The organism is Flagellimonas meridianipacifica (genome assembly GCF_003001695.1).
In the GTDB taxonomy this organism is placed as follows: Bacteria; Bacteroidota; Bacteroidia; order Flavobacteriales; family Flavobacteriaceae; genus Flagellimonas; species Flagellimonas meridianipacifica.
This window is the reverse complement of record NZ_PVYX01000002.1, coordinates 1,959,956-2,041,854: the sequence shown is the minus strand read 5'-3', so window position 1 is coordinate 2,041,854 and position 81,899 is coordinate 1,959,956. Positions and strand designations below refer to the sequence as shown.

Annotated in this window: 71 protein-coding genes and 1 pseudogene (1 of these 72 cut by a window edge); 38 read left to right on the top strand and 34 right to left on the bottom strand. The window is 39.7% G+C overall.

The features are described from left to right. Window positions 1–37 precede the first annotated feature (37 nt). Window positions 38–1,375 carry an amidohydrolase family protein gene (locus tag CLV81_RS19360; protein ID WP_106147445.1) on the top strand — a complete coding sequence of 446 codons (1,338 nt, stop codon included), beginning with the start codon at window positions 38–40 and terminating at the stop codon, window positions 1,373–1,375. Between the two features lie 6 nt (window positions 1,376–1,381). Next, complete coding sequence (gene trhA / locus CLV81_RS19355; protein ID WP_106147443.1) at window positions 1,382–2,023, top strand: PAQR family membrane homeostasis protein TrhA; 642 nt, start codon at window positions 1,382–1,384, stop codon at window positions 2,021–2,023. Between the two features lie 25 nt (window positions 2,024–2,048). Here trhA and CLV81_RS19350 read toward each other — a convergent pair whose 3' ends face one another. Next, a complete protein-coding gene (locus tag CLV81_RS19350) occupies window positions 2,049–2,720 on the bottom strand; it encodes a ZIP family metal transporter (RefSeq protein ID WP_106147441.1) in 672 nt (223 codons plus the stop codon). Window positions 2,721–2,793: 73 nt separating this feature from the next. Between CLV81_RS19350 and CLV81_RS19345 the strand changes: the two genes are divergently transcribed. After that, a complete protein-coding gene (locus CLV81_RS19345) occupies window positions 2,794–3,942 on the top strand; it encodes a THUMP domain-containing class I SAM-dependent RNA methyltransferase (protein ID WP_106147439.1) in 1,149 nt (382 codons plus the stop codon). Between the two features lie 77 nt (window positions 3,943–4,019). Here the strand turns inward: CLV81_RS19345 and CLV81_RS19340 are convergent, their stop codons facing one another. The 3 genes from CLV81_RS19340 to rlmD are packed head-to-tail and all read right to left on the bottom strand — an operon-like array spanning window position 4,020 to window position 6,737. After that, on the bottom strand, window positions 4,020–4,793 hold the full coding sequence (locus CLV81_RS19340) for a DUF6048 family protein (protein ID WP_106147437.1): 774 nt from the start codon (window positions 4,791–4,793) through the stop codon (window positions 4,020–4,022). Next, complete coding sequence (locus CLV81_RS19335) at window positions 4,774–5,286, bottom strand: DUF6452 family protein (protein WP_106147435.1); 513 nt, start codon at window positions 5,284–5,286, stop codon at window positions 4,774–4,776. Before CLV81_RS19335 ends, CLV81_RS19340 begins: the two co-directional genes overlap by 20 nt. A gap of 29 nt (window positions 5,287–5,315) precedes the next feature. Next, entirely contained in the window at window positions 5,316–6,737 is a 1,422-nt protein-coding gene (rlmD, locus tag CLV81_RS19330; protein ID WP_106147434.1) for a 23S rRNA (uracil(1939)-C(5))-methyltransferase RlmD, read from the bottom strand. Window positions 6,738–6,843: 106 nt separating this feature from the next. Between rlmD and CLV81_RS19325 the strand changes: the two genes are divergently transcribed. The 3 genes from CLV81_RS19325 (at window position 6,844) to rocD (ending at window position 9,206) form a co-directional block, all read left to right on the top strand. Then, complete coding sequence (locus tag CLV81_RS19325; RefSeq protein ID WP_106147432.1) at window positions 6,844–7,407, top strand: RNA polymerase sigma factor; 564 nt, start codon at window positions 6,844–6,846, stop codon at window positions 7,405–7,407. Further along, window positions 7,391–7,789, top strand: a complete 399-nt coding sequence (locus CLV81_RS19320) for a DUF6768 family protein (protein ID WP_106147430.1) — start codon at window positions 7,391–7,393, stop codon at window positions 7,787–7,789. Before CLV81_RS19325 ends, CLV81_RS19320 begins: the two co-directional genes overlap by 17 nt. A gap of 139 nt (window positions 7,790–7,928) precedes the next feature. Then, window positions 7,929–9,206: an ornithine--oxo-acid transaminase gene (rocD, locus tag CLV81_RS19315; protein ID WP_106147428.1), complete on the top strand. Its 1,278-nt coding sequence runs from the start codon at window positions 7,929–7,931 to the stop codon at window positions 9,204–9,206. A gap of 49 nt (window positions 9,207–9,255) precedes the next feature. Here the strand turns inward: rocD and CLV81_RS19310 are convergent, their stop codons facing one another. Both CLV81_RS19310 and CLV81_RS19305 read right to left on the bottom strand, forming a co-directional pair. Further along, the gene (locus CLV81_RS19310) at window positions 9,256–10,572 is read right to left on the bottom strand and encodes a carboxypeptidase-like regulatory domain-containing protein (protein WP_106147426.1); all 1,317 of its coding nucleotides are present in this window, start codon (window positions 10,570–10,572) and stop codon (window positions 9,256–9,258) included. Window positions 10,573–10,792: 220 nt separating this feature from the next. After that, window positions 10,793–13,237, bottom strand: a complete 2,445-nt coding sequence (locus tag CLV81_RS19305; RefSeq protein ID WP_106147424.1) for a M14 family metallopeptidase — start codon at window positions 13,235–13,237, stop codon at window positions 10,793–10,795. Between the two features lie 160 nt (window positions 13,238–13,397). Here CLV81_RS19305 and bshC point away from each other — a divergent pair, with 160 nt between their 5' ends. Next, a complete protein-coding gene (gene bshC, locus CLV81_RS19300; RefSeq protein WP_106147422.1) occupies window positions 13,398–14,999 on the top strand; it encodes a bacillithiol biosynthesis cysteine-adding enzyme BshC in 1,602 nt (533 codons plus the stop codon). Here the strand turns inward: bshC and CLV81_RS19295 are convergent. From CLV81_RS19295 to pgmB, 5 genes are all read right to left on the bottom strand, one after another. Then, window positions 14,988–15,530, bottom strand: coding sequence for a pyridoxamine 5'-phosphate oxidase family protein (locus CLV81_RS19295; protein ID WP_106147420.1), 543 nt, complete (start codon window positions 15,528–15,530; stop codon window positions 14,988–14,990). The two genes, bshC and CLV81_RS19295, sit on opposite strands and share 12 nt — an antisense overlap. 210 nt (window positions 15,531–15,740) lie before the next feature. Beyond that, window positions 15,741–17,414 carry an ETX/MTX2 family pore-forming toxin gene (locus CLV81_RS19290; protein WP_106147418.1) on the bottom strand — a complete coding sequence of 558 codons (1,674 nt, stop codon included), beginning with the start codon at window positions 17,412–17,414 and terminating at the stop codon, window positions 15,741–15,743. Window positions 17,415–17,638: 224 nt separating this feature from the next. Beyond that, window positions 17,639–19,492, bottom strand: coding sequence for a tetratricopeptide repeat protein (locus CLV81_RS19285; RefSeq protein ID WP_106147416.1), 1,854 nt, complete (start codon window positions 19,490–19,492; stop codon window positions 17,639–17,641). Between the two features lie 96 nt (window positions 19,493–19,588). Further along, a complete protein-coding gene (locus tag CLV81_RS19280; RefSeq protein ID WP_106147414.1) occupies window positions 19,589–21,622 on the bottom strand; it encodes a glycoside hydrolase family 65 protein in 2,034 nt (677 codons plus the stop codon). A gap of 13 nt (window positions 21,623–21,635) precedes the next feature. After that, window positions 21,636–22,295 carry a beta-phosphoglucomutase gene (gene pgmB, locus CLV81_RS19275; RefSeq protein ID WP_106147412.1) on the bottom strand — a complete coding sequence of 220 codons (660 nt, stop codon included), beginning with the start codon at window positions 22,293–22,295 and terminating at the stop codon, window positions 21,636–21,638. 203 nt (window positions 22,296–22,498) lie between these two features. Here pgmB and guaA point away from each other — a divergent pair, with 203 nt between their 5' ends. Genes guaA through CLV81_RS19250 form a run of 5 tightly spaced genes read left to right on the top strand, consistent with a single transcriptional unit; the run spans window position 22,499 to window position 27,916 of the window. Then, window positions 22,499–24,031 (top strand): glutamine-hydrolyzing GMP synthase, encoded by a 1,533-nt coding sequence (gene guaA / locus CLV81_RS19270; protein ID WP_106147410.1) that lies wholly within the window; start codon window positions 22,499–22,501, stop codon window positions 24,029–24,031. Next, entirely contained in the window at window positions 24,028–26,169 is a 2,142-nt protein-coding gene (locus CLV81_RS19265; protein ID WP_106147741.1) for a LysM peptidoglycan-binding domain-containing protein, read from the top strand. Before guaA ends, CLV81_RS19265 begins: the two co-directional genes overlap by 4 nt. Continuing rightward, entirely contained in the window at window positions 26,147–26,551 is a 405-nt protein-coding gene (locus tag CLV81_RS19260; RefSeq protein WP_106147408.1) for an OsmC family protein, read from the top strand. The genes CLV81_RS19265 and CLV81_RS19260 overlap by 23 nt, the downstream gene beginning before the upstream one ends. Further along, window positions 26,539–27,066: a DUF922 domain-containing protein gene (locus tag CLV81_RS19255; protein ID WP_106147406.1), complete on the top strand. Its 528-nt coding sequence runs from the start codon at window positions 26,539–26,541 to the stop codon at window positions 27,064–27,066. Before CLV81_RS19260 ends, CLV81_RS19255 begins: the two co-directional genes overlap by 13 nt. Window positions 27,067–27,112: 46 nt before the next feature. Beyond that, window positions 27,113–27,916, top strand: coding sequence for a helix-turn-helix domain-containing protein (locus tag CLV81_RS19250; protein WP_106147404.1), 804 nt, complete (start codon window positions 27,113–27,115; stop codon window positions 27,914–27,916). A gap of 25 nt (window positions 27,917–27,941) precedes the next feature. Here CLV81_RS19250 and CLV81_RS19245 read toward each other — a convergent pair whose 3' ends face one another. Further along, window positions 27,942–28,805 carry a hydroxypyruvate isomerase family protein gene (locus CLV81_RS19245; protein ID WP_106147402.1) on the bottom strand — a complete coding sequence of 288 codons (864 nt, stop codon included), beginning with the start codon at window positions 28,803–28,805 and terminating at the stop codon, window positions 27,942–27,944. A 44-nt stretch (window positions 28,806–28,849) separates the two neighbouring features. Between CLV81_RS19245 and CLV81_RS19240 the strand changes: the two genes are divergently transcribed. Continuing rightward, window positions 28,850–29,086 (top strand): DUF3820 family protein, encoded by a 237-nt coding sequence (locus CLV81_RS19240; RefSeq protein WP_106147400.1) that lies wholly within the window; start codon window positions 28,850–28,852, stop codon window positions 29,084–29,086. Window positions 29,087–29,089: 3 nt separating this feature from the next. Here the strand turns inward: CLV81_RS19240 and CLV81_RS19235 are convergent, their stop codons facing one another. Beyond that, window positions 29,090–29,860 (bottom strand): lipocalin family protein, encoded by a 771-nt coding sequence (locus CLV81_RS19235; protein WP_106147398.1) that lies wholly within the window; start codon window positions 29,858–29,860, stop codon window positions 29,090–29,092. 217 nt (window positions 29,861–30,077) lie between these two features. Between CLV81_RS19235 and CLV81_RS19230 the strand changes: the two genes are divergently transcribed. The 3 genes from CLV81_RS19230 (at window position 30,078) to CLV81_RS19220 (ending at window position 34,309) form a co-directional block, all read left to right on the top strand. Further along, the gene (locus CLV81_RS19230; RefSeq protein WP_106147396.1) at window positions 30,078–31,709 is read left to right on the top strand and encodes a CTP synthase; all 1,632 of its coding nucleotides are present in this window, start codon (window positions 30,078–30,080) and stop codon (window positions 31,707–31,709) included. 66 nt (window positions 31,710–31,775) lie between these two features. Next, the gene (gene yidC, locus CLV81_RS19225; protein WP_106147394.1) at window positions 31,776–33,647 is read left to right on the top strand and encodes a membrane protein insertase YidC; all 1,872 of its coding nucleotides are present in this window, start codon (window positions 31,776–31,778) and stop codon (window positions 33,645–33,647) included. A gap of 95 nt (window positions 33,648–33,742) precedes the next feature. Beyond that, window positions 33,743–34,309: a DUF6515 family protein gene (locus CLV81_RS19220; protein WP_146129949.1), complete on the top strand. Its 567-nt coding sequence runs from the start codon at window positions 33,743–33,745 to the stop codon at window positions 34,307–34,309. Between the two features lie 275 nt (window positions 34,310–34,584). On the opposite strand, the gene CLV81_RS19215 is transcribed toward CLV81_RS19220, so the two are convergent. The 3 genes from CLV81_RS19215 to CLV81_RS19205 all read right to left on the bottom strand — a co-directional run bounded on the left by CLV81_RS19215 (window position 34,585) and on the right by CLV81_RS19205 (window position 41,290). Beyond that, the gene (locus CLV81_RS19215; RefSeq protein ID WP_158259160.1) at window positions 34,585–37,104 is read right to left on the bottom strand and encodes a fasciclin domain-containing protein; all 2,520 of its coding nucleotides are present in this window, start codon (window positions 37,102–37,104) and stop codon (window positions 34,585–34,587) included. A gap of 81 nt (window positions 37,105–37,185) precedes the next feature. Next, entirely contained in the window at window positions 37,186–39,066 is a 1,881-nt protein-coding gene (locus CLV81_RS19210) for a fasciclin domain-containing protein (protein ID WP_106147739.1), read from the bottom strand. A 181-nt stretch (window positions 39,067–39,247) separates the two neighbouring features. Continuing rightward, complete coding sequence (locus tag CLV81_RS19205) at window positions 39,248–41,290, bottom strand: fasciclin domain-containing protein (RefSeq protein ID WP_106147390.1); 2,043 nt, start codon at window positions 41,288–41,290, stop codon at window positions 39,248–39,250. Between the two features lie 275 nt (window positions 41,291–41,565). On the opposite strand from CLV81_RS19205, the gene mnmA reads away from it, so the two are divergent. The 3 genes from mnmA to CLV81_RS20735 are packed head-to-tail and all read left to right on the top strand — an operon-like array spanning window position 41,566 to window position 44,250. After that, a complete protein-coding gene (mnmA, locus tag CLV81_RS19195; RefSeq protein ID WP_281258019.1) occupies window positions 41,566–42,765 on the top strand; it encodes a tRNA 2-thiouridine(34) synthase MnmA in 1,200 nt (399 codons plus the stop codon). 5 nt (window positions 42,766–42,770) lie between these two features. Further along, window positions 42,771–43,715: an NAD(P)H-dependent flavin oxidoreductase gene (locus CLV81_RS19190; protein WP_106147386.1), complete on the top strand. Its 945-nt coding sequence runs from the start codon at window positions 42,771–42,773 to the stop codon at window positions 43,713–43,715. A gap of 34 nt (window positions 43,716–43,749) precedes the next feature. Further along, window positions 43,750–44,250: a hypothetical protein gene (locus tag CLV81_RS20735; protein ID WP_211298025.1), complete on the top strand. Its 501-nt coding sequence runs from the start codon at window positions 43,750–43,752 to the stop codon at window positions 44,248–44,250. Here the strand turns inward: CLV81_RS20735 and CLV81_RS19180 are convergent. Genes CLV81_RS19180 through CLV81_RS19155 form a run of 6 tightly spaced genes read right to left on the bottom strand, consistent with a single transcriptional unit; the run spans window position 44,234 to window position 50,398 of the window. After that, on the bottom strand, window positions 44,234–45,568 hold the full coding sequence (locus CLV81_RS19180; RefSeq protein WP_106147384.1) for a DUF58 domain-containing protein: 1,335 nt from the start codon (window positions 45,566–45,568) through the stop codon (window positions 44,234–44,236). The genes CLV81_RS20735 and CLV81_RS19180 overlap by 17 nt on opposite strands. A 9-nt stretch (window positions 45,569–45,577) precedes the next feature. Continuing rightward, on the bottom strand, window positions 45,578–46,576 hold the full coding sequence (locus CLV81_RS19175) for an AAA family ATPase (RefSeq protein WP_106147382.1): 999 nt from the start codon (window positions 46,574–46,576) through the stop codon (window positions 45,578–45,580). Window positions 46,577–46,579: 3 nt separating this feature from the next. Further along, the gene (locus tag CLV81_RS19170) at window positions 46,580–47,788 is read right to left on the bottom strand and encodes a DUF4350 domain-containing protein (protein WP_106147380.1); all 1,209 of its coding nucleotides are present in this window, start codon (window positions 47,786–47,788) and stop codon (window positions 46,580–46,582) included. A 3-nt stretch (window positions 47,789–47,791) separates the two neighbouring features. Further along, window positions 47,792–48,514 carry a DUF4129 domain-containing protein gene (locus tag CLV81_RS19165; RefSeq protein WP_146129948.1) on the bottom strand — a complete coding sequence of 241 codons (723 nt, stop codon included), beginning with the start codon at window positions 48,512–48,514 and terminating at the stop codon, window positions 47,792–47,794. Next, window positions 48,511–49,449 carry a hypothetical protein gene (locus CLV81_RS19160; RefSeq protein WP_146129947.1) on the bottom strand — a complete coding sequence of 313 codons (939 nt, stop codon included), beginning with the start codon at window positions 49,447–49,449 and terminating at the stop codon, window positions 48,511–48,513. The genes CLV81_RS19165 and CLV81_RS19160 overlap by 4 nt, the downstream gene beginning before the upstream one ends. Next, complete coding sequence (locus tag CLV81_RS19155) at window positions 49,424–50,398, bottom strand: stage II sporulation protein M (protein ID WP_106147375.1); 975 nt, start codon at window positions 50,396–50,398, stop codon at window positions 49,424–49,426. Before CLV81_RS19155 ends, CLV81_RS19160 begins: the two co-directional genes overlap by 26 nt. A 36-nt stretch (window positions 50,399–50,434) precedes the next feature. Here CLV81_RS19155 and CLV81_RS19150 point away from each other — a divergent pair, with 36 nt between their 5' ends. Continuing rightward, window positions 50,435–51,160: an RDD family protein gene (locus CLV81_RS19150; protein ID WP_106147373.1), complete on the top strand. Its 726-nt coding sequence runs from the start codon at window positions 50,435–50,437 to the stop codon at window positions 51,158–51,160. Further along, window positions 51,160–51,774, top strand: a complete 615-nt coding sequence (locus CLV81_RS19145) for a trimeric intracellular cation channel family protein (protein ID WP_106147372.1) — start codon at window positions 51,160–51,162, stop codon at window positions 51,772–51,774. Before CLV81_RS19150 ends, CLV81_RS19145 begins: the two co-directional genes overlap by 1 nt. Here CLV81_RS19145 and CLV81_RS19140 read toward each other — a convergent pair whose 3' ends face one another. Continuing rightward, complete coding sequence (locus tag CLV81_RS19140) at window positions 51,775–52,497, bottom strand: peptidylprolyl isomerase (protein ID WP_106147370.1); 723 nt, start codon at window positions 52,495–52,497, stop codon at window positions 51,775–51,777. Here CLV81_RS19140 and CLV81_RS19135 point away from each other — a divergent pair. Continuing rightward, window positions 52,496–53,137: an NUDIX hydrolase gene (locus tag CLV81_RS19135; protein WP_106147369.1), complete on the top strand. Its 642-nt coding sequence runs from the start codon at window positions 52,496–52,498 to the stop codon at window positions 53,135–53,137. The genes CLV81_RS19140 and CLV81_RS19135 overlap by 2 nt on opposite strands. Window positions 53,138–53,173: 36 nt before the next feature. Beyond that, window positions 53,174–53,986 carry a lysophospholipid acyltransferase family protein gene (locus CLV81_RS19130; RefSeq protein WP_106147367.1) on the top strand — a complete coding sequence of 271 codons (813 nt, stop codon included), beginning with the start codon at window positions 53,174–53,176 and terminating at the stop codon, window positions 53,984–53,986. Here the strand turns inward: CLV81_RS19130 and CLV81_RS19125 are convergent. The 3 genes from CLV81_RS19125 to CLV81_RS19115 form a co-directional block, all read right to left on the bottom strand. Beyond that, a complete protein-coding gene (locus CLV81_RS19125; protein ID WP_417935442.1) occupies window positions 53,983–54,624 on the bottom strand; it encodes a hypothetical protein in 642 nt (213 codons plus the stop codon). The two genes, CLV81_RS19130 and CLV81_RS19125, sit on opposite strands and share 4 nt — an antisense overlap. A 6-nt stretch (window positions 54,625–54,630) precedes the next feature. Beyond that, window positions 54,631–55,125 carry an RNA polymerase sigma factor gene (locus CLV81_RS19120; protein WP_106147364.1) on the bottom strand — a complete coding sequence of 165 codons (495 nt, stop codon included), beginning with the start codon at window positions 55,123–55,125 and terminating at the stop codon, window positions 54,631–54,633. Between the two features lie 66 nt (window positions 55,126–55,191). Next, window positions 55,192–56,604, bottom strand: a complete 1,413-nt coding sequence (locus CLV81_RS19115; protein WP_106147362.1) for an amidohydrolase — start codon at window positions 56,602–56,604, stop codon at window positions 55,192–55,194. A 99-nt stretch (window positions 56,605–56,703) separates the two neighbouring features. On the opposite strand from CLV81_RS19115, the gene CLV81_RS19110 reads away from it, so the two are divergent. Together CLV81_RS19110 and CLV81_RS19105 are read left to right on the top strand one after the other, a co-directional pair. Then, window positions 56,704–57,999, top strand: coding sequence for an NAD(P)/FAD-dependent oxidoreductase (locus tag CLV81_RS19110; RefSeq protein ID WP_106147736.1), 1,296 nt, complete (start codon window positions 56,704–56,706; stop codon window positions 57,997–57,999). Between the two features lie 215 nt (window positions 58,000–58,214). After that, window positions 58,215–59,102, top strand: a pseudogene (locus CLV81_RS19105) (nitrilase-related carbon-nitrogen hydrolase); the annotation flags it as partial. Window positions 59,103–59,198: 96 nt separating this feature from the next. Here CLV81_RS19105 and CLV81_RS19100 read toward each other — a convergent pair. Beyond that, window positions 59,199–60,887: a glycoside hydrolase family 13 protein gene (locus tag CLV81_RS19100; protein ID WP_106147361.1), complete on the bottom strand. Its 1,689-nt coding sequence runs from the start codon at window positions 60,885–60,887 to the stop codon at window positions 59,199–59,201. Between the two features lie 142 nt (window positions 60,888–61,029). Here CLV81_RS19100 and CLV81_RS19095 point away from each other — a divergent pair, with 142 nt between their 5' ends. Continuing rightward, window positions 61,030–61,548, top strand: a complete 519-nt coding sequence (locus tag CLV81_RS19095) for a hypothetical protein (protein ID WP_106147359.1) — start codon at window positions 61,030–61,032, stop codon at window positions 61,546–61,548. A 7-nt stretch (window positions 61,549–61,555) separates the two neighbouring features. Here CLV81_RS19095 and xerD read toward each other — a convergent pair whose 3' ends face one another. Beyond that, window positions 61,556–62,452, bottom strand: a complete 897-nt coding sequence (xerD, locus tag CLV81_RS19090; protein ID WP_106147358.1) for a site-specific tyrosine recombinase XerD — start codon at window positions 62,450–62,452, stop codon at window positions 61,556–61,558. A gap of 182 nt (window positions 62,453–62,634) precedes the next feature. On the opposite strand from xerD, the gene CLV81_RS19085 reads away from it, so the two are divergent. From CLV81_RS19085 to CLV81_RS19065, 5 genes are all read left to right on the top strand, one after another. Beyond that, window positions 62,635–63,156: a hypothetical protein gene (locus CLV81_RS19085; protein ID WP_106147356.1), complete on the top strand. Its 522-nt coding sequence runs from the start codon at window positions 62,635–62,637 to the stop codon at window positions 63,154–63,156. 57 nt (window positions 63,157–63,213) lie between these two features. Further along, the gene (locus tag CLV81_RS19080; RefSeq protein ID WP_106147355.1) at window positions 63,214–63,672 is read left to right on the top strand and encodes a hypothetical protein; all 459 of its coding nucleotides are present in this window, start codon (window positions 63,214–63,216) and stop codon (window positions 63,670–63,672) included. A 169-nt stretch (window positions 63,673–63,841) separates the two neighbouring features. Further along, window positions 63,842–64,303, top strand: coding sequence for a hypothetical protein (locus CLV81_RS19075; protein ID WP_106147353.1), 462 nt, complete (start codon window positions 63,842–63,844; stop codon window positions 64,301–64,303). A gap of 80 nt (window positions 64,304–64,383) precedes the next feature. Continuing rightward, complete coding sequence (gene aroQ / locus CLV81_RS19070; RefSeq protein ID WP_106147352.1) at window positions 64,384–64,803, top strand: type II 3-dehydroquinate dehydratase; 420 nt, start codon at window positions 64,384–64,386, stop codon at window positions 64,801–64,803. Window positions 64,804–64,866: 63 nt separating this feature from the next. Further along, window positions 64,867–66,039, top strand: coding sequence for a PQQ-dependent sugar dehydrogenase (locus tag CLV81_RS19065; RefSeq protein WP_106147350.1), 1,173 nt, complete (start codon window positions 64,867–64,869; stop codon window positions 66,037–66,039). Here CLV81_RS19065 and CLV81_RS19060 read toward each other — a convergent pair. From CLV81_RS19060 to CLV81_RS19035, 6 genes are all read right to left on the bottom strand, one after another. Then, the gene (locus CLV81_RS19060; RefSeq protein ID WP_106147349.1) at window positions 66,036–66,326 is read right to left on the bottom strand and encodes a DUF3817 domain-containing protein; all 291 of its coding nucleotides are present in this window, start codon (window positions 66,324–66,326) and stop codon (window positions 66,036–66,038) included. The genes CLV81_RS19065 and CLV81_RS19060 overlap by 4 nt on opposite strands. After that, window positions 66,326–66,877, bottom strand: coding sequence for a PepSY-associated TM helix domain-containing protein (locus tag CLV81_RS19055; RefSeq protein WP_106147347.1), 552 nt, complete (start codon window positions 66,875–66,877; stop codon window positions 66,326–66,328). The genes CLV81_RS19060 and CLV81_RS19055 overlap by 1 nt, the downstream gene beginning before the upstream one ends. Window positions 66,878–66,887: 10 nt before the next feature. Next, window positions 66,888–68,279 carry a dihydrolipoyl dehydrogenase gene (gene lpdA / locus CLV81_RS19050; RefSeq protein WP_106147345.1) on the bottom strand — a complete coding sequence of 464 codons (1,392 nt, stop codon included), beginning with the start codon at window positions 68,277–68,279 and terminating at the stop codon, window positions 66,888–66,890. Window positions 68,280–68,399: 120 nt separating this feature from the next. Beyond that, window positions 68,400–68,804, bottom strand: a complete 405-nt coding sequence (msrB, locus tag CLV81_RS19045; protein WP_106147344.1) for a peptide-methionine (R)-S-oxide reductase MsrB — start codon at window positions 68,802–68,804, stop codon at window positions 68,400–68,402. A 30-nt stretch (window positions 68,805–68,834) separates the two neighbouring features. Continuing rightward, window positions 68,835–69,326 carry a peptide-methionine (R)-S-oxide reductase MsrB gene (msrB, locus tag CLV81_RS19040; protein ID WP_106147342.1) on the bottom strand — a complete coding sequence of 164 codons (492 nt, stop codon included), beginning with the start codon at window positions 69,324–69,326 and terminating at the stop codon, window positions 68,835–68,837. 124 nt (window positions 69,327–69,450) lie between these two features. Beyond that, entirely contained in the window at window positions 69,451–70,029 is a 579-nt protein-coding gene (locus CLV81_RS19035; RefSeq protein ID WP_106147734.1) for a collagen-like triple helix repeat-containing protein, read from the bottom strand. Between the two features lie 167 nt (window positions 70,030–70,196). On the opposite strand from CLV81_RS19035, the gene CLV81_RS19030 reads away from it, so the two are divergent. The 7 genes from CLV81_RS19030 to CLV81_RS19000 form a co-directional block, all read left to right on the top strand. Then, window positions 70,197–72,137: an alpha-1,4-glucan--maltose-1-phosphate maltosyltransferase gene (locus CLV81_RS19030; protein ID WP_106147340.1), complete on the top strand. Its 1,941-nt coding sequence runs from the start codon at window positions 70,197–70,199 to the stop codon at window positions 72,135–72,137. A 17-nt stretch (window positions 72,138–72,154) separates the two neighbouring features. Then, window positions 72,155–73,768, top strand: coding sequence for a trehalose synthase (locus CLV81_RS19025; RefSeq protein WP_106147339.1), 1,614 nt, complete (start codon window positions 72,155–72,157; stop codon window positions 73,766–73,768). Further along, the gene (glgB, locus tag CLV81_RS19020; RefSeq protein ID WP_106147338.1) at window positions 73,761–75,656 is read left to right on the top strand and encodes a 1,4-alpha-glucan branching protein GlgB; all 1,896 of its coding nucleotides are present in this window, start codon (window positions 73,761–73,763) and stop codon (window positions 75,654–75,656) included. The genes CLV81_RS19025 and glgB overlap by 8 nt, the downstream gene beginning before the upstream one ends. A 96-nt stretch (window positions 75,657–75,752) precedes the next feature. Beyond that, window positions 75,753–78,152 (top strand): glycoside hydrolase family 31 protein, encoded by a 2,400-nt coding sequence (locus CLV81_RS19015; RefSeq protein ID WP_106147336.1) that lies wholly within the window; start codon window positions 75,753–75,755, stop codon window positions 78,150–78,152. Window positions 78,153–78,188: 36 nt separating this feature from the next. After that, the gene (locus CLV81_RS19010; protein WP_106147334.1) at window positions 78,189–78,998 is read left to right on the top strand and encodes a M48 family metallopeptidase; all 810 of its coding nucleotides are present in this window, start codon (window positions 78,189–78,191) and stop codon (window positions 78,996–78,998) included. Window positions 78,999–79,093: 95 nt separating this feature from the next. Further along, the gene (locus CLV81_RS19005) at window positions 79,094–80,422 is read left to right on the top strand and encodes an MFS transporter (RefSeq protein ID WP_106147332.1); all 1,329 of its coding nucleotides are present in this window, start codon (window positions 79,094–79,096) and stop codon (window positions 80,420–80,422) included. Window positions 80,423–80,517: 95 nt separating this feature from the next. Further along, window positions 80,518–81,899, top strand: partial view of an ATP-binding protein gene (locus tag CLV81_RS19000; RefSeq protein ID WP_106147330.1) — the 5' portion only. The gene runs 61 nt beyond the window's last position; 1,382 of the gene's 1,443 nt are visible here — the first part of the coding sequence; its start codon is at window positions 80,518–80,520; its stop codon lies beyond the right edge, outside the window.

Here is an 81,899-nt window from a genome sequence, read left to right as displayed (position 1 = left end):
GTTTTATTGCATTATCTTTAAGCAAAAGACCATCACCATGCTACAGTTGAAACCAATACTGCTTCTTTTCTTGATTTCATTCTTTTCTTTCTCTCAAGAAAACCAACTCAAAGTCTTAGTAGGGGGGACATTAATTGATGGTTTTGGTTCAGACCCTATAAAAAACAGTGTTATCATAATACAGGGGGAGAGAATTAAGGAAATAGGTACAATAGAAACACTTTCAATTCCAGAAAATGCTGAAATTATTTCAACAGAAGGAATGAGTGTTCTTCCCGGATTATGGGACATGCATGTCCACACAATGATAAATGGTCATGCAAACTATTCGTATTGGGACAAAGTTTATCCGCCCTTATTTGAAGATATAATTATGCCTTCTTCAGCACACCAATTATTGATGGCAGGTGTAACTAGTGCCAGAGATTTAGGTGCACCTTTAAAAGAAAGTATATCTGTAAGGGATAGAATCAATAATGGAGAAATTCCAGGAGCGACTTTGTATGTTTCCGGACCATTCATACAGAAAAAACCGTATCCTGGTACCGAAGCATTTAGATGGGGGGTCAATGGAGCAGAAGATGGGAAAAAGAAAATCAAAAAATTGGTTAAAGCGGGAGTTGATGTTGTTAAATTGATAGACCATGATCAAATGACCATGGAAGAATTGAGGGCAGTAGTAGATGAAGCTCATAAAAACAATCTTAAAGTAGTGGCGCATGGACATCGACCTGAAGAAATACGAAGAGGGATTGAGGTAGGAGTAGATTGCTTTGAGCACACCGGTTTGTCATCTGCTCCTAAATATCCTGATGATGTCATGGAAGCTATCAAAGAACGAACTGCTCAAATGAATAAAGGACCACTTTTTTGGTGTCCTACGGTTGAGGGTTTGTACAATTATGAATATGTTCGGGATAATCCTGAAAATCTGGACAATGATTCATGGCATTTGGGTTTACCCGATAGTGTCATAGCAGATATTAAAAGTAGTATTAAGCATCCTGATAGATTGCCTTATTTTCAACTGACACCCTCTAGAAGACCAACTCTACAAACCAAAATTCAACAACTCCTCGATGCAGGAGTGGTACTCATGATTGGTACCGATAGTGGGATACCCATGAAATTCCATAGTCAATCTACTTGGAACGAACTGGATGTTTGGGTAAACGAATTTGGAATAGACCCTATGTATGCCATAAGGGCTGCTACATATTGGCCCTCACTTTGGATGGGTGTCGTAGATGAAGTAGGAACCATTACTCCAGGGAAATATGCTGATATTATAGCTGTGGATGGAGATGTCCTGCGATACATTAGCTTATTGCAGGATGTGGATATGGTGATAAAACACGGAAAACGTTACAAATAGAATTTTTTGGCCCCAAATCCCAAATCAGTTTTAGTTGAAGAAAAGTGGAATGCCTATTCCCATGCTTTGGGGATTTTGTTGTCCATTCTTGGATTTATCGTATTCTTTGAAAAGGATTTAAATCACACCACTTTCTTATTAGAAAGTATAGTTGTCTACCATATTTCACTGATTCTTTTGTTTATAGCGTCAACGATGTATCATGCGGTTCAAAATCCAAAAGTGAAACGAAAACTTCGGATTTTGGACCATGTTAGCATTTATTATCTGATTGCAGGAACGTATACCCCGGTATGTCTTTTGCTACTTATAGACTCTAAAGGATGGTTGTTATTTTATTCAGTTTGGGGTATCGCTGCAATGGGTACAGCTATAAAATTATTCTTTACCGGAAAATTTGAGGCTTTTTCACTAATACTTTATGGCGTTATGGGCTGGCTTATTGTATTGGATTTCAATGCATTGACTGAAAATGTTTCAAATCGAAATTTGATTTGGCTTGGGTTGGGCGGTGCCTTTTATACCATTGGCATCTTATTTTATGCCATTCGTAAGATTCCGTATAATCATTTTATATGGCACCTTTTTGTATTAGGTGGTGCTATTAGTCATTGGAAGTTTTTATACAATCTTTTTGATACGTTTTGATTCGAATCTTAAGGGTAATTTTTTACTACAAGAAGTAAGCTAATACCATTCCCATAGTAATCAGAGCCAGCTTTCTAAGATTGAAAGCATGTTCTTGCGAGCTTTCAAACAAAATAATGGTTGATATATGAAAGAAAACCCCTATAGCTATACCAACTAACTGCGTGCCATAGGCGTCAATCAAATCTGTATACTGGGATATATAGCTTCCGAGAGGGGTCATCAATGAAAAAGCAGCAATGAAAAGTAGACCTGTACTTTTCTTCATTTCCGAGTTTAGGATGAAAAGACTCAACAAAATGGCAACAGGAAGCTTATGAATTATGATTGCGTAAACAACGGAGCTCCCTTCACGTATGGGGATTCCTTCGATGATGGCATGAACCGATAGGCTCAAAAACAATGCGGTTGGGAAGCTGATTTTTTGTGAGGATAAATGAATATGACCGTGTTCCGCTCCTTTGGAAAAGAATTCAAGAAATATTTGAATTAAAATTCCTAATAATATAAAAATCGCTATTCCTTTGGGACTACCTTCTTCATATACTTCGGGTAAGAGCTCAAAAAAAGTATAAGCCAATAAGAAACCCCCACTAAAAGCGAGTAGTAACTTTATTCCCCGTTCACTTTTGGGTTTTAGAAAAAGAGCAATAAAATATCCTATCCAAACGGATAGTATGGGCAGTATCAGAATCATCAAAACTGGAAATCTCAGTTGGGTTGCAAGGGGTAAAAATAACCTATTTTTACCGAACAAATAATACAGCTAAATGGCAGAAAATTTTAGAATGCTTGCCAAAACTTTCTACGGATTTGAGGAACTATTGGTGCAAGAATTGAAGGAATTGGGAGCTGGTAAAGTGGAGCAGGGTGTTCGAAGTGTTTCTTTTGAAGGGGATTTGGGCTTTCTATACAAAGCCAGTCTTTGTTTGAGGACCGCATTGAAAATCTTTAAGCCTATATCCACATTTAGGGTTTTTAATGAAAAAGACCTGTACCAACAGGTTTATGCCATCAATTGGGATAAGATTTTCTCATCGGATAAGACTTTCGCCATTGATACAACCATGAACACACGGGTTTTTACCAATTCGATGTTTGTTTCCTTGAAAGCAAAGGACGCTATAGTGGATAAGTTTCGACGAACCTTGGGAGCCCGCCCCAATGTAAACTCACAAAATCCGGATATCCGAATCAATATCCATATTTCAAAAAATAAGTGCACTGTTTCTTTGGATAGTTCCGGAGAATCGTTGCACCAACGCGGATATAGACAGCTTACCAATATTGCACCAATCAATGAGGTATTAGCGGCAGGAATGCTCAAGTTGAGTGGCTGGAAGGGGAATTCGGATTTTTTGGACCCCATGTGTGGTAGCGGTACGCTGTTGATTGAAGCCGCCATGATAGCATGTAATATTCCGGCTAATATCAATCGAGAATCTTATGCGTTTTTACATTGGAACGATTATAATAAGGACTTGTATGAAAAAATTAAAGAGGTTAGTCTCAAAAAAATACAACCTTTTGATTATCAAATCATAGGCTTTGATAAAGCTCCTTCAGCCATTAGAAAAGCTCAAGAAAATATTGATTTTGCAAATCTTACTGAGTTTATATCGCTTTCACGCAAGGATTTTTTTAGAACAGACAAGCCGGTGAATGCTAAACTGCATATGGTTTTTAATCCCCCATATGGGGAAAGACTGCCTATAGATGCAGAAGAATTTTATTCAAAAATTGGGGATACGTTGAAACAGAAATATCCAGGCACGGATGTATGGTTTTTGACTTCCAATTTGGAAGCGCTTAAATCTGTTGGTCTAAAACCCTCTAGAAAAATTAAACTGTACAATGGCAAATTGGAATCACGTTTGGTACATTACGAAATGTATGAAGGCACCAAAAAACCCAGGTAATTTCCAAATACGGTAAAATCTCAACAACAAAATTTAAACCTCAATTACAAAGGGATTCTAGTACAAATAGTTAAAATCTATTGTTCTGGGGAAGAAATTGCAGGGTCTCTTTTCTTTTTTGATTTTTTGTAAAGAGGTATAAAGTAAGATATGGAATAGTTGTACCCTACACCGAAACTACTTCTATCCGTAACTTTATTGAACCCAGGAATCCAAAGGTTGGGAAAGCGGTCTGCTTCCGTATTGGTTACCAAATAGCCCAAACGGATACTTATTCCCAGATAAATGTTTGCAAAAAGCTCTGCTTTGACCCCAAATACCAACTCCAACCAAGAAGCGTTCAATCCACTAAATTCTTCAGGGGTTTCCCCTGCTCCTGGCAAAAAATTGTCAGGAGTGAAAAAACGATTGCCATTAAAAACTTGATACTCGTTCAAGGTCTGGCTGAAGGTCGCAAATGAGTAACGTCCTCCAATAGTAATAAGATTGCTCATCCCGTACCAATTTTGGTATGTGTTCCAATCAACTCCAAGTTTTATGTAGCTTCCAGAAGTAGTATAGTTGTAGAGCAGGGTTCCCCCTAAATCTTCGGTCTGGGTAAAATCTTCATTGCCCAATTCTCCAGCTATATGTAGTTTTTCGGTGAGCCTGTAATCGCCAACAAGTTCTAATCCAGTATAATTCTCATCGGCAAAGGAACGTACCAAACGACTTAAATCAACGCCAACCCTTAGACCATACTTTTGTTTGTACTCCACGCTATCCTTGACTCCTGGGTCTCCTCCTTCTTGAGAATATCCGTGCGTGGATAAAAGCAAAATCAAAAAAATACTAGTGAAATATCTTAACATGTACGTTATTGGAGTTTTCTATAGTTTGCTGTTGAATGCTTACGTCTTGAATCCAATTTTCTGCATCTGTGGTGAGTTGTACATCCAATTCATCAAAATTGATTACAAAACCGCAACCTCTTGAAATAAAATTTTCCCGAGTAGCATAGGTGATGGTCAAAGTATCCAAATTACCCGTTTCTTCACCCGTGTCCGCATTGATTGCAGAGTTTGTAATCAAAACAAAAGAAGTTGTTACAGCGTCTGTCCGCAAAGGAATCCCTACGGAGTCCAGCGAGCTGGTACCGCTTGTAAAGGTGTTTACGTCTGTGTTGAGAATGGTTTCCACTACGCGAAATGCAGGGACATCTTTTGCCACTGTGGTATCCTCGCTGTCAAAAAAACCGAGAACCAAAAGAGGAGTATCTCCATCGGTACAAATGTCGTCCCTTTCACAAGAAGAAGTATAGGCTACAAAAAACAGGATACAGACTGCGAGATAGATTTTTTTCATTTTGAATCAAAAACTCTTGGGAGCAAAAATTATACCTGTTTTTTTCGTTTTTCCAAAAGTACAACATTTTCCACGTGGTGAGTTTGCGGGAACATGTCAACGGGCTGCACTTTTTTAATTTCATAATGGGACTGGAGTAAATCCAAATCCCTGGCTTGAGTAGCAGTGTTGCAGCTGACATAAACAATTCTTGGAGGGGAGGCCTGAAGCAATTGCTCTACCACCTGTTTGTGCATCCCATCTCTAGGAGGGTCGGTAATTACCACGTCAGGGACACCATGTTCACCCACGAAATCTGTGTTGAAAACATCTTTCATATCTCCAACGAAAAACTCTGCATTGGAAATTCCATTGTTTTGAGCATTACTTCTAGCATCTTCAATAGCTTCTGGAACAGATTCCACACCAATCACCTTTTTGGCATTTTTTGCAACAAACTGGGCAATGGTTCCTGTTCCTGTATACAAATCATAAACTATTTCTTTCCCGGTTAAACCCGCAAAATCCCGGGTCACTTTATACAATTCATATGCCTGATGGGAATTGGTTTGGTAAAAGGACTTCGCATTTATTTTAAACCGGAGTCCTTCCATATTTTCAACAATATGGTCCTGTCCAGAAAAACAAATGACTTTTTGGTCGTAAATGGTATCGTTGGCCTTTTTGTTAACGGTAAAAAGAAGAGATGTGATTTCAGGAAAGGTTTCCTTGATTTCATTTAATAGTTGCTTTTCTTTCATGGTGATATCCTGAAAAAACTGAATAAGAACCATAATTTCACCTAAGGAAGTTATCCGCATCATCAAGGTGCGAAGCATCCCTGTTCGTTGTCGTGGATTGTAAAATGGAATACCTAAGTCAAGAGCCTTTGTTTTAATGGTATTGCGAACAGCGTTTGAAGGATCCTCCTGTAGGTGGCAGGTTTCAATATCCAAAATCTTGTCCCACATTCCTGGAATATGGAATCCCAACGCGTTTTTGTCTTTGATTGGTTCTTGGGAGTCGATTTCTTCCTGCGTCAACCATCTGCTGTCCGAAAAAGAAAATTCCATTTTGTTCCTGTAAAAATATTGTTTTTGGGAACCGAGAATTGGTGAGATTTCAGGAAGTTCTAAATGGCCTATACGCCTCAGGTTATTTTCGACTTCTTTTTGTTTGTAAAAAAGTTGATTTTCATAAGTCATGTGTTGCCATTTACATCCTCCACAAATACCGAAATGCGAACACACGGGCTCGGCTCTTTTATCAGAATAGGAATGAAAGCGGGTCACTTGACCCTCAAAGTAGGCTTTTCTTTTCTTGGTTGTCAGTACATCCACCACATCTCCGGGTACGGCATCAGAGAGAAATATGACCCTGCCATCTGGAGCTTTGGCCACCGCTTTTCCTTTTGCACCTGCATCCAGAACTTCTATCTTTTCAAAGGTTTGGCGCCTATTTTTTTTTCGCATGCGCAAAAATAGTGTTTCGCCTGAACAAATTATAGGAGAGCTCCCTAAACTAATTTCTTCCTGTTTGGGAACCTTTTGAGTGTTTCTAAGTCTATCTTATATAAACATGTCAAAAACCAGCAAAATATTGGATTCCTTTTTGGTGATTTCGTATCAAAGAGGGAATAAAAAGGCCCTCGAGATATTGGTTAAGCGATGGAACAAAAGGCTTTGTATTCAAGCGTATAGATACACGAAGGATTGGGATTTAGCGAAAGATGTGGTACAAGATACATGGCATACTGTAATTACAAAATTGTTTTTGCTTAGGGATGCCGCCAGTTTTGGAAGCTGGGCGATGACTATAACGAGTAGAAAAGCCTTGGACCTAATCCGGAAAAACAGTAAAACCCGGAAAATTTATGAATCCCATGTTTTGGTCAATAACGAAGTCGAAACGTCTCCGATACAAACACAAGAAGAACAAATAGGTGAGATCTTAAAGATGATTCCAGAGTTGCCTTTTGACCAACAGATGGTTCTCAAACTGTTTTATTTGGAAGAATATAGTCTAAAACAAATAAGTGATATAACAGGTGTATCCATCAATACTGTGAAAACCCGCTTGTTCAGGGCACGTGAAAAATTGAAATCGATAATTAAAAATAAAGAAGATGAAAAGAGAGATTGAAGAAATAGACGAGCTTATAAAGGAAGCTTTGTCCAAAGAAGAGGCAAAGTATTATGATGAACTGGAAGAACTAGGTCTTTTTGAAAAAATTGGAGGTGTTTTCTCTGGTAAACTCAAATGGATAACCATTTTAATGAATGTCGTCAACCTAATCATAGTTGGGCTATTTGTGTATTGCATCGTACAATTCTTTTCGGTTGATGAGACCAATGAACTTATTAAATGGTCGGGAGCTGCATTGTTCTGTGCACTAATGGTGAGTATGCTCAAGCTCTATGTTTGGATGCAAATGGATAAGAACGACATTTTGCGTGAGTTGAAGCGATTAGAACTTCAAGTCGCTTCGTTGATGTCCAGAATTAATGGACAAAGCGGCGGGTGAGTGTTTTCTACATTTCGCCATATTTTATACTTTTACAACTCTACTAGGGATGATTTCTCTCCCACGCTGAATTTTCGAGACTTCGAAAGGATAAAGGTACAGCAGGAATGGTTATTTTATTAATATAAACACATTTAAAATGGCTGTTTTAGAACATTTGACATCGCAACAGGCGATAGATTTAGAAAACAAGTACGGAGCACAAAACTACCACCCACTTCCGGTGGTTCTTAGTAAGGGTGAAGGTGTTTACGTATGGGATGTAGAAGGCAGAAAGTACTATGATTTTTTATCGGCATATTCCGCTGTGAATCAAGGGCATTGTCACCCAAAGATTATTGAAGCCTTAAAAAATCAAGCAGAGAATCTTACGTTGACCTCCAGGGCTTTCTATAACGATATGCTCGGAAAATACGAGGAATTTGCTACCAGGTTTTTTGGATTCGATAAGCTTTTGCCTATGAATACTGGTGCGGAGGCTGTAGAAACCGCAATCAAGCTGGCACGAAAATGGGGATATGAAAAAAAGGGGATTCCAGCGAACCAGGCAAAAATTGTGGTTTGTCAGAATAATTTTCACGGACGTACCATTTCAATCATTTCTGCTTCAAATGACCCAATAGCAACTGAGAACTTCGGACCTTTTACTCCCGGTATAATCTCTATTAGGTATAATGATATTAACGCTCTTCAAGAGGTTTTAAAGGATGAAAATATTGCTGCATTTTTGGTAGAACCCATTCAGGGTGAAGCTGGAGTATACGTTCCGGATGAAAATTATATTAAGGAAGCCTTCGACCTCTGCAAGTCCAAAAATGTCCTGTTCATGGCGGATGAAGTACAAACAGGAATCGCACGTACAGGGAGGTTATTGGCATCATGTGGGAACTGCTTGTGTCTCGATAAAAACTGTTCTGGCGTCCCAGATGTAAAACCTGATGTTTTAATTTTGGGTAAAGCCATTTCAGGTGGAGTTTTACCGGTATCTGCTGTATTGGCCAATAATGAGATTATGGAGGTTATTAGACCAGGCAATCATGGTTCGACCTTTGGGGGAAATCCTCTTTCTTGTGCAGTGGCCATGGCTGCCCTTGAGGTAGTTAAAGAAGAGCGCCTTGCTGAAAATGCGGATGAGTTGGGTAAAATTTTCAGGAATGAGATGGAAAAACTGGTCCAACAGACTGATTTAGTACGCTTGGTTCGTGGGAAAGGGCTTTTGAACGCAATAGTGATTGATGATTCGGAAGATAGCTCTACTGCTTGGGACATATGTATGGCCTTAAAGGAAAACGGACTGCTCGCGAAACCAACCCATGGCAACATTATACGATTCGCCCCTCCTTTGGTCATGACCAAGGAACAATTGCTAGAATGTATTTCCATTATTGCAAAGACACTAAAGGAGTTTGAAAAATAGAAAAAGCCCCTTCTGGGGCTTTTTTGTTTTTTAATTATCAATACTTCAATTAAGGAGCCGAAGTACCACTTTTTGGTTTTGACCGTCTAAGTTGCCTCTGAATTTTCTTGATAGCGGATTCAATCGATTTTTCAGGTTCAATGATGTTGTATTCTCCCCAGAAATCAGGATCAGAAAAGCCCAAGGCCTCATCTCCCAATATGATTGACTTTTTTATACGCTCTCTATTCTTTGGTAATTCTCCCGTGCTATTTTTTTCCCAGTCTGTAACGGCCATTTCTGCAGTCATGCTATACACCGAGTTAAAAAGTCTATCCTTCCAGTCCACTTTAAACTCCATAAGCACATTACTATACCCGTAATACCATTTACCATCTTTTTCCCGATAATCAACCCTATAGGCAACCTCCGTGGGCCAAACGTCTACTTTTGCAGGTTTTCTTCTTACAAAAAGTCTCGATGCCTTTTCTCTATTGGTAATGTTTAGTGTATAAATTGCGCTGGTAAGAATCTTATTCTCTACGTCTATAAAGAGTTCGCCTTGGTAAAGTGGCTCTTCAACGCTTTGTCTTTGGTTGAATTCGATTACGTAAATCAATTTGTCGTTGATTCGTGTAGAGCGGGCAAACGAAAACTCATAGTATTCGAACAACTCATCGGCAAAGATATATTCAGGATATTTCATGATATCAACATATAGGGCATTGAACGGCCCTCCCTGTAGTTTTAAAGCCACCGTGTCCAATCTACTATAGTCCGTACTTTTTCTGGCTTTATATAGCTCTAGGGCATCCTTTCTAACTGAGTTGTAAGGTGTTTTGTAGATATTTACCACAGCTTCTGAAAGAGAAACGTTCTTTCTTCTTTTCTTGATGGTCTCTCTGTAGAATGCAGTCATTAGAGTAGGGTCATCAAAATAATTTGTCCCTTTTCTCGCAAGTGTTTCCCTCACCAAAGCCCTAGCATCTTTAGGGGCGTTTATGTTTACTTCCAAAAGTTGGGTTACTGAAATGTTAAGCGCAATTTTGTTCTTATTGGGTTTAAGGTCGCTTAGGGGAATGGATTTGCTTTGATATCCCAAAAATGACACAATAAGGGTGCCACTAGCTTTATCTTTAGGAATCTTTAGAAGAAACTCACCCTCCGTGTTGGTAATGGTGCTGATATTGGTTTCCTCTAAAGACAAGGTTGCAAATACCAAAGGTTTTTTGGTGGAAGAATCAATCACTTCACCTCTAAATTGTTTAAAATCTTCTTCCTGATTTTGTTGGAGGGCCAAAGCGGAACCCAGGGAAACAAAGAAACTAAATGCGAATACAGTCAATTTTTGAAGGTTTGCACTGCTTTTTACTTTCCAATTATTCATAACGATTGTTTTTGAAACTATCCTTTCTAAGTTAATGATTTTTAACAATATAGGCTATACGTATGCATTGATTTTGCCATGAATCACCTACTTTTTGATATTTTAATCAATCAGCTTTCAAAGATACCATATAGTCTGACTAAGACTGTCTTGCCTTACGGAGTGTGGATAGTGTTTTATGAAAAATTTAAGTTTTTTGTTTAGGAATACCTTCAAAGAATTAGTCCACCATGAATAATGCGTTGACAAAGAAGAGTTTTCCATTTTCCCAAAAACCTCGGAACAAAGGGTTATCGGCCATATATATTACTTGCCCCTTACCTAAAGATTCGACGCCAAAAACCAGCGAGTTTCTTAGCTTTTTTTGGGTCTTGCTTCCTGCAAAACCTGAAATTGGTTTGGTATTGTTCTCAATGAATGCAACGTTTCCAGACTTTAGATAGTCATAACTCGTACTACCTAGTTTTAGTGTGAAGTAATCTGTATCATAACCATACGCCAGGGGATGCGTATTATCTACCTTGGTTTTAAAAATTGCACCTGTAATTGCATTCTTAATTCGCTCTCTTTGGATGTTTTTATGAAGTTTTGGTGCTCTATTAGTAGAATCCTTGTTTTCCTTTACTTTTATGGATAAACCTTTTTCCATACCAATGGCTTGAATAGCGCTTCCCATAGAAATCAACTTACCACCATTTCTGACCCAATCAGTTAGTTTTTTTAACTGTTTTTCATTAAAAAATGTTTCGTAATTGCCATCTGGTACTATGAGAATTGTGTATTTATTTAGGTCAATAGATTTAAAATAATCGCTCCCCAGCACACTAACAGGATATACTAGTTGTTGTTCAAAAAAGTGCCATATTTCCCCAAAGCGGTACGTGGAAGTAGGACTTCCAGAGAGGACAGCTATAGTTGGTTTTTCAATCATTTCGACCGTAGAGGAACCAAAATCTTTACCGGACTCCACAAATCCAGATGAAGTATTGGTAATCTCTTTTTTATGTGTCTTGGAGACTTCTTTCAAAATGGAAAGAAAACCATTTTTGTTTTTATTGTCTTCCGAAGTAATTATTAGACTTCCCCTTTCGAAAAACTTGCCATTCATTGAAAACGGATGATTGGTTTTACGAACTCGAATTCCTTTTTTTAACAAATCTGCCAGAAAACGTGCATCTTTCATGCTATTCCAGTCAGTTACATACGCATATCGATTTGCCTCTATCTTGGCAAAAGAACCAATCTCATTTTGATTTTGAGCCTCCACTAAATTTGGTGATGCAATAGCTTTCAAACCGTAAGCGTAGGGCAGGGACCAGGCCGTAATATCGTATGTTAAGGAGTCGCTTAGTTTTGCCTTGGGTTCAAACAAAACCTTGACTAGGGTGCCCTTAGGTTGGTTTGTGGATACCACCATGCTATTTTCGGATATGGCCATGCTTCCTGTATTTCCCGTCTTATAGTCATATCCTTTTACCACTCCTTTTTCGACGTTACCAAATTGTATTTCATGCTTGGCCAACAGGTTTTTTAGTGCTTCTATATTATCTTCATTGCCGCTTAAAACATAGCTCTTGTATTTAAAGTTTTTGTTCCGGTAGAATTTTCTAAACTCTTCATTCAATTTTTCTGCGTTTTTTGAAGATACTTCCACTGTTGAAAGTCCCGTAGTAAGATGATGGGATAGCCTATCCCTTAAAGTCAGCGTGTCTCCTGTGCCAGTAGTCACAGATAGACCAGCCCTGCCGCTACCCCCTTGTTCATAGGTCAGTCCAATACCACCATTATATGTGGGATAGGTATCTCCATAGCTAGGATAGAACAGGTCGAACACTTCTTTTGTAAAATAGGACCAACCGTTTGCATCAAAGTATTTGGCATGGTTTTTACCTATGGTTACTTGAAAATCGCGTTGAAATTTGGTGATGACCTCATGATAAGGTTCTGCAGCTGGAGCAAAAAAGTAAGGGTTGTCAACACCTTGTTCATGAAAATCGGCATGTATATGAGGTAACCATTGATTAAAGATTTTTATTCTCTGTTGACTTTCCTTTTGTGTTAACCAAGCCCAATCCCTGTTCAAATCAAACATGTAGTGGTTACTTCGCCCTGTCAGCCAACCTTCATGGTGTTCCTTACTGTCAGGGTCCAACTGGTGTGGAGCATTCTTAAATTGTTGATACCAATTCACGTAGCGATCACGTCCATCGGGGTTGATACATGGATCAATGATGACAATTGTATTTTTCAGAAAGTCTTTTTTAGTTGTCAGCAGTTCATAAATGGTCTGCATAGAGGCTTCCGTACCCACACTTTCATTACCGTGAACGTTATAGCTTAACCAAACAATGGCTTTTGAAGAATTGCCATTTCCTTCGGTAGCCAACAAATGCTCTTTGCGAATGTTTTCAAGATTGGCCATATTCTCAGGAGAACTTACATAGGCCAGCAACAAGGGTCTTCTTTCGTTTGTTTTCCCGTAGGTAATCAATTTTATCTGATTTGGCACCTCTTCCGACAGATACTTGTAATAATCTACAACTTCATGATGTCGAGAAAATTGAGAACCTAGCTCGTATCCCAAAAAAGTTGAAGGCGATTTTAACTTCTGGGAGTGAACGGAAAGAAAAAAGAATAAAATGGCAAATTGTAGAGCTTTTTTCATGCAACAGTTTTGTATACAACCAAATCTAACAATAAAATAAGGAAGGGCCTTTAAATATCAAGGAACTGAAGCTTATCCATGACAAAACGTAATTAACGTATTTTTAGGAGTAGTAAAACAGAAGAAAAGTATCTTTAGCACGCTTTTTACAATTTTTTAAATGGAAGTAGATTGTATACCCTTCAGGAAAACGGGTTATTTTTCCCAGCTTATTTGCGATTACCTAGACCAAAAAGAAGAACTCAAACCCTTTTACAATCGTTTTCCACTCCTCGAGAATTTTGAATCACAGATTCTTGAAAAACAAAAGAATTACAATCCAAGTCATAGATCTGTACTTGTTGAAAGTTTGAAGAGTCAGTACAAAGGGTTTAATGTATCTGAAACCACACAAGAAAATATTGATTTGCTGTTGAAGGATACTACTTTTACCGTGGTCACGGGACATCAACTCAATCTTTTTACAGGTCCGCTCTATTTTCTGTATAAAATAGTTTCCACAATAAATCTAGTCTCTGAACTACGTGAAAAACATCCTGATTTCAACTTTGTTCCAGTGTACTGGATGGCAGCCGAAGATCACGATTTTGATGAAATAAACTTTTTCAATTTTGAAGGTCAAAAAGTGCAATGGAACGTGGATGCCTCTGGAGCCGTTGGCAGGTTGAAAATGGATGGACTGGACAGTGTTTTTAAAACGTGGACCAACAAACTTGGAAATTCCATCCAAGCAGAACGTTTAAAGGAGCTCTTCCAAAAATCATATTTGGAAAGTGGCAATTTGGCCAAAGCCACCCGTTTTTTGGTCAATGAATTGTTTGGGCAACATGGTTTAGTGATTGTAGACGGAGATGATTCCGAATTGAAACGTCTTATGATTCCTTTTGCTCAAAAGGATATTTTTGAGAATATTCCGTTTAAATCTGTTTCAGAATCCATAGGTCAACTGGAAAAGATTTCTCCCAACTATAAAATTCAAGTAAACCCAAGAGAAATTAACTATTTCTATTTAGAGGAAGGCCTGCGCGAACGAATTGTTGAAGGGGACGGAGTTTTTAAGGTAAACAACACAGAAATTGTTTTTACCACAAATGAATTGAGGGACGAGCTTACAAAATATCCAGAGCGTTTTTCACCCAATGTGATTGCAAGACCTTTGTATCAAGAAGTAATTCTGCCAAACCTTTGTTACATAGGTGGGGGAGGAGAGTTGGCCTATTGGTTGGAACTCAAATCCTATTTTGATGAATTGGATGTCACGTTTCCCATGCTATTGTTAAGGAACTCAGCATTGTTAATGACTCAAAAACAAGCTGATAAGGTTAGAAAATTACAACTCAACAGTTCTGATTTGTTCATGAAACAACATAGTTTTATCAACAAGAAAATAAGGGAAGTTTCTAATATAGACATCGATTTTGGACCTCAAAAGAAGTATTTAGAAGAACAGTTTCAATCTTTATATGAATTGGCTAAAAATACAGACCCCACCTTTTTGGGAGCTGTTAAGGCTCAAGAAGTAAAACAGAAAAAGGGATTGGATACTTTGGAAAAAAGATTGCTCAAAGCCCAAAAAAGAAAGCTAAAAGACCACGTGGTACGTATGGCAGAATTACAGAATGAACTTTTTCCGAATCAATCACTTCAAGAACGACAAGCAAATTTTTCTCAACTCTATTTGGAAATGGGAGAGGATTTAATTCCACAGTTGATGGCAAGTCTAAAACCCTTGGATTCTTGTTTTTCCATTTTAAGGTACTAATCTTGTGCTATACCAAGCACCCTCGGTTTTTGAAAAACGTACCCGTACATGGCTAGGTCGTTCCAACTTTAAAATTTCAATCTGTTCCGGGATAATATGGAGGATTGAAAAATGGTTTGAATCTGTTATATATTCTATGGGTTTTCCTTCAACATGCTTTGAGCCGGGAGCCGTTTTTGTAGTGTAGTCTTTGCGCGATTTCAATGGAATTCCATTCCAATAGGTTTTTAACACCTGAGTGTCCATTTCTCTAATTATATTTCCTTTAAGCGTAATTTGCCAAAGTTTTTTTGGGTGCAGAAAAAGAGCGCTAACGGTAGAATCTTCTATTAGTTCTTTGATTTTATTTGAACGACTATCAGAATAAAATGTACACCTCAAATCTGGAGATACGTTTCTTAAGGCAACGGTTCTTAATCCTATATCATCTTCCAAACCTTTAGTAGCCAGACTAAAGTAGCGAAAGGGATGTCCTTTTTTGGTAAATCCAAGTTTTAATTCCGCGGTAATTTCTTCTAGTAGAGACTGCATGAACCGACAAGAAAACAACTTTTTTCAAAAAAAATCAAAAAAGAGGTAGGGTTTTTTTTAGGGTAGTTGTTTTACTAGAGAAAATTGCTATGATTTTTATTTAAATATTGAGTTGGTTAACTCATATGTTTAGGTTGGTTTTGATTTTATAAAAAGCCCCGGAGTGGTTCCTGGGGCTTTTACTTTTAACTAACTCAAATCAATGAAACGCTAATTGCAGGCATTGGCAATATCCCTGGTTTCCGTAGAGGTTTCTATGAGACGATCTATTATTGTTGTTCCCCGAACAGTTACCTCAATGAAATCAATACCGACTTCGGTTACAACGCCAGTAAAACTGTTGAACGCGAACTGTGTCAAAATTTCTTGCCCTGTCAAATCGCTGTTGTCATCTTGATATTTTCCCGAGATTATAAATCGCTGAACAAAAGGAACCTTTATGTTTTGGTATTGTTGGTAAATATCTGCAACGGAAATTGCCGTTCCAGGGGGGACACCTAACTCTCTAGAAACCGATACCTGAACTGACTGCTCCGCACTCAAACTACGCGATTTTGTATTGGTTTCAGTAGCTGTTTTGGAGTATTCATAGCTCCCAGTAACAGACCCCTTAATAGATTTTTTGGTACCACTGTTAAAAAATTTGGCTTCTGCTTCATATGCTACCTCCACGCTAACTTCCACTCCGGCAGTATTGGTGGTTGAAACGGACATGGTTTCTTCATAACCCGCAGTTTGTGTTGTGGTTATGGAAGTGGTCTCGCCAATGGTCTGCGTAAGAGTGCCGCTACTACAGTTTCTTAGAGTGCTGTTATAGGCACTGTTGGTTGCAGATGGAGGCATTATGGGTTTGAGAAATTGGGAATCTATTACCTGCACGTCCCAATCGATGTCAAAAAGAAGTATCCTAAAGTAATTTGGTTCATCTGGTTCACTAGTACTGGCAGTTACAAAAGTGCTACCAGATACCACCAAGGGGTTTTCTGTACCTCGAGGTACTATCTTGAACAACCCAGGTCCATCTTTCTCGATTTTGAACCAATACGCCGGAAAATCAGCAACATTGGTGTTACCTCCATTTACAGCTAGATTTCCCCTACTTTGAATATAGAGTTGCTCATTTAACATATATAAGTAATGAATATCGTCCCCATCATGTACAGCAATTGAGAAAAATTCTTCATTGCCAGGAATCCTTTCGAAGTAATAAGTTGTAAACCTTTCCAAGAGATCAGGTTCTTCAGAATAGTTCAAGTTTCCCCTCAGTCGTATATCAGTTGGAGGGTCGATGCCAGTGGCTGGATAACGTTGTGAAGATGGAGCACCGATCACATTGTTATCCTTATCTACTAATTGCATGTAATACTTCAAATCGGGTCGCAGGTTTACCTCGGCGAATAAATCATCCAATCCGGAAGCATCGATTTCCTCCTCATCGGGATTGGCCTTAAAGGATAGCTTGGAAAAACTCTGTGTGCCCAATACTGCATTAGTTTCATCTCTTACGGTTACTTGAACTGCGATACCTTCCTTCAATTCATTCTCGAGGGTATCGTCAAGCTGGTCATTCTCAAAAGACAGGTTTGCCAAATTGTTGAACTCATCAAAGGGTACAGTTTCCTCGATAGCTGGGGAAGATGAAATGGAAATGACCGCAGTAAACGGTTTGTACCCCTTTCTTGCAATTTCACGTGCGCTGATACTAATGCCAATCTGGCCTTCGTCCGTTTCAAATTCACTTGTTGTAATTGTTGGGGCAAGTTCCTCTATCTCCCCATTCCCATCGGGACCTAGAGTTTCCGAATCATCTTTGCTGCAGGCTACAGCTACTATAAAAAGTACTGGAATTAAAAATCTGAATAGTACATTGCTACTTGTTTTCATCACTTTGTGTTTTGTGGATTAAACTTGGTTGTTGTTTTGTGTGACCTGCCCGGAAATAGTCTGCAGCCCTTAGCCGAGCAAGACCACAAAACGGTTGTCAAAATCATGACACCACAAACCTAAATGACTGATAGTGAGAGAGAAAAAAAGGGGGGTGGACAATAGGTGGACACCTTAAAAATAAATATGGGAAAATTGACAGACAGACTTGATAGCCCTTATAATTAAAGGCTTAGCACCAAATCTTGTAGAGAATCTTCAGTGGTTATATCCAGCTTTTTACGAAGACGATAACGGGCCTTTTTGATGCCTTCCTGTGAAATATTGAGGATATTGGCAATCTCTTTAGAGGATAAATTCATCTTCAATAGAGCCATTAACCGAAGCTCATTGGAGGTCACCTGAGGGTATTTTGTTTTGACGGTACGATTGAAGTCTTTATGTACTTCTTCAAAATAGCGTGCAAAATTCTCCCAGTTGCTATCGTTTTGAAGGTCAAAGTTAATGGTACGGATAAGTTGCTGATATCCTTTTTCCGATTCTTCATTCTCCTTGAATTCCTGAGCTTTTTGTTTTAACCCTTCCAAAACCTCATTCTTTTTGGCCAAGTGGAGAGCATGAGTAGTGAGTTCTTTCTTTTTAAACTCCAGTTCGGAATCTACCTTTTCTTTCTCAAGCTTGTTACGTTTTAATTTTTGACGGATACCATAAAATCCGATAAGGGATAAAACCAAACCTCCACCCAAAAGTATTTTTTGCAGGGTACCAATTTCAGCTTGTTGTTCCAGGACTGTAATTTCTTTTTCTTGTAATACAATTTGCTGTTCTTTTTTTTCAGTATCGTAGATTGTTCTCAGTTCATTAATCTGTTGCATTTTTTCTTTTTGAAAAGCACTGTCCTTAAGTGTTTGATATTGTTTGTGGTCCACGAGTGCATTTTTATAATTCCCCAATAACTCCCAGGCTGTTGACCTACCCTCAAATAATTCCCCCCAACCTCCAATGCCACCATCTGCTTCCCTAATCTTTATGGCCTCGTTTAAATGGTTAATGGCCAAATTCGGTTTATTCATTGCATTATAGGCATCTGCGGCATAAGCAAGACTTCTAACCAATTCTATGGTCATTTCGTTTTCGCGATGAATGGAAATGGCTTTCGTGTAATAAGGAATACTTTCTGGAGGATTTCCTTCTTTTAAATAAGCTGTTCCTAAATTTCGTATAGCGGTACCCTCCAATACCACGGATTTCATTTCCCTACTTAGGCTAACGCTTTGCTGTAGCACTTTTTTTGCCGTATCATATTCACCTAATGAAACATAACTACTTCCTAGGGCACTGTAAACAAGAGCTTCATATAATTTGTCCTCATTGGCTTTATAAATATCCAATGCTTCATTAAAATATTCTATGCCCTTAGTGTAGTTTTTGAAAATGGTTTCCAACGAACCAAGACTATAAAGGGCATCCGCTTTGCGTATAGGCTTATCTAAAATTTCGTACAGTTTCAAAGCCTTTAAAATATCTTGATAAGCCAATTTATCACTACCGATTTCCTCATAAATACCACTCCTAAAAACATATTCTATCGCTAGGCCAAGACTGTCTTTTAATTTTTTTCTCTTTTCAACATTTTCATTGGATATGCCAAGTGCTTTGTCATAGTTACCCTTTTCCATCTCAAGTATGGCGTTGGAATAATTTACCATTACAATGCTTTCCTCATCCTTTTTTTTCTTGTAAATCTCTAATGCTTTGTCGAAATAATAGCGGGCAGAGTCACGGTGGTACGTATTTTTAAAATAGCCACCCAAATGATAATAACCTCCAGCCAAACCATACTCAAAATTTAGTTTTTTAGACAAGGCGATTCTTTCCAGTGCAAAACCTTTGGCTTTTTCAACATCGTTGTAAATAGTGGCAAGATGCAAATCAGCCAGAATATTTACTTTAGTAGTGTCGTCAGGCAACGCGTGGTATATCTTTAAAAGACTATCCAGTTTTTGATTTTGTTGCGCTTGAAGCCCTAAAAAAAAGAAAAGAACAAAGAATAGTGGAAAGTGAAAAGAAGTTTTCATCAAGGCTGGTTTTTCTTAAAAGTAGAAAATTTAACTAACCTTTTGAAAAAGAAATGTTTGTAAAGTAAAAGCCTCGAATTTTCGAGGCCTTTTTTGCTATCTTACGGAGTATATTTTCCGTTCTGGTCCAACGCCCTTTATGGTAAGGGATTTCCACTCTTTGGGTAGTATTGGGTTCTTTTGAACGATACCTTCATTTGTAATTTCTAGTCCTCCAAATCCGGCCAAGACAACTTGAAGCATACCCCCAGCTCCAGTTGCAAAATATGGATTATCACTTGTGGCGGCTTCGGCCAAAGCACCAAAGGGAGGACGTTTGTTGGGTTCGTAGCTTCTTCGGAAGAGCCTGTATGCCTCTTTGGCGTTCCCTAATCTAGCATAAATAACCGCAAATACAGATTGCCCCATAGCGGGTCCTTCCTCTGCCAACTTGGGCTCGTAGTATTTCAAATCCTTTAAAACCGTTTCTTCGTCATTTACCACGTCTAATGGATAGGTCAATAAATTGACATCAGCCTGTTTTATTCTTTCCCCATCGTAGGTGGCATGCTCTTTTGTGGTTCCATCGGGGAATTTCAATATTCTGATTTTTGATGCGACCTCGTTCCATGCTGGATCAGCTGCGACTCCAACTGTTTTTGCAGCTTTGGTTGCATATTGCAATGCGGTGATGGCCGAGCCGTTGGTAAAAGCGTTGTCATCCACATTGGGGGCGAACTCATTGGCTCCCACCACATTTTTAATGCTATATGTTCCGTCGTCGTTTTTTGTAGATCGACTCACCCAATAATCGGCAACCTCTTTAATCATGGGATATCCGCGCTCTTTTAACCAATCCATATTTTGGGTGACGAGGTAATAGTTCCAAAATGCAATGGCTACATCAGCGGTAATATGGTGCTCAAAAGTACCCGTCAATGCCCAAGCTGGTGTGGCTTCTTCACCAGTGTCATCACTTTCCCAAGGGAACATAGCCCCTTTATACCCAAAATTGATGGCTTTTTCTTTTGCTTTACCAAGTCTATCTGAACGATAATTCACCAATGACCGAGCAATATCCTGATTCAGCATTAACAACGGAGGAAACATCCATAGTTCGGAATCCCAAAAAATATGACCGTTATAGCTTTGAGAAGAAAGACCCATTGGTGCGATACTTAGATCAGAATCGCCACGTGAAAAAGCATACAGGTGATAAAGTGCCAGTCTTACATCTAATTGGTCCTGTAAATTTCCTTCAATCACGATGTCACCTTCCCACAATTCTTCCCACAGTTTTTTATGTTGATTTAATAAATCAGCTCTTGGATTCAATAAATTAAATATTACAAAGCGCTCAGATTCAGTTTGGGGATCTTCAAAATCTTGTGTACTACAAATGGCACCTGTCCAGGCGAACTCGAAAATTTCTCCCTTTTTTAATTCTTGCTCGAAAGACAGTCTGTTGTCATAAGCAGTAACCATATTATGGGTCAATTCGGGGCGTTGATGTTCCCGCGTTGAATTGATAGCGTGCCAGATAAAGGTGGCCGAAGTCCCCACTATATGTCTTCCCAGTCTACTTTCTGCAACAGTTTGTAAAATGGGCATCGTAGTTTCTAAATCCTGGAATACCCGAAACGTACTATTTGGACTATGGTATTCGTCTGGAGTTTCGATTATCCCAGTGGCTTTGACTTCGATGTTTTTTAGGGGTTGAATTTGTACATCGATATACCCAGAATATTGAATGTTTCTTAGAGCGTAAATGGTATAGGACACCTTAGCCTTGTCTTTAAATGTAAAACTTGTTGTAAACCCTGCCGTTTTCATATCCAAGGTTTGGTTCCAGTCTGATACATTTCTTTCTTCTATCAGTTCGCCGTCGATTTCAAGCTCTAGTTGCGCAAAATTCATTCCTAGCAGAATTTTGCTTACCCCAAGAGGGGATTCTTTGTCGTAAACGTTATTGAGGATAATGGATTTTGTTTGAAAGGGTTTGTCCTCAGGAAGAATACCAATCCGTCCATTTGCGGTAACAATACCTGTATACTTTTCAACTTTTTCGGAAGAGATGGTCCATCCATCATTTTGTGAAAAGAGTGAAAGCGTCGCCAAAAAAGAGACGTATAAGCAAAATATACTTTTCATTTTCTAAAGTGTTTTAAAACAAATCTTTAAAATAAGATTTAATTTCAAATAAAGTAGCATCTGCCATGGAATCGAATCTAAGGTCTGCGTGCCCCACACGTTCTTTCGGGCCAATGCCTATACTATGAAAACCACCTGTTTTGGCTGCATCTACGCCACTTTCAGCATCTTCAAAGACAATACATTCATCAGGTTGAAGACCAAGCTTTTCGGCTCCATGTAAAAAAATCGCGGGGTTTGGTTTACTCTCGGTTACACTGTTTCCATCCCCGATTACATCAAAATACCCTAAGGCATTCAATTGTTGAAGTACTTTAGAAGCGTTTTTACTAGCACTACCCAATGCAACGTGAAACCCTTCAGTCCTTAAGTGGGTAAGTAATTCTTTTGCCCCAGGTAGGAAATCCTCAGGAGTGACATCATCAAGACTTTCTACGTACTTTTCGTTTTTTTGATTGGCCAACTTACCAATAGTATCCTCGTCCAGGGTGATATTATTGTGTTCCAGAATAACTTGTATGGAGTCCAATCGGGATATGCCTCTCAACTTATCATTCAATTCGCGGTCAAAGCTCCATCCGTTTTCATCAGAAAGCTTTTTCCAAGCAACATAATGCTGCTCTGCGGTATCGGTTATAACTCCATCTAGGTCGAAAATAAATCCCTTAATCATGGTTAGGTCAGTTTTGAGGACAAAGAAATAACGAAAAATGTTAAGAAAAAAGGGACTCAGGGTTATATTCTCACTAAAGTTCACAGCGGAATGCCTAAAGGGCGTATTCTTCCAATTTACCCCTTCTTTTTTGGTTAACAACCCATTGAATAAATAACGCAAGAAGATACTTTTTCAACTGAGCCAAATTGCTATTTTTGCCCATGCAAAACAACGTACTCATCCTTGATTTTGGTTCCCAGTATACTCAGTTGATTGCCAGACGCGTTAGGGAGCTCAACATTTATTCAGAAATAAAACCATACAACAAAGTTCCGGAGGATTTATCCCAGTTCAAGGCGGTTATTCTTTCAGGTTCACCCCATTCGGTACGTTCCGAAGAACCCCCACATCCTGATTTGTCAAACATTAAAGGCGAAAAACCCTTATTGGGTATTTGCTATGGAGCACAGTACTTAGCGCATTTTAATGGAGGTAATGTAGCTCCTTCGGCTACAAGGGAGTACGGTAGGGCCAATTTGACCACTATACAAGGGAATGACGCTTTTTTGGAGAATATTTCGGAAGGAAGTCAGGTTTGGATGAGTCATAGTGATACCATCAAACAATTGCCGGAAAATGCTGTTCTCTTGGCCAGTACGGATGATGTGGAAAACGCAGTATATCGGTTTAAGGGCGAGAATACATATGGTATCCAATTTCACCCGGAAGTATACCATACCAAAGAAGGAACAAGGCTTCTAGAAAACTTCTTGGTGAACATTGCAGGATTGGAACAAGATTGGACCCCAGATGCCTTTGTGGAAACCACAGTTCGGGAACTTCAGGGGGAAATAGGTGATGATAAGGTCATTTTAGGCCTTTCAGGAGGAGTGGATTCCAGCGTGGCAGCTATTTTGCTGAACAAGGCCATTGGTAATAGGTTACATTGCATCTTTGTCAATAATGGGCTCCTTCGCAAAAACGAGTTTGAAACCGTTTTGGAGCAATACAAAGGTATGGGTCTGAATGTCAAGGGTGTAGATGCTTCGGCACGTTTTTTGGAAGCTTTAGCGGGAGAGTCCGAACCTGAAAAGAAAAGAAAGATTATCGGACGGGTATTCATTGATGTTTTTGATGATGAGGCCCATCAAGTCGAGAACGCAAAGTGGTTGGCACAAGGAACCATTTATCCCGATAGGATTGAATCGGTTTCTGCAAGTGGTGGACCATCGGCTACCATAAAAAGTCATCACAATGTGGGAGGGCTTCCTGATTATATGAAATTGAAGATCGTGGAACCGTTGAAATTGCTTTTTAAGGATGAAGTTAGACGTGTGGGCGCAAGTATGGGCATGCCCACGGGTATTTTAGGGAGACATCCTTTCCCAGGTCCAGGATTGGGCATTCGTATTTTAGGTGACATAACCGCAGAAAAAGTGTCTATATTACAAGAAGTGGACGCCATTTTTATTGAAGGATTGAAGAAATGGGGACTCTATGATAAGGTTTGGCAGGCCGGAGCCATGCTTTTGCCCGTAAATAGTGTAGGGGTCATGGGAGATGAACGGACCTATGAAAAATGTGTAGCTTTACGTGCAGTGGAAAGTACGGATGGAATGACAGCAGATTGGGTAAATCTTCCTTATGAATTCCTACAAAAGGTGTCCAATGATATAATAAACAAGGTTAAAGGCGTTAATAGAGTAGTATATGATATTAGTTCAAAGCCGCCGGCGACAATAGAATGGGAATGAAAAAATATGTTATCCTCTTTTTGGCCTTCTTTGCTATGGCCATTACAAAAGCTACTGCACAGAAATTTGCAACCCATACCGTAAAGGAGGGAGAGACCTTGCAAAGTATATCCAGACAATACAGGGTCACACCTTTTACCATCATACAATCCAATAAGGAAATCAAAACGGCGGAGGATATTAAACCCAACACGATTTTGATAATTCCTTTGGACGGTAAATTGGTTCAACAAGAGGAAAAAAAAGAAGAGGTTGAAGAACAAGAAGTAAAGCCTTTGGGTTTTTCAAGGCATCGGGTTAGAAAGAGAGAGACTTTATATGGTCTTACCGAACGCTATAAAATCACCGAAGAACAACTAAAACGTTACAACAGGCGGCTATATTCGGAACCCCTTAAAAAAGGAATGGTATTGCAGATACCAAAATATCCTATACCGGACCCCAACGAAGAAAAAGAATTGGATTTTGAAGTGTACACTGTTCAACCCAAAGAAACTCGATGGAGCATTGCACATAAATATGGAATTTCTGTAGATAGTTTGGTGGTTTTGAACCCTGAACTTGGGTCAAGTAGTGATTATCTCGCCATCGGGCAAGAACTAAAACTTCCCAGACCTAAAGGGGATAGCCTAGATAATCAAGAAGTAAACCTGTATACCTCGTACACCGTACCCTCTAAGCAAACTTTGTATAGTTTAGGAAGGGAGTACGGGATTCCGTCCGATTCCATTTTGAAACTGAATCCAGAAGTTGTGAAACAAGGCGGATTAAAGGAAGGGATGGTATTGAGACTTCCAAAGAAGAAAGACGTTTCAGGGGAAGTAAACACAGAAAACTTCATTTTTTACGAGGTTAAGCCCAAACAGAATATTTTTCGACTCACACAAAACCTGAATATTTCCAGAGATGAGCTGTTCAGTCTAAATCCTGCTCTGGAAAATGGTCTCAAAGCTGGCATGGTGCTTAAACTCCCTAAAGACAAATCTGATGGATTGGAAGTAAAAAATGCCTTGATTTTGGATAAGGTGAATTTGCAGGATAGCATCAATGTTCAAAATCGACTGAACGTGGTGTTTATGCTTCCTTTTCGTTTGGACCGCATCAATCTTAATGATAGAAAGAAAACAGAAAGCCAAATAAAAACGCGAAGGGATTTGGCCCTGAGTCTTGGTTTTTATTCTGGAGCCATGGTGGCGTTGGATTCCATAAAGCAGTTAGGGGTTTCTGTGAATGTAAAGACATTTGATACCCAATTGAATCAAAATAAGGTAAAGGAGATTCTTTTTCGGGAGAATTTATATGGTACAAGTGCGGTAATTGGTCCTATAGCTTCAAGCGCTTTGGATGAGGTAGCCGTGCAGACCGCCTCTCAAAATATCCCTATAATTTCTCCAACGGCTTCCAACAGTGCCTTAGGTCATAAGAATGTGTTTTATTCGGTTCCCAAAGAAGAAGTTCTTAGAGGTAAAATGTTGGAATATCTAAAGAAAATACGCAAAGACCAAAATGTAATCATTGTGGCAGATTCTACCCATACCGCTGCACATGACACCATTTTGTCCATTTTCCCTGCCGCACAAATTGCAAAAGTAATTGACAATAAATCGTTGCATTTAGATGAGTTTTTGATTCAACTTTCTGAAGAAAAGGAAAATTGGGTGTTTTTGGAAACTGACCAGGCCAATATGGTGTCCAGTGTCAGCTCTATACTGAATTCCGCTAATACGGAGGAAATGAAGGTACGAATGTTCACTACCAGCTTTAACAATGCCTTTGAGAATGATGCGGTCTCCAAGACCCATCTTTCCAATTTAAAATTTTCATATCCTTCATTTTATAAAGAAGGAGATAATGATGCTTTTACTAAAGCATATCGCAGGCGTTTTAGAGGCGTGAAGCCGGATAGATATGCCACAAGAGGTTTTGATTTAACTTTTGATGTGCTTTTAAAACTGGCCCATAAAAATAATCTTTTCGAAACCTCTAAAATTGTGGGTACTACAGAGTATTCGGGCAATAGTTTTGATTATTATAAGGATTGGTCTTCTGGGTATCACAACCATGCGGGCTATATTATGGAATATGATAGTTTACGAATAAAACAAGTAGAATTGGATGACCTCAAAAGTGACTTATAACGGAAGCCTAAGAACGACCAGTCTCCACCTCCGTTCCGGCAATGAATTTATCACTGACGCCCCCGTGGACAACAACGGTAAAGGAGAAGCATTCTCCCCGACGGATACGGTTGCTACAGGCCTGGCTAGTTGTATGATAACCATGATGGGCATTAAAGCCAGGGATTTGGAAGTGGATTTGGAGGGTTCAACCGCAGAGATTACTAAACATATGGCCGCCAACCCAAGGAGAATTTCCAAAATTGAAGTAAAATTGGAACTTCCGGAAGCAGTCTCAGAAAAGCATAGAAAAATCTTGACCCATACAGCTAATACCTGTCCTGTTCATTACAGTTTACACCCAGACATCGAGAAGGTAATCGAATTCCATTGGGTAAAATAGTTTTCATACTATGCTTTTTTATCCTTGATTTTTCAGGGTTTGCTCAAGAGATTGAAGAAAGTATCCCATGGAGTGAAGATTTAAAATTGACTTGGACCGATTTCAAAGGAAAAATTCCACCTGCGGCTGACCCGGCCGCGACAACTGCAAGTGGAATCAGTTATAAATATTCCGCCAATCTTATTCATCACGAAGTACATTTGGACTTTGAGGTAAGCGCCTTTTTCTACCCAAACGAGTCTTGGTACAAACCTGAAGTATGTGATGACCTGGTCTTAAGTCATGAGCAATTGCATTTTGACATCACTGAGCTTTTTGCACGTAAAATGCGAGATAAACTGACCCGAACTTCATTTTCGGATAATGTGAAGGCCGAAATACGGAAGATTTATAAGGACATACTCGAGGAGCTAAAGGAATATCAAGAATTGTATGATTGGGAGACCAATTTTTCCCGAAACAAGGAAAAACAACTGGAGTGGAACAAAAAAATCGCTGAGGCTTTAAAGAAGTAATTCTCAAACAGCTGTAACGTTTTCTAAAAAATGAACTCTTCATTATATGAAGATTCGAAAAAGCGGTGTCTATTACGGAATCAAGAAAACTGAATTGAAAAATTTTGGTTTTTCGATTTCTGAGTACGACTACCACCTGCCCGAAACTGATTGGCATTATCATGAGAACCCATATTTCATGTTTGTGCTGGGAGGTAATCTAAAGGATTTAAACAAAAAAGGAACTAGACTTTGTCCCCAAGGAAGTTTTCTATTTCTCAACTGGCAAGAAATCCATAAAAACACCAAAGAGTCTTCCCACGCAAAGGGCTTCCATATTGAATTGGATAAAAGGTGGTTCAAAGAAAAACAGTTGGAGCGCGGACTATGGGAGGGAAGCAAATTGATTACCAATCCAAACTTACATCATACCCTAGCAAAAATTTACTACGAATTCATGATAGATGATGTGTTTTCCTCCGTTTCCATGGAAACTTTAGTACTTCAGCTATGCGATGGTTTATGGAAAGATTACCATCGTTCGCACAAAATGGAACCAGCTTGGCTAAATACACTTGAAGATTTAATCTACAATGACGAGGATATCCTTTCTTTGGAAAATCTGTCAGCAAAGCTTGGAATACATCCTGTACATCTTTCCCGAAGCTTTCCAAAATATCATGACATAACACTGGGTGAGTATATAAGAAGGCACAAAGTGAAGAAATCCATTCCCTTATTAATGAACTCTAAGTTTTCACTTACCCAGATAGCGTATTCCTCCGGTTTTTCAGACCAAAGCCACTACACGCGAACCTTTAAGAAGTATTTCAATGCTACTCCTATAGCTTTCAGACAAGCATTCAAATGAATGAATTTATAGTTCCTGTTTTGGATTAAACATCACACCTTAGAAAAGCATCTTTTAAAGCTGCAATTTTATCTTCCCAAGTCACAATGAACTCTTGGGCTACATAACCGTTAAAACCAGTATCCAAAATCGCTTTCATGATGGCAGGATAGTACAGTTCTTGGGTTTCGTCAATTTCATTTCTTCCGGGAACTCCTGCTGTATGATAATGTCCAAAATACATGTGGTACTCCTGAATGGTTCTGATGATATCCCCTTCTTGGACTTGCATGTGGTAAATATCGTAGAGTAACTTAAAGTTATCGCTACCCAACCTTTTACAGAGTTCAACACCCCATAAGCTACTGTCACACATATAATCCGGATGGTTGATTTGATTGAAAAGCTCCATTTGAATGACCACACCATGTTTTTCTGCAAGCGGGAGTATTTGTGAAAGACCGTCCACGCAGTTTTGCAACCCCACATAATCATTTATACCTCTGCGGTTTCCACTGAAACAAATAAGGTTGGTGTAACCGGCCTCAGCAACTTTTGGGATGATTGCCGTATAATTCTTTACTAGAGTTTCATGATATTTCGGGTCGTTCCAGCCTTCAGTAAGACTAATTTCTGCACCATTGCACATAGAACAGTGAATGTTGTATTGTTTCAATAGCGGCCAGTCTTTGGGACCTATCAAATCTATTGCGCCAATACCAAGTTCATTCAACACTTTTAGAAAATCTTCCAAAGGCAGATGATTAAAACACCATTGACACACACTATGGTTAATGTTGTTCTTTAGTTTGAATTCTTTTTGATTTTTTACTTTCTGTCCTAATACAGAAGTTGAAATCAGACTAGCTGTTCCTGCTGCAGTTGCTGAAATGAAATTACGTCTTTTCATGAAACCAAAATTGTTCCAAGAAAGATAGTACTTTAGGCCTGTAAATGGAAATGCAACCTAAAAGAGAGGAACTTATTAAATTGGCTCACTACAAGATGCCTTTTGGAAAATTTAAGGACCAGTACTTAGTGGATCTTCCGTTGCCATATCTGGTGTGGTTCAAACAAAAAGGATTCCCACCAGGAAAATTGGGGCAATACTTGGAAACCATGTTGACCATAAAGGACAATGGTTTGGAGTCAATTATACGGAAACTTCAAAAAGAATATCCTGAAGATTAAACCTTAGTTTCTGGCCAGTTCTATAACAAGAACGCCAGTAGCATCCAAGTCGAAATCATCGGTTGGCACCGTTTCCTCAAAGTCAATTTGTAAAATCAAAGTAGTTGCAGTCAGTTCTGTAATGGTAAATGTACCGTTTGCCTCTGAGCTATCGCTGATTATCAATTCATCATTGTTCATTTCCCAATTGCCGTCCGTAAGGGGACTATCAAAGGTAGCTTCCTCAGTAAAGTCGAGACTTAGAAAAGAAAACTCAATGACATTGGTATATTGACCCATCCCTTGGATGACATTGGGATTTTCTTGAAACGAGATACCAACATCTTCATCTTGGGATGTTGAGGTAAAGGGAAAGCTTAATGTAGACCCATTAAAAACGGTGGAAGCCTGTCCATCGTTAACTGTGGCACTAACCAATCTCCAATCTCCAACCAACGTAGCTTCAGAAGAATCATCATTTGAAGAGTCATTATTGGAATCATCGTCGCCGTTGGAATCATCTTGGCCCATGTTACCATCGTCGGAGGAGTCATCATTGTTTCCCTCGTTGTCATCCGAATTATTGGAATCATCATCTGAACTGTCCTCATTACTTCCATCATCGGTATTATCAGAATCATCATCCGAGTCGTTATCCACCGAGTTTTCCTCGTTTACAATTTCATCGTCTCCGCTAATTAATGAATCAATGGCTCCATCATCGTTACTACAGGCAATAAACAATAAACTGGTTAAAATGACAAGGAGGGGTCGGGCAATAAAGTTTTTCTTCATAACTAGTTCTCAGTTTTTCAGATTTTCCAAAATGGACTTATGGGGCAATATAGAATATTAACTATTCTACCAGTTTATATCTAGGTTTCTAAAAGGTTAAGCTATTTGGATATAAAGCCTTCTTTTAGTTGAAGTCGGGTATAATTATTTTCCTTACAACCATGCTCCATTTATTCTTCAATTCGTACCTTTACATCCCGTAATAGAAATCCCATTCATGTCGCAGACAAAATACATTTTCGTTACGGGGGGAGTAACTTCTTCTTTAGGAAAAGGAATCATAGCCGCATCTTTGGCCAAATTGCTTCAGGCCAGAGGATATAGGACCACAATACAGAAATTAGACCCTTACATTAATGTTGACCCAGGTACGCTCAATCCGTATGAACATGGAGAATGCTACGTCACAGATGATGGTGCGGAAACGGACCTGGATTTAGGACATTACGAACGTTTTCTGAATGTACGTACATCACAAGCGAATAATGTGACGACTGGGAGAATTTACCAAAGTGTTATAGAGAAAGAACGTAGGGGAGAGTTTTTAGGAAAAACCGTCCAAGTTGTTCCTCACATTACCAATGAAATAAAAGAACGTATCCAAATTTTGGGTAAAAGTGGTGACTACGACATAGTAATTACTGAGATTGGTGGCACAGTGGGTGATATTGAATCTTTACCTTACATAGAAGCCGTTCGTCAATTGCTTTGGGAATTGGGAGAAAACAATGGAATTGTTGTACACTTGACGTTAGTTCCTTTCCTTTCCGCGGCAGGAGAGCTTAAAACCAAACCCACACAACACTCGGTCAAAACGTTAATGGAGAGTGGAATAAAAGCGGATATATTGGTTTGCCGAACCGAGCACGAAATATCGGAAGACATTAAAAGAAAACTGGCGTTGTTTTGTAACGTAAAGAAGGAGGCGGTCATCCAATCCATCGATGCATCCACTATTTATGATGTTCCTTTATTGATGCAAGAAGAAGGATTGGATACGGTAGCATTGGAAAAACTGGCCCTTCCAGATGATAATACCCCAGGACTGGACCTTTGGAAACAATTTTTGAATCGACACAAGAATCCTAAGAGCAAGGTAACCATAGGTTTAATTGGAAAGTATGTTGAGCTTCAGGATTCCTACAAGTCCATTTTAGAATCCTTCATCCATGCCGGTGCTGCAAATGAGGTAATGGTTGATGTGCGCTCTATCCATTCAGAACATATTTCCAAAGAAGATTTGGACAAAAAGATGATGGGCTTGGACGGTATTTTGGTTGCTCCCGGCTTTGGGGAAAGAGGTATCGAAGGCAAGATTTTGGCAGTAAGGTACGCGCGGGAAAATGATATTCCTTTTTTGGGCATTTGTTTGGGCATGCAGATGGCTGTCATTGAGTTCACTAGAAATGTACTTGGACTTGACAATGCAAATTCTACCGAAATGGATGACAATACCCCTTATCCGGTTATTAATTTAATGGAAGAACAGAAGTCGATAACCGATATGGGCGGAACCATGCGGCTTGGTGCTTGGGATTGTCAACTACAGCATGGAACCTTGGTCCATGAGGTGTATGGTGAGACAGCGATTTCCGAGAGACATAGGCACCGTTTCGAGTTTAATAACGACTACAAGTCCCAGATGGAAGAAGCTGGATTGATAGCATCTGGTTTCAATCCCAAAACAGGTCTGGTTGAGGTAATTGAGATTCCTTCGCACCCATGGTTCATTGGAGTTCAGTATCATCCAGAATACAAAAGTACAGTTGCAGACCCGCATCCTTTATTTGTCGGATTTGTGAAGGCAGTTTTGATGCAAAAGCAACAAACTAATGCCAGTTTGGCATAAACTGCGGTTTTGGACATATATTTGCCACCGATATTGCCAAGTTAAAGACATTACTAAATAACTTTCATGGAGGAAAAGAAGTTGGATATCAATTCCATTATTGGATTTGTGTTGATTTTTGGGATTCTGGTTTTTATGTTTTACCAAAATCAACCTACACCAGAGGAATTGGAAGCCCAAAAAGCGGAGCAGGAAAAAATTGAGGCCGAGGCCCAAAAAGTTGAGGAAGTAACTACCACAGAACCTCAAGAACCAAAGAAAATAGTGGATACGGCAGATTCCACTGCGGTAGCTTCATATAAAAATCAAGTAGGTGCATTTGGATTTACATCCGTTTCTGAAGGGACTACCACTCTTGAAAATGAGCTGTTATACTTGGAAGTAGCTAATCAGGGAGGTCAGATTGTAGAGGCGAAAATGAAGAATTTCGTTACCTATGATTCCATCCCTGTGTTTTTAGTCAAGGAAGGTAATGCAAACTTTGCCCTGAATTTTGTGACTAATGATAATAGGACCCTAAGCACAACCGATTTGTTTTTTGAGCCTAATCTTTCCAAAAATGGAGATACGCAAGTACTTTCAATGAAAGCCAAGGTATCTGAAAGTCAATTTTTGGAGTATAGATATGAAATGAAACCAAATGACTATTTGGTGGATTTCACCGTTCGCTCCCAAGGTTTGAATGGCATCATAAGCGGTAGTCGTCCCATTACTTTAGAATGGGATGTAAAAGGTATTCGACATAATAAAAGTGTCCAGTACGAGAATAGATATACTCGTCTAACCTATAACCATGACGGGGGAAAGGTCAGTAAACTATCCGAAAGCAGTGATTTGGATGAAGAAACCGAGGTGGATGTGAAATGGTTATCCTACAGACAGCACTTTTTCAGTTCAATTTTAGCCACGGATGACCACTTTAAGACAGTGGACCTAAGTTCAAAGAACTTAGTGGAAGAGGAAAGCAAGGAAACCCTTTTCACCAAAGATTACAGTACAAAGACCACTTTGGAACTAAAAGGAGGGGAGTTGTCCCAAAGCATGTATTGGTATTACGGCCCTACTGATGTGAAAATTTTGGATGACTATAAAGAGTTGGGCCTAGTGGATTCCATTCCCTTTGGTTGGGGAATCTTTGGATGGATAAATCGATATGTATTTACCCCATTCTACGGTTTCTTAAGTTCCTTTTTGCCCTATGGAATTGCCATTATCATAATGACCATAGTGGTACGATTGGCATTATCCCCGGTTACATATAAATCGTATTTGTCCCAGGCCAAAATGAAGGTCCTAAAGCCAGAAATCACCGAAATCAATGAAAAGCATAAGGACAATGCCATGAAGAAGCAGCAAGAAACCATGAAGCTGTACAATAAAGCTGGGGTCAGTCCTATGAGTGGATGTATCCCTGCGTTGCTTCAGCTGCCCATTTTCTATGCACTTTTCATGTTTTTCCCAACTTCTTTTGAGTTGAGACAAAAATCATTTTTATGGGCAGAGGATTTATCTTCCTACGATACCATTTTTAATCTTCCTTTCTCCATCCCATTTTATGGGGATCATGTGAGCTTGTTTCCCATTTTGGCATCTATTGCCATCTTCTTTTATATGACACTTACTACAGGGCAGACCATGCAAATGCAACAGCAACCTGGAATGCCAAACATGAAGTTCATTATGTATTTATCTCCATTGATGATGCTGTTCTTCTTTAATAACTATGCCAGTGGTTTGAGTTTGTACTACTTTGTTTCCAACTTGATTACCATATTTATCATGCTGGCGATTAAGAACTACATTTTGGATGAGGACAAAATCCATGCACAGATTCAAGAGAATAAAAAGAAACCAAAAAAGGAAAATAAGTTCCAGCGCAAAATGCGTGAAATGATGGAACAAGCTGAAGCCCAAAAGAAAACGGGAGGTCGCAGGTAAAATATACAAAGCGGGCAATTTCTACGTTTTTATGATTGAAGGATTAAACCTTTGATGTGAATCAGAGTCAAATCAAAAATCATAAACACAGTGCCATGAAATATATTAATCTCATTCTTTTTTGCTTTTTGGTATCTTTTTTTGGACCAATGGAATCTGTTGAGGCTCAGGTTACGGTCAATAGGACCGTGGTAAGAACCTCTAGGGTAAACAGACCTGCAAAAAGACGAATTCGAAGACAAAACCGAAGAATTTATCGAAGAACGCTAAGACGTTTGCCGGCCAATACCCGCGCCATTCGCTACCGAAGGGTAAGCTATTATCCAGTTGGAGGTATGTTTTATGTTAGGCAGAGGGGAGTTTACTTCAGAACTTTCCCCCCAAGAGGGTTCCGTTTAAGAGCTTTGCCCACAACTGCGGTGGTAATCAATGTAGGTGGTGTGAACTATAATTATGCCGATGGAGTTTTTTATCAACAAGTAGAGGATTCATATGAGATTACTGCTCCACCCGTTGGTGCAGTTTTGGAAGAATTACCTGAGGATGCCGAAGAAATCAATTTTGATGGGATTACAGCCTATGAACTTAACGAAGCCGTTTATCAAGCGGTGGAAGAAGGTTATGAGATAATTGATGTTCTCGAAGAAGAAATAAAAGATTAGAAAACAAGTAGCAATAAAAAATGCCCTCTGTTTAGGAGGGCATTTGCATTGATAGGTATAGTTTGGAAAGATTTGGGACTTCAAAGATGCGGCACAATCCCCGGTTAAAAAATTAATAGTTGTAAAAGGGAGGGTTTTGTATGGTAAAAATGACCCTTTTGATGTCTCATCGACGAACGGTTTTTTTGTCCGGATAAAAGGACTCCCTTTATCGAAACAAAGGGAGTCTCTTTAATAATAAAATACTTACAAAAAGGCACTATGTGCCTTAATTTTTAATGCAGCGCATCTAAAACTTCCTGCGGTAAAAGTACTTTGTTGATAACATGGACTATTCCATTGCTCGCCACATTATCGGCTCCAATGACTTTAGCATCCACATGCGTCTTGTCGCGGATGAAGAGTTGGTCCCTTCCATTTCTATGTTTGAAAATGGCAATCAAATCTTCACCCTGCACTGTATGGAATCTTTGATGATTTCTAATATCTTCAGAGGCCACTGCCGCTCCAGAAACTACATGATAGGTCAGTATTTTTGCCAGCAGTTCTTTTTCTGCAGGGGTATCAAAATCTGCTAAACTATTAAAGTTGTCACCCAGTGCATGCAATAAGTCGGCAAAAGCCTGATTGGTTGGCGCAAATACTGTGAATGGACCGTCACCACTTAATACTCCAACTAAACCTGCATCTGCTTGTATTAGGGCATCAACCAATAAGCTTAAATCGTCTACGGATTGAGCCAATTCTGCAATGTTTGGGGTAGGAGGGGTCAACGCATCCAATGCTTCTTGTGGTAACAACACTTTGTTGATTACATGCACCACACCGTTGCTTGCCTCAACATCTGGAAGCACAACAGTTGCGTTATCGTCTGTGGCATCTTCAATATGTATTGTGTGGTTCTTTATATTTATACCAACACTTTCTCCTTGGAAAGTCGGGATGTGTTGTCCATTGGACAAATCGGAGGAAAATGCAGCAGTTCCAGCGACCACATGGTATTTCAGTATGGTAACCAATAGGTCTAATTCAGCTTCGGTATCAAAGTCTGACAGGCCATTAAAATCATCCCCTAAAGCATCCAATAAATCAATAAACGCTTGATTGGTTGGGGCGAATACTGTGAAAGGACCATCTCCACTAAGTGTTTCCACCAATCCAGCATTTGCAGCTACCAATGCATCCACTAAAATGCTCAAATCGTCGGTTTCAATGGCAATCTCCACAATGTTTTTCAATTGAAGGGATGCTACAAAATCCAAAGCTACCTGTGGTAAAAGTACTTTGTCAATAACATGAACAACTCCATTGCTGGCTTCTACATCGGGTAAAACCACGGTAGCATTATCATCAGAAGCATCAACGATATGTACCGTATTATTTGTTAAGCTGATACCAAGTTTATCTCCAAATAAAGTTGGGACTTGTTGACCATCCATAAGGTCTGCGGCGAACGCGGCAGTATCCGGTACTACATGATAGGTAAGAATAGCGATAAGTAAATCAATTTCTTCCTGCGTATCAAAATCGGATAAGCTATGGTAGTCATCTCCTAAAATCTCCAATAAGTCAATAAAGGCTTGATTGGTAGGAGCGAAAACTGTGAACGGGCCCTCACCAATCAAGGCTTCAACCAGGCCTGCATTGGTCGCCTGTAAAGCATCAACCAAAAGACTCAAATCATCGGTTTCAATGGCAATTTCAACGATTGTTTTCAATTGAAGAGTAGCTACAAAATCCAAAGCGGCTTGTGGTAGAAGTACCTTATCAATAGTGTGTGCCACTCCGTTTGATGCTAAAATGTCCGTATCCGTAATATTCGCATCAACATCCGAAGCATCTCCGATTACGAAAGTATCACCCGAGGCAATTACGGAAATTGAATTTCCTGCAAAAGCGGTACCCACATCACCAGCTGCCAAATCTGCTTCCAGCACTTGGGCAGGGATCACATGATATAATAAAATATTGCGTAGTAAATCGATTTCCTCTTCTGTGTCAAAATCATCCAATGAGGAATAATCATCACCTAAAATATCCAATAATGCTACAAAGGCATCATCTGTAGGTGCAAATACCGTAAAAGGACCGTCACCATTCAAAGTATCCACCAATCCGGCTTTGATAACGGCCGCTTCTAAAAGGGATAGTGCTTCTGTTGCAACTACAATGTCCACTAAAGTTTCAGAATTGGGAGGAGTTAAGGCGTCAATTATGGCCTGAGGCAAAAGTACTTTGTCTATAACGTGCACAACTCCATTTGAAGCAGTTACATCAGGAACAATGACCTCTGCATCCGTATCCGTGGCATCTCCAATAAATACACTGTCATCGTTTTTGGTTATGGTCACATTTTCTCCTTGTACCGTTCCGATGGTTTGGCCATCAGTCAAATCCGTTGAAGCCGCGGCAATCCCTGAAACAACATGATACTGTAAAATAGTTGCCAAGAGGGCTCTCTCTTCTTCGGTATCAAAATCATCCAGAGAATCAAATCCATCCAAGCTTTCAAGTAAGGCCGCAAATGCATCATTCGTAGGTGCGAAAACAGTAAATGGCCCATCTCCACTAAGTGTTCCAATCAAATCTGAATCATCATTGAGGTCGGCAGTGGTCAAAGCGGCGACCAATGAATCAAGGGAATCATTTCCTTGGGCCGTTTCAACAATGTTTTTTTGGTCTTCCACGACCATTTCTGCAAGGGCTTGTTCATCATCATCGGAACATGCCATGAATGTGAACAGCGCGAGCAAAGTCATAAGGAGTTTGCTCCTTAGGTGTAGCATTCTTTTCATTTCATATGTGTTTTAAGGTTTAAATCCGTGTGGGATGAAAAAAGGGATATGGTGTTCTAGCCATATCCCTTTTTTACTTATTTAGTTTGTAGTGTCTGGAATCAAAACGGTATCCAATACATGGATAACACCATTGATAGCCTGAACGTCTACGGTAGTAATACCAATTCCGGTATTTCCAGAACCGTCAGTTACATCAGCAATGTTTTCATCTGTACCAGGTCGGGTAATTATAATTTCATCACCCTCCAAAGTTGTTGCTGGAGTATTTCCATCTTCAAGAAGGATACTAGAGCGAATGTTGTTGTTGATAACTACATGATGTTGTAATATTGGAATTAGATCCGCCTCTACGGGAATATCGTCCAATTTGTCAAATGCAGCATTTGTAGGTGCAAATACGGTAAATGGATCATCACCAGTTCCGTTCTGAGATGAAAGAATGGAGACAAAATCAGTGGAAGGTGTGAGATCAGTTAGAGCAGACACCAAAGTACTAAAGTTGGGGTCAGCCACCGCAAAGGTAACTACCGTTGGTAAGTCAATCACTGCGTCCACGGCATGAATAACTCCATTTGAGGCTACGATATCTGCTTCAGCAACGTTGCTTGATCCATTGAGTGTAACACCATCATCTGTGTTGATATATAGACTAAGATTATCGGTCATTTGAAACTCAGCAGCTGTGTTGACGTAAGAGTTGGTCAAACCAGAAGAGAAGGCTGCGGCTCCAACTACTACGTGATTAGAAAGTACAGCATTAATATCATTGGAATTTGGGTTTGTAAATGCCGTAAAAGCATCATTTACAGGAGCAAACACAGTGAATACTTCATCGTCTTGAGAAAGCAAGTCAGTAAAAGTTGTATTTCCACCATCAGTTAAAGCTCCAACCAGTGAGGTTAGGTTAGGGTTAGCCACAGCGTGATCTACAATGTTTGGGATATCGATAACCGTATTAACAACATGTACAATACCGTTTAATGCCTGAACATTAGGTGTAACCACTTCAGAGACACCGTTGAATTCGACTCCATCAGCAGTATTGAAGAAGATGCTAATGTTTTCATCTCCAGCTCCCGTAGCCAAAGTATTTGCATAACCTGAGCCTAAACCTTCCAGATCAGTTGATGATAATTCACCATTAATTACGTGATTTAATAAAACATTCGTCAAGACTTCAACATCTAAATCACCAAGTTGCGCACCATTCAAAAAGGTAGTAAAAGCTTCATCTGTAGGGGCCAATACGGTGAAAGGTCCATCCCCTCTTAATACGGTAGGTAAGTCACCGTTTGCTGCTTGCAAAGCAGCCACCAAACTTTGAAGATTTTCATTGGCAATGGCCAAATCTGTAATCGGTACTAAAATGATGTCAGCCAATTCATCCAAAATGGTTTGAGGAAGAAGCACCTTATCTATTACATGAACTACACCGTTTGTCGCTCTCACATTGGGTGTGACAACTTCGGCGTCTACCTCTGTTGCATCCTGAATAAATATATCAGTACCCTGTACTGACACAGTCAATGAAGCACCTTGAAGGGTAGTCAACATTTGCCCGTCACTTAAATCAGTGGATTCAGCGGCCGTATTAGCAATCACATGATATTGAAGTATTACGGCCAAAAGATTTTGTAATTCTTGCGTATTGAAATCATCCAAGGAATCAAAACCGTCTAATTGTGCTAATAGGTCTGCAAAAGCATCATTGGTCGGTGCAAAGACCGTGAAAGGTCCTTCACCAATTAAGGCACTAACTAGGTCATTGTCGGCACTTTCATCAGCTTGTAGCAAAGCACTTACCAGGCTGTCCAAATTCGTGTTGTCCTGTGCTGTTTCTACAATATTGAGTGTGGGTTCAGTATTATTTGAACCTCCATCATCGTCGTCCGAACATGAGACGAGGATAAAAGAAAAAATTACTAAAGTGATTTGAGATAATCGAATTAGTGCTTTCATAGAATATGTTTTTAGATTTTTGTTTAATGTTTTTAAGATAAATTTCAACTAAAATCGTTGCTTCTGTTTATACTTTTTTATAAAAAGTTTAACAAAAGAATTAAACAAAACTAGAAAAGCACAAAAAACCCGGTTGGACATTATACCCAACCGGATTCACAATAAAGGAAAAACTTAGATTCTAGGACGAAAGCTGATTCAGGGCTTCTTGAGGTAACAATACTTTGTCGATGATATGTATTACACCGCTAAATACTTCAATATCAGGTGATGTTACTCGGGCAGGGTCTGCAGTTTTGTCTAAGATAAAGACCCCGTTGTTAATCATAATATTTAGTCTTTCTCCTTGTATGGACTCTAGCTCTTGATTGTTAAACAAATCATTTGCGAAAGCAGTGGTTTCCGGAACAAGGTGGTATAAGAGTATGGTCCCAAGGAGTTCAAGTTCTTCTGTGGTATCAAAATCCGCTAAGGAATCTATTCCATCCAATTCATCGAACAATTCCAAAAATGCCTGGTTGGTCGGTAAGAAGAATGTAAACTCTTGACTTTGTAGAACCTCCTCAAACCTATCTCGGACCAACATGAAAGCATATATGAACTCATCACATTCCCCTAAGTTTTCAATAAGTTCTAAAAGGTTTTGTTCTGTTTCTGAAAGAACGGTTTGGATTACCGATTCTGGAATCAGAATTCTGTCTATGGTATGAATCACACCATTTGCAGCAGGAATATCGGTTAATAATAAATCCACAGGTAGATGGAGGCCATCTATCAATGCGAACTCTCCATTGTTGTTTACAATCTCAAAACCATCATTTGGTAAAAGTGTGGTTACCGTACCGGGGGTCAAATCACCAGAAGTAACAATACCAGGCACAACATGATAACTTAATACTTGTCTCAACAAGTCTATTTCAAAATCCAAATTGAATTCATTCAAATCACCAAAGGAACCACCGATAAGTGCAAAAAGAAGGGTGATTGTTTCATTTGTTGGAGCGAAGACTGTAAAGGGACCATCCTCTCCCAAGGTTTCCAACAATCCTGTAATTTCAAGGGCTTCTCTTAAAAAATCCAATTCATCTGTACTTTCCACAATTTCCCGAATGGTGGGCAAACCGGAATCAGGATCATCTGGATTAAGCATATCAAGAAAATCCTGAATTTCCTGTGGAATGAGAATCTTATCGATAACATGGACTACTCCGTTACTCGCTTCTTGGTCTGGGGAAAGTATATTTGCGTCAATATCAGAAGCATCACTAATAACAAAAGTGTTTCCATCGGAAATAATCTCCAAAGTTTCATCTTGTAGAAGCGTATTTATCATGCCCGGAGCCAAATCGGATGAGGTAACATTACCGGGAACTGCATGATACAACAATATCTGCTCTAGAATCTGTAACTCCAAGAAATTGTCGAAATCGTCAAAGCTTGTGAACGAGTCGCCCAAGAGCTCAAATAGTTCTTCAATTGCGGCGTTGGTTGGGGCGAATACAGTAAACGGCCCTTCTGCGTTGAGTGCATCTACCAAGTTTGCTTTTATAACTGCTTCTTCCAACAATGAAAGCTCTTCTGTCTCAACCACCAACTCGACGATACTCGGTTTTGGAAAAAGGGCATCTAATACTTCCTGTGGCAACAAAACTTTATTTATAATATGGACCACTCCATTTGACGCATCATTATCCGCACTTACTACTTCCGCGAGTTCTTCTGTTTTATCTTCTATAAACACACCTCCATCAACATTTACAGTAATCTCCTCTGTTTGAAGTGTAGTTAGTACCGTTCCATCGGAAAGATTGTTGGAAAATGCTTCGGTTCCGGAAATTACATGATATTGAAGAATTGAGGCCAGAAGTTGTTGCTCAGCGTCTTCATCAAAGTCATCGAACCCATCAAAATCATCCAATTGATTCAAGAGGTCATTGAAGGCATCATTTGTTGGAGCAAATACCGTAAAGGGGCCATCCCCAGCAAGTGCGTCGGCAATAGTAGGATCAGCCGCCTCAATGGCATCCAAAAGTGTGCTTAATACATCAACGGATTCGGCCAATTCAACAATATTGGGAAGGGAAGGGGTAACATCATCATCAGTGTTACCTATTGCGTCATCTGTACCCGGATTGGCGTCATCATCATTATTGCTACATGCAAATACAAACAGGGATAAAACAAATACTAACAGGAATTTTCTTAGGTGTGGGATGGTCTTCATTTTCAATATTTTGGTTTTGTGTTCTGAGTTTTGAAAGTAGGATTAATTAAATCCTTCTACTTAAATGCATTCTTAATTCTTGGTTACCTCAACTTTAAATCTTGGAAAAGCTCTGGGAGATTTGAAAAGGCTTTCAATGCTACTGGAAAACAATCTTCATTTTATCACAAAACAATAACACTTTTAATCCAAAATCATGTTAAGATGAGGGAAGTTCGGCGACAAACGGAAACGATAGATTTTCTTAGGCTATTTTGTAATTTTGCAACGTCAATATGAAGAACATGAAGAAGGTTGTTGTTGGTTTGTCCGGAGGAGTGGACTCTAGTGTCTCTGCCTACTTGTTAAAAGAGCAGGGCTACGAGGTAATTGGTCTGTTCATGAAGAACTGGCACGACGATTCCGTGACCATTTCCGATGAATGTCCTTGGTTGGAGGATAGTAACGATGCGCTGATTGTGGCGGAAAAGTTGGGAATTCCATTCCAGACTGTGGATTTGAGTGCAGTCTATAAGGAACGCATTGTGGATTATATGTTCAATGAATATGAAAAAGGCCGTACCCCAAATCCGGATGTCCTTTGCAATCGGGAAATAAAGTTTGATGTATTCTTGAAAATAGCCCTACAGCTTGGAGCGGATTATGTGGCTACAGGGCACTATTGCCGAAAAGGAACGATAGCGGATAATGATGGCAATGAGACCTATCAACTTTTAGCAGGAGTAGATAAAAACAAGGATCAATCCTATTTTCTTTGCCAATTGTCTCAAGAGCAATTGTCCAAAACACTTTTTCCTATAGGAGAGTTGACCAAAACGGAAGTAAGGGAAATTGCAGCAGAAAATAGTTTGATCACTGCAGATAAAAAGGATTCTCAAGGTCTCTGCTTTATAGGAAAGGTGAGATTGCCAGAGTTTTTGCAGCAAAAACTTCAGCCCAAAAAAGGGGTTATTGTGGAGGTTCCTTCAACGGCACATCATTTTGAAGACCATACACCGACCTTTAATTCCAAGCGTGAAGAATTGGCATATCTTTCTGAAAAGAAAACTTATGCCGAAACTGACGGAAAAGTTGTGGGCGAGCACCAAGGTGCACATTACTTTACCATTGGCCAGAGAAAAGGTTTGGATGTTGGAGGTACCAAAGAGCCTCTTTTTGTAATAGAGACCGATGTGGAAAAAAATATCATCTACACAGGTCAGGGAAAAATGCATCCTGGTCTTTACCGACAAACCCTTTTTGTAAAGGAAGAAGAATTGCACTGGGTGAGGACTGATTTGGCACTAAAGCCTGATGAGACCATGAAGGTTAAGGCAAGAATTCGATATCGCCAACCTTTGCAAACTGCCACCTTGTATAAAATTGAATCTGGACTTTACGTTGATTTTGATGAAAAGCAATCTGCCATTACCGAAGGTCAATTTGTTGCCTGGTATTTGGATGACGAATTGATAGGTTCGGGGGTAATATCTTAAGGATTATGAGTCAAAATAAGATTACTGAGTTATTCAACGTCCAATATCCCATTGTACAGGCAGGAATGATTTGGGCCAGCGGATGGCGATTGGCGTCTGCCATGTCCAACTCCGGTGGATTGGGGATCTTAGGAGCCGGGAGTATGTATCCTCAAGTACTGGATGAGCACATCAAGAAATGTCAAAAAGCAACCGATAAACCTTTTGGTGTCAATGTTCCCATGCTTTATCCGGATTTGGACCAACTCATGCAGGTAATTGTTGAAAATGGGGTCAAGATTGTATTCACTTCCGCAGGGAATCCAAAAACCTGGACTTCATTTTTGAAGGAGAAGGGCATCACGGTTGTACATGTGGTGAGTAGCGTAAAATTTGCGCTTAAAGCGCAGGAAGCTGGTGTTGATGCCATTGTTGCGGAAGGGTTTGAAGCAGGCGGACATAATGGGCGGGACGAAACCACCACAATGGTCTTGATTCCCTCTGTAAAGGAACAGATAGATATTCCTTTAATTGCTGCAGGGGGAATTGCAACCGGGCGGGCCATGTTGGCAGCTATGATACTGGGAGCAGATGGGGTTCAAATTGGGAGCCGATTTGTGGCAAGTACCGAAGCGTCATCCCATGATACCTTTAAAAAAGCGGTGGTGGAAGCCAAGGAAGGGGATACCCAACTCACTTTGAAGGAATTGGCCCCGGTACGAATGTTGAAAAACAGGTTTTACCAGCAAGTTCAAGAAGCGTATGGGAATAACGCTTCCGTAGAAGACCTGAAGACACTTTTGGGACGTGCACGTGCCAAACGGGGTATGTTTGAAGGTGATATGGAAAACGGTGAATTGGAAATTGGACAAGTTTCCGGCCTTATCCATGATATCAAGCCTGCTTCGGAAATTATCTCCGAAATATTGGCTGAATTTGAGGCGGCCAAAAAGGGAATACCGTCCCTATAGGTTTTCAATATACTTTTTGATACTTTTAGCGCGTATGAAAAGACTCATCCCCACCGTGGTCGTTTTGTGCCTTGCAATTACTATGCATGGGCAAATAGAACGTGACAAAGCACTTCACTTTGTTGGAGGTGGTCTTTTTGGCCTGGTTGGAGCGGGTGTAGCAAAAAAAGCTTCTGATGGAAATCGAGTTTGGACTTTTGTTGGCGCTGTGGCCGGAAGTACGTTGATAGGTTTGGCCAAAGAATCGGTCGATGCCAGCCAAGAGGACAATGGATGGGACAATGATGATTTACTTGCCACCATTTTGGGAGGTGTTGCCGTGGGTGTAACCATTGAGCTTTTTTCAAAGAAAGATAAAGATGGTAGGCTTCGATACTCTGGGCGTTCTGTTGCTATTCAACCTCAATTGGAGCCTTTTGACGTTGTCTTTCTAAATAAAGAGAACACGGAAGAATCATTGCCCAATTTGACTCCTTTTGGTTTTTCCTCTAATATTTTGAATGATTATTCTGGGTTGACTAAATCAATCCCCTAGCTTTTATCTCCAGATATTTGTTGATTGTGCTTATCGTGAGGTCTTCTGGCTTGGTCAGTATGGTCTGAATGCCGTGTTTGCGAAGTTCGTTTACAATCAACTTTTTTTCATAGACAAACTTCTCGGCAATAGTTTGTTCGAATACTTGTTGGATGTTTTCTGCTTTTTTATCCGTGAACTCATGCAGTTCTGTATTTTCAAAGAAAATTACCACCAACAAATGCTGCTTGGCTATCGCCTGCAAATACCCCATTTGGCGGTGTAACGCATCCAATGTTTCAAAATTGGTATAAAGCAGTAGTAGACTTCGCTGATTTAGGTTGCGTTTAATGTCCACATACAATCTACTAAAGTCGCTCTCAACAAAATTGGTCCGCAAATTATAGAGGGTCTCTAAAATTAGGTTCATCTGAGAGTTTCTCCGTTCTGCGACTACTCGATTTTCAATGGTATTACTAAAAGAAAACATGCCCGCCTTGTCCTGTTTTTTTAGAGCGATATTGCTTATGACCAAAGTTGCATTTATGGCATAGTCCAACAAACTCAAACCTTCAAAAGGCATTTTCATCACCCTACCTTTGTCGATTACTGAATAAATGGGTTGTGATTTTTCATCTTGGTATTGGTTGACCATCAATTGGCTTTTCTTTGCCGTGGCCTTCCAATTGATATTCCGGATATCATCCCCCTGCACATATTCCTTTATTTGTTCAAACTCCATAGTATGACCTATACGTCTTATTTTCTTCAATCCATATTCGTGCAATCGATTGGTAAAGGCGATAAGGTCATATTTCCTTAACTGAAGGAAAGAAGGATATACAGGTACTTCGGCAGCTGTGTCATATCGATATCTTCTAGCCAAGAAACCTATGGGTGTTGATGCAAAAACATTTAGACTACCAAATTCGTATACTCCGCGCTCAGTTGGCCTTAGTTGGTATTCAAAAGATGTGGTATTGCCAGATTTCAAGGTGCTTTTTATGCCAAAATCCCTTTTTTGAAACTGAAACGGCAGTTCATCAATGATTCTGCAGGTAACTTGAAAAAGATACCTATTGGTGATTGAAATCTGAATAGGATTCATATCGCCGTTGGATAATTTATCGGGCAAAATCCTTTGGGCCAGTAATTTGCCTTTGGATAAAAAAAGTAGGATGTAATCTACTATCAACAGTAAACAGATAGCGAAAAACAAAATTCGGAATACGGCATAAAGGCTTGGATAGATGTACGAAACCAAAAAACCTACAATGAGTGAAACCAACACTACAAAAAAGCGCTGTTGTACACAAATATGTCCGAAAATCTTTTTCAAAAGTTTGCTTTATCTAGGAATTTCTATGCTTTCCACAATTTGCTGTACTACTTGGCTAGCTGTCAAACCTTCCATCTCGCGTTCTGGAGTCAGAATAATTCGGTGCGACAATATGGGAGGTGCCACTTTTTTGATATCATCCGGGGTAATAAAGTCACGACCATTTATGGCTGCCAAAGCTTTTGACGCATCCATAAGGGCAATGGAAGCCCGTGGTGAGGCACCCAAATATAAGTTTGCGTTGTTTCGGGTATTGTTTACTATGGAAGCGATGTAGGTAATCAGGTTTTTCTCTACCGTAATTTCTTTAATGATTTTCTGGTATTCTTCAATTTCCACTGCTGATAATACCGGGTTTACCAATTCTTCTTCCACCACATGTTTATTGTTGTGTTTACTTTCCAAGATTTGTACTTCTTCCTCCAACGAAGGATAGTTTACATCAATTTTGAAAAGAAAACGGTCCAATTGAGCCTCAGGCAAACGATATGTACCTTCCTGCTCTACCGGATTTTGGGTTGCAAACACCAAGAATGGTGGTTCCATGGTGTATTCGGTGCCATCCATTGTGATTTGTCGTTCGGCCATGGCTTCAAAAAGGGCAGCTTGTGTCTTGGCAGGTGCTCTATTGATCTCATCAATTAAGATAATATTGGAGAACAAAGGCCCTTTTTTGAACTCAAACTCAGAAGTTTTGACATTAAAAACAGAAGTTCCTAAGATATCACTTGGCATTAGGTCCGGTGTAAACTGAATCCGGCTAAAATCCACGTTCATGGTTCGGGCCAAGAGTTTGGCTGTGACCGTTTTGGCCACACCCGGAACTCCTTCAATCAAAGAATGTCCATTGGCCAAAATGGAAATAATGAGCAACTCTATCATACGTTCTTGACCAATAATGACCTTGCCCAATTCAGTTTGTATTTGAGAAACAGCCGATTGCAGTTGGCTTAGATCAATTCTTGAATTGAACTCCAAACCTTCGTTTTGTGCCTCGTTTTCTTCCATGTGTTACTTTTTAAAATCTGTAATTGTCTTATTAAGTAGAATACTATCTTGTTCGGTATGCGCCTTTTTGTTTTTCAATGAAACAATAAGTTCCAATAGCTTTTTAGTTTCTTCCTTTCCTTTACCTGATTTAGCGGCCAATGTCTGTACTGTCCGGTCCGATATATTCGCAAGCTCTAGATGATATCGGTTTCGGAGATAGGCCAAGAAATAGGTGATTTTCTTATGAATCAAATCGGTATAATCCTTGTTTTGGTAGTATAAGGCCCCAACCGTGCGCGCAAACTCCACAGAGGAATTTTCCAAAGGTTTAATTACTGGAATAATACGTTGCTGGCGCTTTGCCCTAAAGAGTACAAAAAGAATAAGGCTCCCCATAGTGAGATAATAGGCCCATTTAAGACTGTTTTGTGTAAGCACGAACCGCAATGGTGAGGTCACCACCACTCTTCCCGATTTTTTATAATTGTCCCAATAAATAGTGTCCTCTTCGAAATAGGAAAAGGTATTAGCCACATACTCCTGATTGTCCCCAAGTACGTAATAGTTGGTGTATGCTTGAGGAGTGGTGTTTAGTAGAAAAGTTCCCTTCCCAAATTGGGTCTGGATGAAGTTCGGAGCGTCAATATATACATCGGGTAAATTTTCCAACACATTGCGCTCTGTATACTTTATGTGACCCAAAACCTTTGAATTAAGGGTATCTATACTGTAGAAACGTGCATATAACATACCTCTTGAATAGGTATACTTTTGATTCTTGAATTTATTATTCGTAAAGTTCAATTCGGCTTCTTCCTCTTGTAGATTGTAGCTGGACAAAACATTAATATTCAATGTGTCAGAAAGGATACCTCCAAAATCGGCCGAGGCTATAAAAACGGTGTTTCCTTGATGTACGTAATCTAAAAGTTTGTAGGTTTCTTGCTCATCAAAGTAGATGAAGTTGTTTATGAAAATAAACCCTGATTTTTGGATGCTGTCCGTTTTGCTAAGGGCATCATAAGTATTGTCATAAACTGTTTCAATATCAGCAGTATTGAAGAGTTCGGAGAGTTCATTGTAGAGCACATAACAACCATAGGGTATTTTATCTGCATTCGTGTAGGAGGGTCTCCAGTTAATCGGTCGGGGACGGACTATTTCCGTAATGATGATTCCAAGAATCACCAAGCAGAAAACACCGAGTACTATTTTTGACCGTTTATCCAAATCTTATAAAGGAATTAATGTGTTTAAGGTGTTAAACCTATCGTCTGTTTTTTGGTATTGCCTTTCCGTTATGGGATTTTCACCGTACCAAATATGTTCGTAGAGATAGGATACCTCTTTGAACTTTGCTCTAAGCCTGTTTTCCTTAAGCTCCTTTTCGTAGTCCGAATTGGTTTTTTCAAAATGCCAATCAATCAATTGTTTTTGGGAGAGTCGTTTCAAAACCTTCAAAAACTGATACCTGACAGCCAATCGATAATCCTTCTTTTGAAGAGCCTCGTTCATTAGGGAATCCAAATCCAAACTCTCAATATGCTGTTCGGACAAGTCTACATCCAATATGGAATTCGCTTTTTTGGTAAAAATGGAACCAAATCGTTCATTGACCAAAAACCGAACAAGCAGATAGATGACCAAGAGTCCCATCAAAACATAAATGAAATATTGAATGACCTTTAAAGCGTTGGGAGAAACATCAAAACCAAAAATTTCACCCAATCCTCCAAATAGCCATCTCAAAAATCGGAGCAGCAGATTTTGGGATTCCCCAGTTTTGATTTCATAATTGAACTCATCTCCTTGATATTTTTGAGACAAGTCTTGATTAAAACTGCGCTCCTCTAATCTAGAGTCCGTATCGTATTTGAGTTGTAGCGAATCTTTTTCTTGAAGATTGCCAAATCCCAAAATAGGAATAAGAAATAAAAGACAGATAACGCTTCTCACAGACTGGACTTTCCTATTTCTTCAATTTTACTTCGGGTGTTGATGTTATAGGTCTTTTCGTGAAGTGCATAGTACAAAATACCATTGACGAATTGGGAAAGACATTGGGCATAGACTGATGCAACCAAAACTAGACATAGGGCCAATGTATAAATTACCATGGATATAACTGACCCCGTTACATCCACATTATTTTCAACTACATGAAAAGTGTATATTCCAATAATGACCCCGGGGATTACCATAATTATAAAAAATAGGAGTCCGTTCAAAAGGCCCAAAATGAAATTGACCCCGATAGATTTCCAAAAATTATTGATAACCAAGGACCACCCTTCTCCAAAAGCATCCATAACCCCTTTCTTTTCTGCTAGCATGCAGAAGAAAGAGACACCAACCCAAGCAGCTAGGAAAAACTGTAACACATATTGAATAAAAATACCTGCCAGTGGAATAAATGCGGTGATAATGACAACAACAAAAAATACAAGGTAAATTGGGATAAGTATTACGATGAAGAGTAAAATACTGCCCAATCTGTCTTTAAACAAGTCCCAAACTTCCTTTTTATCAAAATGGTTTCCTTTGACTTCATCATACTTAACAAGATAAGCGGAGCTGATACTGAAATTTAGAGCAGCAACGACTAGAAATATCAAAAAGAATATTCCCATTCCAGAAAACAAATAGACGAGATAATCCTCTTCTGAAACAGCTCCGCTTCCAGTCCCGTAGAGTCCATCAGCAGCAATTAAGCCCACAAAACCAGACACCAAGAGATAGCTGGTAATCAGAAGACCAATGATAAAGATACCATTGTACCGAAGAAAAACGTTAGTGAATGTTTTGATGTTTTGCTTGAGGAAATCAAAGTAAACGGAGAGAATATCCCCAAAATCGCGATTGATTCTAAGTTCTAGGTATTTGTTTGCCATCCAATGTATTTAGGGTAATAGGATAAATGATATAATAAAACACAATAAGGGCCAAAGACCCACCAATAATGAGAAAAGCCAACCAATCGGGCATATCCGCATATCGGGTAATGAAACCTTCGATAAAACCGGCAATGATAAAGAATGGAATGGTACTGACCACCACTTTTAGTCCATCCTTGGCTCCTTTCATAAATGAAACTCGGCGTGAAAAGGTTTTGGGGAACAAAATGCTGTTTCCCATAATGAGTCCAGCGCACCCTGCAATGATAATCACCGAAATTTCGATGGTACCATGCAACCAGATTTGTCGATTGGCTTCAAAAAACACACCCTTTGTATAGAAAAAAGTAACAAAAGCTCCCAACATTATGCCGTTGCTAAAAAGTACGTAGGCGGTTCCAATACTGGTAATAACCCCAAAGGCAAAAGCAATTAGGGCCACTCGGATATTGTTTATGGTTATTCCCAAAAAAGTACCGACTTCACTTCCACTTTTATAGATAGCCGTAGGTTCACCTTTGGCAATGTTTTCCAAAGTCAAGTTTACATAGGCGTCTCCAAGAATCAATCGAACGAAAGAACCGTCATTTAAAGCAGATAAACTTCCAATGGATGTAGCCACAGCAAAAATCAAAAAAGCGGTAAATAGTGTTTTATGATATTGCTTGAAAAACAGGGGAAATTCATATCCCCAAAACTCTATAATTCGGTTTCGAGACTCTTTCTTGTTCTTGTAAATTCTCTGATGCGCCTGCGAAGCAAGTGAATTCAGATACAATAAAGTCTTGCTTTCAGCGTAGTAGGTTTGGGCATAAGCCAAGTCGTTGGTCAATTGGATATAGCCATCAGCCAATTCGTCGGGACTTGTGGAAGAACCATTAAGGATGGCCTTTTCAAATGCTATCCATTTTTCCTTATTTTGTTTCACAAAGGCTGCCTCGCGCATAAATGTGTATTACCGACAGTTTAAAATTAATGTTATATGGGTAACCTCCAAATCAATACAACGCAAAATGTAAACCTAGATTATAAAATTGTGGGTATTGGGGAACGAATCGTTTCTTTTTTGATAGACGGACTTATTCTTTACATGTATGCCATTTTGGTTAACCTGATTGGAGATGCCATTTCCTATGTGTATGAGGATACCTGGACGCAACGAGGTTTGATAGCACTTATCTTCCTACCGGCCATGTTCTACAGTCTATTGATGCATAGTATTTTCAATGGAAGGACTGTGGGTAAAATGCTTTTAAAGATGCGGGTGGTTAGAGTTGATGGTACTCCCGTGCATTGGAGCAATTATTTGGTGAGATGGATGTTACGTCTTGTCGATATCTGGATTTTTCTGGGGTCCATAGGAATTCTAAGTATCCTGTTTTCTGAAAAAAGACAGCGAGTAGGGGATGCAGCTGCAGGAACTGTAGTGATAAGTACCAAAAACAAGACCAAGGTTTCCCATACTATTTTGGAAGAGGTTGAAGAGCAATATCAACCCCAATTCACCAACGTAACTGTGCTGACGGACAAAGATGTACGCTTAATAAAGGAAACTTATTTGATAGCTAAAAAGAGCAGTGATTTTAAAACCCTTAAAGCCCTGCGTGTAAAAGTGGAAAGTATTTTGAACACAAATTCAGAGCTCTACGATGCCCCTTATCTGGATACCGTCTTGAAGGATTACAACTTTTATACACAAAAAATGTAATGGGATTTTATCAGCTAGTGGATATATTGGGTACCATAGCTTTTGCTGTGTCTGGAGTATTGGTAGCCATGGACAAGCGTTTGGACCTCTTTGGTGTTTTAATAATTGCTTTTGTAACCGCTATTGGTGGAGGAACACTGCGAGATTTGTTGATTGGTAATACTCCCGTTACTTGGATGCGGGATTTGACTTATGTGACTATTATTCCTATCACCGTGCTGTTGACCATCATCTTTTCCCATCAACTAAAGTATTTGAGAAAATCACTTTTCTTGTTTGATACCATTGGTATTGGCTTGTATACTATGTTGGGGATTGAAAAAGGACTGGAGGCCAACTTATCTCCCATAATGTGCATTGCTCTTGGAACGATGACCGCTAGTTTTGGAGGTGTGCTTCGCGATATTCTTTGTAATGAAATTCCGGTTATCTTCAGAAAAGAGATTTATGCCACGGCCTGTATCTTGGGAGGAACATTGTATTTTATTATCCATTTATTAGGAGTTGCGGAGGAGTATGCTTATGTAGTGGGAATTCTTGCCGTAATCGTTATGCGTATTTTGGCAGTGCGCTTCAGTATTCGCCTGCCCAATATTTACTCTTCCAAGAATTGATTAAAGTACTTCCGCTTTAAGAATATAGACGTTTTCCCAAGGCCAATCCCCATCGCCAACGGGAACTTTGTTAATGGCATCCACTACATCCATACCCTGAATCACCCTCCCAAACGGTGTGTATGAACCATCCAAATGATATGAACCTGGTTTTTTTACTACAATGAAAAACTCGTAGGGAGATGCCAATTTATGTGGATTGTCTCGTTCACTACTGGGCATAGATATGGTCCCCCGATGGTGTCTGTATCCCTTTTTGGCATCTGGAGGAAGCAGATACCTGCCTATTTTCCTTCTTTTTAGTGGAGTTGCCTTATCATCTGAATTGCCCCCTTGGATAATAAAGTCTTCTACTACCCGATGAAATTGAGTGTTGTCAAAATACCCTTTACGCGCCAGATAGATGAAATTCGCCTTGTGGTAAGGCACATTATCATACAACTGCACAGTAAAACTACCCATACTAGTGGTCAATTTTACTCGGTTCGCCTTTTCTTCTTTGGCATATTCGAAAAAGAAATCGATGGCATTCTCCTCGGTTAACAAAAACTCTTCTTCCTCTTCTTCAACCTCGGGTTCAACGGTTTCTGCTACTTGTGGAATACTGTCCTTGACCTCTTCTTTGGCGGTACTTTGCTGTTCCTTCTTTTTGGGTTTTTCGCTACAGGACACCAAAAAAAATAGTAGTATACTTGTAAACAAAGCTGAATTTCTTAGCCTCATGGATTTTCAAGAGTTTTACGAACAAGTTTTAAAAATAAAAAATCTACCGCTGCCCGGCAGCCATTCCCACCATAAAATGTCACCCGCATTTCGGAAACAATGGTTGGAATTGAATAAAATAAAGGCGCAAAACCCAAAGAAAGCAGGGGTAATGGCCTTGTTCTATCCCAATAGTGAACAATTGACCCATTTGCTTCTCATTTTGAGGAAAACATATCAGGGGGTGCATTCCAACCAAATCGCTTTTCCGGGTGGTAAGCTGGAACCGGAAGATGAAAATCTTATGGAAACTGCTCTGCGTGAAACCTATGAAGAAGTTGGGGTGCCATCGGAATCTGTAGAGGTGTTGAAAGAGCTTAGTGAAGTATATATCCCACCAAGCAATTATCTGGTTCAACCCTTTTTCGGGGTATATCATAAACCTGAATTGTTCCGAATCCAAGAAAGCGAGGTGGAAGCGCTTGTTGAGGTACGTTTGTCAGATTTTTTGGATAAATCCAACCTTTCTGAAGAAAAATTAAGCACCTCCTATGCAAAAAATATTAGCGTACCTGCCTTTAAACTAAATGGTTATACCGTATGGGGTGCCACTGCCATGATGTTAAGCGAAATCAAAGAACTCTTGGAACAGGTGCTATAAGGGTCATTTTTGTAAATTAGCTTTTCACATTGATATATGGGGCTTTTTAAAGAAAATCCATTTGGACATATCCTTTTTCTTAAAAAATGGTTGATTCGTATTGCCGGTATGATGACCCATCAGCGGTATAAGGGTTTTAATACACTTGAAATTGAAGGCTCCCAGATTATTCGCGATCTTCCAGAAAACAATGTTCTCTTTGTCAGTAACCATCAGACCTATTTTGCAGATGTCGTTGCCATGTTCCATGTTTTCAACGCGAGTTTGAGTGGAAGAGAGGATAACATCAAAAATTTAGGGTACTTATGGAATCCGAAGCTGAACATTTACTATGTGGCGGCCAAAGAAACCATGAAAAAGAGCCTGTTGACCAAAATTTTGGCCTATGCCGGCTCAATCAGCATTGAGCGGACATGGAGGGCAGACGGACAGGATGTGAATCGACAGGTGAAAATGAGTGATATAAGTAATATTGCCAAAGCTTTGGATGATGGATGGGTAATCACATTTCCTCAAGGTACCACTACACCTTGGAAACCTTTGCGCAAGGGCACAGCCCATATTATTAAAAGATACAAACCTGTAGTAGTACCGGTTGTGATAGATGGCTTTAGACGTTCATTTGACAAAAAAGGACTTCGCGTAAAAAAGAAAGGTATTCTACAATCCATGCATATAAAAGCCCCTTTGGAGATTGATTATGACAATGAGTCTGTGGAGGCCATTATTGAAAAGTTGGAGTATGCCATTGAGCAACATCCTTCCTTTCTACATGTGATTCCACAAGATGAGCTATTGGCCTATGAGGAAGAGCATCAAAAAAGGCGATACAGTTATAAAGGTGATTAGACCTCCAGTTTTTTAAGTTCTCGATAGTTTTCTTTGAGTCTCTTGAGCAAAATTCCATATAGCAATTTGTAGAACAACCAGATTACCACGAGCAAAACTCCTGTAAAGAGTATGGATACCGCTATAACCAAAAACCAAAAAGTCACTTCATTTCCTTGTCTTGTGGCTGTTTCCACGATTTCTTTACCCTCTTCGCTATAAATCAGAACACCGTAGAGGCTAATAATCATGTAGGTGGCAAAGATGATAAGATTGAACCATACGTATTGTGTGACCGTTCGTTTTACCTTCAAGATGGTTTTCATAAGTTTCCTTGAAGAATCCGTTACCGAAATTTTCTTGTAGTTCAGGTAAAACTTAAAAATGAAATACAGGATAATGCCATAGTTGACAAAGTTCAAGACCATCATGATGTTATAAATATGCATGGCTTTCAGGTCCTGCATATATTGTGGGTCGCTTGAAATAAAATTTATTGCGGCCCAGAAGACAAATTCTATGATGCTAATGTAAAAAATCCACTTCACCATGGAAGATGATTTTTTCCAAATCATCGGATAGATATCATCGTAGGACAGTTTGGGAAGATGTTCTTCTTTTTTCTGCCAATCTTTTTTTAAGAGCTCCAGTTCATCCATCATAACTTAAGGATTTAAGATGGTTCTTAATTTATTTTTAATCCGGTTCATTTTGACCCGGGCGTTCACTTCCGTAATACCCAAGGTTTCCGAAATCTCGCTGTAATCTTTGTCTTCCAAGTACAGAAAAACCAAAGCCTTATCAATGTCTCCAAGCTGTTTAATGGCGTTGTACATTAACTTGAGCTGTTTTTCCTCGGTATCGTCATATTCGTCGGCCTTGATTTTAAAAATCACGGAATCGTAATCTTGGGTTTCCACCCTCTTCTTCGATTTTCGATAGAGTGTAATGGCCGTATTCAAAGCCACACGATACATCCATGTACTAAACTTGGAGTCTCCACGAAACTTAGGGTAGGCCTTCCACAATTGAATGGTGATTTCCTGGAATAAATCCTTATGGGAATCCCTATCATTGGTATATAGGCTACATACCTTATGGACAATATTCTGATTATCCTCAAGCTCGGTAACAAAACGATGTTCCAGTTCTTTGTTCAACGTGGTTGGTAAGTTTTCCTAATAGGTCTGTAAACTTTGGATTTTGTTACAGACCTGGAAAGTTGGTTATTTTCTATAATCAAGTGCAGGTGGTCTATCTCCCAGCAAAGGAATGTACTTGAAGTCCTTTCCGCGACGCCCTTCAAACTCTTCTTTAGCCTTTTCCACAATTTTTGGGTCTTGGAACAGTTCAATAGCCGTAAGGGTCAATGTTTTTGCAGCTACCATCATTCCTTTTGTACCGATTGAAGTACCCCCAGCAGCAACCGCTTGCCAACTGTGAGCAGGGGTACCGGGCACCCAGGTTGCTGTTCCCATGCCTACAGTAGGGACAGCAAAGCTCACATCTCCCACATCCGTAGAACCATAGGCACGAGCTTCTTCCTTATAAGGTTGAACGTCTATGGCTCGTTTCATATCCAGTTCCTCATAACCAAGGGTTTTGGAGATTTTTTCTGCAAATTGCTTCTCTTCTTCGGTGTAGGTTATACCTCCAATTATGCTTAAGTTTTTGTACATTATTTTTTGAAGCGTAAGATTGGGTAGCAACTCATGGGTGCCTCCAATCATTTCATAATCCATGGTTGTGCCTGTTCCTAAAGCAGCTCCCTCAGCAGCTTTAACGATTCGGTCAAAAATGTCGATGACCACATCTCGTTTTCCGTGTCGGGCGTAATAATAGACTTCTGCAAAGTTGGGAGCTTTACCACCCTCTGTAATGACATAATGGATTCTTGCCTCTTGCGGAATATGCTCTCGCATCATGTTGACCATCATGTTCATGGCTTCAACTCCATCTAGTGCCGAGCGACCTCTTTCAGGAGCGCCTGCGGCATGGGCCGAGGTGCCATAAAATCTAAACTTTGCAGACTTGTTGGCCAAAGCTGCTCCGGCACTTGCAGCATTTTGGGAGCTAGGGTGCCAATGCAAAGCAATGTCTACATCATTGAAAAGTCCCTCTCGTACCATGTAGACTTTTCCTGAGCCACCTTCTTCAGCGGGACATCCATAAAACCGAATAGTGCCCTTGGTATTATTTGCCTGTAACCACTCCTTTGCAGATATGGCTGCTGCGGTTGAAGCAGTACCGAACAAATGATGCCCACAGGCATGTCCCGCAGCTTTATTTGCGGTCTTTTTTTCGGGAACGGCCTGTTGGGAAAGTCCAGGTAGCGCATCATACTCACCTAAAATTGCAATAATTGGGTATCCTGAGCCATATTCTGCAACAAAAGCTGTTGGGATACCTGCTACCCCTTTCTGAATGGAAAAACCTTCATCCGAAAGGGTTTTTTGCAGTAAAGCGGAACTTTTTTCTTCCAAATATCCCATTTCCGCTAAATCCCAAATCTGAAGGGCAATATCTGCATACTTTTCTTGGTTGGATTCTAATTTCTTTAGCACATCATCGGTTTTCTTTTGAGAGAAAAGGGCAGTGCCCGATAGAATTAGGGCGCAAAGGAATACTGTTTTTTTCATGGGTTGAGCGAGTTAGTCAGAAAATTAAAGATACTAAAAAACCCTTTGTAAAATAATGTGGTAATCACTGGAATATGTACTTTTATAACCATGTCAGAGATGAACATTCCGCAATCCAGTTTTCCACGAATAATCATCATTGGAGGAGGATTTGGAGGCATTGCTTTAGCAAAAAAACTTTCAGGGAAAGACGTACAGGTGCTTTTATTAGATAAGCACAATTACCATACGTTTCAGCCTTTGTTGTATCAGGTTTCCACAGGGGGTCTTGAACCTGATTCCATTGCATATCCTATTCGAAAAGTACTTCAAGGGTATCCCAATTTTTACTTTCGGTTGGCTGAGGTTACCCAGATTGATACCGAAAAAAGAAGATTGGAGACCAATATTGGGGGCATTGCTTACGATTACTTGGTAGTGGCCACAGGTTCCCAGACCAATTTTTTTGGGAATCAGAATATTGAATCCTATGGCATGGCTATGAAGACGGTTCCCCAATCCCTAAATCTGAGAAGTTTGATTTTGGAAAACTTTGAGCAAGCTCTATTAACTGATGACTTGCACGAACGCGATGCCCTTATGAATTTTGTCATAGTTGGGGGAGGGCCCACCGGTGTGGAACTTGCTGGGGCTTTGGCGGAAATCAAAAAAGGAATACTGCCCAAGGATTATCCGGATTTGGATACTAGAAGGGCTCAGATAAATCTGGTACAAGGAAGTGACCGTATTCTTCCAGCAATGAGTGAGGTAGCATCAAGAAAGGCTGAACGGTTTTTAGAGAAACTTGGAGTGAACGTTTGGAAAGACGTTAGAGTGAGCGATTACGATGGCAAGCAGGTCACTACAAATACAGACACTTCTTTTGAGGCATGCACCTTGGTGTGGGCAGCGGGTGTTAAGGCGGTTAGTATTAAAGGTTTGGATGCTGAAGAGTTATTGAGTCGCGGTAGTCGACTCAAAGTGAACCATTTTCATCAAGTAGAGGGGTTTGAAGAGATTTTTGCCATTGGCGATGTGGCCCAGATGGAAACCGAGGAATTTCCTGAAGGCCACCCCATGATGGCCCAGCCAGCTATGCAACAAGGTGAAAGTCTGGGAGAAAATTTAGCCCGATTGGTAGAGGAGAAACCCATGAAACCTTTTAAATATAAAGATAAGGGCAGCATGGCTACGGTAGGACGCAACAAAGCTGTTGTAGACTTGAAAAAATTTAAGTTCCAAGGTGTATTTGCTTGGTACGTTTGGATGTTCGTCCACCTTTATTTTTTGATTGGCTTTCGTAATAGGGTAGTGGTCTTTATCAATTGGGTATATAACTATATTAAGTTTGATCGAGAAGCTCGGTTAATTATCAGACCTTTTAAAAAGGAATATCAGGTTTCTAAAAAGACCTAAGGGATTTTACTTTCGTCAATACTGTTTTGGCCTACATCAGTTTTATATTGAATTTTTCTCTTCAATTCCCGAAATTCACTTGTTGGACGATATAATTCCTTTAAACAAATTAGATCTTAAGTCGGTATGCACATGGAGCCAAAAAATTCAACATTTATCAAAATATGAATGTATCAGTAGCACAATTTCAACCAAAGGACTGAGATAAAAAATACAATCTATCGATAATCCGGCAGCTTGCGGAAAAAGCGAAATCTAATGGCGCGGACTTAATTAGTTTTCACGAAATGTCGATTACTGCTTACACTTTTACCAAAGATTTAAGCTTAGAACAGATAACGGAGTTAGCGGAGGAAATACCAAATGGAAAAAGTACTCAGGAATTAATTGGAATCTCAAAAGAGTTGGATATTCCTATTTTGGCAGGTCTAGTGGAAAAGTCAGATGGGAAAATATACAATACCTATATCTGCGTAACTGGAAATGGAATAGTCGCTAAATATCGTAAAATACATCCTTTCATTAGTAAGCACATGTCTGCCGGTAGTGAATATTGCGTATTTGAACTACTCGGTTGGACATGCGGAATTTTAATCTGTTATGACAATAATGTAATCGAAAATGTTCGGGCAACAAGCATTTTAGGAGCAGAACTAATTTTCGCACCGCACGTTACGGGATGTACACCATCTGCAATGCCTCATCGAGATTATGTAGCTGATAAATATTGGCAGAATCGTGAAAATGACCCTGTATCGTTACGAATGGAATTTGACGGTCCAAAAGGTAGGCGTTGGTTAATGCGTTGGCCACCTGCAAGGGCTTACGACAATGGAGTTTACTTTGCGTTTACAAACCCGATTGGTTATGACGGCGAACACTTGAAAAATGGCAATTCCATGATAATCGACCCATACGGAGAAGTTTTATCCGAAATACAATCTCTTGAAGATAGCATTACAATTTCAAAGATTACCAAAGAAAAAATTCAACTCTCAGGAGGTTGGAGATACAAAAACGCTCGAAGACCGGAACTTTACAGGGACATTATTGGCAAGGACCATAAATCTGACACAACTCCAGTTTGGATGAAGGAAAACTAAAACAGATTGTCTAAATAACGACTAAAGCTCATGGCTTATCAGATGATCATTTTTTCCTATTTCTAAATCAACAAAAAACCACTTATGCTGACCACTTTAAATCTGGTACACACACGCCTGATACGGTCGTAACTCAAACTTTCCATTTCCTTTATCGGCTGTAGATAAATCGTTGGAAATAATTAAGCTAAGTTCTCCAAAACCTTCTGTAGACAAATCAATACTGGCTGGCTCGGTTGAGAAGCTTAGCAGAATTAAGTATTTCTCATCATCCATAATTCGGGTGTAAGCGTATACTTGTTCGTTATTTTTCAGTAGCAATTTGTAATCCCCGTAGACCAATCCCAAATGGTCTTTACGTACTTGGACCATTTTTCTGAAATAGTTCAATACGGAACCTGTGTCTTTTTCCTGTTCTGCTACGTTAAGCCCTTCTTTGTGGTTAGGATGTACTTTTAACCATGGTTTTGACTGGGTAAAACCTGCATTCGTCGTATTGTCCCATTGCATAGGGGTACGGCCATTATCTCGAGCAGCTTCCTTCTCATTTTCGATAAAAGTCTCTAGGTCCACGCCCCGTTGCTTGAGCAGCGCATAACGGTTTAGCGTGTTGATGTCCTGATAGTCCTCAATATTGTCAAAACGAATATTGCTCATCCCAATCTCATCACCGTAGTAGAAGTAGGGCGTACCCTTCATAGTCAACAAAAAGGTCTGTAACATAGTAGTGGAATTGTACCAGTGCTCTGGAGAGTCGTTACCCCAGCGACTTACCGTTCTGGGATTATCGTGATTGCTCAAAAACAGGCTTCCCCAACCTTTTTCTGCAAAGGTTTCATCCCAATCTGAGAATATTTTTTTGAACTCGGTAAGTTTCCATGGGTCACTTCTCATCCAAAACACTTCATCCCCTTCCCGGTCCAAGGACATCAACTCAAAATGAAAGAACATATTGAGTTCTTCCCGGTCTTCATCGACAAAAAGCAAAGCTTGGTCTCTATCCACTCCGGGAGTTTCACCCACCGTCATAACATCATACTTACTTAAAACTTCTTGATTCATTTCATGTAAATAGTCATGCAGTTTGGGGCCATTGGCATAAAATGGAACGAAATTTCCATTATACTTTTCTGGTAATTCTGGATAGCTAATGTCTTTGGAAATAAAGGGAATCACATCCATTCTGAAACCATCCACCCCTTTTTTAAACCAAAAGTGCATCATATCGTGTATCTCTTGGCGCACTTTTGGGTTTTCCCACTTTAGATCAGGTTGTTTTACCGAGAAATAATGAAGATAGTAACTATCGGTTTGCTCATCATATTTCCAAGCATTTCCATCCACATCAAAATAACTGAAACGTTTGGGAGGAGTGCCCTTTTCCGCTGGCCACCAGTGATAATAGTCGCGATATGGATTGTCTCGGGATTTTCGGGATTCTTGAAACCAGTGATGTTCATCACTTGTATGGTTTACGACCAAATCCATGACCAGTTTTAGACCGCGTTTGTGCATACCTTCCAAAAGTTGGTCAAAATCGGCCATAGTCCCAAATTCTTCCATAATGTTTTGGTAGTCGCTAATGTCGTACCCGTTATCATCATTGGGTGATTGGTACACTGGGCAAAGCCAAATAATATCAATACCTAAGCTTTTAATGTAATCCAATCGCTGAATAATGCCCTGAATGTCTCCAATGCCGTTTCCTGTTGTATCTTGAAAACTTCTTGGGTAAATCTGATAGACTACACCTTCTTTCCACCATTTACGTTGACTGGATTCCATATATCGAAACTTTAAGGTGTCAAATTTAAACTCTTTTTTAAAGCGATTCTCGTTTTTTTCTTTCTGGATTTTTAGGTTAAAGTTTCGCCAATTGAGATATGACCAATTTTAGGATAAAGTATTTTAAAGGAAAATTACAGACATGACCTTTCCTAACTTTAAACATACAATTACAGTTATACTGATTGGCATCCATTTTTCCTACGGGCAAACTAATGGAAAGGTCTCGGGAGTGGAAGAGAAACCCAAAATTTCAATTGATGGACATCGCTATCCTACTTTTGGGGATAAATCCAACTTTGCGGATTTTGAAATGCATTTTCCATTGACAGAAACCAGTGAAATAAGTGTTGGAGGGGTACATTATAGGACTCTTTTTGCAGATAGATTTACAGTCCCCGTTCAATACAAAAAGTATTTTGCCAAGAAGCTTTATTTGATAGGAGGTTATCGATTGGAATGGGATTTATTGAATGATGGTGCAGGAAAACCCAATCCCACACCTTTACAGGAGGCTTTTTTTGGTGTAGGACATGAGGTAAAACCCAATATGTTTCTGGAGACAAGATTTGCACAACCTATTGGGAATCCTACATTTAATAAATTAGGTTTTGATGTTGGCCAGCCTATACTGGAGTTTGGAGGAAAGTTGAAATTCTAAAGAGGTATTACTTTCTGGGGTGGAATTGATGTAATACTTCTGTCAAGTGCTGCCGATTTACATGCATATAGACCTCGGTTGTGGTAATGCTTTCATGCCCTAGCATTTGCTGTATAGCACGAAGGTCTGCGCCATTTTCAAGTAAATGGGTGGCGAAAGAGTGACGAAAAGTATGTGGACTGATGTTCTTTTGTAATCCAACGCGTTCAGCTAGACTTTTGATTATAGTAAAAATCATGGCTCGAGTGAGTTTCTTTCCTCTGCGATTCAAGAAAAGATAATCTGAGAATTCCTTTGGAATATGTTGGTGTACCCTAACCTCATATCGGTAAATATTGATATATTTTTTATTGACTTCACTGATGGGTACAAAGCGTTGTTTATCGCCCTTACCAGTTACCTTGATAAAGTCTTCTTCAAAAAACAAATCCGAAAGCCTTAGCTCGATCAACTCGGAAACTCGAAGTCCACATCCATATAGTGTCTCCAAAATCGCTCGATTCCGTTCACCTTGAGGGTGTGAAAGGTCAATGGCGTCTATAAGTTGATTGATTTCCTCGGTGGATAAGGTATCAGGTAACTTCCTGCCGATTTTAGGAGTTTCAATAAGTTCTATGGGATTGTCCTTTCTATAATCCTCAAAAATTAAATAGTTGAAAAAACCTTTGAGACCTGATATAATCCTAGCCTGAGAGCGAGGATTCAAAGTTTTGGCGACATCATAAATGAATGCCTGAACGGTTTCTTTGGTGATATGTAGGGGGCTTTCTTCAAGGTTGTTCTCAGATAAAAAGCCCATCAATTTTTCAATATCGAGTACATAATTGGAAATGGTATTCATAGAAAGGCCACGTTCTATCCTCAAATAATCTTTATAGTCCTTTACGGCATGTTTCCATTTCATTTGCTAAAAATAGAAACAAAACGGGGTATTGGAAAAATACCACATATCGATTGGTCAATTCAAAGAAGGGTTTCGTCAATTTGGGAGAAGATTTGGAAACGAATACAAATACCTTGACCTCGGTTTATTCATACTTTTTTGATGGAGGACACGTTTTAACATTCAGTAAACCTTAATCAAACATGAAAAAGACCATTTCAACAAGTATTTTTTTGCTCTTAGTGACATTTACAACCATAGCACAAGTAGATAGAAGTAATTTTAAAGCAGGTCTTACCGCCGGAATTCCAGTGGGGGATGCTTCAGACATTAGCAGTTTTGCCCTAGGTCTTGAGCTAAATTACCACTATGGCGTTTCCAAGCTTCTGGATATAGGATTTGCAACAGGATTCATTAATTCTTTCGGGGAAACCCAAACTCTTTCTGTAGGAGAATTTGAGGTGGAAGGAGAATTCGAGGATTTCCAGTTTATTCCCGCAGCAGCTTCTGTACGTCTTTATCCAACTTACGAGTTCAAATTTGGTGCTGATGTAGGCTATGCCCTAGGGATCAATGATGGAAATGATGGCGGCTTTTATTATCGACCAGTGGTTGGCTACAGCATTACGGGCAATACGGAAATCAATGTCTCTTACTCCACAGTTGCCCTAGATGACAATTTCAATTTTTCTATTGCAATGGTAGGTATTTTGTTCCTCTTCTAAAGAAGATACAGGGGAGACATTTTTTGAAGTTTAAGTAATAACCATAAATATCAAAAAATGAAAAAATTACTGCTTACATTAATCATTGTCTCTTCATTTTCAAGCTTTACAACCGCACAGACCAGTTACGACGGAGCTATTGGATTGGGGATTGACCTTATTGGGGATTTTACCTTTGTAGGCGCAGGGGGAAAGTACTTTTTCTCTGAAAAGCATGTTGGTCAGGCCCATTTGGGATTTGAGCAGGATGCCACCATCATTACCGCTTTATACTCTTTTCATAAAGAAATTGTTGGTGCCCGAGGACTAAGGTGGTATACTGGAATAGGTCCTAGTATTGTTTTCTTGGATGGCGATAATACCTTTTCCTTACGTCCGCATGCCGGTTTGGACTTTAAATTTGATGGGGTTCCGATAGTATTGAATTTTGACTGGCGACCTGCCGTAGTTTTAAGTAATACAGGTGATAATGAAGTGGGCAGTTTTGGTTTTGGAATTCAATTTGCTTTCAACTAGCTTCACAACAACATATTCATCGAGTGTAAGTTAACCTTGTTTTGAAAGGTTTCTATGGTTCAACTAATCTTTTTTTGGTGAGGATACGTATATAACGATGAGTTATCTTGGAATTGTAATTGTATAGTTCCAGGTAATTAAAAAAAACTTAAACTACTAAATGACTATTATGAAAAAAACAGTTTTTTGTTTGTTTGCATCTTTTGCATTTTTCAGTTTCTCTTATGCCCAAACTAGCTACACTGGAGCCGTGGGTCTTGGTATTGATCTTTGGGACGATGCTACTTTTGTTGGACCTAGCGGGAAATACTTCTTTTCTGATAACCATGTTGGTCAGTTTGATTTGGGTTTTGAAGACGGAGGCACAATTTTAACCGCTCTTTATTCCTATCATGATGAGTTTTCGGGAGCAGCCGGACTGCGTTGGTATGCGGGTATTGGACCAAGTATCGTATTGATTGATGATTTTGACAATGTTTTTGCTTTGCGTCCCCATGCAGGACTTGATTTCAAAGTTGATGGTGTTCCGATTGTGATTAATTTTGATTGGCGGCCCGCCATTGTACTTAGTGATGCAGGAGATAATGAGGCAGGCGCTTTTGGATTTGGAATCCAATATGCATTTGATTAACCCTCTTTTAATCATATTTTTAAAAAGGCAGCTCAATCAGCTGCCTTTTTGTTTTTTGAAGATATTGTACTTTTAAGCCCATGAAGCTTATTATCATCAACGGACCGAATCTAAATCTTTTGGGAAAACGAGAACCCGAAGTTTATGGGAGCACTACTTTTGAAGCGTATTTTTCCAAATTGGAAAAGAGATTTCCAGAAGTAGAACTTATCTATTTTCAGTCCAATATCGAGGGGGAGTTGATAAGCAAGATTCAAGAGGTGGGATTTGATATGGATGGCATTATTCTGAATGCTGCTGCCTATACGCATACCTCTGTGGGCATTGGCGATGCAGTTAAATCCATAGAAACCCCGGTTGTAGAGGTTCACATTTCCAACACGCACAAACGAGAGGATTTTAGACATATATCCTATATTGCTGGAGCCGCCAAAGGGGTAGTTCTTGGTTTTGGCCTTCAAAGCTATGATTTGGCTATTCAGAGTTTTGTGGACGGTTAGTTGGCCGTCAAACATCTGGTTGGCTTAAATTCTTCGTATCTTTTATAACCCCAATGTATTGATATGAAAAAGATTGCACTTATCTCTGTAGTGACTTTTCTCCTTCTGCTTTCATGTTCTGATGATAATGGAACAACCACTAACTCAGATGATGTTGACCCTGGAGATACAACTTTTACCCTTCAAAATGCATTCCCAAACCTGAGCTTTTCAAGGCCTGTTGATTTTCAAAGTCCTGGTGATTCAAGTAGCCGAGTTTTTGTTGTTGAACAAGGGGGGATCATTCGTGTTTTTAACAATGATGAAAGTGAAGAAAGCTCGGACGTATTTTTGGATATCAGTTCCCAAATAAACACAACGGCCAATGAGCAAGGACTACTAGGATTGGCTTTTCATCCAAATTTTGAATCCAATGGATACTTTTATGTGAACTATACCCCTTCCACCACGTTATCGGTAACCTCTCGTTTTCAAGTATCCTCTTCAAACCCCGCCTTGGCAGACCCAAACTCTGAACTTGTTCTGTTGGAAATTCCACAGCCTTTTACGAATCACAATGGTGGACAGTTAGCGTTCGGGCCCGATGGTTTTCTATACATTGCATCAGGTGACGGAGGTTCTGGTGGAGACCCTGATAACAATGCACAGGACCGTTCAAATCTACTTGGGGCTATCCTAAGAATTGATGTGGATGTTACCTCGAACGGATTGAATTATTCAATTCCCGCAAATAACCCATTCCTTGGTCAGAACAATATTAGAGAGGAAATATTCGCATACGGTTTTAGAAATCCATGGCGTATGAGTTTTGATACGCAGACCGGAAACCTTTGGTCTGGCGATGTGGGACAAGATGAGCGTGAGGAAATCAACCTTGTGACAAGTGGTGGGAATTACGGCTGGCGCTTGTTCGAAGGTACTTTTTGTTTTTCTGGGGATTGCGATAACGATGGCTTGGTTCCTCCTGTTTTTGAGTATGAGCATAATGGAAATGACCAATCTATAACCGGGGGTCATGTGTATAGAGGGAGTCTTACACCATCCTTAGTTGGCAATTATATCTATGCTGATTTTATTGACGGTCGAATTTGGGGCCTTAATGCTTTCTCCAGCAACCCAGAAGACACTTTGCTGATAAACTCTAACCTCAACATCTCATCTTTTGGAGTGGATGCACAAAATGAGTTATTTATCTGTGCTTTTGATGGGTCAATATATCGCTTAGTGGAAAACTAGGATATAACCGCGCTAGGCTTCAAATACTTTTCGTCAACATAAAAAGTAGCAAACGGTAACAGAGAAGCTACCATTAAAATCAAAAGTCGTTTGATGCTCCACTTTCTATCGTACCAAAAAAGAAAAGCTACAACCACGTATGCAATAAAAAGAATACCATGGGCATAACCAACATATTTGTTGGGTTCCAAAATACCTGCCCAATATTTTAAGGGCATGGTAAAGGCAAAAAGTGATAAATACGATATGCCTTCCAGTATTGCTGTGATTCGAAAGAGTTTTAGCATTATGCGAACAGTATTAAAAATAATATTGGGAACAAAACCCCAGCCAACGCCAATTTCCAGCCTCGTTTTCTAAAACTGTTTTTTCCCTTGGTGATGAACAGTCCAGTAAAGGCAATAATGAGCATCGCGGCTCCAAAAATATCGGAGTACCAAATCCAAAAACTGTTTGTGCTTTTATGTAAAAACATGGTGTGACCCAAAACCGGTACTTTTCTTTTGTACTCCAAAAAGCCTTTTCCCGTTTTTGTATTGATGTCCAAAGTTATGTTCCGTTTAAAATTAGCGCGAAGCTCTTCACCACGTATTCTATGTCCATCATATTTATCCTGAAGGTCCCATTTTTGCGCAATGGACTTGATAAACTCTTCAGAGTCCAAACTCTTAGGATTATCTGGTAAGGCTATTTGTACTTCTTCAGACTCGTAAGCATAATCCATGGGATACCAGTCCTGCCTATGGTTCAAAATAATCCCGGAAAAAGAGAAAGCAATGATGAGGCCAATATAGAAGTATGCAATATCCCTATGGATATTTCTATGATTCCATTTCATAAAAGAGGGACTACAGGTGAATCACTTCATCGTAAGCATCAGCCACAGCCTCCATGACCGCTTCACTCATAGTTGGGTGTGGGTGAACCGCCTTTAGGATTTCATGACCTGTAGTTTCCAATTTTCTTCCCACTACTGCTTCAGCAATCATATCGGTCACACCGGCTCCAATCATGTGACAGCCTAACCATTCACCATATTTGGCATCAAAAATAACCTTGACGAATCCATCTGAATTCCCGGATGCCTTTGCTTTACCGCTTGCAGAAAATGGAAATTTACCCACTTTGATATCGTATCCCTGCTCTTTGGCCTGTTTTTCGGTCAAACCAACGGAAGCAACCTCTGGCATACAATAGGTACATCCAGGAATATTGCCGTAATCCAACGGTTCAACGTGCATTTCAGCAATTTTCTCTACGCAAAGGATTCCTTCTGCAGATGCTACGTGTGCCAAAGCTTGACCGGGAGTTACATCTCCAATGGCATAATATCCTGGGATGTTGGTTTGGTAGTAATCGTTTACCAGTATTTTATCTCTATCCACGGCTATCCCAACATCTTCCAAGCCAATGTTCTCAATATTTGTTTTGATTCCTACTGCGGAAAGTAAGATATCGGCTTCCAAGATTTCTTCACCTTTGGCGGTTTTTACCGTGGCTTTAACTCCTTCTCCAGATGTGTCCACATGGGTAACCTCTGCTGAAGTTTTAATTTTAACACCCGCTTTTTTGAAACTACGCTCCAATTGTTTGGAAACGTCTTCATCTTCAACCGGGACTATATTCGGAAGATATTCCACGACCGTAACCTCGGTTCCCATGGAATTGTAGAAATAGGCAAATTCAATACCAATGGCACCACTACCTACAACAATCATCTTCTTTGGCTGTTTTTCCAATGTCATGGCTTCGCGATAACCAATCACCTTCTTACCATCTTGGGGAAGACTGGGTAACTCGCGGCTTCTCGCACCTGTGGCAATAATAATGTGGTCTGCAGAATATTCGGCGGGGTCTCCATGCTCTCCTTTAACGATGACCTTTTTTCCTGGCATTATTTTACCGTACCCGTTCAAAACCTCAATTTTGTTTTTCTTCATCAAAAATTGAACACCTTTGCTCATTCCATCTGCAACACCACGACTTCTTTTCACAACGGCATCAAAATCGTGCTCTACCTTTTTGGCACTCAACCCATAATCCTCTGCATGCTTCAAATATTCAAAAACCTGAGCTGATTTCAATAATGCTTTGGTAGGAATACATCCCCAATTCAAACAAACACCGCCTAGGCTTTCTTTCTCAACAATGGCTGTTTTAAAACCAAGTTGCGATGCCCTTATGGCAGTAACATAGCCCCCGGGGCCGCTTCCCAAAACAATTACATCAAAATTGCTCATTCCTTTTTAGATTTTAGTTGTTATGATTGATACCTAACCTTTTGGTTTGGCAGGTGCAAAAATACGGAATTCAAATGCCATTTACCAAGCGGCAAATTCTAGAAAAGTTTTTGAGGAAGGTTACTCTTCAGAAGGGTCGAAATCGATGCTAAGGGAGTTGATACAATAGCGTTGGCCTGTGGTTTCCCGTGGCCCATCATTGAATACATGGCCCAAATGACTGCCACAATTGGCGCATACAGTTTCCGTGCGAATCATTCCATGGGAAGTATCCCTTATATATTCAATGGCTCCTTCAACAGCTTGGTCAAAAGAAGGCCAGCCGCAACCGCTTTCGAACTTGTTGCCACTTTCAAATAACTTGGCATTACATGCTTTGCAGTGATAAGCCCCTTTTTTAAAATGAAGGTTGAATTCTCCTGTATGGGGGTATTCCGTGCCTTTTTGTCTTAAAATTCGATACTCATCTGGAGATAGTTGTTTTTTCCACTCCTCTTCAGTTCTTTCTACGGCGTACTTTTTCAATAGCGAATATTTTCAAGAAAGTTAATGTATTTATTCGGAATCGGGAATAAAATCCAAGGCCACTCCGTTGATGCAATGTCTCTTTCCAGTAGTGTTTCTGGGCCCATCATTAAATACATGTCCGAGATGGCCACCACAGGTGGCGCAGTGTTCTTCTGTTCTCGCATATCCTATCTTGTAATCCACGTCATACGCAACACTATTCTCTATTTCGCGGTCAAAACTCGGCCATCCCGTGCCAGAGTCAAATTTATTTTCACTTCTAAATAGGGGAGTAGCGCAAGCGGCACAAACATAGGTGCCCTTTTCCTTATTGTCCAACAAATCACTGGTGAAAGCATTTTCAGTAGCAGCCTTGCGCAGTACGTAGTATTCCATATCTGTTAACTCTGCCCTCCATTCGGCGTCTGTCTTTGTGATTGGATACTCTTTTGTTTCCGCAATTTCCTTATTCTGTTCCTGAGATACACCTTTACATCCTGCAATTAGTAAAAGGGCCACCCAAAGCAAGTTTTTTCCCATTCTTTTTTCTTTTTCTATTTAGACGCAATTTTTGATATTCCTTTCAAAAATAGTGCTGAAAATGATATAAGCACAAATAAAAAAGCCTCGCCATGGCGAGGCTTCAATTTATATCACAAAAGAATTAATCCATTTGGATTTTTTGAACTTCACTTTCGCTGACTCCTATAGCAGACATAACTACACTAAGGTTTGAAGTGTCCATTCTGGAACTGTCAGCGAACTCACTGGGAAGAATTACTATCCTGAAGAATTGATCATCTGTAAACGCTGTATCAAGTCCCGATAAATCAAAATTTCCATCGATGAAAAGTTCCACATCCACAAAAGTATGTGCAAAAACATATTGAATGGTACCCTCAGCAAGGAAAAAGTTTTGCGGAAGTTGACTCCATGCGTTAGCGGTACTACCATCATCAAGGTCTATTGTACCATCAAATCGATAGACCAATACAGCATCTGATTCAAGGATTTCAAAATTAGTTTCATCACTAAATGTAATTAGGGTACTAAAAAGATTATTGTCAGGGTCAAAACCAAAGTTTACCCCATCTACTTCAATTACCTGGCCTTGAATGCCGGGTGCACCCTCAGGTCCAGGCGCTCCATCCAGTCCATCAAACCCAGGAGGTCCCTCAGGGCCTTCACAAGCTACGATAAACAAGAGTAGGAATGCACCGAATATTGTATTGATTTTTTTCATGTTATTGATTTTTATGATTTGCACTATTTCTATTTTCCCACTATGAAATCAAAAAGCGGGCCATAATTTTAGTAATTAAAACGGTTGTGAGAGGAAATATCATGCAGCAATCCTGAAAATGTAGGTTTAATTTCTATATTTATGACAAAGACCAACTTAACTAAACTATGTTTAAACAGCAGCGTGTAGTAATCGACAATATTTCCCCACAACTTGAATCTGGTCGTTTTTTTATTAAAAGAACCTTGGGTGAGCGTGTCCATGTAACGGCCGATATTCTTCCAGATGGCCATGATGTAATTCAATCTGAACTGCTTTATAAACACGAAAACCAAAAAAAATATAGCGAAGTTCGCATGGAGCATCTAGGAAATGATGTGTACCAAGCCACTTTTAAGGTTGAAAAACAAGGTTTCTATACCTATAAAATCCAAGGCTGGGTGGATTATGCACTCAATTGGCAGCATGGGGTGGAAGCTAAGTTGGCCGATGGGCAACACCTCAAGAGCGAATTGCTCGATGGGATTCAATATTTAAAGTTTTTGGCAAAAAAGGCTGGGGCTGAGGACAAAAAAAAGCTAAAAGAATGGATCTCAAAATTTGAAGATGAATCTACTTACGAGGAAGCAGTCAATTTTGCCGCTTCCGATACGTTGAAAAAATGGTTGCTAAAACATCCTCAACGTATTTTGGCGAATGAAAGCAAAGAACTTCAAGTATATGTGGACCGGAAAAAGGCAAATTTTAGCACTTGGTACGAGTTTTTTCCACGCTCGTCCGCACCACAAGAAGGACAGCACGGTACCTTTAAGGATTGTGAGCAATTATTGCCCAGAATTGCCAAAATGGGTTTTGATACCCTTTATTTTCCTCCAATTCATCCTATTGGTGAAGTTAACCGAAAGGGAAAGAACAATACGGTAAATGCCCAGGAAGGAGATTCTGGAGTGCCATGGGGTATTGGTTCCAAATATGGAGGCCATAAATCAATCCACCCTCAGTTAGGTACAGAGAAAGATTTTAAAAAACTGATAAAAAAAGCTGGAGATTTTGGTATTGAGGTGGCAATGGATATTGCATTTCAAGCAGCACCGGACCACCCATACGTTTCGGAACACCCTGAATGGTTCAGAAAACGACCTGATGGCACCATCCAATATGCCGAAAATCCTCCCAAAAAGTATCAGGACATTGTTAATTTTTATTTCGAGACAAAGGAATATAAAGCGCTTTGGGAAGAACTGCTAAGTATTGTGCAGCATTGGGTCGGCTTTGGTGTCAAGGTTTTTAGAGTGGACAATCCCCATACAAAACCCTATTATTTTTGGCACTGGTTGATTTCTGAAATCAAAAAAGAGCATCCAGATGTACTCTTTTTGGCCGAAGCATTTTCAAGACCTAAGGTGATGCAACAACTGGCCAAGCAAGGGTATTCACAGTCTTATACCTATTTTACTTGGAGAGTCTCAAAACATGAATTGATAGAATATGTCACGGAGCTCACCCAAACTGAGATGCGGGAATATTACCGGCCTAATTTTTGGCCCAATACGCCAGATATCAATCCATATCATCTGCAGGGTGCCAATGAATCCATGCACATCATTAGATACGCATTGGCTGCAACTTTGAGTGGTAACCTTGGCATTTACGGACCTGTATTTGAGTATATGGTAACTGATGCACTACCTGGGAAAGAAGAGTATTTGGATTGTGAAAAATACGAAGTGAGACATTGGGATTGGACAATCGAAAATGGATTGACCCATCATATCAGCAAAATAAATGAGGTAAGACACCAGCATGAGGCACTTCAGCAAACCAATAACATAAAGTTTTGCCATATTGACAACGATCACCTTATGGCATTTTACAAGTGGAACGATGACAAGACGGATGAGATGTTGATTGTAGTTAGCTTGGATTCACAATACTTGCGGCAAGGAAGGTTACAAGTTCCTTTGCAGGAATTGGGTTTGAGTGATGGACAAGGATTGCACATCAAAGACGAAATGACGCAAAAAGAGTATCATTGGTATGACGAATGGAATTTTGTGGAGCTACATCCCAATTTACCCTTTCATTTGTTCCATATCATTAAGGATTAAACAAATACAAATTTAGTTTGAAACCACCCTACGAATTCAATATAGCATGGGAACAGCTGTTGGACGACAACAGTTTTACCGACGTGTTCTTATCGACGGTTTTGCAAGACTATGTGGTTCGTCAGAGATGGTATGGTGGAAAATCGAGCAAGTTAAAATACATTGAGCTTCAAGAACATTTCAGGATTCAGCAGCATGGTGAAGTGTATTATGGGTTGATTTTGGAAATAAATTTCGAAGAGGCCTTTTATCAGCATTATTTTCTTCCCATAGCTTTTGTATCCGATGTAAATTTTGCTAAAAAAGATAGGATTCTACCTCTAAAACTCAACGGTCAGGACGGTTTTATCATAGATGCCCTTAATTTGGAAGCTTTTAGGAAATTGGTATTTGAACGTTTGGTAACAGCCGAACCCAACGATACCACGAGAGTTAGATATCATAAAAGCACAAATTTCGACGATACAGAGTACAGCTCGTCACGATTTATGGGGTTGGAGCAGAGCAACACCTCGATTATAATGAACGACAAATACGTAATTAAGTTTTTTAGGCGCATTTATGCTGATAAAAACCCAGATTATGAAATGAGTCGTTTCCTTTCCGAGAAAAAGGAGTTCAAAAATACTCCGGCCTACATGGGTAGTTTAAGTATTATCGATTCTGACAATGCCAATATTACAATTGCCTTGATGCAAGAATTGGTGCCCAATGAAGGAGATGCATGGGAATTCATGTCGAAGGAGATTGATGGTGTTTTTCAGTGTCTTGAGCGAAAAAACCTGGATGTTTACTCCCTTCCGGAGACCGAGCTGTTCAATAGATTGCAAATAGCGGATGTTCCACCACAAATTATTGACTGGGTTGGACTCAACATCTTTCTAAAACTTCAAACCCTGGCCAAAAGAACAGCAGAGATGCATGTAGCCTTGGGTTCCGAATTTGAGGACACCGCCTTTACTCCGGAGCATTTTAATGGGGACTATGAAGTATGGCTTAAAAATCGTTTGCTATATCAATTTCAAAACCGACTGAATACTGTCGAAAATAACATCGGCCGACTTTCGGGAATGTCCGCTGACCTGGCCAAAGAATTTTTGGAGCGAAAGAACGAAATCCGAAAGCGATTTATTGGTTTTGACTGGACCAAGCTTAAAGGTGAACGGTTGCGCGTTCACGGCGATTATCATTTGGGTCAGGTTTTGGTCAAAGGTGACGATTTTTATTTATTGGATTTTGAGGGAGAGCCCGAGAGTACCATTCGGGACAGAAAAGTAAAACAACCTCCCTTAAAAGATGTAGCAGGTATTTTCAGATCATTTCATTACGCTGTTTACGCCACTATTTTTAATAATGAAGACAAGTATCCCTATTCTCAGGAAGAACTATTTCATGCAGGGGAGATTTTATACACCTATTTTATTAATGTTTTTTACGCTGTATATGTAGATTTGATTCAGAAAAACAATATCAACATAGGCTACACCCAAGAACGTATTTTTTTGCTAGAGTACTGCATGCTCGAAAAAGCAGTGTACGAATTGGGATACGAAATGAATTCAAGACCTTTATGGGCGGTAATACCACTTCGAGGTATTATGGGTATAATAAATAACAAACAACATGGCTGAAGTAATTCCACATAGCTTTTTTACCGATTTCGATATCAATCTCTTTAAATCCGGAAAGCATTTCAGGCTTTATGAAAAACTGGGTTCCCACCTAACGAAAGTTGATGGAAAAAAGGGAACATACTTTGCGGTATGGGCCCCTTCCGCTAAGTCGGTCTCCGTAGTCGGTGATTTTAATCACTGGCAGCCAGGAGAGCACGAATTGAATGTAAGATGGGACCAAAGTGGCATTTGGGAAGGTTTTATTCCAGGGTTGGATATGGGAACGCTGTACAAGTATAAGATTCAATCCCATCATAATGATATTTGGACTGAAAAAGCGGACCCTTTTGGAAGATATTGCGAAATCCCTCCCAATACGGCTTCAGTGGTTTGGGAAGCTTCTTATAAATGGAAGGATGAGTCTTGGATGAAGAACCGAACTGATCATAACGCCTTGGATAAAGCTTATTCAGTTTATGAAGTACATCTCGGTTCTTGGAAAAAGAAAAATGGCTGGGAATCACTAAGCTACATTGAGTTGGCTGATGAATTGGTGAGTTATGTGGAAGATATGGGATTTACCCATGTAGAATTCATGCCAATTATGGAATATCCCTACGACCCATCCTGGGGATATCAACTTACTGGCTATTTTGCACCCACTTCACGTTTTGGAAAACCCGAAGATTTCAAGCTATTGGTTGATAAGTTCCATCAAAAAGGAATTGGAGTGATTTTAGATTGGGTACCCTCACATTTTCCAGAAGACGCACATGGGCTTGGTTTCTTTGATGGCTCCCATCTTTATGAGCATCCCGATAGGCGAAGAGGGTATCATCCAGACTGGAAAAGTCTCATTTTCAATTATGGAAGAAACGAGGTAAGGGCTTTTTTGATTAGCAACGCTATTTTTTGGTTAGACCAATACCATGTGGATGGATTACGTGTAGATGCGGTGGCGTCCATGCTGTATTTGGATTACTCACGTGAAGACGGGGAGTGGGAACCGAACATGTACGGAAACAATGAAAATCTTGAAGCGATGTCTTTTCTTAGGGAAATGAATCAAGAAGTATACGCAAGTTTTGAAGGTGTACAAACCATTGCCGAGGAATCTACTGCATTTACAGGAGTTTCCAAGCCTGTTCATTTTGGAGGGCTTGGCTTTGGTATGAAGTGGATGATGGGATGGATGCACGACACTTTGGAGTTTTTCAAAAAAGAGCCTATCCATCGCTCATACGATTTAAATGATATCACCTTTAGCATGACCTATGCTTTTACCGAAAACTTTATGTTACCCTTTTCGCATGATGAGGTGGTTTACGGTAAAAATTCCCTTTTATACCGCATGCCAGGGGATGAATGGCAAAGGTTTGCCAATTTAAGGCTGCTCTATGGATACATGTTTACACATCCAGGAGCCAATTTATTGTTTATGGGAGGAGAGTTCGGTCAGTCTTCCGAATGGGATTTTCAGAATAGCTTGGATTGGCATTTGACGCAATACGATTTTCATTCAGGGATTCAGGAGACCATCAAGGACCTAAATAAGTTGTATAAAGAAAGTCCAGCATTACATGAAAAACAATTCAGTCCGGAAGGATTCCAATGGATTGAGTACAATGATCGGGAAAACACCGTGATTTCCTATAAACGTATGGGTAATAATCCTGAAGATGATCTAATTGTGGTCTGCAATTTTACTCCTGTACCAAGAGAAAACTACAGAGTGGGGGTGCACAAATCCAAGCAAATGAAATTGTTGTTTAATAGTGATGATGTCAAGTACTCTGGCAGTGGTGTGGGTAAAAAAACATTGAGACCAACTTCCAAAGAATGGAACGGCTGCCCAAAATCGGTAAGTATGACATTACCCCCTTTGAGCGTAATTGTTTATAAATAAAGGTTTTCGTTTTGTTTACGAAAACTTTATTGTTCAAAACATCTTTTTCAATTCTCATAGTAATGTGTTTCTTTTGTCTTTCTCAATAGACCAACAATGATTACTAATACAGAGATTGCTAAAATTGGAAATCAATACCCCAACCATATTGTTGATTTCAAGCATGAAAATGATAAAATATTTTTCACTACCCAGAATGGGGTCATTCTGGAAATAACCATACTCCGTGACAGTGCCATTCGCTTAAGGTATGCGACGGAACACGTTTTTGAGCCGGATTTTTCGTATGCCATCAGCGATGATGTTAGTTTAGGATATAACAGTCTTACCGTAAAAGAGGAGATTCCAGAATATGTAATAACCACCTCCAAGATTAAGGTATATGTGAACAAGTCCAATCTTAAGATACAGATTGAAGATATGGACGATGTTATCTTAAGTGAGGATGAACTTGGTTTTCATTGGGAGGAAAACTATGATTACGGGGGTAATATTGTTAAGATGAGCAAGGTCTGCCATTCCGGGGAGAGTTATTATGGAATGGGGGACAAGGCTTCTCACACCAACCTAAAAGGAAAAAGAGTAAACAACTGGGTAACAGATTCTTATGCCTATGGTAAAGACCAGGAACCTCTTTACAAGGCCATTCCATTTTACATAGGACTTAAAGAAAATATTGCTTACGGAGTATTTTTTGATAATTCCTTTAGTACCTATTTTGATTTTGCCAATGAAAAGCGAAATGTGACCAGTTTTTGGGCAGATGGGGGAGAAATGAACTATTATTTCTTCTATGGTCCGGAAATGAAGCAGGTCGTTGAAGCATATACAGATTTGACTGGTGTTCCGGAGCTTCCGCCATTGTGGGCACTAGGTTTCCATCAATCAAAATGGAGCTATTATCCTGAAAAAAGGGTGAAAGAGATAGCCGCCACTTTCAGAAAGCTTCAGATTCCCTGTGACGCCATTTATTTGGATATTGATTATATGGAAGGTTTCCGATGTTTTACTTGGAACAACCGTCATTTCCCTAATCCCAAAAAAATGATTGCAGAGCTTGAAGAAGATGGCTTTAAGACCGTTACCATGATTGACCCTGGAATTAAGATTGACAGGGAATATTGGGTATATCAACAAGCAATGGACAATGGATTTTTCTGTCGTAGGGCTGATGGACCACATTTTAAGGGGAAAGTTTGGCCTGGGGAATGTAAGTTCCCAGATTTTACAAACCCAGAAGTTCGTGAATGGTGGGGCGGACTATACAAGGAAATGATATCAGACATGGGAGTCAAAGGGGTTTGGAATGACATGAATGAACCTGCCGTTATGGAAGTACCTACTAAAACGGCAAATTTGGATGTTCGTCATGATTATGATGGCCATCCTTGTAGCCACAGAAAAGCACATAACATTTATGGAATGCAGATGGTACGTGCCACTTACGATGGAGTGAAAAAGTACATGTTTCCTCTGAGGCCCTTTGTCCTTACAAGAGCTGCTTATTCAGGCACCCAACGTTACTGTGCCACTTGGACCGGGGATAACGTAGCTACCTGGGAACATCTTTGGATTGCCAATGTACAGATGCAGCGCATGTGCATGAGTGGGTATTCATTCGTAGGTTCGGATATTGGCGGTTTTGCGGAACAACCCAATGGCGAGCTTTTTGCGCGTTGGATGCAACTGGCCATTTTCCATCCATTTTGCAGAGTACATTCCAGTGGAGACCATGGAGACCAGGAACCTTGGTCTTTCGGAGAGGAAATAACCGATATTGTGAAGAGCTATATTGAGTTGCGTTATCAACTGCTACCATACATTTACACACTTTTTTACAAGTATATCAAAAACGGAATGCCAATGATTCAATCTTTGGTATTCTATGACCAAGAAGATACCCAGACCCATTTCCGAACGGATGAGTTTTTGTTTGGGGAACACTTTTTGGTATGTCCGGTACAAGAGCCGAATGCGCAAGGTAGACGGATGTATTTTCCTAAAGGAAAATGGTATAATTTCTGGAATGATGAGGTAACTGAAGGCGGATTTGAAAAATGGGTGCCTGCAGAATTGGATAGAATTCCTCTTTTTGTAAAGGAGGGGGCCATGGTTCCCAAATATCCGGTACAACAATATGTTGGAGAAAAAGAGATAGAGGAACTACAAATCGATGTATACTATAAAGAAGGCATTGAAAATTCCAGCGTATATGAGGACCAGCAAGATGGGTACGATTATAAAAAGGGAAGATACAGTCTGCGTAAGTTCAGATTACGAGGAAAAGAAAATGAACTTATCATACAACAGTTCAAAGACGGAAACTTTATCACTCCCTATGAAAAGATAAGAATGACATTTCATGGTTTACCCTTTAAGATTGGCACTATAGAATTGGATAATGAAATAGTCGATTTTAAGGAGATTAAATTGAATGGAGACAACACGGTGGAAGTAAGCAAGGATTTCACTGAGTTGCATATTATTGGAAAATAATTTTTGTATTTTACTCATACTAAACACACCCATTTTATGAGAAAGTTAATTTTAACACTTTTGGTTTTTTTGGGAGTCGTAGCCTGCAAAACGAATCCGTTTACAGGAAAAAGCACCCTTAATTTTTATCCGAATAGTCAAATATTTCCAACCGCTTTTGCCCAGTATGACCAATTCTTGGGAGAGAACAAAGTTGTAAAAGGAACAAAAGATGCGCAAATGATAGTGGCTGTAGGACAGCGGATTGCTTCTGCTGCCGAGAGATGGCTCAATGCCAATGGATACCCTGGCTATTTAAAAGATTACAAATGGGAATATAACCTGGTCCAGGACGATGCGGTAAATGCTTGGTGTATGCCTGGAGGTAAAATCGTGTTTTATACCGGAATTCTTCCTATTGCCCAAAGTGAGACTGGGATTGCGGTCGTTATGGGGCACGAAGTGGCCCATGCCTTGGCCGATCATGGCGCCCAACGTATGAGTGCTGGTATGTTGCAGCAATTGGGTGCCGTAGCTGGAAACGTGGCCATTAGTGACCCACAGAAACGTAACGCGTTCAATCAGGCCTATGGGATAGGGTCATCGGTTGGAGTTATGCTTCCGTTTAGTAGAAGCCATGAAACAGAAGCTGATAGAATAGGACTTCAAATTATGGCTATTGCAGGGTATAATCCTGATGAGGCAGCCAATCTCTGGAGAAGAATGAAAGCCAACTCGGGAGGTCAAGCCCCACCTGAGTTCTTAAGCACACATCCATCAAATGATACGCGTATCAATAATCTGATGGCATGGGCCCCAGAGGCCAAAAGAGAAGCGGCTAAATACGGGGTTACCTCATTCAAATAGAAAAACAAACATTGAGTGTCATTTCAACCTTTCGGAAATCCTGCTTAGAATGGATTTTAAGGTTTTTGGAATGACACTTTTTTAATTTTAGGGTCATGGCACAAGTACTTGCAATGAAAGGAAGCAAAAAATTGTTGAATGCTTGGGCATTCTATGATTGGGCCAACTCTGTGTATAGTTTGGTGATTTCATCTGCGGTATTCCCAATTTTTTATGGTGCTCTTTTCAGGGCAGCGGAGATAGAAAAAGTAACCATTTTTGGAGGTGAAATAGCTCGTGCTCCTTTGATTAGCTATGTTACATCTTTGGCCTTTGTTTTTATCGCTATTGTTACGCCTCTTTTTTCAGGTATAGCAGACTACACAGGGAACAAGAAGGTATTTCTCAAGTTCTTTTGCTATTTGGGAGCAGCATCCTGTATTGGTTTGTATTGGTTCTCTTTAGAGAATATTTATTTTGGATTGGTTTGTTATTTCTTTGGATTGGTAGGTTTTTGGGTCAGTTTTGCCATCAACAACTCGTATTTACCGGATATTGCATATCCTGAGCAGCAAGATGGGATTAGCGCCAAAGGATTTTCACTGGGTTATGTTGGAAGTGTTATTCTTTTGGTCTTCAATTTGGCCATGGTAATGCAACCTGCTGTTTTTGGAATTACGGATAGTGGGGGAGAAGTAGCTGAAATAAAAGCAATGAAATATTCTTTTATTTCAGTTGGTATTTGGTGGGCCCTTTTCAGTCAATATACTTTTAAGCATTTGCCCAAAGGCTATAAACGTGAAGGGGAACGAACCAATGTGATTCTGAATGGCTTTAAGGAACTCCAAAGTGTATGGAAGCAGCTGGGAGAAGAGATTCGGCTTAAAAGGTATCTGGGTGCTTTTTTTGTATACAGTATGGCCGTACAGACCATTATGTTGATAGCTACATATTTTGGTGAGGAGGAGATTAACTGGGGAACCGATGGGGAACGAACCACCGGATTGATAATTAGTATTCTTGTTATTCAAGTTGTGGCAATCATTGGTGCAACCGCAACTGCAAGGGCTTCTAAAGTCTTTGGAAATGTAAAAACTTTAATTGCAATAAATGGTTTTTGGGTCTTATTGTGCATCTATGCCTTTTTCCTTCAGACACCTATGGATTTCTATATTGCTGCAGGACTTGTGGGAATTGTCATGGGAGGAATTCAAGCGCTTTCAAGGTCCACATATTCCAAGTTTTTACCGGAGACCACCGATACCACCTCTTTTTTCAGTTTTTATGATGTAGCCGAGAAAATAGGAATCATTATAGGAACTTTCCTCTATGGGGTAGTGGCCCAATTGACTGGAAGTATGCGAAACAGTACCATTTTTTTAGGGATTTTCTTTTTGATAGGAGCTGTTTTATTGCTAAGGGTTGAAAAACAACGAAGTTCGTAGGAACTTTCTGCTAAGTTTATTGGAAAGATGCCCTTTATTGGTAGAGATTGGTGTGAGTTAAAATAATTTTTGTTTCATTCCGTTTTTTAGACAAAATGAAGAATTTAAAGCAAGAAGAAAACGCTCCCGTATGGCACAAAACCCACACGGCGCGTTATGCATTATTTGGTGCGATTTTCGGTCTTTTATTTCCTATAATGGCGGTTTCAATAGACCTGTTCAGAATGGATTTAGATTTTACCGTGGAAAACATCGTGGCAATTCACAGAGATTTCCCCATTCATTTTATTATCGATACAGCACCATTTTTTCTTGGACTCTTCGCTTCATTTGGAGGTAGGGCCATGGATAAAGTAGCAGTAAAGAATACCCAACTGAAACAAGCCATGGAATTCAAGGATATTTTTTTGGCCAACATGAGCCATGAGATACGAACTCCCATGTCAGGTATTATAGGAGTGATAGATCTATTATCCAAGAGCCACGATTTTAATGAAAAAGACAGCAAGTATCTGGATATTATACAAAGCTCGTCGAAGGACTTGATGAAAATAATCAATGATATTTTGGATTTTTCAAAACTGAAAGCAGGAAAACTTTCTTTTGATTACCAAGAAAAGAATATTAGGGAAATCGTAGAGGACGTCCGAAGACTTTTTCTTGCCGTAGGTGAATCAAAAAACATTATGGTTACCACACAGGTAGATTCAGGAGTGCCGAAATATTTAATGATTGATGAGGTTAGATTAAAACAGGTATTATCCAATTTGGTGGGCAATGCCATTAAGTTTTCTTCAAAAGGTGATGTGACTATCAAGGTTTCATTTCTTGATGATACCCAGGATGATAGATTAAAAATCGAAGTAATCGACCAAGGGGCAGGGATTTCAGAAAAGAATTTGGAAACCTTGTTTTCTGAATATGCTCAACTAGAAGAAGCAAATACCTTTTGTGAAGAGTCAGGTACCGGTTTGGGATTGTGTATTTGTAAAAAACTGGTAGAATACATGGATGGCGAGTTAGGAGTGATCAGTAAGTTGGGAGAAGGAAGTAATTTTTGGTTTACCCTTAAGACAAGGACAACAGATAAGGTAAATATTGATAAAAAAATAGACCTCCTACCTAAACAAACAGAGATCTTATCCATGAATGTTCTTATGGCCGAGGATAATAAAACACTATGTGCAGTATACCAACACATGTTGGAGAAGTTGGGATGTAATACTGTGATTGTGCATGATGGTGAAATGCTGATAGAGGAGTTTGAAGAAAATCGTTTTGATGTTATTTTATTGGATGTTAACATGCCAAAACTTGATGGAATTAAAGCGATGCAAAATTTAAGAACAAAATTTGGGGAATTGCCACCAATGATTGGAATCAGTGCCAGTGCTTTGCAAGGTGATGCCGAAAAATATATTGAACAAGGATTGGATGACTACTTGACGAAACCTTTTACCGTTGACGAACTAGCTGC

What these genes read in the sequence shown, in the direction of transcription:
- CLV81_RS19290 (WP_106147418.1), bottom strand. Translation starts at nt 17,414, where the DNA reads ATGAAAACAAGTAGCAATGTACTATTCAGATTTTTAATTCCAGTACTT.
- CLV81_RS19075 (WP_106147353.1), top strand. Translation starts at nt 63,842, where the DNA reads ATGAAAAAAACAGTTTTTTGTTTGTTTGCATCTTTTGCATTTTTCAGT.
- glgB (WP_106147338.1), top strand. Translation starts at nt 73,761, where the DNA reads ATGGCTGAAGTAATTCCACATAGCTTTTTTACCGATTTCGATATCAAT.
- CLV81_RS19160 (WP_146129947.1), bottom strand. Translation starts at nt 49,449, where the DNA reads ATGGCAAACAAATACCTAGAACTTAGAATCAATCGCGATTTTGGGGAT.
- xerD (WP_106147358.1), bottom strand. Translation starts at nt 62,452, where the DNA reads ATGAAATGGAAACATGCCGTAAAGGACTATAAAGATTATTTGAGGATA.
- CLV81_RS19240 (WP_106147400.1), top strand. Translation starts at nt 28,850, where the DNA reads ATGGAAATGCAACCTAAAAGAGAGGAACTTATTAAATTGGCTCACTAC.
- CLV81_RS19145 (WP_106147372.1), top strand. Translation starts at nt 51,160, where the DNA reads ATGGGATTTTATCAGCTAGTGGATATATTGGGTACCATAGCTTTTGCT.
- rocD (WP_106147428.1), top strand. Translation starts at nt 7,929, where the DNA reads ATGGCTGTTTTAGAACATTTGACATCGCAACAGGCGATAGATTTAGAA.
- CLV81_RS19140 (WP_106147370.1), bottom strand. Translation starts at nt 52,497, where the DNA reads ATGAGGCTAAGAAATTCAGCTTTGTTTACAAGTATACTACTATTTTTT.
- CLV81_RS19295 (WP_106147420.1), bottom strand. Translation starts at nt 15,530, where the DNA reads ATGCAGTCTCTACTAGAAGAAATTACCGCGGAATTAAAACTTGGATTT.
- CLV81_RS19015 (WP_106147336.1), top strand. Translation starts at nt 75,753, where the DNA reads ATGATTACTAATACAGAGATTGCTAAAATTGGAAATCAATACCCCAAC.
- CLV81_RS19205 (WP_106147390.1), bottom strand. Translation starts at nt 41,290, where the DNA reads ATGAAGACCATCCCACACCTAAGAAAATTCCTGTTAGTATTTGTTTTA.
- CLV81_RS19125 (WP_417935442.1), bottom strand. Translation starts at nt 54,624, where the DNA reads ATGGATGAACTGGAGCTCTTAAAAAAAGATTGGCAGAAAAAAGAAGAA.
- CLV81_RS19250 (WP_106147404.1), top strand. Translation starts at nt 27,113, where the DNA reads ATGAAGATTCGAAAAAGCGGTGTCTATTACGGAATCAAGAAAACTGAA.
- CLV81_RS19310 (WP_106147426.1), bottom strand. Translation starts at nt 10,572, where the DNA reads ATGAATAATTGGAAAGTAAAAAGCAGTGCAAACCTTCAAAAATTGACT.
- CLV81_RS19035 (WP_106147734.1), bottom strand. Translation starts at nt 70,029, where the DNA reads ATGAAAAAAATCAATACAATATTCGGTGCATTCCTACTCTTGTTTATC.
- CLV81_RS19175 (WP_106147382.1), bottom strand. Translation starts at nt 46,576, where the DNA reads ATGGAAGAAAACGAGGCACAAAACGAAGGTTTGGAGTTCAATTCAAGA.
- CLV81_RS19030 (WP_106147340.1), top strand. Translation starts at nt 70,197, where the DNA reads ATGTTTAAACAGCAGCGTGTAGTAATCGACAATATTTCCCCACAACTT.
- guaA (WP_106147410.1), top strand. Translation starts at nt 22,499, where the DNA reads ATGCAAAACAACGTACTCATCCTTGATTTTGGTTCCCAGTATACTCAG.
- CLV81_RS19215 (WP_158259160.1), bottom strand. Translation starts at nt 37,104, where the DNA reads ATGAAAAGAATGCTACACCTAAGGAGCAAACTCCTTATGACTTTGCTC.
- CLV81_RS20735 (WP_211298025.1), top strand. Translation starts at nt 43,750, where the DNA reads ATGAAAAGACTCATCCCCACCGTGGTCGTTTTGTGCCTTGCAATTACT.
- CLV81_RS19220 (WP_146129949.1), top strand. Translation starts at nt 33,743, where the DNA reads ATGAAATATATTAATCTCATTCTTTTTTGCTTTTTGGTATCTTTTTTT.
- CLV81_RS19135 (WP_106147369.1), top strand. Translation starts at nt 52,496, where the DNA reads ATGGATTTTCAAGAGTTTTACGAACAAGTTTTAAAAATAAAAAATCTA.
- CLV81_RS19285 (WP_106147416.1), bottom strand. Translation starts at nt 19,492, where the DNA reads ATGAAAACTTCTTTTCACTTTCCACTATTCTTTGTTCTTTTCTTTTTT.
- rlmD (WP_106147434.1), bottom strand. Translation starts at nt 6,737, where the DNA reads ATGCGAAAAAAAAATAGGCGCCAAACCTTTGAAAAGATAGAAGTTCTG.
- bshC (WP_106147422.1), top strand. Translation starts at nt 13,398, where the DNA reads ATGGAAGTAGATTGTATACCCTTCAGGAAAACGGGTTATTTTTCCCAG.
- lpdA (WP_106147345.1), bottom strand. Translation starts at nt 68,279, where the DNA reads ATGAGCAATTTTGATGTAATTGTTTTGGGAAGCGGCCCCGGGGGCTAT.
- CLV81_RS19265 (WP_106147741.1), top strand. Translation starts at nt 24,028, where the DNA reads ATGAAAAAATATGTTATCCTCTTTTTGGCCTTCTTTGCTATGGCCATT.
- CLV81_RS19230 (WP_106147396.1), top strand. Translation starts at nt 30,078, where the DNA reads ATGTCGCAGACAAAATACATTTTCGTTACGGGGGGAGTAACTTCTTCT.
- CLV81_RS19340 (WP_106147437.1), bottom strand. Translation starts at nt 4,793, where the DNA reads ATGTTAAGATATTTCACTAGTATTTTTTTGATTTTGCTTTTATCCACG.
- CLV81_RS19110 (WP_106147736.1), top strand. Translation starts at nt 56,704, where the DNA reads ATGAACATTCCGCAATCCAGTTTTCCACGAATAATCATCATTGGAGGA.
- CLV81_RS19260 (WP_106147408.1), top strand. Translation starts at nt 26,147, where the DNA reads ATGACCTCAAAAGTGACTTATAACGGAAGCCTAAGAACGACCAGTCTC.
- msrB (WP_106147342.1), bottom strand. Translation starts at nt 69,326, where the DNA reads ATGGGAAAAAACTTGCTTTGGGTGGCCCTTTTACTAATTGCAGGATGT.
- CLV81_RS19100 (WP_106147361.1), bottom strand. Translation starts at nt 60,887, where the DNA reads ATGGAATCCAGTCAACGTAAATGGTGGAAAGAAGGTGTAGTCTATCAG.
- CLV81_RS19055 (WP_106147347.1), bottom strand. Translation starts at nt 66,877, where the DNA reads ATGAAATGGAATCATAGAAATATCCATAGGGATATTGCATACTTCTAT.
- CLV81_RS19280 (WP_106147414.1), bottom strand. Translation starts at nt 21,622, where the DNA reads ATGAAAAGTATATTTTGCTTATACGTCTCTTTTTTGGCGACGCTTTCA.
- CLV81_RS19060 (WP_106147349.1), bottom strand. Translation starts at nt 66,326, where the DNA reads ATGCTAAAACTCTTTCGAATCACAGCAATACTGGAAGGCATATCGTAT.
- CLV81_RS19210 (WP_106147739.1), bottom strand. Translation starts at nt 39,066, where the DNA reads ATGAAAGCACTAATTCGATTATCTCAAATCACTTTAGTAATTTTTTCT.
- CLV81_RS19335 (WP_106147435.1), bottom strand. Translation starts at nt 5,286, where the DNA reads ATGAAAAAAATCTATCTCGCAGTCTGTATCCTGTTTTTTGTAGCCTAT.
- CLV81_RS19350 (WP_106147441.1), bottom strand. Translation starts at nt 2,720, where the DNA reads ATGATTCTGATACTGCCCATACTATCCGTTTGGATAGGATATTTTATT.
- CLV81_RS19190 (WP_106147386.1), top strand. Translation starts at nt 42,771, where the DNA reads ATGAGTCAAAATAAGATTACTGAGTTATTCAACGTCCAATATCCCATT.
- CLV81_RS19245 (WP_106147402.1), bottom strand. Translation starts at nt 28,805, where the DNA reads ATGAAAAGACGTAATTTCATTTCAGCAACTGCAGCAGGAACAGCTAGT.
- CLV81_RS19150 (WP_106147373.1), top strand. Translation starts at nt 50,435, where the DNA reads ATGGGTAACCTCCAAATCAATACAACGCAAAATGTAAACCTAGATTAT.
- CLV81_RS19235 (WP_106147398.1), bottom strand. Translation starts at nt 29,860, where the DNA reads ATGAAGAAAAACTTTATTGCCCGACCCCTCCTTGTCATTTTAACCAGT.
- pgmB (WP_106147412.1), bottom strand. Translation starts at nt 22,295, where the DNA reads ATGATTAAGGGATTTATTTTCGACCTAGATGGAGTTATAACCGATACC.
- CLV81_RS19320 (WP_106147430.1), top strand. Translation starts at nt 7,391, where the DNA reads ATGAAAAGAGAGATTGAAGAAATAGACGAGCTTATAAAGGAAGCTTTG.
- aroQ (WP_106147352.1), top strand. Translation starts at nt 64,384, where the DNA reads ATGAAGCTTATTATCATCAACGGACCGAATCTAAATCTTTTGGGAAAA.
- CLV81_RS19080 (WP_106147355.1), top strand. Translation starts at nt 63,214, where the DNA reads ATGAAAAAATTACTGCTTACATTAATCATTGTCTCTTCATTTTCAAGC.
- CLV81_RS19360 (WP_106147445.1), top strand. Translation starts at nt 38, where the DNA reads ATGCTACAGTTGAAACCAATACTGCTTCTTTTCTTGATTTCATTCTTT.
- mnmA (WP_281258019.1), top strand. Translation starts at nt 41,566, where the DNA reads ATGAAGAACATGAAGAAGGTTGTTGTTGGTTTGTCCGGAGGAGTGGAC.
- CLV81_RS19095 (WP_106147359.1), top strand. Translation starts at nt 61,030, where the DNA reads ATGACCTTTCCTAACTTTAAACATACAATTACAGTTATACTGATTGGC.
- yidC (WP_106147394.1), top strand. Translation starts at nt 31,776, where the DNA reads ATGGAGGAAAAGAAGTTGGATATCAATTCCATTATTGGATTTGTGTTG.
- CLV81_RS19005 (WP_106147332.1), top strand. Translation starts at nt 79,094, where the DNA reads ATGGCACAAGTACTTGCAATGAAAGGAAGCAAAAAATTGTTGAATGCT.
- CLV81_RS19305 (WP_106147424.1), bottom strand. Translation starts at nt 13,237, where the DNA reads ATGAAAAAAGCTCTACAATTTGCCATTTTATTCTTTTTTCTTTCCGTT.
- CLV81_RS19115 (WP_106147362.1), bottom strand. Translation starts at nt 56,604, where the DNA reads ATGAAAAAAACAGTATTCCTTTGCGCCCTAATTCTATCGGGCACTGCC.
- CLV81_RS19010 (WP_106147334.1), top strand. Translation starts at nt 78,189, where the DNA reads ATGAGAAAGTTAATTTTAACACTTTTGGTTTTTTTGGGAGTCGTAGCC.
- CLV81_RS19085 (WP_106147356.1), top strand. Translation starts at nt 62,635, where the DNA reads ATGAAAAAGACCATTTCAACAAGTATTTTTTTGCTCTTAGTGACATTT.
- CLV81_RS19155 (WP_106147375.1), bottom strand. Translation starts at nt 50,398, where the DNA reads ATGCGCGAGGCAGCCTTTGTGAAACAAAATAAGGAAAAATGGATAGCA.
- CLV81_RS19130 (WP_106147367.1), top strand. Translation starts at nt 53,174, where the DNA reads ATGGGGCTTTTTAAAGAAAATCCATTTGGACATATCCTTTTTCTTAAA.
- CLV81_RS19065 (WP_106147350.1), top strand. Translation starts at nt 64,867, where the DNA reads ATGAAAAAGATTGCACTTATCTCTGTAGTGACTTTTCTCCTTCTGCTT.
- CLV81_RS19325 (WP_106147432.1), top strand. Translation starts at nt 6,844, where the DNA reads ATGTCAAAAACCAGCAAAATATTGGATTCCTTTTTGGTGATTTCGTAT.
- CLV81_RS19345 (WP_106147439.1), top strand. Translation starts at nt 2,794, where the DNA reads ATGGCAGAAAATTTTAGAATGCTTGCCAAAACTTTCTACGGATTTGAG.